The sequence below is a fragment of the Bacteroidota bacterium genome, from assembly GCA_038746285.1.
Taxonomy (GTDB): domain Bacteria; phylum Bacteroidota; class Rhodothermia; order Rhodothermales; family JANQRZ01; genus JANQRZ01.
The window spans coordinates 1-88,866 of sequence record JBCDKT010000008.1 but is presented as its reverse complement, the minus strand read 5'-3'; the positions used below and the strand labels follow the sequence as shown (position 1 = coordinate 88,866).

Below are 88,866 nucleotides of genomic sequence, written 5' to 3'. Positions count from 1 at the left end.
CGCCACCGCCGCCTCGTAGGCCGTGCGCGCGCCGTCGGGGTCGTCCATCCGGTTTGACAGGAGCCAGCCGAGGTTGTAGCTCGCCATGGCCACCTGGACGAGGCCCTCGGCCGTGGACGCCTCGCGACCGACCGCCACCGCCGCCTCGTAGGCCGTGCGCGCGCCGTCGGGGTCGTCCATCCGTTCTGACAGGAGCCAGCCGAGGTTGACGCTCGCCTTGGCCACCTCGACGAGGCCCTCGGCCGTGGACGCCTCGCGACCGGCCGCCACCGCCGCCTCCCAGGCCGTGCGCGCGCCGTCGGGGTCGTCCATCCGGTTTGACAGGAGCCAGCCGAGGTTGTAGCTCGCCTTGGCTACCTGGACGAGGCCCTCGGGGGTCGCCGCATCACGGCCTGCCTTGGCGGATGCTCGTAGCAGGCGAGCCGCCCGTTCGCTCTCGCGCCCCTCAATAGCTAGCAAGGTGCCCCACTCGAAGAGCGCCTCCGCGTCCTGCTGCGCCTGCAAGGTCTCTTCCAGATGCTCGGGTAGGTCGGCTTGGGTCTCCTGCGGGCCGGGCACCACGTTCTTCAGGAAGGCCGGTTCCAGCGCCTGCCTGTCGCGGAACCCCTGCTCCTGAAGGACGGACAGCGCCTCCTCCGTCTGCTCCGGCTCGAAGTCGAATAGTGCCTCGGCGATGCGTTGCAAGCGGGCGCGGGTCAGGGAGATGCCTCGGTCGTCCAGCAGCTTGGCGGTTTTGAGCCAGCGGAGCGCCTGACGGTCGTTGGCCTTTTCGCTCCTCAGGAGGTCCTGATACCGGGTGCGCTGCACCTCAAAATCACCCTCCAGAACGAACGCGAAGGACTGCTCGCGCTCGCCGGGCGGCAGCGGGTCCGGTTCTACCTGCTTGGCTACCTCGTCAATGAGTGCATCGGTAGGGGGCTGAATCTCCACATGCTCCAAACCTTCGCGAAGCGAGCGGAAAGATGGATCGTTGAGGACGGTGGAGCCGGGACCGCCGTCGCGCACCGTCGCCAGCACGAGAAAGGGTACGCTGCGCTGCTCGGCCTGCTCGCTGAGTTGCCCTAGCAGGGGCATCACGTTGGACTTCATGCACTCGTCGAACTGCTCTAGGTCGTCGAGGAAGAGGCAGCAGCCGTGGCTGAGGTGCTGCGCGAGGCGGTCGGGGAGGGGCGGCGTCGGCTTACCGGGATCCGGAGCCAGCACAAACATCGCGGGGTGCTCCTGCCGCAGCCACTCGGTGAGGAAGCGCGTCTTGCCGAGGAGCGGTCGCCCCTGGAGCAGCAGCCCCAGCCGCCCGCGCCCGACGATCTGCTCGCGGAGGTACTGCGCCGCATCGCCGGCGACGAGGCCGCCGCCCTCGTCCTGCTTGGTCGGGAGGGTGACGGGGCGCGAGAGGGCGCGCACGCCGTCCACAAACGGCTGATCCATAGGCCGCGTGGAGCCGACGATAGGCCCGGCGCTCAGGTCTCGGGCCGGGCACGCCTGCCGGAAGGATTGGCACCACGTTTCCCATGCTGTACGCTGCTCTCGCCGGGTGAGCATAACGCCGGTGCCGGTCATACCCACCAGCGCGACGAGGACCACGATCAGCAAAGCTCCCCACGGCTCCAGACGCAACGTCGTCCGTACCCACTCGCTCAGCGCATCCCCGGACAACTCATTCCATATTAGGGGAATCGCAATGCCTAGTGCCCAAGGCATAAAGGCCAGCAGCCACTTAGCAACTTTCTTCATGGATTGAAGGGGTCAAACACCAGATAAAAGGTACCTGTCCCTGATTCAGGCTGTCCAGCGATGTTTTGATTTGAACCGGAGCCGGACCGCCACCCGGTAGGTGGTCCGCCCCTAGACTGAACCTTTCGGGATGCGGCTCCGTTCGACTGCTCGCCTCTCCCACGTCTGACCTGTCGCCCTATGAGCCACCCGGACCAGCACGCCCCCGACGATCACCGCTCGCCGACACACCAGAGTGCACCGAAGGCCGGAGCCTCGGCCGAGCTCGCCGGTGAGATCAAGGACGAAGACCTGAAACAGGACGCCGATACCGGGGCCGTCGTCCGCGCCGAAACGCCCGAGGAGGAAGCCCGGCAGGGCGAGGCAGGCAACGCCTACGTCGGACGCGGGATGCGGGACGACCTGAAGGCCACCCCGCGCATCGAGGACGCCGACCAAGTGCAAGACGGGGACTGAGACGCTGCCCGGACTTCAACCGCTCCCGCGTGGCTACGGCTGGTCGGGTAGGGACGCCGGGCTGCTCTCGCGCAGCGCGGCCAGCATCTGCGCGGTGTCGGCGAGGTCGCGGGCCAGTTCGGGGTCGGTGTCGAGCGGCCCCGCGGCGAGCGAGTCGTGGGCTGTCTGGAGCAGTGCTTCTGCTTCGCCGGGTTGCCCCAGCGCCAGCAGAGCACGTCCGAGGTCCCGGCGGGCACGGGCGCGCCCCGTGGCGGTGGAGTGGCCGAGCGCGGCGCGAAGGTGCGGTTCGGCCTCGGCGGGCCGTCCGGCGTCGGTGAGGACGCGGCCGAGCACGCGCCGGGCGGCGAGGGTGCGGCGGTCCGTAGGCCCCCGCCGAGCCTCGTACCGCCCGAGGGCTTCGCGCACGAGCGGCTCGGCCTCGGCTGCGCGGCCTGTCCGGCTGAGCACGACCGCGAGGCGCAGCAAATACCCGGCGGGCACGGCGCTGTCGGGGCCGAAAGCGACGCGGGAGATCTCCACCACCTCGCGCAGCAGCGCTTCGGTCTCCTCGTCGTCGCCGAGGTCCTCGGTCACGTAGGCCAGCGTCTCGAGCGCGTAGGCCATGCGCGGGTGCTCGGGGTCGTAGACCTGCCGCGCGACGGCGACCCCCTCGCGCAGCAGCGGCTCGGCCTCGGCTGGGCGGCCGAGGCTGGACAGGAGCAGGCCGAGGGTGCGGCGCGTGACGTTCGTCCGGGGGTGCCGCTGCCCCAGGGCCGAGGTTCGCAGGTCAAGCGCCTCGCGGAAGTGCTGCTCGGCCTGGAGGAGGAAGGTCCGGTCGCCCTCGCGCTCGCCCCGGGAGTAGAAGAGCGTGCCGAGGTTGTTGAGCGACTCCGCCCGGAGCGCTGGGTCTCCTGTCCGGCTCCGCAGCGCGATGGCTTCGCCGTAGTGGGCGGCGGCCTCGTCGTAGCGCTGGAGGCGCCGCGCCATCACGCCGAGGTCGTTGAGGGTGGCCGCCAGCGCGAGCGAGTCGAGCGGCTGCACGGCACGCCGGATGGCGAGCGAACGGCGCAGGAGAGAGTCGGCCGTCGTCACCTGCCGTTTGTAGTAGTACACCCCGGCCAGGTGGTACAGGGCATCAGCGACCTCGGGAACCTCGTCTCCGAGGAGCCCCTGCCGCTGCCCGAGGGCACCGCTCAGGAGCGAGTCAGCCGTGTCGTAGTCGCCTAGCGCCGTGTAGACGCGCCCGAGCGCCTCCTGCATCGTGGCCTGCAGGAGGGGCTGCTCGGCCAGTTCCGCCTGCACCTGGGCCTTTCCCTGTTCGAGCACTTCGCGTGCGGTGATCTCCCGCCCCTGTGCCTGCTCCGGCGTGCTGGCCTCGAACAGGCCCACGAGGAAGTCGGCTACGGTCTCCGCCTTGTCCGCTTCGGCCTGCGCCCGCCGTGCCTCGACCTCCGCCTCGGCCTGGGCAGCGCGGGCGGCCCCAGCCTGCCACAGTGCCACGCCGAGGCCGGCAGCGAGTGCGAGGAACACGAGGGCGGCGGCCCCGATCCCGAGGCGGTGGCGCCGGACGAACTTCCGCGTCCGGTACCCCACCGTGTCCGCCTGCGCCCGCACCGGCAGCCCGTCGAGGTGGCGGCGCACGTCGTCGGCGAAGGCACCGGCCGAGCCGTAGCGGCGCTCGGGCTCTTTGCGCAGCGCGGTGAGGACGATCTGGTCGAGGTCACCGGCGAGGCGGCGGCGGAGCGTGCCCGTGTCGGCGCGGCGGGCCTGGCTGAGCGTGGCCGGGGTCGTGTCACTCACCGCTGCGGTCACCGGGGCACCGACGGCCGTGCTGGGGCGCGTCGGCTCTTCTTCCAGGATCGCGCGCTCGACCTCGTACCGGGCACGGCTCGCGAGGCGGTACGGGCGGCGCCCGGTCAGCAGTTCGTAGAGGAGGATGCCGAGCGCGTAGACGTCCGTCGCCACCGTCACCGCCTCGGCGCGGACCTGCTCCGGCGCGGCGTACTCCGGCGTCATCAGCTGCAGCCCCGTCCGCGTCTCGGCGACCGTGAACGGCACCCCGCCCTCGGCGTCGTCGAGGAGCTTGGCGATCCCGAAGTCGAGGAGCTTCACCGTGCCGTCGTCCGTGACGAGGATGTTCGACGGCTTGAGGTCGCGGTGGACGACGAGGTTGCGGTGGGCGTAGGCGACGGTTTCGCAGACCGTCTCGAAGAGCGCGAGGCGCTCGTTGACCGAGAGCCGCTTGCGATCACAGTAGTCGGTGACCGGCTCGCCCGCGACGTACTCCATCGCCAGCCACGGCCGGCCGTCGGCGGCGACCCCGCCGTCGAGCAGGCGCGCGATGTGAGGGTGCTCCAGCCGCGCCAGGATGCGGCGCTCGGCCCGGAAGCGCGCCCCGACCTCCGGCGCAAGGCCCGGGCGGACGAGCTTGAGGGCAACCGTCTGCTCGAACTGCCCGTCGGCACGCTCGGCGAGGTAGACCGTACCCATGCCGCCGCGCCCGATCTGGCGGGCGACGCGGTAGGGCCCGACCTGCTCGCCGGTGAGCGGGTCGCGCCCGGCGAGGGCGGCGTCGAGGGCGGGAGCGAGCACGTCGTCGCCGAAGGCGTGGAGGTAGCCCTCGGCGTCGGCGTCGGCCGCGAGCAGGGCCGCGACCTCCTCGCGCAGCGCCGGGTCGGGGTCGCCGCCGGGCGTGCGGCAGGCATCGTCGAGAAACGACGCTCGCTCGCCCGGCGGCAGGTCGGCGGCCTGCTCGAAGAGGACTTCGATCTGGTTCCAGCGCTCGGAGGTCATGCGGAGAAAGGCGAAGGGTCTGGGAGACTGTTTAGGATTCGTAGTCGCGGGCTGCGAGCGGCTGCGAACCGCCCCGCCCGCGTTGCACTGCATCGCCGATGCTCACGCGCCGCCTGCTTCGCGCCCCTCGGCAGGATCGTCTCTCGCTCGCGCTCGCCTTCGCACTCCAAATCTAAACAGTCTCTAGTTTGCGGAGCGGTTCGGCAGAGCGGACGCCTCGGCGAGGCGTCCCTACCCCGCTATCTCCGGCAGGGCTATCTCCGGTGGTAAGCACTTGCCGGGCGCGCTGTTGCACCGGCATCTCAGCGCAGTGTGCTCTAGGGAGTCACGACAAACGGCGCACGCGGGGTTCACGCCTCGCCGGAATCGAGCGTCTGGCCGGTCAGCACGCGGTGGAGCCAGGCGCGGGCCGTCCGCCAGCGCCGCTTCACGGTCGAGTCCGAGAGGCCGAGCGCCTCGGCCGTCTCCTCGACGCTCATCCCGGCCAGAAACCTGCACTCGACGACGCGCGCCGCCTCGGGGCTCATCGCGCCGAGCTGCTCCAGGGCGTCTTCGAGCGCGAAGAGCCGCGTGGCCTGCTCGTCCTCGACGGCGAGGTCGTCGGCCATCGTCACCCGGTCCTGGCCGCCGCCGCGCTTCTGGGCTCCGCGCGCCTTGACGTAGTCTAGGAGCACCTGCCGCATCGCCTTCGCCGCCACGCCGAGCAGGTGGGAGCGGCTCTCGAACGACAGCCCCTCGGCGTCGGCGAGCTTGGCGTAGGCCTCGTGGACAAGCGCCGTCGTGTTGAGCGTCCGGGCGTTGGCCCACCCGGCGCGCTGCCGGTGCGCCTGCCGGTGGAGCTCGTCGTAGACGAGCGCGAACAGCCGGTCGAAGGCGGGCTCACTGGAGGCTCCTTCTCGGAGCGCGTCGAGGAGGCGGGTGACTTCGCCGGAGGAGATGGCCATGAGCGTCGGTCGAGCCGCAGGTGGGAGTGGAGTCAACATACCCACGACCCGCGCCGCAGGGCAATCCGACGCAGGGCCCCGACGCCGGGCGCTGACCTGTGATCGAATCCGATGTCGTGATGCCCAGGGAGCGCACAGGTTCAGCGCCTCGCTGGACGGCAGCCTCCGCTTCGCACCTACCCACTCGACTTCTGAATCCGATGAACCGCTTTTTTTCTCTCTGCCTCTTCGCCCTGCTGCTCGCGGCCACCGGCTGCGACTCCGGCTCCGAAGACGATACCGTTACCGTAAACGGCACCATCACGAACGCCACCGGCCTCGGCGTCGACGACGCGACGGTCACCTTCAGCGCCGACGGCACGGCCGGGCGCGGCTCTGCTGAGAACGCCACCACCGACACCGACGGCAACTTTTCCATCGAGGTCCCGGACGGCTCGTACACCGTCACGGTGACGGCCCCCGGCTACACCGCCACTACGTCCACGATCACTACCGGCGGCGAGGACCTGGTGACGACGCTGCGGGGTCCCTCCAACCTCTCGGGCCGGATCGTGAACTCCCAGAACGGCCAGGCGCTCGCCAACGCGCGGGTCTCGTTCACGCGCGGCACCGGCGCGGCCGTGGACACCTCCGAGGCCGCCATCGACCTGGAGGTGGTGACCGATGCCGACGGAGCGTTCAGCATCAGCGGCGCACCGACCGGGACCTACCTCTGCGTCGTCCGCGCCGACGGCTTCGTGCCGACGCTGCTGCCCGACGTGACCTTCGAGGACGGCGAGACCAACCTCGGCGATGCGACGGCGGTCGAGCAGCCGCCCGCCGGAGCCTACCGCATCGTCCTCTCGTGGGGCGCGGCCCCGCGCGACCTCGACTCGCACCTGACCGGCCCCGACGGACAAGGCGAACGCTTCCACGTCTACTACCTTAACCGATCGGATGAGCTTGCGGACCTCGACACGGACGACACGTCGGGCTTCGGCCCCGAGACGATCACGCTGAGGCCGGACAATGACGGGATGTACCGCTACTCGGTCTATAACTTCTCTGAACAGTCGCTGTCCGGCTCGCAGGGCATCGCGGGCGAGATCGAGAACTCGGCGGCAGCGCGCGTGCAGGTCTACACCGAAGATGGTCTCGTGCGCGACTACCGCGCCCCCGCCTCTGCGCCGGGCGACACATGGCGCGTCTTCGAGCTCAACGCCAGCGGCGGCACCGGGACGCTCACCGACGTGAACCAGTACGTCGACGCCAGCGGCTCGGGCGACATCGGGACGTTCCGCTCGGCCCCCAAAACGCCGTAGGTGACCTTGCGGGCAAAGCGCGGCGATGGAGGCCGGGTACCTACGACGGTGCCCGGCCTCGCGCGTTGCGGTTCACGCACTGCGCTCCGGGGCGTGCGCTATCTTCCACCACCTCCCGCCTCCCGCCGCGCCCGGCCTCCATGTATCTGAGCAGTATCGCCCTCCACGGGTTCAAGAGCTTCGCCGACAAGACGGCGGTCCACTTCGACCCCGGCGTCACCGCCATCGTCGGCCCAAACGGGTGCGGGAAGTCCAACATCATCGACGCCGTCAGGTGGGTCCTCGGCGAGCAGCGGGCGCGGCTGCTGCGCTCGGAGAAGATGGAAAACGTCATCTTCAACGGGGCCGGCACACGGCGCGCCCTCGGCCTAGCCGAAGTCTCGCTCTCGATCCACAACACGCGCGGCGTCCTCCCGACCGAGTACACCGACGTCACGATCTCGCGCCGCCTCTACCGCTCCGGCGAGTCGGAATACCTCCTCAACGGGACCGTCTGCCGCCTCAAGGACATCCTCGACCTGTTCATGGACACGGGGATGGGCGCGGGGGCCTACTCGGTGATCGAGCTGAAGATGATCGAGGACATCCTGAGCGAGAACGCGGCCGACCGGCGGCGGCTCTTCGAGGAGGCCGCCGGGATCACGAAGTACAAGCTCCGCCGGGGGCAGGCGCTCCGCCGCCTCGACACGACGCAGGCCGACCTCACGCGCCTCGCGGACCTGACGGATGAGATCGAGAAGAACGTCCGCAGCCTCTCCCGGCAGGCGACGAAGGCGCAGCGCCACCAGACGCTCCAGGAGCGCCTCCGCACGCTCGAACTCGGCCTCGCCGCCGCCGACTTCGCCCGGCTCGATGCCGAGCGCCAGGCCCTCGACACGGACGCCGGCGCGCTCCGCGACCGCGTCGCCGAGCGGACGGTACAGCTCCAGACGCGCGAGGCCGAGGCCGAGGCCCTGCGCACCGCCCTCCTCGACCGCGAGCGCGCCCTCGCTGAGCACCAGCGGGCTCTCAACGCGCACGTCGAGCAGATCCGCACGGCCGAGGCCGAGGTCCGCCTCGCCGAAGAGCGCCGCGCCGCCGCCGAGGCTGCCCTCGACCGGCTGGGCCGAGAGGCCGACGCCGACACCGCTCGCGCCGAGACGCTCCGGGCCGAAGCCGAGACGCTCGCGGAGCAAGCCGAGGAAGCAACTGCCGCTGCTGCCGAGGCTGAGGCGCACCGTGCCGAGCGGGATGGGGAGCACGAGACGGCGGAGGCCGGTGCCGACGCCGCTCGCGCGCAGCTTGGCGAAGCGCAGGCCGCAGCGCGCCACGCCGCCGACCGCCTCGCCGGAGCCCGCGCCGACCTCGACGCGCAGCGCCAGCGCCGTGCTCTTCTCGAAGACGAGGTGCAGCGCATCGAGGCCCAGACCCGCGAGGTCAAAACCGTGCTCGCCGAGACCGAGGCGCGGACCGAGGCCACAGCGGCAGCGCGCCAGGCCGCCGAGGCCGCACGCGCCGAAACTGAGACCGCGTTTACTGAGGCCGAAGCCGAGGTCGCATCGCTGGACGGTCAGCTCGGTACCGTAGCCGAATCGCTCCGCGCGGCTCGGCGGCAGTACGACGCGGCGACGGCCGAGGCCGACATCCTCCAAAGCCTGCTCGACAGCTACGAGGGGTTCTCCGACGCCGCCCAGACCCTCCTCGCCGCGCCTGACGGGCCAGCGTGCACCGTCGCCGATCTCCTCGCCTGCGATGCCGGATTGCGCCCTGCCGTGGACGCCGCGCTCGGGCCGCTCGCCGACGCGCTCGTCGCCCAGACCGAGGCCGAGGCCCACGCCGGTCTCGCCCGGCTGCGCAACGAGCAGGCCGGGCGCGCCACGTTTCTCGTCCTTGACCGGCTGCCGGAGCGCCCGCCCCCGCCCCTCTCCGCAACCCCGCCCGGCACGACCCCCCTCGCCACGTCCGTCCGCACCGACGCCGCCCACGGTCGGCTCCCGCGCGTGCTCCTCCAGAACGTCTTCCTCGCAGGCTCGCTCGCCGAGGCCGAGGCGCTGCACGCCCAGTACCCCGCCGCCCGGTTCGTCACGGCCGAGGGCGAGTGGGTGAGCGGGAGCCTCGTCCACGCCGGGGGCGACCAGGCGTCGGCCTCCGCCGAGCGGCTCGGGCGGCGTGAGCAGCTCGACGCAGCGCGCGCCCAGGCCGAGGCCGCCCGCGCCGAGAGTGACGCCCTCGACGCCGACGAGCAGCGCCTGCGCGCCGCGCGCGAGGCCCTCGACCTCGGTGCCCGCCGGGCGGCGGCTCGGGAGGCCGAGCGGGCGCTCGACGCCCGCGCCCGCGAGGCCGGGCAGGTCGAGTACGAGGCCGCCGCCCAAGCGCGCCGCCTGAGCGAACTCGCGGCGCGGCGCGCGAAGCTCCAGGCGGAACTCGACGACGCGGCGACGACCGCAGGGCTAGAAACTGCGCTCACTGAGGCGACGGCCGCGCACGAAGCTGCCGCCCAGGCCCGCGCCGACGCCGAGGTGGCCTACAGCGCCGCCGAGGCCGCGAGCCGCGCCGCCCTCGCCCGCTTCAGCGAAGCCAACCTCGTCGCTGTCCAGGCCCGCACCCGCCTCGACGCCCTCGGGCGCGACCGCGACCGCACCGACCTCGGGCTCGCCGACCTCGCCACCCGTGACGACGAGCGGCAGGCCGAGGCCGGGCGTCTGCGCGCGAGCCTCGACGAAGCCGCCGGACGCATCGCCACGCAGTCGGCCCAGGCGACCCGGCTGCGCGACACCAAAGCCGACCTCGACCAGGCCGTCACGACCGCCGAGACCGACGTCTCCGACGCCCGCTCCGCGATCTCGGACACCGACGCCCTCCTGCGCGAGGTCCGGCGGCTCCGCGAAGAGGCCCAGCAGGCGCAGGGCGCGGGCGAGATCCGGCGGACCGAGATCGGCACCCGGCTCGAAGCCATCACCGAGCGCGTGTGGGAGGCCTACGGCGTCGCCCCCGGCGAGATCGAGGTCCCGCCCGACTTCGACGCCGACGAGGCCCGCCGCGAGGTCCCCGACCTGCGCGCCAAGCTCCGCACCATCGGTGCCGTCAACGAACTCGCGCTCGAGTCCTACGAAGAGGAAAAGCAGCGCCTAGAATTTCTACGCGAGCAGCAGCACGACCTCGAACAGGCCGAGGCCTCGCTCCGCTCGACGATCCGGGAGATCAACGCTACGGCCTCCGCCCGCTTCAATGAGACCTTCTCGGCCGTCCGCCGCGAGTTCCAGCGCCTCTTCAAAGACCTCTTCGGCCAGAACGCCTCGGCCGACATCGTCCTCGCCGGCGACGACCCGCTCGAAGACCCCATCGAGATCCGCGCCCGCCCGAAGGGCAAGAAGCCGAGCGCCATCACCCAGCTCTCCGGCGGCGAGAAGACGCTGACCGCGATCGCGCTCCTCTTCGCCATCTACCTCGTCAAGCCCTCCCCGTTCTGCATCCTCGACGAGGTCGACGCCCCGCTCGACGACGCCAACGTCGAGCGCTTCATGGGCCTCATCCGCGCCTTCGCCGAGAGCACGCAGTTCATCCTCGTCACCCACAACAAGCTCACGATGGAGGCCGCCGACCGGATGTACGGCGTGACGATGCAGGAGGAAGGCGTCAGCAAGCTCGTCGGCGTCCGCTTCGACGAGGTCCTACCCGAGGCAGCATAATGCTCGGTACAACCGAATGTTGTTGTGTTCTTGCCCTCTGTGCACGACAAAAGTCGTGTGGACCGCAGACGGCGGACGGCAGACCGCCGCTCGGTGCTCAAAAACTGCGGTCCGCGGTCCGTCGTCCGTGGTCTCCTTTAGGCGATTGCAAGTTTTGTCGTGTACTGAGGTTCCTGCCTCACAACCAAATACGGTTGTGAAACTGCGATATGTCTCGCCAGACTCTACTTCCGCGTCTCTCTTTCCGCCCGTGGGCTAGCGCACGATGAAAGGATTTGCCAGAAATGCAGTCCGGCGGGTTCGGGGTCGCGTGGGGGCGCTCCGCAAGCGCCTGCTCGACAGGCAGCGCGCGATGCCCGACTTTATCATCATCGGGGCGCAGAAGGCGGGGACCTCGTCGCTGCACTACTACCTCAGCCAGCACCCGCAGGTGATCGCGTCGTCGGTCAAGGAGGTGCACTACTTCGACAACCACTTCGAGGAGGGGCTGCTGTGGTACAAGGCGCACTTCCCGCTCCGGTCCCGGGTGCGGCGGCGCGAGCGGGAGCTTGGAAAGCCGGTTCTGGTCGGCGAGGCGAGCCCGTACTACCTCTTCCACCCGCACGCACCGCGCCGCATCCGCGAGGCGCTGCCGGAGGCCAAGCTGATCGCGTTCCTCCGAGACCCTGTCAAGCGGGCCTACTCGCACTACCAGATGGGCGTGCGCCGAAACAAGGAGTCGCTCAGCTTCGAGGAGGCCGTCGAGCGCGAACGCGAGCGCCTGCCGGGCGAGACCGTCAAGATGCTCGCCGACGAGCATTACCGGAGCGAGTTCCACCAGGTCTATTCCTACGTCGAGCGCGGGATCTACGTCGACCAGCTTGAGGTCTACGCCGAGCTGTTCGGCCGCGACCAGCTTCTGGTGATGCCGAGCGAGGCCCTGTTCGCCGACACCCAGGCGACGGTCGACGCGGTAACGGACTTCCTCGGCCTGGAGCGCGCGCCGCTCACGGACGTCGAGCCGAAGTGGGTGGGGACCTACAAAAAGAAAGCGGCGCTCCCGCTCGAAGACGAACTGCGGGCGTTCTACGCGCCCCACAACCAGCGCCTCTACGAGTTCCTCGGGCGCACCTTCGACTGGTAGCCCGCACCGATGCCTCGCTCCCCGCGACCGCCCGCCGCTGACTACGAGACCTTCGAGGCCGAAGGCTACGCCATCCTCGTCGGCCGCAGCGCGCGCGACAACGACCGGCTGACGTTCAAGGTGGCCGACCCGCAGGACCTGTGGCTCCACGTCGCCGGGACGCCTGGCAGCCACGTCATCGTCCGCAACCCGGACAAGGGGGACGTGCCGAGGCCAGTCGTGAAGCGGGCGGCGGAGCTAGCGGCGTTCCACTCGAAGGCGAGCGCGGCAGGCGGCAAGGTGACGGTCCACGTCTGCCGCGCCTGCGACGTGCGCAAGCCGCGCGGCGCGAAGCCCGGCAGCGTCACGCTTCGGCGCTTCGACGAGGTCAAGGTCTACGTGCCCAGCGCGGTCTGAGCGCCAGCACGCGAACGCCGCCGCGTCTCGCGTTGGCGGGGGTACCTTCTGCTTTTCCTCGTCCGACCCGCGCCATGCCCCTCGCCGACGCTCTCCGCCGCCACCTAATCCAGCAGTTTCCCGCCGACCGCGCCTACGACCGGGCCGCGATCCACGCCGACGCGATGCCGCCGCTCGTCGCGGCGTTTCTCGACCAGACGCTCGACCGGTGGACGGCGATGCAGCGCGACCGCCTCCGCTCCAACTGGTTCGACTTCGAGGACGGGGCCGTCCGCGAGGCGGAGACCCGGCTGTTCGACGCGCTCGGGCCGACGGCCCGCGTTCCGGCGGCGGCGTGGGAGAGCACGCTCGGCGGCGCGGTAGACCTCGTCGTGCGCTTCCTCACGATTCCCGCGCGCGCCCTCACCGACGCCGTCTTCGAGGGCGAGCCCGACCCGCTGCCTGCCGAGACGGTCCGCGAGCGTCTGATCCTGTTCGACGCCTACCCCTATCTCGCCGAGGCGGCCCGGGCGTATCTCGACCAACCCCACCTCGACACCGTTGCTCCGGATGACCTGTTCCACGTCCTCGACCGCGCCGACCGGCGCAAGGTACAGGGTTACGAGGCGCACGGCTGGCTGACGCTGCTGGGTCCGCTCTTCGACCTGGCCCGCTCGGTGCCGGCACTGGGCGGCGTACCGGCCAGCGTGCTGCGCGACTTTTTCGAGGCGAAGGGGGCAGACGCGCTCGCCGAGCGGGTGGGCGAACGCGGCGTGCCGGAACTCGACGAGGCGGCGCTGCGGGACGCGCTGGGGTCGGAGGACGGCGAGCAGAAGGCGGAGAACGGAGAACGGAGGACAGAGGACGGAGGGCGGACGACAGGAGAGGACGGTGAGCATGTGGCTGCGGGAGCGGCGGACGCGTCGGTACCGCTGTGGCAACGGTTTGCGCGGGAGGGCGGCGACGGCAGCGTGAACGCCCGCTTCGAGGACCGGACGCCGGACCTTGCCGCGCCCGCGGACCCCCCGCTCTGGCAGCAGTTCTCCGCGCCCGATGCCGAGCCCTCCGCCCGGCCGCCTGCGGCGAAGGTGCCTGCGCCAACCTCGGACGGAGACCAAGCGCTTGAGGAGTTGGAGGGGCGCGTGCTCGGGCGCACGACTTCGGGGCAGCGGTCGCGGTTCGTCGAACACCTGTTCCAGGGCAACGCTGGGACGTACGCCACCGTGCTGCACGCCCTCGACGCTGCCGCGTCGTGGACCGAGGCGTCGCAAATCATCGCCCGCGACGTGTTCCGTCCGTTCCGCGTCAACATCTACGGCGAGCACGCCGTCGCCTTCACCGACGCCGTCGAAGCCCGCTTCCAGGGCTGAGGGCTATCTTCTCGCTCGCCCTCCCCGCTCTAGCTGACCGCCCCATGTCCGACGCCCCCGACCTGATCGACGACCTCCGCCGCCGCCGGGCCGAAGCCGCGCTCGGCGGCGGCGAAGCCCGCATCGCCCGGCAGCACGAGAAGGGCAAGCTCACCGCCCGCGAGCGGCTCGACATCCTCCTCGACCCCGGCTCGTTCCAGGAACTCGGCACCTTCGTCCGCCACCGCCGGACCGACTTCGGACTGGAGCACAACAGGCCCTACGGCGACGGCGTCGTGACCGGCTTCGGGACCGTCGATGGGCGGACGGTCTACGTCTTCAGCCAGGACTTCACCGTCTTCGGCGGCTCGCTCGCCGAGGCGCACGCCGAGAAGATCGAGAAGATCATGGAGCTCGCGCTCGAGAACGGCGCGCCGGTCATCGGGCACAACGACTCGGGGGGCGCGCGCATTCAGGAGGGCGTCGACTCGCTCGGCGGCTACGCCGACATCTTCCTGCTCAACACGCTCGCCTCGGGCGTCGTCCCGCAGATCTCGGCGATCCTCGGGCCGTGCGCGGGCGGCGCGGTCTACTCGCCAGCGATCACCGACTTCGTCTTCATGGCGCAGGGCACGAGCTACATGTTCGTCACCGGCCCAAACGTCGTGAAGACGGTCACGAATGAGGAGGTCACGCAGGAAGAACTCGGCGGGGCGGAGACCCACGCGTCGAAGTCCGGCGTGGCGCACCGGGCGTTCCCGAACGAGGCTGCCCTTCTGCTCGGCATCCGCGAACTCCTCGGCTACCTCCCCCAGAACTGCGAGGACGGCGTCCCCCTCGTCCCGACCGACGACCCCCACGACCGCGCCGACGAGGCGCTCGACACGCTCGTTCCCGAGAACCCCAACAAGCCGTACGACATCCACGACGTCATCAAGCGGGTCGTGGACGACGGGCGCTTCTTCGAGATCCACCCGGACTACGCGGCCAACCTCGTCGTCGGCTTCGCCCGGATCGGGGGGCGCTCGGTCGGGATCGTGGCGAACCAGCCGGCGGTGCTCGCGGGCGTGCTCGACATCGACGCCTCGCTCAAGGGCGCGCGCTTCGTGCGGTTCTGCGACGCGTTCGGGATCCCGCTCGTCGTCTTCGAGGACGTGCCGGGCTTCCTGCCGGGGACCGACCAGGAGTGGCGTGGGATCATCAAGCACGGGGCCAAGCTGCTCTACGCGTTCTGTGAAGCCACCGTGCCCAAAGTCACTGTTATTACAAGGAAGGCCTACGGCGGCGCGTACGATGTGATGAACTCGAAGCACATCCGCGCCGACCTCAACCTCGCGTGGCCGACGGCCGAGATCGCGGTGATGGGGCCGAAGGGGGCCGTCGAGATCATCTACCGCAAGCAGATCGCGGAGGCCGACGACCCCGCCGCCGCCGAAGCGCGCTTCACCGAAGGCTACCGCGAGAAATTCGCCAACCCCTACGTCGCCGCCGGGCGCGGCTTCATCGACGACGTGATCGAGCCGCGGGAGACGCGAAAAACACTCGTGCGGGCGCTTAACATGCTGCGCGACAAAGTTGATACTAACCCACGCAAGAAGCACGGAAACATTCCACTCTAGCGGTGCCAAACGAGACCGCAGCCCGGAGCTAGAATGCCCACAACTTTTTGCCTTGCAGCACTTGAAGCGGAGTCCTTAAAGTTTTAGTTTAAGGGCCTCGTCTCCCGTCCTCCCTTTTTTTACTACCTCATGCCGCGTTTTTTCGCTCTCGCCGCCCTGCTCGGTCTGCTCTCAGTCCCCCTCGCTGCGCAGGACCTCCCGGCCGACCTGACCACGCTCGCCGTGCGGCCGGCAGAGCCGATGGCGTCGCCGACCGCGCAGTGGATTCAGCGGACGCTGGGCGATGACGGCGTCATCGGGGCCGGCGACTCGCTCTCGGCACCGGAACTCGCCCGGCGCATCGCGCGGCTCTACGGCAACCAAGCGGCCATGCTGACGGCCGAGGTCGAGGGCGACACCGACCGCTACGAGCGTACGCTCAACCGGGCGATGCTGGACCTCCGCGACCTCGCGCAGCGTCCCGGCGTGCTGGACCAGGCGCGCTTCCGCGAACTCTACCGCTCCGTGCTGACCGAGTACGAGCAGTACCACGGCCCAGACCCCGACCTCGCTATCGAGCGCGGCGACGTCTTCGCGCTCCGCGCCGACATGTTCGCCGAGGCCGCCCGCCTCGACGAGCCACTCCTGGAAGACGTGGACCTGCCGTCGTCGGTCATGGCGACCTTCCCGATGGAGATCAACCGCGCCGTCGAGGGGCACATCCGGTTCCTACTGCGCAAGCGCGGGCACGTCCGCTCCGTCCGCCACCGGGCTGAGACCTACTTCCCGATGATCGAGCAGGTGCTGGCCGAGGAGGGCGTGCCGGACGAGCTGAAGTACCTCGCCGTCGTCGAGAGCGCGCTGAACCCGCGTGCCCGGTCGTGGGCCGGGGCGGCGGGGATGTGGCAGTTCATCCCGGCGACGGGCCGCCACTCGGGCCTGACGGTGACGCGCGAGTGGGACGAGCGCCTGGACCCCGAGGCCGCCACGCGCGCCGCCGCGCGCCACCTGAACGAACTCTACGCCATGTTCGGCGACTGGCAGCTTGCCATCTCCGGCTACAACTGCAACCCGTACCGCATCAAGCGCGAACTGCGCAGGGCCGAGGAGCGCCTGGGCCGGAAGGCGACGTTCTGGGACATCTACAACCACATTCCGCGCGAGACGCGGGGCTACGTCCCGGCCTTCATCGCGACGGCGCTCATCATGTCCAACCCCGAGGCGTTCGACCTGCCGCCGGTCGGGGCCGCGCCGCGCTACGAGTTCGACCTCATCGAGGTCAAGGGCGGGACCACGCTCAGCGCGGTCGCCGAGCGGGCCGGGACGAGCCTGCAAACGGTCCAGGCCCTCAACCCGGCGCTGCGTCGCTCCCGCGTGCCGCGCGCGACCTCTCAGATGATCCGCATCCCGGCAGGCCACTACGCTCGCCACGCCGACGGCCTCGACCGTCTCGCTCCGTCGCGCTCGGCGACGGCTGCCCGGACGGTCGCCTACCGGGGCGCGAACCGCCGCGTGATCGGGTTCGCCTCGGCGCAGGACAACGCCCGGCTGAGCGCGCCGTCGTCGGCTCCGCTCGTGCCGGTCTCCGAAGTGGCCGAGAACGTCCGCCGGGCGGCCACGCCGGCGCGCGCGTCGGAGTCGGCCGGCTCGGAGACGCAGCGCATCCGCTACCGCGTCCGGCGCGGCGACACGCTCGGGCGGATCGCGCAGCGCCACGGCGTCACGGTGCGGCAGCTCCGGGAGTGGAATAACATCCGCGGCTCCATGATCCGCATCGGCCAGCGGCTGACGATCCACAAGGCGCGCAGCAGCCGGGGCTAGAGCGGCGCTTCTATCCCGTTCACTGGGCTGCCCAGGCGAGGACGTTTTCCAGCATGCGGCCCCCGTCAGGCGTCAGGATGCTCTCGGGGTGGAACTGGACGCCGGCCAGGCGGTCGGCGTCGCTGTCGGCGGCCATCACGAGGTCGCCGCACGTCGCGCGCACCGTCAGCGCCTCGGGCATCCGGGTTGCGACGAGAGAGTGGTAGCGGGCGACGCGCAGCGGATTCGAGAGGCCCGCGAACAGGCCGGTCCCATCGTGCTGGATGGACGAGGCTTTGCCGTGGACGATCTCGCCGGCACCGCCCACCTCGCCGCCGAGCGCTTCGACGATGGCCTGGTGCCCGAGGCAGATGCCGAAGATAGGCACGCGGCCCCGCGCCAGGCGCACGAGCGGAAGGCAGCACCCGGCCTCGGCGGGCGTGCCTGGGCCGGGCGAGAGCACGACCAGCCGAGGCGCGGGCAGCGCGAGCGCCCGGTCGAGGGCGTACTCGGCGGCGACATCGTTGCGCCACACCTCGACGCGGCAGCCGCGGCGGCGGAACTCGTCGACGGAGTTGAAGACGAACGAGTCGAAGTTGTCGATGAGGAGGATGTTCACGCGTCTCGGTCCTCTGACCGGGTCTCTGCGGCGCGGCCGAGGGCGTCGAGGACGGCCTGCGCCTTGCGCTGGGTTTCGAGCGTCTCGCCGGCGGGGTCCGAGTCGTGGACGACGCCCGCGCCCGCCCGGACGTAGGCCCGCCCGTCCGTGACGACGGCGGTGCGGATCACGAGGGCGCTGTCCATCTCGCCGTCGGAGGTCAGGTACCCGACCGCCCCGCCGTAGGGCCCTCGCCGCGTGGCTTCGTACCGGCGCAGCAGCGTCGCGGCCCGAATCTTCGGTGCGCCCACGACGGTGCCCATGTTCATACTCGCCGCGTACGCGTGCAGCGCGTCGAGGTCGTCCCGAAGCCGCCCTTCGACGTAGGAGACGAGGTGCATCACATGGTGGTAGCGGTCTACAGTGAGGATGGCCGGGGCGTGGCGCGTGCCCGGGACGCTGACGCGGGCGACGTCGTTGCGGGCGAGGTCGATGAGCATCATGTGCTCGGCCAGCTCCTTCTCGTCGAGCCGGAGCCTCGTCTCGATGCGCCCGTCGAGGTCGGCGTCGATCCGCCCGTCGGCGTGCCGGCCGCGCGCGGCCGTGCCCGCGATGGGCCGGATCTCGACCGTCTTGGGCGAGCCGCTCACCTTGAGCGCCGTCTCCGGCGAGGCACCGAGCACGGTGTGGTCCGGCCCCCGGACGTAGAACATGTACGGGCTCGGGTTCAGCGCCCGGAGCCGGGCGTAGGCCGCGAGCGCGTCCGCGCAGGGCGTGGAAAAGGTCCGCGACGGGACGATCTGGAAGACGTCGCCGCGCGTGATGTGCTCCTTGCACCGCAGCACCAGGTCCCCGAACCGGTCGTCGGAGAGGTCTGGCACCGGCGGCGTCGCCTCGGGCGCAGGCGGTGGAGGATTTGGAGTAGGGCAGCGCTCGACGGCCTCGGTCAGCGCAGCGATGGCTGCGCTGGCGTCGTGGTACCGCTCCTCGGCACCCTCCCCACCCACCACGAGCGCGAGGAGCGTGGCTGTGCCCCGACGGTGATCGAGGGCGATGACCCGGTCGGGAAGCCAGAACTGGAAATCGGGAAAGCCGAGCGGGTCGGCCTGCTCGTCGGGTAGACGTTCGAACGTGCCCAGGAAGTCGTACGAGAAGACGCCCGCTGTCAGCACGGCGTAGGGGTGGGTCTGGCCAAGCCGGGTCCAGCCGGTGGCAAGCGCGCGCAGCGCATCGAGCGGCGTCGGCGCGTGCAGCCGGGCCTCTTCGCTCGCCTCGGTCGGGGACGGCGGGAAGACAGCGACGAGGCCGTCCGCGTTCTGGTCAACCGATTCGGCGCGTGCGCGAAGCCGGTCGGCGAGATGCGGGAGGGCAGCAGCCCCATTTCCGCCGAGCGCACGGATGGTCACCGTGCGGCCCCGGCAATCGGCGCGGAGCGCCGCGCGGGTGACGAGGAAGCTGCGCTCGGCCTCTTTCGTGGAGGCGTCGAGCGATTCCAGCAAGAGCGTGTCGGGCGCATCGCCGGTGAGGTGGCGGTAGAGCGCGAGCGGGTCGGGGGCTGAGGCGAGGGTGCGCTCCAGCGAGAGCACGCCGCCGGGGCCGGGAAGCGGTGTCTTCATGCGACGGTTTTGCCTACGGCGGCGGCGACGCTCCGCACGCTGTCCATGAGGGTCCGAAACTGCGCCGGGTAGAGCGACTGCTGGCCGTCCGACAGGGCCTGCGCCGGGTCGCGGTGGACCTCCACGATCAGCCCGTCGGCTCCGCTCGCCGCAGCGGCCAGCGACATCGGCGTGACGAGGTCGCGGTCGCCGGTTCCGTGCGAGGGGTCGACGAGCACCGGGAGGTGGCTGCGCCGCTTGATGACCGGGACGGCGTTGAGGTCGAGCGTGTTGCGCGTCGCCGTCTCGAACGTCGTGATGCCGCGCTCGCACAGGATCACGTTCGGGTTGCCCTCGGCCAGGAGGTATTCGGCCGCGTTGAGGAGGTCGTCCACGGTGGCGGCCATGCCGCGCTTGAGGAGGACGGGCTTGCGGCTCTGGCCCAGCTTCTGGAGGAGCCGGAAGTTCTGCATGTTGCGCGCCCCGACCTGGAACGCCGCCGCGTGGCGGTCCACCAACTCCACGTCGCCGACCTCGACGACCTCGGTGAACGCCGGGAGCCCGACTGCGTCCGCTGCGCCCCTGAGAATCTGCAGACCTTCGGCCCCCAGGCCCTGGAAGCTGTACGGGTTGGTGCGCGGCTTGAAAGCCCCGCCGCGCAGGGCGTGGGCCCCAGCGGCGGCGACGGCCTCGGCCGTCTCGCGCATCTGATCGGCGCTCTCCACCGAGCACGGCCCCGCCACCACGACGAAGTTCGAGCCCCCGACCGGCACCCCGCCCACGTCGACGATCGTGTCGTGGGGATGGAGTTGCCGGCTCACCAGCTTGTACGAGGCCAAAATTGGCTTGACGCTCTCCACCATCGGGTGGTTTTCGAGGTGGAGCTCGCCGAGGACCCGCTCGTCTCCGAGCGCGCCGAGCACGACGCGCTCGGTGCCGGGCATGTGGAGCGGCTTCAGGCCCGCCGCTTCGATTTGGCTGAGGAGCGCGTCCGCGTCGTCGCGGGTCGCCTCGGCTTTGAGTACGATGATCATGCGCTGATGCTACGTGTGGAGTGAGTGAGGTCGTGGCCTTCCGCGAGGCCAAAAAGAAAGCCCGCCGAGGAGCGGGCCAGGGAGAAGGAGGATGTCTGATGCGTCGCCTACGCGATGTACCTACCGCTCCCTCTCCGACCATGCCACCACCACCGCGCCGGACGAGCGCCCGTGAGCGCCGCCGTGCAGAGGGTGGACAGGAGGAGGTTGCGAGGCATAGCTCTGAAGCTATCGATCAAAGCAGGCGCTGTCAACGCCTCCGTCCGCTTCGGGACCGATGCCGCCGGGGCTATCGCAGGAGCAGCACCTTCGTCGCCTGCCGCCGCCCGTCGGCCTCCAGCACGACGAGGTACACCCCGCTCGCCAGGCGCGCGCCGCCCAGCGTCGCTCGGTGCGCCCCGGCTGGCATTTCGCTGTCGGCCAGCACCGCCACCTCGCGCCCGAGCACATCCACCACCGAGAGCCGCACGGTCCCGGCGTGCTGGAGTTCAAACGGCACGGTCGCCGAGGCGCTGAACGGGTTCGGGTAGGCCGCGCCGAGCGCGAAGCCCGCCGGCTGCGCCGGGGCCTCGGCCTCGCCGTCGGTCAGCAGACGCTCGTTCGAGTCGAAGCGGATGACTGTCCCGACCGGCGGGGTGGTGCCGTCACCGGCGAGGTCGGCCAGTACCGTCCCCTCCAGGCCACCGATGGGCGCGACGAACCGGTTGCTCGCCCCCCGGTAGCAGAAGTCGACGTAGTAGTTCTGGCTTCGGCAGTCTTCGTCACCAGGTCCAGGGTCGACCTGCGTGTCGCCGTCGGTCTCCGGGTCGTAGATCGCACCGGCACCGCCGAAGGTGTTGGCCGCAGCCGCGAAGAGGTCATAACCGTCCGGGCGGGCGGGCATCGTCCAGAGCACGCGCTGCGTGACGGGCAGCGCGAGGGTGTCGGTCCCTGCGATGACGGCTTGCTCGGCCGGAAACACGTCGGCCCACTGCGCGCTCGGCTCGGTGTTGTCGAGCGGTCGGAGGATCGGGATCATCCGCACGTCGTCGTTCGGATCGTCTTCCGTGCCCACGTTCCACAGCTCGAACGGGACGGACGCGATGAGGTCGTTGCCGCCGGGCACATTGGCCGAGTAGACGCCGAGGCACGCGCCGTCGGTCGCGCACGCCTCGGTGAAGCGCATCTCGAAGTTGTCATCGTCCACCGCCTCGATGTTGCGGAATAGGTCACCGAGGCTGTTGTCAGGGTTGGTGAGGACGTAGTCGTCGGTGGCGTTGGGGCTGAGCCAGACGGTGTTGCCAGGGTAGTCGGCGGCGCAGCCGGGGTCGTCCGCGTCCGGGCAGACGGCCCCGTCTGGGTTAGCGACCTCGATGATGCCGACGCTCTGCCCGAAGTTGTCGCTGGCGTAGAAATAGGACTGGAAGGAGCGGCTCTCGGAGTAGAGGCTGGTGCTGAACCCGTCGACAGCCTTGACGCGCCAGTAGCACGTGGCGACCTCGTTGAACGTGTCGCAGGTGGCCGACAGGTTCGGCTCCTCGGAGAAGAGCACGCGGCGGTCTGAGAAGTTCGGATCGGAGGCGATCTCGACGCGGTACCCCTCGGCCTTCGGTACCGCCGTCCATGCCAGCGGTGCGCCGACCTCGACGAAGAGGGTGCCGTCCTCCGGGCCGAGCAGCGTCGGCGTGTCGAGGAGGCCGGGGGCTGGGATCGGCGGGGCAGGCTCGAAGAGGCGGTCTTGGTCGTAGCGGAACTGCACAGCGTCGGAGGCTTCCTGGAGGAGCGCGACGGAGGCGAGACGGTCCGCGCCTTGCTTGAAGAGAAGCGCTATGTCGAACGTCCGCGCCTCGCCAGGGGCGAGCCTAAAGGCGGGCGACGAGATCATGTTGCGCCGGTCGCCGGACGGGTTTGAGACGCCGGTGCCTATTGGGTTCTCTTCGCTCCAGAACGCACCCGTGACGGGGTTACCGGAGAACGCCCAGGTGGTGGTATCGCCGTTGGTCTGATAGCCGCTGCCGAAGGCTGTCAGGGGCGTACCGTCGCCCTAGAACCCTCGCATGAAATTATACTTCAGAACGCCGGTATCGGGATCACCCGTAGCAGGGTTGACGCCACCTTGGAAGTACATCGAGCTTGCGCCTCCGGTGAGGAGATCGTAGCCGACTGCAGGCGGCGGCGTACCGTAGACGGCGTCCTCGTTCTCTGCGTTGTAGGCGAACGCCATCGAGCGTGTCGAGTCGCTCCCGATAAAGTCGTCAGACGCGTTGCCGAGGTCGGGATCGACGAAGAGTGTGAGGTAGGCGTCTTCGAGCGGCTGCGTGTTGCGGTTGACGAGCTCATAGCGGTAGAACGTGTGCTGCTTGAGCCCGTCCTCCGCCGAGGCGAACGCCGAGACGCACACTTCCAGCCCGATGGGCAGCGTCTCGCTCTCTAGGTGCTCACCACCCACGTCGTTCATCACCCAGAACGCGGTCTGGTGCCCATAGATGAGCGGTCGGTCGCCGGCTTCGAGGTCGTAGTTGTCGGGGTCGCCGTCGCCGTCAACCACCGGCGCGCCGAGGTCGACGGGCCACTCGGCGAGGTCGGCTGGGGCAGCGCCGGTCTCCTCGTACTGCTGCACGTCGAAGACGTCCACTACCCAGATGCGGTCGAAGGAGGAGCAGTCCTCGGGGTCGGGCAGCGTCGCGCCTTCGTCGAGGGGGCCGGGCCAGAACTCGAAGTCCTGGTAGCGTGATCCGGCGGTGCGGAGTTCTCCGTCTATCAGTCCGCCGACCCAGATGCCGGCGGCGAAGAGGGGCGGCGTCCCGTCGTCTTTGGGAACGATGTAGCCGAGGCCGTTGGTGGTCGAGCCGCCGTAAAAGAGGCTGCCGGTGTTGAAGAGGCGGGCCTGCACGTCGGCGATGTCGAGGTCGCGTTCGGCGGTGCCGGTAGCGCAGGAGCCGGGCGTCTGGGCGAAGGCCGGAGCGGAGAGGAGCAGGGCGAGGAGGAGCGTAGCAGGAAGGCGCATAGGGAAATGCATAGAGGTGATGAGCAGAAGTACCCCAAGAAAAAGGGCCCACCATTACCATGTAAGGCAAAACCCCGTGCCCACAGTACGCACCTCTGTTACACACCTCCGCCGCCCCGGACCAGGTCCGAAGCGGCGGGGTGTGCAAGCAGTGAGTAGGATTTCGTGTCGCTCGTTTGCCGAGCGTGTCCCGGGGGACGTCGGCCCATTATACACCCGATGGGCGGCGGGTTCCAACCTGGCGTCTAGTACCGCGCGGTGATGGACTTGCGCTTGAGCGCCGAGAGCCAGCGCGTGATGTCGATCCCTTTCGGGCAGGCCTGGACGCAGTTGAAGATCGTGTAGCACCGCCACAGCCCGTCCTTCGAGTCCACGACCTCGAGCCGGTCCTCGGTGCCCTGGTCGCGGGAGTCGAACGTGTAGCGGTAGGCCTTGAGCATGGCCGCCGGGCCGAGGTAGTCGGGGTCGGCCCAGGTGCTGGGGCAGGAGTGGGTGCAGGCGCCGCAGAGGATGCACTTGGTCGCGTCCTCGATCACGGCGTGCTGCGCGGGGCTCTGGCGGCGCTCCTTCTCCGGCGGCGGCGCGTGGTTGACGAGCCACGGCATCACCGCCCGGTACTTGTCGAAGAAGTTGGTCTGGTCCACGACGAGGTCCTTGACGACCGGGGCCGCCGGGAGCGGCGCGAACGAGATCGTCCCGCCCTTGTCGCCGACGAGGTCCTGGACGAGGATCGAGCAGGCGAGCTTGTTCTCGCCGTTGATCTGCATGGCGTCGGAGCCGCAGATGCCGTGGGCGCAGCTCTTGCGGAAGGTCAGCGACCCGTCCATGTGCCACTTGATGTAGGTCAGCAGGTCGAGCGCCCGGTCCATCGGGTCGGCCTCGACGGGGTAGGTCTCCCAGTGCGGCTCGCTGTCCTGCTCCGGGTCGTAGCGCTTTATTTTGACCGTAATCTGCATAGCTGGGGGATGGGAGTACGGGAGGGCGGGGGTGTGAGAGGGGGCTACTCATCCAGACCCCCATCCTCCCCCACACCCATACTCAATACTTTCTCTCTTTGGGTTGGAAGCGCGTGATGATGACGCTCTTGTAGTCGAACCGGTAGTCGCCGTCGTCGGACCAGTAGAGCGTGTGCTTGAGCCAGTCGGCGTCGTCGCGGTCGGCGTAGTCCTCGCGGAGGTGCGCGCCCCGGCTCTCGGGGCGGTTGGCGGCCCCGGCGGCGATCGACTCAGCGTAGTCCACCATGAACCCGATCTCGACGGCGTCCATGAGGTCGGTGTTGAACTTCGCGCCCTTGTCGCCGACGACGACGTTCTTGGCGCGCTGGCGTAGCTCTTTCAGGTCCGAGAGCGCCGTCGACAGGGTCTCGTCGTTGCGGAAGACGGAGACGTTCGCCATCATCGTCTCCTGGAGGTCGGTGCGGATCGAGACGGCCTTCTCGCCCTCGGTGCGGCTGCGGATGGTCTCGAGCATGTCGCGCGTGGTCGCCTCGGCGTCGTCCGGGAGGGCGCGCTTCTTGGTCCCGTCGCGCTTGATCTCGTCCGCCATCGCGATCCCGGCGCGGCGGCCGAAGACGACGAGGTCGAGCAGCGAGTTGGTCCCGAGGCGGTTGGCCCCGTGGACGCTCACGCAGGCGGTCTCGCCGATGGCGTAGAAGCCGGGGACGACGTCGGCCTCGCGGTCCGGCCCCTGGACGACCTGGCCGTCGACGTTGGTCGGGATGCCGCCCATCGCGTAGTGGCACGTCGGCGCGACCGGGATCGGGGTCTTGACGGGGTCGATGCCGAGGTAGACGCGGCTGAACTCGGTGATCTCGGGGAGCTTGTGCTCCAGCACCTCGGTGCCGACGTGGGTCATGTCGAGCACGACGTGGTCGCGGCCCTGGATGCCGCGGCCCTCGCGGATCTCCTTGTAGATGCACTGGCTGACCATGTCGCGCGGGGCGAGGTCCTTGACCGTCGGCGCGTAGCGCTCCATGAAGCGCTCGCCCTCGGAGTTGCGCAGGATGCCGCCCTCACCGCGCGCGCCCTCGGTGATGAGGATGCCGAGGCGGTAGAGGCCCGTCGGGTGGAACTGGACGAACTCCATGTCCTGGAGCGGGAAGCCCGCCCGGAGCGCGATCGCCATCCCGTCGCCGGTGCCGGCGTGGGCGTTCGAGGTCGTCTTGAAGGCGCGCCCGTAGCCGCCGGTGGCGAAGCAGGTGATCTTGGAGTGGAACGTGTGCACCTCGCCCGTCATGATCTCGTAGGCCACGATCCCGACGACCGCGCCGTCGTCGTCCCGGACGAGGTCGAGCATCTGGAACTCGTCGTAGAACTTGACCTCCTTCTGGGTGCATTGGTCGTAGAGCGTGTGGAGGATTGTGTGGCCGGTACGGTCGGCGGCGTGGCAGGCGCGGCGGACGGCGGCCTCGCCGAAGTTGCGCGTGTGCCCGCCGAAGCGGCGCTGCGAGATCAGCCCCTCCTGGTTGCGGCTGAACGGGACGCCGTAGTGCTCGAGCTCGATGATCGTCTTCGGCGCGTCGCGGCACATCTGCTCGATGGCGTCCTGGTCGCCGAGGTAGTCCGAGCCCTTGACGGTGTCGAACGTGTGCCAGAGCCAGGAGTCCTCCTCCTCGTTGCCGAGCGCGGCACCGATGCCGCCCTGGGCCGCGCCGGTGTGCGAGCGCAGCGGGTGGAGCTTGGAGACGACGGCCACGTCGGCCCCGCCTTCGCGGGCGTAGAGCGCCGCCATCAGGCCCGCGCCGCCTGCGCCCACAATCACGATGTCATGCGTAAAAGTCATAGCGTTGCGGTTAGTGCAGAGGCAGGGGCGCAGCGTGCTGCGCCCGTACAAGGTTTGCCCTCACTTCTACAGGTTCAAGCCCGCCACCGTCACCGAGTAGGTGCCGATGACGAAGAGCACGAGCGCGAGGCCCCACGAGAGCGTGATCGCCGTCGCGCGGGCGAGGTCGTTGCGGACGTAGTCGGTGATGATGTTGTTGAGCCCGTAGAAGCCGTGGTGCAGGGCGAAGAGCAGGAAGAGGATGTTGAAGCCCTTCCAGAGCACCGCGTAGACCGGGTCGGCGAGGCGGAGCATGAGGATGTCGTAGGGCGTGGCACCGGCTTCCTCGGCGGGCGGATGCGTCGGGCCGGGGATCTCGCCGGCGCTCGGGTCCGGGCGCTCCTGGGCCGGGACGACCGGGCTGAACGGGGCCTGCCGCTCCTGCATCGCCCGCTTGCGCGCCGCGACGGCGGCGTTGGCCTCGTCGGAGTAGCGCGGCAGGACGCCCTGCTCGGCCTGCTCGGCCGTCACCACGTCGTGCGAGATCGAGGCCGTGGTGCGGTCGTAGTGCTGGACCCAGAAGTGGGTGATCAGCAGGAAGACGAGGAAGGTCCCGGTGATCCGGTGGAGGAACCACTGGAACGCACTCGACCGGGCTGTTTTTCCGTATTTGCTAGGCATCAGAGGACTGGCTTTCAGCTATTGGCCGTTGGCTATTAGCTGAGGGGTGAGAACCAAGAGCTAACAGCCAGAAGCTAACAGCCCATTCACGAACCGTAGTGCGAGATGAGCGCCGCGATGCTCGGGTAGCCGCCCACGATGAACAGGAGCGCGGCCACGCCGCCGAGCGTCCAGAACAGCCGCTTCTGGTTCGGGCTCCACCCGAGGAAGTCGATCAGCACGATCCGCAGCCCGTTGAGCGCGTGCCACACGACGGCCCCGAGGAGCATGAACTCGCCGACCTTGAAGATCGGGCCGTGGTACTCCGTGATGAGCGCGTTGTAGGCGCTGGCGTCGGTGATGGCCTTGAGGCCCCACACATGCGTGACGAGGTAGCCGACGAGCGCGAGGCCCGTGAGCCGGTGGAGCATCCACGCGAACATCCCCGTTCGGATTTTGTAGCGTGTGAATGCCTTCGGCTTGTACTCCTGGACGGTGGACGTATACATAGCAGCGGTTTGGGTGGGATCGTGGAGCGTCTGAGGCTCACATCGGGGCAAACCTGATACCGGAATGTAAGGCGAGACCGGGCGCGGCACAAATGGGAAAGAGCAGAAGCGGATCGGGGCCGCGCGGGGGCCGCGCTGCTCTGACCTGCTTCTGCTCTTGCTGGGTGTCCGCTTCGGGCGCTAGCGCTCGGCGATCGGCGTGACGGTCTCGCCGCGCGGGCCGACGTACTCGGCGCGGGGGCGGATCAGGCGGTTGTCCTCCCACTGCTCCAGGAGGTGGGCCGTCCAGCCGGTGACGCGCGAGATGGCGAAGATCGGCGTGTAGAGGTCGCGCTCGATGCCGAGGAGGTGGTAGACCGACGCGCTGAAGAAGTCGACGTTCGGGTAGAGGCCCTTCGCGTCGTAGACCTCGTCCATCATCGTCTTCGAGGTCTCGTACCACCAGCGGTCGCCCTTCTCGTCGGAGAGGTCCTCGAGCATGTCGCGGAGGATGACCGCGCGCGGGTCGTAGGTCTTGTAGACCCGGTGGCCGAAGCCCATGAAGCGCTCCTTCGCCGCGAGCTTCTCCTGGACGTAGGCCGCCGGCGTCTGGCCGGACTCCTTGATGTCGATCAGCGTCTCCATCACCTTGATGTTGGCCCCACCGTGGAGCGGGCCCTTGAGCGCGCCGATGGCACCGGCGACGGAGGAGTACATGTCCGAGAGCGTCGCGCCGATGACGCGGCAGGTGAACGTCGAGGCGTTCAGGCCGTGCTCGGCGTGGAGGACGAGGGCGGCGTCCATCACGGCTTCGGCGCTCGGGCCGGGGGCCTCGCCGTTGAGCATGTAGAGGAAGTCGTACGCCATCGAGCCCTCGCCCTTCGGCGCGACCGGGTCTTTGCCTTTGCGGACGCGGTCGAAGGCGGCGACGATCGTCGGCATCTTAGCCGTCAGCCGGACGGCGTTGCGGTAGTTGGCCTCGCGCTCGTGGCTCTCGACGTCTGGGTCGAAGTCGGCCAGCATGCTCGTCGCTGAGCGGAGGGCGGACATCGAGTTGGCGTCCTTCGGCGTGTGGTGCCGGAGGTGGTCGAGGACCTCGGGCGGGAGCGCTCGCTCCGACTGTAGCTGACGGGTTAGCTCGTCTAGCTCCTGCTGGTTCGGGAGGCGGCGGTTCCAGAGGAGGAAGGCGACCTCCTCGAACGAGGCGTTCTTCGCGAGGTCCTTGATGTCGTAGCCGCGGTAGAGCAGTTCGCCTTCCTGGCCGTTGATGTACGAGAGTTCGGTGTCGAGCGCGACGATGCCTTCGAGGCCGCGAACTTTGACGGGAGCGGGGGCGGAATCAGCCATAAGACGCGAAGCAGACAGAGTGGTAGAGACCAGAGAAACCCACGGCGCGCCGGCGTAACGGACCGGACCGTTTGGCGCGCGCACAGGGTCAGGAATATACGTGAGGCCCCGCCGGGCTCCGGGGAAATCTCGTTAAGACAGGCAGCGGTGCGGCCAGGCAAAAGCCCTGTTCAGGTCCGGGGTGCATCTCGGCTGCGGCGCAGCCACCGGGAACGGCCGGGGAGCGGCCTGGGTACTTGGAGGCGACGCCGCGACGCACGTACCTTTGCGGCGTCTGCTCTCCCGCTCAAGCACCCTCTGGGAAGCGACCCTTTTTAGCTGTAGCCGCGCCCGGCCGACCCTAGTACTGTGGACCGGCCTCTCAGCGCGCCGGATCGAGCTTCGCCCTGGCCTCCTGTGCAGCGCAGCGGCGGTCCCGTTTCCTCCTGCCTTGCCGACGCACCCTGTTTTGCTGACGCACCGCGCTTTCCTCGTTTTCGCACGCCTGGTCGAGGCCGCTGTTGCGGCACTCGGCGCGGGCCGTGTTCTGTGCCTTCGGCCGTTCCCCCAAGACTCGCTCCGCCCGCTCGCGGCGTCCCTAGCGACTGGACCGGAACGGCCCTGCTCTACAGGCCGGGACACGCCGCCGCGCCGCCGGGCGTCCGCCCGCCGTTCGGACCCTCCCGAGCGTGCGCCCTTACCCCCTTTGTATGTCCAAAGAGATCATCATCAACGTAGCCGGCGGTCAGTCTCGCATCGCCATTGTGGAAGACGGGGAGCTCGTTGAGCTCTACATAGAAAACCCCGAGAACGTCCGCACGATCGGTAACATCCACCTCGGACGCGTGCGCCGCATCCTGCCCGGCATCAAGGCGGCCTTCGTCGATATCGGCCAGAAGCAAGACGCGTTTCTCCACTTCTCGGACCTCTCGGACAACGTCCCGGCACTCCTCGAGCTCTCCGAGGGCACCGTCCCGGACTGGTCCACGAAGTCGCTCCCGAAGGCCCCGAAGCAGGACGAGGACGGCCCGGCCGAGCTGGAACTGGAGACCCCGGAGGAGCAGCGCGCCGCGCGCCGGCGCCGCGACCTGAAGCGCACCCGCGGCAAGAGCCGCCGCGGCCGGGGCCAGAAGAACGAGGAAACGTCAGAGGCCGCCGAGGCGACGACCGAGCAGCAGGAGCCGGCGGGCGAGAAGCAGGCGTCGGACCGCCGCGACCGGTCGGACGGTCGGGGCCGCCGAGGCCGAGGCCGGGGACGCCGCCAGCAGGCTGCGCCGCCGGAAGACAGCGCCGTGCCGGACGCCGCCCCCGAAATCCTCCCGCCCGACGCCGTTGCCGAGCCGCCGAGCCACGACGACGAAGCCGCCGAGCCGGAAGCCGAGGCGTCTGGCACCGGCGACGCGCCCTCAGCCGAGGACAGGCCCAAGCGGCGGCGCGGCCGGCGCGGCGGCCGAGGCCGGAACCGCCGCCGGAACGAGCAGCCGAGCGGCGAGCAGAACCAGGAGGAGCCCACGGCCGAAGCACCGACTGCCGAGGCAGCGCCTGCCGACGCTGAGACGCAAAAAGCAGACCCCGAGCCTACCCGGTCGCGCAGCCGCCGTGGCCGCTCCGGGCGGTCGGAGTCGTCCGAGGAACCGAAGGCGAAGGGCGGTGAGCGGGACGGCGAAACCTCACGGCCGTCGCCGGAGGCTTCGGCCGCGTCCGGGCAGGACACGCCCGAGCGCAAGCAGCCCAAAGCGGCCCGCGCCGAGGCCAAGCCGAAGGCGGAGGAAACCTCGTCCTCGCGGTTCGTCATCGACCTCACCTCGAAGCCCGGCCGGGTCAGCCGGGTCGAGGAAGAGGAGGAAGAGGAGCGCTCCTCGCGGCGTCGCGGCAGCCGGCGCGGCGGGCGGCGGCGCGGCCGAGGCCGGTCGGGACGGGGCTCGTCGGGCGAGAACGGCAAGAGCGCGAACAGCCGGGCGTCGAGCCGGGGCGGATCGAACCGGAACGGGTCGTCGAACCGCTCGTCCGGCCAGGGCTCGTCCGGCCAGGGCTCGTCGGGCCGCTCGGGCTCGTCTAGCCGCGGCGGCTCCTCGAACGGGTCGGAGGCCAGCGTGCGCCCGGAGAAGCACCTGAAGCAGGACCAGAAGCTCATCGTCAAGATCACCAAGGAGCCGATCTCCTCGAAGGGGCCGCGCGTCTCGACTGACGTGTCGCTCGCCGGCCGCTTCCTCGTCCTCATCCCGCAGGCGGACTACGTCGCGGTCTCGAAGAAGATCGAGTCCTCGAAGGAGCGGCGGCGGCTGCGCGCCCTCGCCCGGTCGCTCTTGCCCGAGAGCTTCGGGCTGATCGTCCGCACCGTCGCCGAGAACCGCGACGCGAAGGCGCTCAACACCGACCTCCGGCTGCTGCTCGACAAGTGGAAGAAGATCGAGAACCAGCTCAAGCAGAAGCCCAAGCCGCCGAAGGAGCTGCACGAGGACGTCAACATGGTCTCCTCGATCATCCGCGACCTCTTCTCGGACGACTACGACCGGATCGTGGTCGACGACCCGACGGTGCATCGCAACGTGAAGAACTACGTCCAGGCCGTGGCCCCGCAGATGGCCCCGCTCGTGAAGCTCCACAAGAGCAAGGAGCACGTCTTCCGCACCTACAAGATCGACCGCGACGTGCGCGCGGCCTTCGAGAGCCGGGTCTCGCTGCCGGGCGGCGGCTACCTCTTCATCGAGCACACCGAGGCGATGCACGTCGTGGACGTGAACTCGGGCCGCGCCGGGAAGGGGCTGAGCCAGGAGGAGAACGCGCTCCGCGTCAACCTCGAGTCCGCCCGCGCGATCGCCAAGCAGCTCCGCCTCCGCGACCTCGGCGGGATCATCTGCGTCGACTTCATTGACATGCGCAGCGACTCGGCCCGGCGCAAGCTCTACGACGAGCTGAAGAAGGAATTCCGCAAGGACCGCGCGGTGACGAAGCTGCTCCCGATGTCCGACTTCGGGGTCGTCCAGATCACACGCCAGCGCCTCCGCCCGAGCATCACGACGACGACCGACATAGACGACCTCCCAGAGCCGCTGCCCGAGCCGCCGAGCCAGGAGCAGCAGCACGAGCCGGCCGAGCGCGCGCCCGTCGCCGAGGCCGAGACGCTGACGGCCAGCGAGGTCGTCGAGCGGCTGGAGCAGTGGCTCGCCACCTACCGCGCCGAGGTGCAGGAGCAGCACCGCAAGCGCCCGATCCTCGTCCGCGTCCACCCGTTCCTCGCGGCGTACCTCCAGCGCGGCGTTCCAAGCGCCGTCACGCGCTGGCGCTTCCGCACCCGCCTCAAGCTCCGCCTCGACGTGGACGACCGCACCGACCCGCTCTCGTTCTCCGTCCGCGACGAGAAGTCCGGCAAGAACCTGACGAAGAAGTATTCCACGTGACGAATTGCGGGTGACGCATGAGAACCCCACGCGTCGTTCGTCACTCGTAGATCGCAACTCGAATGACGTCTGAGCAGATCGTCGAAGCGCTCGAAGCAGCCATTACCCAACTCGGCGTGGCGGTGCGGCGGGAGCGCGGCAGCTTCCGCGGCGGGCTGTGCACCGTCGGCGGCGAGCAGGTGGTCGTGCTCAACAAGCGGACCCCGGTCGAGGCCCACCTCGCGATCCTCGCCGACGCGCTCCGGCGGCTCCCGGCCGACGAGGTCTACCTCCGTCCCGCCGTGCGCGACGCCGTCGAGGCCGCCTGGGTGGCGCGCGATGCCGGCGTCGGCGCCGAGATCGAGGAGGAGTGATGGCGGATAGAGGATAGCAGATGGAGGATAGAACCGCAGACGGAGAGGCTACGAGCCATCCCCCATCCTCTACCGTCCATCCTCCACGCGCCCTGCGCGTGACCCTCCTCGGGACCGGTACCTCGACGGGCGTGCCGGTGATCGGCTGCGGCTGCCGCGTCTGCACCTCGGCCGACCCGCGCGACGCGCGGATGCGCTGCGCCGCCCACGTCGTCGCCGAGACCGAGCACGGGCCGGTTCACCTCCAGATCGACATCGGACCGGACTTCCGGCAGCAGGCGCTCCGCTTCGGGGTGTCGCGGGTGGACGCGCTGCTCTTCACCCACCACCACTTCGACCACGTCGTTGGCCTCGACGACCTCCGGCCGTTCTTCTTCGGCAACCGGGCCGCGGTCCCGGCCTACGCGAGCCCCGTGACGGCGGGCGTGCTGCGCGAGATGTTCCGCTACATCTTCGAGCGGACATATCCGGGTGCGTCGGTCCTCGACCTCCACGAGGCGGCCGGGCCGTTCACCGTGCCGAGCCGGTACGACGCCGAGGCCGCCGTCACCGTCGAGCCGCTCGAGGCCTTCCACGGCGACCTCCCCGTGCTCGGCTACCGCGTGGGCCGCTTCGCGTACCTGACCGACGTCAACCGCATTCCCGAGGCTACGTTCGAAAAGCTCGTCGCCCTTGACGTGCTCGTGCTCGACGGCCTCCGCCGCGAGCCGCACCCGACGCACTTTACGTTTGACGAGGCGGTCGCCGCCGCTCGGCGGATCGGGGCGCGGCAGACGTACTTTATCCACATGACCCACGGCGCGCTCCACGCCGAGATCGACGCCGAGCTGCCCGACGGCATCGCGCTCGGCTACGACGGATTAACCTTCAGCGTCGAATGACGAGGGACGAACGTCGAGTGGGTGCTACGAACGAACGCCACAGAACTTTCTCAGACACGCTGAACCGTTGAAAGCACTGCTTTCCGTGTGGCTCGTCGTCTCTGTTCTGCTCTTAGCGCTGACGGCATTCTCATTAGTTGACACAGAGGTGTCGATGAAGCACGGGTTCGAGGAGGTCGTTGCGATGGGCTACGAACATCCTCCGAACATCGATTGGCTTTTCAGCCTTCGCTTCGTCCTCCGCTCCTGCGCTGTGTACCTCGTGATCAACATCGTGGTGATCGGTTTGCTACTCGGGAGATCACTCGTCGCTCTTCGTTCGTAACTCGCAACTCAATGACCCTCCTCGTCCTCAGCGGCCCCAACCTGAACCTCCTCGGCCAGCGCGAGCCGGAGGTCTACGGCCCCGCGACGCTCGCCGACCTCGAGGCTGGCCTGCGGACTGCATTCCCCGACGTGGACTTTGCCTTCCAGCAGCACAACAGCGAAGGCGCGCTCATCGACGCGCTCCACCAGGCCGAGGCCGACGGCGTCGTCTTCAACCCCGGCGGCTACGCCCACACGAGCGTCGCCCTGCACGACGCGGTCCTCGCCATCGACACGCCGGTCGTGGAGGTGCACCTCTCGAACGTCCACGCCCGCGAGCCTTTCCGGCAGCGGCTCGTGATCGCGCCAGCGGCGGCGGGCGTGATCGCCGGGTTCGGCGCGGCGGGGTACCGGCTGGCGGTGCAGTATTTTCTGGACCGAGACGCTGGATAGGCCGGGACGTGGTGGCATTCCCGACGCGGGCGGACACGGAGGTCCACCCCCACGACTACCGACTTCTCGTCACTCGCAACTCGTCATCCGCACCGTGCGATGGCTGGATACAAAGGACACCTCGCGGGCGCGCTCGCCTTCTTCGGCGTCTACCTCGCCGGCCTCGCGTTCGTCTTCTCGGTCGACCAGGCGTACCGGCAGTTCAGCGGGCTGGAGCTGATCGGCGTGCCGGTCGTGCTGTGCGGGCTGACGCTGATGTTCGGGCTGTGGCCGGACGTGGACACCAACTCGAAGGGGCAGAATCTCTTCTACTCGATCTTCTTCGTCCTCGACGTGATCTTGATCGTCGGGCGGCGGTTCGAGTGGGCGGCCTACCTCGGTCTGTTCGCCATCCTGCCAGTCCTCGGCAAACACCGGGGGTGGACACACACGTACTGGGCGATGGCACTGATTCCCTCGCCGCTGCTGGTCCTGCCCTACCTGCTGTTTCCCGACCGTCCGTTCGCCGGACTGCCGTTCTACGGGGCGGCCGTCGTCGGCTACTTCTCGCACCTCTTCATGGACGGCCTCGTGATCCCGCTTCCGAGGCGCCGGGCCCGTCGGTAGCTCCGGGCCTTGCATGAACCCGGTATTCCCCGCGCCGTATACCGCAGACGCAACCCGAGGATACCATGCGGAAAGTCAAGCTGGACGAAGCTCAGGAGCGCCTCCCCGAACTGATCGAAGACGCTGCCAACGGCGAGGACATCGTCATCTCGCGCGGCGACGGAGCCGACGTGCGTCTCGTCCCGGTCGTGGAGCCGGAGCGCCGCCCACGGAAGGGCGGAAGCCTTCGAGGGCAGGTCTGGATGAGCGACGACTTCGACGAGCCGCTCGACGACTTTGTGCCCTACATGTGATGCGGGTGTTGATCGACACCCATGTCCTCCTCTGGTTTCTGACGGACCCTGATCGGTTGAGTCGCACGGCCTATGGACTCATCACGACACCGGAGAATGAGGTGCTGCTCAGCGTGGGTAGCCTGTGGGAGATCGCTATCAAGCTGAACGTCGGGAAGCTCACGCTGGAGGGACTGTTCGAGGAGGTCATCCCCTCGCAACTCGTGGAGGAGCGAATCGAGGTGCTTCCCACCGCGATGGACCACCTCGCAGTATTCGAGAAGCTACCGCTCTACCACCGCGACCCATTCGACCGTCTCCTCGTCGCGCAGGCGATGGCCGAGGGGATGCCCATCGTCACCCGCGACGCGGCCTTCGACCGATACGCCGTAGAAGTGCTGTGGGAGAAGGCGGAAGGCTGAGCCTCACCTGCGGCGCACTCAGCCCTCGGCGTGCGCGACCTGGCGGTCGGCCTCGACCCAGCCGTCGTGGAGTTCAATCGTGCGCGTGCCGTAGGCGGTCCAGCGCTCCGAGTGCGTCACCTGGATCACGGTCACGCCGTCGTCTTCGTTGAGCGTCCTGAACGCCTCCATCACCTCCTCGCCCTGCGAGCTGTGGAGGTTGCCCGTCGGCTCGTCGGCGAGGATCAGGCGAGGGCGGATGATGAGCGCGCGCGCCACCCCGACAAGCTGCTGCTGCCCGCCGGAGAGCTGGTGCGGGAAGAGATCGGCCTTCGCCACGATCCCGAAGCGGTCGAGCATCTCGGCGACGCGCGCCTGGCGCTCGGCCTTCGGCGTCTTGGTGTAGAGGAGCGGCGTCTCCAGGTTTTCGTAGACCGTCAGCTCGTCGATCAGGTGGTAGGCCTGGAAGACGAACCCGATGTGCTCGCGGTGGAGCGCGGTCCGCTTCTTCTCGCTGAGCTCGTGGACCGGCTCGCCCTCGAAGTGGTACGCCCCCTCGCTGGGCTCCTCCAGCATCCCGATGATGTTCATCAGCGTGGACTTGCCGGATCCGGACGGGCCCTGGACGGTGACGAACTCGCCCTCACTCACGGAGAGGTCCACGTTGCGGAGGACGTAGGTCTTCTGCTGGCCTTGCTTGTAAAACTTGCTGATGCCGCGTAGCTCGATCATGTCGGTTCTGGGTTTGGAGTGGGTAGAGAGTGGGCGGTGAGTAAGCAGTGGGCGGGGTCAGCCGCGCTCGATCCTGACGCCGCCGTTGGTGGTGACGGCGCGGACCGGTGGCCCGCCGTCACCGAGGGTGGTCCGCACGCGCCGTCCGACCTCGCCCTCGACCAGCACGGGAAAGCCGAGCCGCATGCGCCCGTTGACGGTTCCTGTTTCGAGATCGGCGGAGTAGCCGTCCGGCACGATCAGTTCGACGCCGCCGTTGGTCGTCCGGGCGTCGAGGCCGTCGCCGTCCCAGCGGGTGCCGGTGAGGCGGACCCGGAGCCCCCCGTTGGTGGTGCGGCCGCGCACGTCGCCGCCGAGGGCGTCGAGGGTGACGCCGCCGTTCTGCGTGTCGAACCGGATCGCGCCCCTGACGCCGGCGATGCGAATGCCGCCGTTCTTGGCTTCGAGGTCGAGGTTGGAGGCGCGCGGCACCCTGAGCCGGAAGCTGACGCTGACCCAGGCGTCGCGGCCTGACCTCGGCACGCGGCTCCTGATGGTCCCGTCGGTCTCGACCTCGGACGCCGCGACGAGGCGACGCACCTCGTCCCGGTCGTCGCCAACCGCCTGCACGCGCGCCAGCACCTGCACCTCGTCGCGGTCCCACGCTTCGACGCGGATGCCACCGTTCTTGCCAGCGTCCACCGAGAGCGTGCGGCGCGCCGCGAGCGTGAAGGTGCGGACCTCGCAGGCGCGCTCGGTAGCGTAGTTGCTGTCGTCCTCGGTGCACCACGAGTCGTCGGTGAGGGCGGTCTGCGCGGGTACCGGGGCGGCGAAGGCGAGGAGGAGGAAAAGCGAGAAGCGTTTCATGGCGAAGGGTCTCGGTTATGGAGAGCTTATTCGGGGACGGCGGTGTCCTGTTGCGCGCGCAGCCGGAACATCACCGGGACGCGCTCCGCTGTCGGCGTGCCGATCTGGACGAGGAGCCAGTCCTCGCCGTGACTCGCGATGAAGGCGCGCAGCGCCTCGGCGCGCGACGCGTTATCGTCCGGCCATTCCAGGGTCTCGACGCGGTACTGCACGCGCTGCTTCGCCCCGTCGATCACGACCTCGACGTCGATCGTGCGGGTCTGATCTATGGGGGGAATCGGGACGCAGAGCTGGCTCATCGGGCGGGTGGCTGGGGGTAGACTACTCGTAGCGGAGGGCCTGGACGGGATCGGTCGTAGCGGCGCGGTAGGCCTGCACCCCCACGGTTAGCGCGGCCAGCACGAGCGCGCCTGCGGCGGCGGCGAGGAACGGGAGCGGGCCGAGGTCGAGGCGGAAGGCGAAGGCCGAGAGCCACCGTTCGGCACCGAGCCAGGCCAGCGGCAGCGCGAGGGCGCACGCCGCGAGCACGAGCGCGAGGAAGTCGCGCGAGAGCAGGGCCACGACGCCCGCGACGCTCGCGCCGAGGACCTTCCGCACGCCGATCTCCTTGCGCCGCCGCTCGGCGGCGTGCGCCGCCAGGCCCAGCAGCCCGAGGCAGGCCACGAACGCGGCGATAGCCGCGAACACGTTCGAGAGCGTGGCGATGCGCTGCTCGGCCTCGTACATCTCGCCGAACTGCTCGTCGAGGAACTCGTAGGCGAACGGGGCGCCGGGGTTGAACGCGGCGGACGTGGCCTTCAGCGCGGCCAGCCCCTCGGCCGTCCGGCCCGGCTCTAGCCGCGCCAGCACCACGTCGAGTTCGCCCTCGGGCGGCTCCAGGAGGATCACGGTCGGCTCGATGGGGTCGTAGAGCGACTTCATGTGGAAGTCCTGCACGACACCCACGATCACCCCGTCGCGGCCCCACATCGCGAGCGACTCGCCGACGGGGTTCTCCATGCCCATCGTTGCAACCGCCGCCTCGTTCACGACGAAGTTGGCCGAGTCCGTTGCTACCGACGGCGCGTGCGCGCGGCCCGCCGCGAACTCCATCTGCATCGTCTCGGTGAAGTCAAACGCCGACAGGACGACGTGGAAGAGCACCTCGCTCTCGGGATCCTTCCCGTCCCAGACCGGGTCCGTCGTCGCACTGCCGACGTTGAGCGGGGAATCGCTCGCGGCCGTCACCGCTGCCACGCCGGGCGCGTCGAGGAGAGCCTGCTTGAACGCGTCGAAGCGGTCGGCGGCCTCGCCCTCCAGCGCGAAGCTGACCACGTTGCCACGGTCGAGCCCGAGGTGCTTGGACTGGATGTACCGGAGCTGGCCCGAGACCACGAACGTCCCGGCGATGAGCAGGATCGACGCGGCGAACTGCGCCACGACGAGCGCCCGCCGCAGCCCCGCGCCGCCTCGCGCCGATCCGCCGCCGCGGAGCACGCGCGCCGGCTGGTAGCCCGAGAGCACGAGCGCCGGGTAGCTCCCGGCCAGCAGTCCCGCACCCACGGCGACGGCCACGAACAGCGCCCACATCGGCGCAGGGACCGACCCGAGCGTGAGTGCCTTGCCCGCGACCTCGTTGAACGCCGGCAGCCCGGCCACGACGGCCGCCAGTGCCAGCCCGAGCGCCGCGAATGCCGTCAGCACCGCTTCGCTGAGAAACTGCCCGACGAGCCTGCCGCGCGAAGCCCCGAGCGACTTTCGTACGCCGATCTCGCGCGCCCGCTGCACGCTCCGCGCCGTGGTGAGGTTCATGAAGTTGACGCACGCGATCAGCACCAGCAGCAGCGCCACGACGCCGAAGATGCGCACGTACGTGATCCGTCCGCCCACCTGCTGTCCGTTCTCGAACGTGTCGCGCAGCCGCCAGTCTGTCGCTGGGTGGAGCGAGAGCCGGGTCGGAGTTGCCCCTTCGAAGTTCTCCATCACAATCCCGGCTAGTTTCTCCTCGGCCGTGGCCGGATCGGCACCGTCGCGGAGGCGGACGTAGAGCAGCGAGCCGCTGTTGCCCCAGTGGTCGAGCCACGGGTTGTCCTCGTAATAGTCGGCGAAGGGGAGGAGCCACTCGAACTGGACCGAGGAGTGCTCGGGGATGGGCGCGGCGACGCCCGTCACGCGGAAGTCGGCGCGGTCGTCCACACGGACGGTCTGGCCGAGCACGTCGGACGGGGCCTCGCCGGGGAAGAGCAGACCCGCAAGCCGCTCCGAGAGCACGATGCCGTCAGGGGCGTCGAGCGCTGTCGTCCGGTCGCCGGCGAGGAGCGGGAAGGTGAACATCTCCAGGAAGGCCGGCTCGGCCCAGCGTCCGTCCTCCCGGAACGCCTGCCCGTCACGTCCCAGCACGATCGTCTCCCGGTACGTCGTCATCTCGGCGTGCTCGATCTCGGGGACGCTCGCCTCCATCGCCGCCGCCGCCGGGTACGTGATCGACGTCGGCGAGGTCGTCTCGCCGTTCGAAAACGTAACGTGGCGGCGGACGGAAAACAGCTCCTCGGCGGCCTCGTGGAAGCGGTCATAGCGCAGCTCGTCCTGCATCCAGAGGAGGATGAAGAACGCGCCCGCGAGCCCGACGGCCAGCCCGACGACGTTGAGTGAGGCGTAGCCTTTCTGCTGCCGGAATTGACGGAGCGCGATGGCGAGGTAGTTCTTCAGCACAGCGGCGTGGGGTTTACTCGTAGCGGAGGGCCTTGACAGGATCGGTCGTGGCGGCGCGGAGGGCCTGCGTGCTGACGGTCGCGAGCGCGATCACGAACAGCAGCGCGCCCGCGATGAGGAAGGGCACCGGCCCGAGGCCGACGCGGTAGGCGAACCCGTCGAGCCACTGGCCGAGGGCGAACCACACCAGCGGCACGGCGAGCGCGAAGGCGACCGCGACGAGCACGACGAAGTCTCGGGCGAGCAGCAGCACGAGGTGCGGCACTGTCGCGCCGAGCACCTTGCGCACGCCGACCTCCTTGCGCCGCCGCTCGGCAGTGAACGAGGCCAACCCGAACAGCCCGAGGCAGGCCACGAAGATGGCGAGGAACGCGAAGATGCTCACGATCCGCCCGAGCTGCTCCTCGTTGCGGTAGAGCTGGTCGTACACGTCGTCGAGGAAGCGGTACGAGAACGGACGGTGCGCGGCGAACTGGCCCCAGACGGCTTCGAGGTGGTCCATCCCAGCGACCGTCTGGCCCGGCGCGAGGCGGACGGCGGCATGGCGGATATTGCTGGGGTCGTACCAGATGGCGAGTGGTTCGATGACCTCGTGCAGCGAGCGGAAGTGGAAGTCCTCGGCCACTCCGACGACCTCGCCCCAGCGGCTGTCCACCGCCACGCGCTGCCCGACGGCCTCAGCCGGGGTCCAGCCGAGCCGCTCGACTGCCGTTTCGTTGACGATGAAGCGGTAGTTGGCCGAGTCCGGCTCGGGAAGCGTAGCGGCGAAGCCTTGTCCAGCTACGAGGTTCAGCCCCAGCCCGTCGGTCACGGTTCCATCAGTCGGCAGGCCCTTGATGGGAAAGAAGTCGTCCTCGCCCATGCCCTCGGTGCGGAAGCCGGAGGTCCAGCCGAGTTGGCCCGGAATCTGGTTGATGCCGGCGATGGCTGTGACCGACGGATGCCGGGCGATCTCCTCTTTCATGGCAGCATACTGCTCCTGGAGAATCGAGTCCGAGAGCGGGAGCACGACGAGGTGCTCCTTGTCGAACCCGAGGGTCTGCTCGCCGAGGAACCGGAGCTGGCTCACCACCACAAGCGTGCCCGCGATGAGGAACGCCGAGATCCCGAACTGGAGCACGACGAGACCTCTCCGCAGCCACGACGAGCCGGGCGAGGTCGCGCCCCGCCCGCGCAGCACGCGCGCCGGCTGGAAGCCCGAGAGGTAGAGCGCCGGGTAGCTCCCCGCCACCACGGTCACCACGACGAAGATGCCGAGGATGAGCGCGACGATCCCCGGCTCGGCGAGCGTCCCGAACGAGAGCGCTTTGCCGCTGAGGTCGTTGAACCACGGCAGCCCGGTCCCGACGAGCCCGAGGGCGAGCCCCAGTCCGCCGAGTGTGAGCAGCGCCGACTCGCTGTAGAACTGCCCGACGAGTTGCCCCCGGAGCGCGCCGAGCGACTTGCGCAGCCCGACCTCTTTTGCCCGTTGCCCCGCCCGCGCGGTGGCGAGGTTCATGTAGTTGATGCACGCAATGAGGAGGATCAGCAGTGCCACCGTCGTCAACCCGATCACGTAGGCGATGTCACCCGTCCCGTCGAAGGCGTACTCCGCCTCGGAGCGGAGGTGGAGGTCCGTCACGGGCACGGCCATGAGCGGCCACGGCTCCTGCCCGGCCTCCTCCATGCGGGCCAAAAGCGCGTCGATCTGCCCCTGCAACGCCTCGCCCGCCGCCGCGTCCCGCGTGCGGACGTAGGTGTAGAAGTTCGCCGCCGACCAGACGCCGTGCCGGACCCACGTCAGCGACGAGAACGAGCCGAGGAAGTCGAACTGGTAGTGCGAGTTGGCCGGCACGTCCGCCATCACACCCGTCACCTCGTACTGCTGGTCGTTGTTGTACAGGAGCGTCTGGCCGATGGGGTCGGCGTTGCCGAAGTACCGCTCGGCCGTGGAGGCCGTGAGCACGACCGTGTAGGGCCGGTCGAGGGCCGTCGCGGGGTCGCCCGCGAGGAGGTCGTGGGTGAAGACATCGAAGAACGTCGAATCGGCGAAGAAGAACGCGTCTTCTTCGAACGCCTGGTCCCCGGCGCGGATCACGCCGCCACCAGGCGTGCCCCGTACGAAGGCCTCAACGCTCGGCAGTTCGCGCTCCAGGAGAGGCCCGACAAGGGCTGGCGTGAGCGCGATCTCGCGGTCGCGCTCGGCGAAGTTGGCGTGGATGCGGAAGAGCGCCTCGGGCTCTTCGTGGAAGCGGTCGTAGCTCAGCTCGTCATGGACGAAAAGCAGCAGGAACAGGCAACACGCCACACCGACAGCGAGGCCGACTACGTTGAGCGCGGCGTAGCCAGGTTGGCGGCGGAGGTTGCGGAGGGCAATGCGGACGTAGCTGCGGAGCATGACGGCACGAAGATGGACGTAGCCTCCCGTTGCACAAGCCATATGCCACCGGGTCCCGCCTAGCTCACATCGCAGCGTCAGCAGCGCGGAGGCCGCCTCGACCGGCCGCGCACTGTGCGCCAGCGCCCACCCGATGGGCACCAGCGCACACCGGACACGGTCGGGGGCGGCTTCGCGGCGAAGCGCCGAGGCAGAGAGCGGTGCTAGATTGGCGGACCGTCGCCTCCGTCCGGCGCGTGCCGCCTCGGCCTTCAACCCCCCTTCCGTCGTTCGACGCACAACCTATGTCCCCGACCGTCCGCCGCGCCGCTGCGACCGACCTCGACGCGCTTGCCGTGCTCTTCGACGGCTACCGCCGGTTCTACCGCCAGCCCTCGGACCTCGCCGGAGCGCGCCGCTTTCTCGCCGAGCGGTTCGAGCACGGGGACTCGGTGATCTTCGTCGCCGCGCTGCTGGACGGGGCGGGCCTCGCCGGGTTCACCCAACTCTACCCGTTCTTCTCGTCGGTTCGCATGCGGCGGGTGTGGATCCTCAACGACCTCTTCGTGGCGAAGGACGCCCGGCGGCTCGGCGTGGCGCAGGCCCTCATGGACGCCGCCCACGCCTTCGCCGCGGAGACCGGCGCAGCCAGCGTCGAGCTAGCGACCGAGCGGACGAACACCTCGGCCCAGGCTCTCTACGACGCCCTCGGCTACGAGCGCGACGACGCCTTCTGGCACTACGCCCTCACGCTAGAGCACAGCTAAAGCTCAGCCGCTGCCCGGTCTCGGTTGAGTTGAAGGACGAGGGCGTCCGGGTCCACCGTGAGGCGCTCCGGCTCGAACGGCACGGCCAGGGCGATGCGCTCCGGCTGTCGCGGGGCGAGCCGGACGGCCGTGCGCGCCTCGGCATAGGCAGGGTCCGGATCGTAGCCCTCGAACCGCTCGCCCCGCGTAGCGGCGACTTCGACTGTCATCGTGCCCGTGCCGACGTTCTCGACCGTAGCCGAGACGAGCCAGCGTTCGCCTTGCGGTGCCACCTCGACGTCAGAGAGCTGATACTCGGGCAGGACGACCTCGAAGAACCACTGGTCGACGAAGTCCTGATACGCTGCCGAGTCCGGCGCGAAGGGGCGGAGGGTCTCGATAAAGTCGTGCAGGGCCGGGTAGTCGCCGTCGGCGGGGTCCACGTAGCGGTCGAAGAAGGCGCGGAGTCCCGCCTGCATGGCCGCGTCGCCGAGGTGGGTGTGTAGCATCCACAGCGCCCAGGCCCCTTTGTTGTAGGCGAGGGTGCCGTCGGTCCGGCCGCTGCCGGTGATGCGGGCGAGCGGCGGTTCGCTGTCGACGCGGCGCTGCCCGGTGTACGTCGCCTCGATCTGCGTGGCGAAGGCGATCCGGCCGCGCAGGCCGTGGACCGCCTCGCGCAGCCGCAAGGTCGAATAGTGTGCAGCCCCCTCGATCAGCACGTCCGCGCCCGGCCCCTCGCCGGGGCGGAGCAGGTTGCCCCACCACTGGTGCGCGGCCTCGTGGGCGGTGACGACGAAGGCGGCCTCCGTCCGCCGGTCGCGCTTCGTCAGGAAGCCCGAGGTCTCGGAGAAGCTGATGTTCGTCGGGAAGCCCGTGGCGTTGGCTTCGAGGTTCGGGACCTCGTTGAGGCGTAGCCCCTGCCAGGGATACGGGTGGAACCACTCGGAGTAGTGATCGCGGGCGGCCGCCAACGCCTCCAGCATGGCCTCGACGTTGTAGTCGTGGCCGGGGTGATGGTAGACCGCGTTGCCGCCTTGCTCGGCTACGGCCCAGCGCCCGGCGATCAGGTTGACCGTGCTGACCGGGTGGTCGCTCTCCCATACGACCGTCGTCCGCCCGGCCTCGGTGCGCTCTGATGTCTTCACGCCGACCGAGGTCACAGTGTACGCGCTCGGTGCCGTGGCCTCGACGCGGGTATCGAACAAGGCCCCGCCGCCGATGGGCGGCAGCGTCTTTCGCCAGAAGTCGGCGTCAGTCTCGGCGGGGTCGGCGCGGTTGCCGTCGTGGCGTCCGACAGCTTCGACAAAGCCCGGCGTGGGCAGGAAATCGCCGCGCAGCGTGGAGAGGAGGACGCCCGCAGGCAGGATGAAGTGGCGCATCCCGCCGCCGTTGCGCGTGAAGCCGTCGGGGTAGACGGCCCCGTAGCTGAACCCGACCTGTGCGGTGTCGCCGGGCGCGAGGGGTTTGGGAAGCGAGAGGACGTCCAGCCCCGCCCGGTCCTCCGCGTCGACGGGTGCTCCGCCGAGGGTCCACGTCACCTCCCCGAACGAGCGCCCGACGGTAAACGGCAGCCGGGGCATCGGCCCGTCGGTGCGGTTGACGAGCGTGAACGTGCCCGCCATCGCCATGCGGCGCTCCGCCGGCTCGAGGTCGACGGCCAGGTCCATCGCGGCGATCTCGGGCGGCGGGACGTCCTTCCAGGTCGCTACGTTCTGCCGCCAGTAGGCCCGGGCCTCGGCCTCGGGCTCGCCGCTCTGAAAGCCGGTGTTGACCTCGTAGGCGATGTACCCCCCGAGCAGCAGCGGGACCGCGACGAGCGGAGCCAGCCGCAGCGCGGTGCGGGCGAGGCGGCGCGGGCGGAGGCGGTGGAGGGCCGCCGCCGCGTCGCGCTCGGTGCGGGGGAACGCCCACCCGGCGACGGCCCCGAAGAGCACGCCGAGCGACACCATCAGCAGGCGGTTCAGCAGCAGCGCCTCGCCGTTGAGCGGGAAGGTGCCCATGTCGCTCCAGCGCAGCGTCGCCCACAGCGGCCAGTTGTCGACCCACGTCATCGTCCCGGCCTGCATCCGGTAGAACGTGAACACGAGCGCGCCCAGCCCGACGGCGTAGGTGAGGTACCGGCTCCGCACGACGGCCAGCGTGGCCGTGACGAACGTGTTCCAGACGAAGAAGGTCGGCACGAGGCACAGGCCCCACACGAGGACGAACGGCCAGACCTCGACCCGGCCCTGCGCTTGCCCGGCGAGCATCGTGAGGCTCGTCGCAAGGCAGACGGCGAGGATGACCGCGACGAGGGCGGCGTTGGCGAGGCTCTTGGCGAGCAGCAGCGCGCCCGTCCTGAACGGCGCGGCGAAGAGGATCGCCCCGAACCCCGTCGTGGTCTCCCGGTGGACCGACTCGACGGTGTAGAACAGCAGCAGCAGGCAGACGAGGACGGTGACGATCTCGACCGTCCCAATGGCCAGGAACCCGGCCGTGTAGATCACCGGAGCACCGAGGGCCGCGGTGCCCTCGGTGGCGAACTCCAGCACGAGAAAGACGATGAACGGCAGGAAGAGGTAGAGCGCCGGGTGGCCCCGCAGTTCGCGCAGTTCGGCCCGGGCGATGTGGAGCGTGCTCGCCCAAAAGCCCGGGCTCCGACTCGTCATCCCGAGGTCGCGCAGCGGGCCCCGGGCCAGCAGCGCGGCGTCGGGCGCGGGCGCTGGGTCGGGGGCGGGCCGTCTCCGCCGGACCCAGCGGCTCGCCGGCTGGTCGCCACCCATCGTCTGCCGGCAGTGGCGGACGGACGCGGCGACGGCCGCGAGCGGCACGGCGAGGGTGACGAGGCGGTTCAGCCAGAACGTCGCGTCGAGCGCAAGCGGGGCCGTGTTGTAGAACGCAACGCCTCGATCGACGGCGAACAGCGTCTGCCGGAGCCAGCGCAGCCCCGTCGGGTCGAGGACCATCAGCAGGCGGTTCAGGCTCTCCGGCAGCCACGCCGGGTTCCACGTCCAGAGGACGAAGGTGACGACCATGAAGTAGGCGATGGGCACGGCGTAGACGGCGATCGGTCGCCGCGTCCGCTCGCCCGCGGCGAAGGCCAGCCCGGCGCACCACACGATGCCGGGCAGCGCGAATAGCAGGATCGGACTGACGAAGTGCAGCAGCCGGAACGGCCCACGCACGATCTCGGGGTTCGGCAGAAACTGAATCACGGCGAGGGCGACGCCGAGGTGCAGCAGCACGGCCACGCCGACCATGAGCGCCGCGCCGCCGACCTTGCCCGCGACGTACTCGGCGGGCGTCAGCGGGGTGCTGTGGAGCAGTTCCGAAACCCGCGCCTCGTCGTCGCGGACGACCGCCATCCCGGCCAGGATCGAGACGAAGAAGGGGTAGAGGAAGAACCCGGCGAGGCCGAAGAACTGCGCGAGCGCGTAGGGCGAGTTGGCGAACGCCCGCACGCCGCCGACCGCCGTGTCGTCCGACGGGATCATCGCCGTCGGGTTGAGGCTCATCGTGAGGACGACCATGAGCGCGACGAGCACCCAGAACAGCGGCCCCGTCAGGTGGGTCCGTAGCTCGTGCCGGGCGACCGTCCAGACGCGTCGCCCGTTCACGCGGCCTCCGGCTTAGCAGGCTCCGTCTCCTTCGCCTCGGCCGCGTGCATCAGCACGAGGTAGGCGTCGGCCAGCGTCGGGCGCGTCGGGGCGAATCCGGCGGGCGGCGGGCCGGCGGGGACGTGGAGCCGGACGAGGTTGCGGCCCTCGACGAGGTAGGCCTGCGTCACCTGCCCGACGCCGGCGAGGGCGTCGAGTTCGCGGTGCGAGGCTTCGCCCTCGTAGACCTGGCCGTCGATGGCGGCGCGGGCCTCGCTCGGGGTCGTCTCGGTGAGGACGCGTCCCTTGCGGAGCACGGCGAAGCGCGGGCAGAGCACCGCCACGTCGTCCACGATGTGGGTCGAGAGCAGGACGGTCCGGTCCTCGGCTAGCTCGCCGAGCAGGCGGTAGAACCGGATGCGCTCCTCCGGGTCGAGGCCCGCGGTCGGCTCGTCGACGATGAGCAGGGCCGGGTCGCCCGCAATGGCCTGGGCGATGCCGAGGCGCTGGCGCATCCCGCCCGAGTAGCCCTTCACCTTGCGCTTGGCGGCGAACGTCAGGTTGACGCGCTCCAGCAGGTCGGCCACCAGCTTCTTCTGCCCGCCCGGTGCGTCCACGCCCTTGAGCCGGAGCATGTGGAGCAGCATCGCCTCGCCCGTCAGGTTCGGGTAGAAACCGAAATACTGCGGCAGGTAGCCGAGGCGCGCCCACAGCCGGTCAGGGTGGGCCGTGATGTCGTCGCCGTCGAAGTGGACCGTGCCCGAGGTCGGTTCGAGCAGGCCCGCGAGCGTTTTCATCAGCGTCGTCTTGCCCGCCCCGTTGGGGCCGAGCAGGCCGAACATGCCGGTCGGGATCTCCAGGCTCACGCCCTGGAGCGCGGCGACGGGCCCGGGGTAGACTTTGACGAGGTCACGGATGGCGAGCATGCGGAGGTCGGTCAGCGAGCCGGTAAGATGCGTAGTGAGGCGGTCGGGTTATTGTAGAAATTCGTCACCGGACTATCCGTCACCGGACTGCTCGGGGCGGTAGTGCGTCAGGTAGGGGAGCGCCAGCAGCCGGCTCGGCGTGTAGCCGGTGTAGCGCTTGATCTCCCGGATGAAGTGGGACTGGTCGTGGTAGCCGTAGCGCGCCACGTAGTCGAACCAGTCGGTGCTGCCGGTCCGGAAGAGGTCGGCGAGGACGTGCTTGAAGCGGTGGCGGAGGAGGAACTGCTTCGGCGTCAGGCCGGTGTCGGCCTTGAAGTGGCGGGCTAGCGTGCTGTACGACGACTGCGTGAGCGCGGCGAGGTCGCGGACCGAGGTCGTCGGGGTGACAGCCACGAACACGTCACGGACGACTCCGGTGCGGTGCTCGCCGAGCCGTCCCAGGAGCCAGCCGTCGAGTTCGTCTGCGATACGTGGGGCCCGGAGGGTCGCCAGGTGTCGCTCGATCTCGCCGAGCGCGTCGCCAAACACGTCGCGCGCGGGGACGACGGCCTCCCGCATAAGCTCAGACGCGCAGACCGGAAGGAACGGGACGACCGAGGACAGCCCGCGCGGCTTGAACTTCACCACGACCATCTGCTCCAGCTCCGCCGGGTAGACCGTCAGCCCGTCCTCGATGTAACCAAACAGGATGCTCTCGCCTGTCGCCCGCATGCGTCCTCGGTACCGGTACCGCAGTACGCCTCGGATGCCGAGCACGAGCTCGGGCGCGAGCGAGGGAAACTCGTGGACCGGGTCGCAGAGATGGGCGAATCTCTCGCTCTCGTCGACGATCCAGTAGTAGTCGATGTGCGCCCGCAGCCGGGCGTCCTGGGGCAAAAACTTGGGCATAAGCCAACCGGTTGCGAGGAGCAAGACGGTGCAGGCTACGCCGCGTGATGGGGCGAGTTACGGTAAGCCCCTAATTTGCAGGAGGCGGTGGATGTGTTCTAGGGCGTACCGGTGAGGATGCGCTCGATCTGCGCCCGGTGCACGAGGTCGTGCCCGGCGTAGAGCCGCACCATGTCAGCGATGGACTCTTCGCCCCGCTCGCCGTGCAGGCCCACGCGCTGGAGGTCGTGCTCCGAGGCCGCGTCGAGGAGGCGGAGGTTGGCGGCGCGCACCGCCTGGAACAACCCGACCGACAGGTCCGGCGGCTGCGAGGCATAGCCGAGCCGGTCCGCCCAGCGGTCCTGGTCGTAGCCGGGGATCCGGGGCCGGTCCTCGGCCAGCACGCGGCGCAGGCGGTTGCTCCACACCAGGTCCGAGTCGGCGAGGTGGTGGACCACGTCAGCGACGGACCACTTGCCTTCGGCCTCGGGCATGCGGAGCCGGTCGAGCGCGGTCTCGCTCAGCACGTCGGCGCACCACGCCGGCATGGCGCGCAGGACAGCGTACGGATCGGCGTCGCCGAGGGCCTTGGTGAGGGCCGCGCGGTAGCGGTCGACGACCTCGGGTGGGCTGTCGCCGGGGAGGGTCAGGTCAGACATAGCGTCAGGGAGAAACAGGCGGGTATTTTTCGAGCAGGTTTGCCGGCCGGATGGGTCGGCGCGCGAAGGAGCCCCCGCAGTTCGGGCAGATACCCGCCAGCTTGCCCTCGACGCAGGCGCGGCAGAAGGTGCACTCGAACGAGCAGATGAACGCGTCGGTGGAGTCCGGCGGGAGCGCGGTGCCGCACCGCTCGCAGGCCGGGCGCAGGTCAAGCATAGGACGCCGAGGGGTCTGAGGTCAGACGACGTAGCGCTGCCTCGTCGAGGTAGAAGCGGACCTTCGGCTTGGCGGTCGCGCCGAGGCGTTCGTAGAAGCGGATCGCCCGGTGGTTCGAGGCCGGGGTCTGCCACTGCACCTGCGTGCACCCGGCACGGCGTGCGTCTCGGGCCACGGTCGCCACGAGGTCGCGCCCCAGGCCCCGCCCGCGGGCGGCGGGGTCCAGGTAGAGGCAGTCGAGGTGGGCATACGGCGCGGCGTCCCACGTCGAAAGCTGGACGGACCACGTCGCGAAGCCGACGAGCGCCTCATCCCGCTCGACGACCAGGCCCAAGAGGCTGGGTGACGCGCCGAAGAGCAGGTCCTTCAGGGCCTCGGCCTTGCCCCGGCCGCGGTAGGGCGCGCCTTCGTAGGCCGCGTGCGCAGCGCACAGCACCACCAACGCGTCCAGGTCGCTCGGTCGGACGGGGCGGATGACGGGGGTCAGAGGCATCGCGGTACGGTTGGAGATGCCTCCAATCTCGCCAGCGGACGCCCGGCCTCCTAGGGCCAATCGGTCCCGAAAAGGCGGACCACTTGGGGTTATGCCTCGCGCAGCAGGTCGGTGAGTTGCGTGACGCCCCGGCGCAGCGTGCGCTCGTCCACCCCGGCATAGCCCAGGATGAGACCCGGCTCTGCCGCGGCGCCGAGGTAGCAGGGCGAGAGCGGCGGGACGTGCAGCCCGGCCGCCGCCGCTCGGGCCGAGATATCGAGGTCTGACACGCCCCGTTCGAGCCGGGCGCAGACGTGCAGGCCCGTGTCCGACGGACCCATCTCGAGGACCTCACCGAGGCCTTCGCCGGCGGCGTCGAGGAGGGCGTTGCGCCGCGTCCGGTAGAGGTCGCGCGTGCGGCGGAGGTGGGCTGCAAAGTGCCCCTGGGCCACGAAGGTCGCCGCCGCCGCTTGCACGATGGACGACGGCTGACCGCCGAACGTCTCGACGGCCCGCTCGGCCGGCCCCACGAGCGCGTCCGGCAGCACGGCGTAGGCCAGCCGGAGACCGGGGAAGAGCACCTTGTTGAACGTGCCGACGTAGACCACCCGGCCCTCACGGTCGGAGCTCTGGAGCGGAGCCAGGGGCCCGCCGACGTGCCGGAACTCGCTGTCGTAGTCGTCCTCGATGACCCAGCGCCCGGCGGTGCGTGCCCAGCCGAGCAGCGCCACGCGCCGCGCCGCCGAGAGCGTCACGCCGGTCGGATACTGGTGCGACGGGGTGACGTACGCCAGCCGCGCCTCGGGGGCCGCCTCGATCCCGGCTTCGACGGCCAGCCCGTCCGCGTCCACCGGAACCGGGACGACGCGAGCACCGGAGGCCTCGAACACGGCGCGTGCCCCGAGGTACCCCGGTTCCTCCAGCCACATCGCGTCGCCGGCGTCGAGGAGCAGACGGGCCAAGAGGCCGAGCGCCTGCTGCGTGCTCGACAGGATGAGGACGCGGCCGGCGTCGCACTGGACGCGCCGCGTGCGGGCGAGGTGGTCGGCCAGCGCGGTGCGCAGCGCGTAGTCCCCCAGGAGCGGCGTCGAGCGCTGGAGACGGCGCCCCCGCTCGTGGAGCGTGTCGACGACCAGCTGGTTCCACGCAGCGATAGGGAAAGCGTCTTCGCCCGGCAGGCACGGGGCGAAGCCTGCCGGTGCGGCCGGGTCATCCCGGAACCGGTGGACCGAAGCGAGACGCTGTCCTGCGGCCGAGAGTGCGGGTGGCCCGGTGGCCGCGCTGCCGCTCGAGCGAGAGACCTCGGCGAGAGGTCGCGGGCGTGCGGGGATCAGCTCGACGACGTAGGTGCCCGACCCCCGCCGCCGCTCGACGAAGCCCTCGTCCACGAGTTCGTCGTAGGCCAGCTCGACCGTCGTTCGAGACACTCCGAGGTCCTGCGCGAGCACGCGAGAGGACGGAAGGCGAGCCCCTGGGTGGAGGTGCTCGCGGCGGATCAAGTCGCGCAGGTGGTCGCGCAGCCGGTGATAGATCGGTGCGTCCGGAGGTGCCGATGGCGCAAAGCCCGCCGTGACGAGGTCGATGATAGGAGCGTCGGTCCGGCCAGCCATAGGCGTCAGTTCGCACGAAGCCAGGCCAAGGCCGCTTCGAGGTCGGGGTCCCGACCGGCGATGACCGCCTCGGCGTCTGGCACCACTACGACGTCGGGAATGATGCCTCGGTCCGGTCCAGGTGTGGGCGGCCGCGAGGCGAAGAGCGGTATGTCCACCGAGACTCCCGAATGGGGTAGTGTCAGGAACGCCATCTGCCCGGCGTTGAGGCCTTTCAGGCTCCCGCCCGTCTCCTGACCCACGAGGAGCGCCGCGCCGGCCTCTTTGATTTGCTTGGCGAGGTAGAACGTGGCCGACGACGCGGCCGCGTCGATCAGCACGGCCGTCGGGCCACGAAAGGTGGCGGCAGCGGGCGACAGGGTGACGGGCGGACGGCTCGGCAGCCGAAACGTACCGTCGCCGACGGGCGTGACCTGCTCCGAGAGGTCGTAGAAACCTTCCGACCACGAGCGGACGTGCGGGCGCACGGCGTCGGGTACCCGGCGGTAGGCCGTCGAGTTGTTCCACAGGGTAACCGTCGCGGGCTCGGTGAGGAGGTGCCGAAGCAAGAGGGCCGCCGCCGCGTCCATCCCCCCGGCGGTACCGCGCAGGTCGACTACCAGGCGCTCGGCTCCGTCGGCGTTCATCTGCCGAAAGGCATCGGTCAGCCACGCGCCGTAATCACGCTCCATCGAGAACGTGGCGAAGCTGCCGACCTTGAGGTAGGCGGTGCCGTCGTCCCGCATCTTGAACCGCAGCATGTCGCCGCGCGATCGGGGTAGCGACGCGTCGCGGGTCCACAGCACCTCGCGTCGTGCGCCCTGCGTCGTGCGAGGAACGGCGAGATCCCGCGCGCTTCCGTCGGGCCGCCGCACCGTGAGCGACAGGTCGCCCTCGGGTTCGAAGACGAGGCTGTAGATCACGTCGAAGCGCTCGGCCGGGGCGAGCAGGTCCCGCAGGTGGAGGCGGAAGCGGCGGTCGTCGTTCCGAAGGCCATCGCCCGAGGCGAACGGCAGCAGCGCGCCGATGACCTCGGGCACAGAGCGTCCGTCTAACGTCAGAACCTCGGTCCCCGGCGGGAGCACGCGGCCCGGGGTGGCATCGCCCGTCACGATCATCCGGTCGCCGACGAGCCGGAACGTGAACGGCACGCGGTCGGGGCGGTGGTAGAGCGCGGCTTCGGTGAGCGGCTGCTGGTTGTACATGCTGACCTGCGTATGCCCGTCGCGCAGGGCCGCCACCGCGCGCGCTACGGCGAGGTAGACGGCAGGCATCGGGATCGCATCGCCGTACTGCGTGCCGAGTGCGTCGGCGGTCTCGTCCAGCCGGTCGAAGGTGCGGGCGAGGTCGCCTGCGGTGTTGTGGAGCGTCAGGCCGGGATGCAGCGCGTACAGGCCCTCGCGGAGGACGGCGAGGTCGTCGCGGAGTTCACCCCGAGACAGCATCGGGACGGGCAGGCCGGCCTGCGGGTCGTCGAAGGCGCGTCGGTCCGCCGTCATCCGGCCAGGCAGCAGCAGCCGGTTGCTTCCGCGCTCCCACCGGACCTCGGCGTCGGGCGCTTCGATCACTACCTTGTAGCTGACCGACTCGGTGCCGCCGGGAAAGTCGATGGCTGCGGTGTAGACCCCGTCAGCATCGTCGTCGGTGAGGGGCAGCGCGTGGGCCCACGAGAGCGGGGCCGTGTCGCCCCGGACGCCCACGACGGCATCGGGCGTAACAGCTTCGTCTGCCATGTCAATCTCGACCCTGACGGACTGGGCATGGGCGAGGTGCAGCAGGCCGAGGCCGAGGAAGATGAGGAGCCAGCGTGCGACGTGCAGCATCGGGCGATGGAGTGGGGGCATGGGTGGAGCGTGAGCCGGGAGGAAGGTAGCCCTTCCAATCTGCGCACCGGGTCGGGTGTCTCCTAGAGCCGCTTGCCCGGAAAGGGTCAGACCAAACGCACCCATCGGGGCTACTCGGAACGCAGCGCCTCGACCGGATCCACGCTGGCCGCCCGGAGCGCCTGCGTGCTGACCGTCCCCAGGGCGATCACGAGCGCGAGGGTGCCGGCAAGCAGGAAGACGCCCGGCCCGATTCCAGTGCGGTAGGCGAAGGTGTCCAGCCAGCGGTCCATCGCGAGGTAGGCCACCGGGGCTGCGACCGCGAACGCGACGGCGACGAGCTTGACCACGTCTTTCGAGAGTAGCACGACGACGCTGCCGACACTCGCGCCGAGCACCTTCCGGATGCCGATCTCTTTCTTCCGCTGCGCCGTCGCGTAGGCCGCGAGGCCGAACAGCCCGAGGCACGCGATGAAGATCGCCAGCCCGGCGAGGACGCCGAAGAGCCGCCCGAACCGCCGCTCGGCCTCGTACTGCGCGCCGAACGCCTCGTCTACGAACGCGTAGTCGAACGGCCGCGACGGGACGGTCTCGGCCCAGAGATCGCCCAGTTCCGCGAGGGTCTGCGGCAGGGCCTCGGTGCGGACGCGGACGGTCAGCATGCTGTGGTACGCGTCGAGGGCGACGAGGGCGAGCGGCTCGACCGGAGCCTGAAGCCCGCTCGTGTGGAAGTCGCGCACGACGCCGACGACCTCGCCCTCGTAGCCCCAGAACCGGGCCTCGCGCCCGAGCACGGCATTCGGCGAGGCGTAGCCCGCCTCGCGCACTGCCGTCTCGTTGAGGACGTAGCCCGCCAGCGAGTCGCTCGTCGCCTCCGCCCCCGGCGCACGGCCGGCGACGATCTCCATCCCGTAGACCTCCACGAAGTCGGGGTCCACGAGGTAGGCGTCCACGGTGAAGTCGCGCATCCCGCCCTCGGGCCGCTCGATCTCGCCACCCGCGCTCGGGTTGCCTGCCGTGGGCGCGGTGATGGCCGACGTCACGCCGCTCACCGCCGGGTGCGCCTCGAAGCGCGTCTTGAGCCGCTCGATGCCGGCGTCGTCGAGGCTGCCGAAGCGGGCCATGAGGAGCTCGCCGGCGTCCTCGCTCCCCGGGTCGAAGCCGAGGTCGCGGTCCTGCATGTAGCGAAGCTGGCTGAAGACGACGGCCGTCCCCGCGATGAGCGCGACCGAGATGCCGAACTGGAGGACGACGAGGCCCTGCCGCAGCACGGTCCCCTCGCGCCCGCCCGCGAACCGGCCCTTCAGCACGCGGGCCGGGCGGAAGCCGGAGAGCACGAACGCCGGGTACGCCCCCGCGAGCAGCCCCACGCCAAGCGCGAGCGCGGCGGCGAGGGCCAGCCCCGGCCCGAGGTCGGTCAGGCGAAGTGTCTTGCCGGCGAGCGCGTTGAAGCCCGGCAGCGCGACCTGCACCAAGACGAGCGCCACGCCGAGCGCGAGAGCGCTCAGCAGGACCGCCTCGGCGAGGAACTGTGCGGCCAGCGCCGAGCGCGGCGCGCCGAGCGTCTTCCGCACCCCGACCTCGCGGGCGCGCTCTACGCTCCGCGCCGTCGCGAGGTTGGTGAAGTTGACACACGCGATCAGGAGGACGAAGAGCGCGACGGCCCCGAAGATGTAGAGCGCGGCGAGGCTCCCGCGCGCCGCCGGGTCGCCTCGGTCCGAGCGCAGGTACACGTCCGGCAGCGCCTCGGCGTGGAGGACGAGGCCCTGCCCCATGGCTGCCATCTCCTCGCCCGCCCGGGCCTCCAGGAAGGCGGGCAGCTTGGCGCGGAAGGCGTCGAGGTCGGTGCCGTCGCGCAGGAGGGCGTAGGTGAGGAAGTTGACCGAGAACCAGTTCTGGTACCACCAGCCCGGGTCCGGCACCCCGGCGAGCGCAACCGCGCCCTCGAAGCGGTCGTGCGACTGCTCGGGCATCGCCTCCATCACGCCCGTCACCGTAAGCGTCTGCCGCGCCGTCTCGACCGTTCGCCCGACGGCGTCGGCCGTCCCGAAGAGCCGCTCGGCCAGCGGCACTGAGGGGACGAAGCTGCCCGGCTCGCGGAGCGCCGTCGCCGGGTCGCCGTAGCGGAGCGGCAGCGTGAACACGTCGAAGAGCGCCGAGTCGGCGAGGACGAGGGACTCTTCCTGGAAGAGCTCGCCCTCGATCTGGAAAATCTGCGTCGTCCCCGAGAGCCGGACGGCGTGCTCGACCTCCGGCAGGTCGGCCACCATCGCGGGCGCGAGCAGGCCCTGCGTCGAGACGTTCGGCCGCACCTCGCCCTCGACGACGAAGTCCACGCCCATGCGCACGATCCGGTCGGCGTGCTCGTGGTAGCGGTCGTAGCTGAGTTCGTCGCGGACGTAGAGCGCGATCAGCAGGCAGCACGCCAGCCCGACGGCCAGCCCGGCGACGTTCAGCCCGGCGTAGCCAGGGCGGCGGCGGAGGCTGCGGAAGGCGACGGTGAAGAGGTTCTTCAGCATGGGAGAAGGGACTGGGTTCGGCTCGGACTGCACAAGCGACATGCCGCGCCCGCGCCACGGGCCAAGCGGTGCAGTATGGCTGCACTAACCTACATATGTCTCTGGGGCGGGTGTGCGCTGGCGCACAGCGGTTGGGCGGCAGCGCGCATCACAGCCCGGGTCATCCGCCGTCATCTCCCGGCGAAGGGTCGGGCCTTCCACCGAGCGTGCCGTGAAAAGAGGCGGCTGCACCGCCTCGGCCCGGGCGGAGCTACTCCACGATCCGGTCGAAGGTGTCCGGGCTCGTCGAGTAGACGAAGAACCCGACGTTTCCGTCGTCGCCTCGCCCGAAGAACACCTCGCGCCTGCCGTCGCGCTCGACGAGCACATCGGCTTCGGTCGTCGGCAGATACACCTCGTCCCGAATCCGCAGACCGCCCTCCGCTTCGGCCACCTCCACGGGGTTCGAGCGGGGCCACGCGCCTTGGGCAAACTCGACTGCGGTGCACGTCCGGCAGTGGACGCCGTACGCATAGCTACCGAGGTACGGTGCCAGGTCCACCGATCCGTCCCGCAGCGCAGGCAGCGTGGGCGACGGCGGCGCTACCATGGTCTCGGCCACGAGCGCGTTGATGCGGTCGCCAAGTGTGACCGGGCCGCCGCCCGCCTCGGGATGTCGGTTGGTGACGATGAAGACCCCGGTGCGGGACTCGGGATAGACCGTGAGCGACGCCCAGTAGCCAAGCATGCCTCCGCCGTGCCCGAGTGTGCGTGGCTGCGCGCCGTCCGCCGGCGAGTCGCGCATCGACGACTCTCGGAGCCCGTGCGAGATACCGGGAAAGCGTGAGTGGGGGCGGAACTGCGGGGCGAGGACGGCTGCGGCGGCGGCCTCGCTGAACAGCCGTCCGTGCGCGTTCGCACCGCCGCCGGTCAGGGCTTCCAGCAGCCGCCCCATGTCGGCAGGTGTCGCGTCGACGGACGAGGCGGGCGTCGTCACGTAGACCTCGTAGGGCTGGGCGACGTACGCGCCGTCGATCCATCCGTAGCCCAGCGCGAGGTCGGGACGATGAGCGTCATCCACCTCGACGAACGAGCGCTCCATCCCGGCAGGTGCGAACAGCTCCTGTTGCATCGTCTCGGCGTAGGGGAGGCCGGTGGCTCGCGCGGCGACGAGTCCGGCGAGCGTGATACCGTAGGTGTCGTACCGGAAGCGCTGGCCGGGCGGTGTCACGCGGCGCAGCTTATCGCCTGCGAGGTACTCGGCGAGGCTTGGGCGGAGCGCCTTGCGGGCCTCCAGCGGGAGTTCAAAGCGGTAGACGTGCCGGTCGGGGCCGCCGATCTGATCGAAGCCGCCTGTGTGCGTGATGAGGTTACGCACGGTGACAGGATGAGCAGTCCCGCCCGCGTTGCGCATCAGCCCGTCGAAGTAGATCGACGCGTCGTCGTCGAGGCCAATCCGGCCCTGGTCGGCCAAGCGCGTGACAGCCAGCGCCGTCAGTGCCTTCGTGATTGAGCCGATGCGGAATAGGGTCCGGTCGGGATCAACGGGAGTCCCCGACTCGATGTCGGCTAGCCCGTAGCCCCGTTTGAAAACGGTCTGCCCCTCGCGGACGATGACCACCGCCGCACCGGGCAGATGGGTGGCCGCCATCTCCTCGCGCACGGTCTCGTCGAGGGTAGCGACCATGTTCAGGCCATCGGTCTGCGCCTGAGCAGCGCTGCACGAAGCAACCAGGATGAACGAGAGGATCGACAGCGCATGCATGAACGCCACCACAGTTGAGGAAACAGAGGTAGTACGGGGGACCAGGACCTATTCGTTGCGGAGCGCTCGGACGGGGTCCGCCGCCGCGGCGCGGTAGGCCTGCACGCCGACCGTGAGCGCGGCGAGCACGAGCGCCGCCGTCCCGGCGAAGACAAACGGCCACGCGCCGAGGTCGACGTGGAAGGTGAAGTCGGAGAGCCACGCCCGGGCACCGAGCCAGGCGAGCGGCAGCGCCACGAGGCACGCCACGAGCACGAGCGCCACGAACTCCCGCGACAGCAGCCCGACGAGGTTCGCCACGCTCGCGCCGAGGACCTTGCGCACGCCGACCTCCTTGCGCCGCCGCTCCGCCGCGTACGCCGCGAGGCCGAACAGCCCGAGGCACGCGATGAACGCTGCCACGGCTGCGAAGAGGTTGGCGAGCGTCCCGATCCGCTGCTCGCTCTCGTACATCTCGCCGTAGGTGGCGTCCATGAACGCGTAGTCGAACGGGACGCCCGGGCTGAACGCGGCGAAGGTCTCGCGGAGCGCAGCGATGGCCTCCTCGGTCTGGCCCGGCGCTGTCCGCACCGCGAGGAGCTGAAGGTTCTCCAGGCTCTGGTCGAGCAGGAGGATCGTCGGCTCGATGGGGTCGTAGAGCGAGGCCATGTGGAAGTCCTTCACGAGGCCGACGATCTGGCCGTCGCGCCCCCACATCGACAGGCGTTCGCCGACGGGCGTCTCCATCCCCATCACCCGCGCAGCCGCCTCGTTGACGACGAAGTTGGCCGAGTCCGCGCCGAAGGACCGGGAGAAGGTCCGGCCCGCCGCCATCTCCATCCGCATCGTCTCGGGGAAGCCGTAGTGCGTCTGGAGGACGTGGAAGAGCGGCTTGCTCTCGGGGGCCTTGCCGTCCCACTCGGGGTCGGTCGTGGAGGAGCCGATGCGGAACGGCTCCGAGTTGGAGACCGACACGCTGACGATGCCAGGCCGGGCGAGGAGTTCGCGGCGGAAGGCGTCGTACTGCTCGTGCGCCCCGCCTTCGAGCCGCATCGAGACCACGTTGGCGCGGTCGAGGCCCAGGTTCTTGGTCTGGATGAAGTCGATCTGCTGGTAGACCACGAACGTGCCGACGATCAGCAGAATCGACGCGGCGAACTGGAAGACGACGAGGCTCTTGCGGAGCAGGGCACTGCCGTGCGTGGTACCGCCGCTGCCGCGCAGCACCCCCGCCGGGTCGAAGCCCGAGAGCACGAGCGCCGGGTACGCGCCCGCCAGCAGCCCCGCCCCAACGGCAAGACCGACGAACCCCAGCCACATCCCGGTCCCGACCGACCCGAGCGTGACCTCTTTGCCGGCGACCTCGCTGAAGAGCGGCAAGAGCACCGCCACGACTGCCGCCGCCAGGGCGAGCGCGCCGAGGGCGGTCAGCACGGCCTCGGCGAGAAACTGCCCGACGAGCTTGCCGCGCGACGCGCCGAGCGTCTTCCGCACCCCGATCTCCCGCGCCCGCTGCGCCGAGCGTGCGGTCGCCAGGTTGGTGAAGTTGATGCACGCGATCAGGAGGAGGAACAGCGCGACTACCCCGAAGATGCGGACGTACTCGATCCGCCCACCTGCCTGCTCTCCGTCCTCGAACTGGTTGTACAGGTGCTGTTCGCCAAAGGGCTGGAGGAAAAGCGTGTTGCCTTCGCCCCCCTCGAAGTTGTCTGGGATGATGCGTTCGATCTTCGCGTTCACGGCGTCGCGGTCGGCCCCTGGCGTGAGGCGGACGTGGAGTTGCAGGCCGCTGTTGCCCCAGTGGTCGACCCACGCGTTGCGCTCGTAGTAGTCCCGGCTCGGGAGCACCCAGTCGAACTGGAGCGACGAGTAGGCCGGGACTTCGGCGGCGACGCCGGTGACCTGGAAGTCTCGCCGGTCGTCCACGCGGACCGTCTGGCCGATGACCCCGTCCGGCGACCGGTCCGGGAAGAGCACCGACGCGGCGCGCTCGGAGAGTACGATCCCGTCGGGCCGGTCGAGGGCCGTCGCTGGGTCGCCCGCCAGGAGGGGAAACGAGAACATCTCGAAGAACGAACTGTCGGCCCAGAGGCCTTCGTCGCGGAGCGCCACCTCGCCATGCGCGAGGACCGCGTCCCGCGGCCACGTCGTCCGTTCAGCGTACTCGACCTCCGGGAAGTCTGCTTCGAGCACGTCCGCGACGGGCTTCGTGACGGCGCTCCCGGTCAGAACGGGCGCGCCGGGCAGGGCCATGTGCCGCTTGACGATGTAGAGCCGGTCCCCGCCGGCGTGGAAGCGGTCGGTGCGCAGCTCATCCTGCATCCAGAGCAGGATAAAAAACGCACATGCCAGCCCGACCGCGAGGCCGAGGACGTTGAGTGCCGTGTAGCCCTTCTGGCGGCGGAAGAAGCGGAGGGCAGTTCTGAGATAGCTCGTCAGCATGGCGATAGCGTCTCGTGGGGGCAACCGGTCGGTTGCCCCTACTCGTTGCGGAGCGATTGGACGGGGTTGGCGGTGGCGGCGCGGAGGGCCTGCGTGCTGACGGTCAGGAGCGCGACCGCGAGCGCGATCCCGCCGGCGAGGAGGAAGACGCCCGGCCCCAGTTCGACCCGGTAGGCGAAGCCCTCCAGCCAGCGGCCCATCCCGAGCCACGCCAGCGGCACGGCGATCCCGAGCCCGGCGAGGACGAGGCGGACGAAGTCTCCGGCGAGGAGCGTGGCGATCTGGCCGGCGCTCGCGCCGAGGACCTTCCGCACGCCGATTTCCTTGCGCCGCCGCGCCGCCGCGTACGCCGCGAGGCCGAGCAGCCCGAGGCACGCGATGAAGACGGCGACGCCGGCGAAGAACCCGAACAGCTGGCCGAGTCGCGCCTCGGCCCGGTAGAGCCGGTCGAAGTCCTCGTCGAGGAAGGTGTAGTCGAAGGCGTAGCCCGGCGCGAAGGTCTCCCAGGTGGCGCGGACGTGGTTGAGCGTCGCGGGCAGGTCGGCGGGCCCCACCCGCATCGCGGCGTAGCTGAACCACGGGATATAGTTCAGCACGAGCGGCTCGACCTCCTCGTGGAGCGACTGGAAGTGGAAGTCCTCGACCACCCCGATGATCTGGCCCACCGGCCGTTCCCACGCCCGGAACGGCGCGCCGACAGCCTCCTCCGGCGTCAAGCCGAGCGTTGCGAGCGCGGTCTCGTTGAGGATGTACGCGTCGAGCGTATCGCTCGGGACGTCGTCTGAGAAGCCGCGCCCGGCGACCAGGTCGATCCCGAACACGTCCAGGTAGCCGGGACCGGCAGGCGCGGTGGCGAAGCCCTCGCCCTGCTCGCCTTCGCCGGCCTGGCCGGGCCAGTGGTAGCCCCGGGTCGTCCCCACGCGGCCCGGCAGGCCCCCCGCCTTCGCCACATGCATCACCCTCGGGCTGGCCTGGAGTTCTTGGGCGAAGGCGTCGAAGGTGTCCCAGACCGGTGCCGGCGGCCGGACGAAGAGCACCTGCTCCTTCTCGAACCCGAGGTCGCGGCTCTGCATGAACCGGAGCTGGTCGTAGATCGTCAGCGTGGCGACGAGCAGAAAGGCCGAGATCGCAAACTGGAACACGATCAGTCCTTTGCGCAGCCAGAGCGCGCCGCCGCGCGGGCCGGTCTCGCCCTTGAGCACGCGCGCCGGTCGGAACGCGGACAGGTAGAGCGCCGGGTAGCTCCCCGCCACCAGTCCTGCGCCCAGCCCGATCCCGACCAGCAGCAGCACCGTCCAGACCTGCCCCGGGTCGAACGTCACGGTGGCACCGATGGCTTCGCTGAAGAACGGCAGCGCCACGCTCGCCAGCGCCACGGCGAGGACGATCGCCAGCCCGCTCAGCAGCACCGACTCGCCGAGGAACTGCCCGGCGAGTTGCCGCCGGTAGGCCCCGACGGCCTTGCGCACGCCGACCTCGCGGGCGCGCTGGCCGGCGCGCGCCGTGGCCAGGTTCATGAAGTTGACGCACGCGATCAGCAGGATCAGCAGGCCCACCGCGCCGAACGTCCAGAGGTACGACGCGTCGCGGTGCGCGTTGGAGAAGTCGTACGTCAGGCCTGTGTTGAAGTAGATGTCGGCCAGCGGCTGGAGCGCGACCGCATAGCCCATCGCGGCCTCACCCTCCGGCTCGCCGAAGGCCTGCTCGCGCATGGCCGTGGTCATCTTCGCGTCGAGGGCGGCGCGGTCCACGCCGGGCTGCAGCAGGAGGTAGGTGCTGAAGTTGTAGTTCGAGAAGTCGGTCAGCGCCCCCTCGCCCACGATCGCCTCCAGCAGCAGAAACGAGCCGACGGCGTTGAAGGTGAAGCTGGAGTTGGCCGGCACGTCGGCCATCACGCCGGTCACCGTCAGCGTGTGCGCGTCGTACTGGAGCGCCTGCCCGACCGGGTTCGTCTCGCCGAAGAACGCCTCGGCCATGCTCTCGGTGAGGACGAGGCCGTACGGCTCGCCGAGCACCGTCGCGGGGTCGCCCTGGAGGAGGTCGAACGAGAAGGTCTGGAAGAAGCCCGAGTCGGCGAGGGCGAGGCCGCTGAGCTTGCGCACCGCACCGCCGGGGAGCCGGACGAACGGGCCGCGGTAGTTTTCGAGCCGGACCGCCTGCTCGACCTCCGGGAACGACGCCGCGACGAGGGGCGCAAAGCCCGCCGCCGTGTTGGCATAGCGTCCCTCCGCGTCCGCGTACGTGAGCCGGACAATCCGGTCGGCGTGTTCGTGGAAGCGGTCGACGCTGCGCTCGTGCTGGAGGAAGAGCACGATCAGGAAGCAGCACGCCAGCCCGAGGCCGAGGCCGCCGACGTTGAGGAGCGTGTAGCCCGGCCGCTTGCGCAGCGTGCGGAGGGCGACGATGAGGTAGTTCTTCAGCATATCGATAGCATTGCGTAGGGGCGCAGCATGCTGCGCCCTCACTCGTGGCGAAGCGACTGGACGGGGTTGGCCGTGGCAGCGCGGAAGGCCTGCCCGGCGACGGTGACGAGTGCGACCCCAAGCACGACCGCGCCGACGGCGGCGAAGCCGACCGGGCTCACCTCGATCCGGTAGGCGAAGCCCTCCAGCCACCGCTCGACGAGTACCCACGCCGCCGGCACGGCGACCACGAAGGCCACGCCGACGAGGACGGCGAGCTCGCGGGTGAGGAGTGTGACGAGCTGGTCCGTACGCGCGCCGAGAACCTTCCGCACGCCGAGCTCCTTCCGCCGCCGCGCCGCCATGAACGAAGCAAGGCCAATGAGCCCGAGCACCGCGACGAGCGCGGCGAGACCGGTGAGGACAGCGCTGAACGCGCCCGCTCGCCGCTCCTGCTCGTAGAGCGACGCGAGAGACTCGTCCACGAACGTCGGTGCGAACGGACGGTCCGGGACCGCCTCGGCCCACACCGTGCTCAGATCGTCCATCGTCTCGGCAAGCGCCGCCGTTTCGACGCGGACAACGGCGCTCGCCGCCCATGTGGCCTCGCGGCGGACGACAACGAAGAGCGGGCGGACCTCTTCGCGGAGCGGGAAGAGGTGCCAGTCTGGAAGTACGCCAGCAATCGTTTCAGGGTAGCCGTAGCGGCCTACGCCGTTTTCTGCCTCGGGCTCGGTGATCACGTCGCGGCCTACGGGGTTCGCATAGCCGAGGCGCTCTGCAGCCGTCTCGTTGATGAAGAACAGCTGCTCTCGACCGTCCGCCCCGAACGCGCCGAGGGCAGGCGCGTCGATACCGAGCGCGCCGAAGTAACCGAGATCCGCGCCCGTACTGTTCGCGTCGTCGTAGACCACATCGCTTGTGTCGGCACGGTAGGTAATACGGTTGAAGCCGGGGCCGGGGAGCGGACCCGTGCCGACGGCGCGAACGCTCGGAACGCGCTCCAACTCGGCGCGGAGCCGCTGGTAGGCCTCGACACCCGGCACGCCTTGGAGCGCGACCACGCCTTCGCGCTCGAACCCAAGGTCCTTCTCCGCCATGAACACGACCTGCTGGTGGATCACGACGGCCGTACCCGCAAGTCCGATGAGGAGCGCGAACTGCGCCACGACGAGTGCTTGCCGCAGCCGGACGCCGCCGAGCCGCCGTGCGACGGAGCCACGGAACAGCTCGGCCGCGCGGTGCCCGGATAGCACCAGCGCCGGATAGCTCGCCCCAACGAGACCGGTTGCAACTACGAGGCCCACGAGGTCGGGGAGAAAACCTGGCTGCACCAGCGCCAGGGGACTAATCTCGACGCCCATGAGCGTGTTGAACGCCGGGAGCGTTGCGAGCGCGAGGCCGAGCACGAGCGGGAAGCACACGAGCGCTGTCAGCGCACCCTCGGCGAGGAACTGACCGGCCACGCTCTCCCGCTGCGCCCCCATTGCCTTCCGTACGCCAATCTCGCGCCCGCGCCCCTCGTAGAGCGCCGCTGCGAGGTTCATGTAGTTCGTGCACGTCACGACGAGCAGGAGCGCAGCGATCACGGCGAAGAGCCGGAGGTAGCGCGGATCGCCCGGCGGCTCGGCTTCGTAGAGCGTTGGCTCGGCGAGGTGGATGCTCGTGACAGGCTGGAGCCGCTCGCCAGCGTGCAACGGATCGTCGGCGCGGTCAGGGCGCGTTCGGTAAAAGGCCGCCGTCACGAGCGGCACCACGGCAGCGGGATCGGTGCCGGGCGTAAGGCGGAGGTACGTGTAGGCACCCCATGAAGGAATTCGGTCGTGGAGAACGAGATCGTAGCGGAGGTGCTGTGTCGCCGGTGGTTCGGCGATCACGCCCGTTACCTCGTACTCGGTCGAGTCGCGCCGGATGGTCTGGCCGATCGCCGAGTCGTCGCCGAAGTAGCGCCGCGCCGTGACCTCGGTGAGGAGCGCCGTGCGGGGTCGGTCGAGCGCTGTCACCGGGTCGCCCGCGAGGAACGCCGGCCCGAAGAGGTCGAGGAACGCAGGCCCCGTGGCGGCGAAGAGTACGGCACCTTCAGCAAACTGCTCGCCGCTCGCCTCCACGAACCGCTCGCGCGTTTCGAGGTACACCGTGGCCGCCTGTTCGACCGCCGGGATCACCTGCAGCTCTGCGCTGAACTGCCGCTGCTCGTCCCACTCTGCTCTGGAGAACCCCTCGAACCCGATCGTCGAATACCAACTCGCGCGGTAGTTAGAGTTGAGGCGGTAGAGGTCCTCAGCGTGTGGGAGGTGCTGGTCGAACGAGCGCTCGTGGTGGAGAAACGCCGCGATGAGCGTCACACCGGCAAGCCCGAAGGTGAGTCCGGCTATGTTCAGAAACGCGTAGCCTCGGCGGCGGCGCAGCGTGCGGAGGGCGACGGTGAGGTAGTTCTTCAGCATATCGATAGCATTGCGTAGGGGCGCAGCATGCTGCGCCCTCACTCGTGGCGAAGCGACTGGACGGGGTCGGCCGAGGCGGCGCGGAAGGCTTGCCCGGCGACGGTGAGAAGGGCAACCGCGAGCGCCCCGGCAGCGACGGCGAGGAACAGCACCGGCCCCGGCTCGATCCGGTAGGCGAACCCGTCGAGCCAGCGCTGCATAGCGACGTACGCCAGCGGCGCGGCCAGCACCGACGCGAGGGCGACGAGGGCGAGGAAGTCGCGCGAGAGGAGCGCGACGAGGCCGGGCACGCTCGCGCCGAGCGTCTTGCGGATGCCGACCTCCTTCGTCCGCCGCTCGGCGGCGTACGTCGCCAGCCCGAAGAGCCCGAGGCACGCGATCACGAGGCCGAAGACGGCGAAGGCTCCGAGGATCGTCCCCGTCCGCTGCTCGGAGCGGTAGCGGGCGTCGAGGTTGTCGTCGAGGAAGGCGGCCTCGAAGGCGCGCTCCGGCTGCACGGCGGCGAACGCCTCGCCGAGCGCAGCCATCGTCGCGGCGGCATCGCCGGGGCGCACCTTCGCGAAGGCGTACCGCGCAGCCGAGAGGCCTGAGCCGCCCTCCGCGTCGGGGAAGCGGTCGGGGCTGAAGATGGACGGCGTGATCTCGTACTGGAACGACGCCGCGTGGAAGTCCTCGACCACGCCGACGACGCGGCCCCGGTGGTCCATGTAGGTGTTGCCGTTCTCGTAGTAGAACATCCGAAGCTCCTGCCCGAGCGCCTCCTCCGGCCTCCACCCCTGCGCCTCAGCGAACGCCTCGTTCACCACGAAGGCGCGCCCGTCGAAGGCGGAGTTGCCAAAGTTCTCCTCGCGCTCCACGGCCGTGCCTATGTCGGCCGGCGCGTCGGTCAGCATCCGGCCTGCGACGAGATCCACGCCGAAGAGCTCGAAGTAGCCGGTGCCCACCGACTGGTGCCGCGTCCGTCCGGCGTTGTCGTCGAGCCGCTCGATGGGCGTGTAGGGCGGGCGCTCGACGCCGGGGCTGTCGCCGAACCCGAAGCCCGGTGCCCGCTCGGCCGTCGTGACGGCGACCACACTCGGCTCCTGGCGCAGCCGCTCGGTGAGCACGTCGAGGTCGGCCCCTTTGCGCTGGATCACGACGACGTGGTCCTCGTCGAAGCCGAGGTCGGCCTGCTGGAGGTACTGGAGCTGCTGCCACGCGATCGCCGTCGCGGCGACGAGGGCGACGGAGAGCGTGAACTGGAAAAGCACGAGGCCCTGCCGCAGCCGCGCCGCGCCGCGCCCGCCGCTCTTGCCGCCCGCGAGCACCCGGGCCGGCCGGAACCGCGAGAGGTAGAGCGCCGGGTAGCTCCCGGCCAGCAGGCCCGTCACGAGCGTCACCCCGAGGACCCACGCCCACAGGGCCCCGTCGCCGAGGCGGAAGGCCAGGTCTCGCCCAGCGAGGTCGGCGAAGAACGGCAGCAGCAGGACCGCCACCGCGACCGCCACCGCGAGCGCGATCCCGCTCAGCAGCAGCGACTCGCCGAAGAACTGCCAGACCAGCTGCTCGCGCCGCGCGCCAAGCGTCTTCCGTACCCCGACCTCGCGCGCCCGCTCCGTCGCCCGCGCCGTGGCGAGGTTCATGAAGTTGACGCACGCCAAGAGCAGCACGAACAGCGCGACGAGGGCGAAGACGGCGACCGTCGCCGCGCTCCCGCCGGGCTGCCACTCGCCGCCGAGGCTGGAGCGGAGGTGGATGTCGGCAAGGGGCTGGAGCGCCGGGACGTACTGCTCGGCCTCGGCCGGGTCGCGGTGGCGGGCGATGAACGCCGGCATCTCCGCGTCGATGGCCGCCGCCGACGCGCCCTCGCGCAGCTTGACGTAGGTGTGCGCCCTCGGCCACCAATAACTCTGGAACTCGCCGTCCGTCGTGCCCCAGTACGCGAGCTTGAAGGTGTCAAGCGAGGTCATCAGGTCGAAGGCGAGGTGCGTCGTCGCCGGCGGGTCTTCGAGCACGCCCGCCACGGTGAGCGTCCGCCCGCCCGTCGTGACGGTCTCGCCGACGGGGTCGGCCTGTCCGAAGTATCGCCGGGCTGCGGTCTGCGTCAGGAAGACCTGGTCCGGCGTCCCGAGCGCGTCCGCGCTGCCTGCCACGAGCGGAAACGTGAGCACGTCGAACACCGACGGATCGGCGTAGACCAGCCGATCCCTCTCAAACGTCCGCTTCGCCTCGTCCTCGCCGACCTCAACCAGCACGTCCGAGCGGACGAGCCGGGCGAGCGCCTCGATCTGCAGGAAGTCTGCCCGGAGCGCGTTCCCCATCGCCCCGCCGACCCACGCCGTGCCCTCGGTCTGCTCGGCGTTCGTGTGCTGCACGACGCGGTAGACGCGGTCAGCGTCCTCGTGGTGGCGGTCGTAGGCCAGCTCGTGCCGGACGAACAGCCCGATCAGGAGGCAGCCGGCGAGGCCGAGGGCGAGGCCGGCGACGTTGAGCGCCGCGTAGCCCCTGCGGCGGCGGAGAGTGCGAAGCGCGATGGTGAGATAGTTCTTCAGCATAGGAACGATGTCTCGTGGGGGTGCAGCATGCTGCGCTCTTACTCGTAACGAAGCGCCTTGACGGGGTCGACGGAGGCGGCGCGGAGGGCCTGCCCGGACACGGCTAACAGGGCGACGGCGACGGCGAGCACGCCCGCACCCAGAAACAGCCCAGGGCCGAGTTCGATCCGGTAGGCGAAGGCGTCGAGCCACCGGCTCATCAGGAGGTACGCCACCGGCGCAGCCACGACGAGCGAGACGAGGACGAGCTTCAGGAAGTCCTTCGACAGCAGCCCGACCAGGCTCCCGACCGAGGCCCCGAGCGCCTTGCGGATGCCGACCTCCTTCGTCCGCCGCTGCGCCGTGAACGCGGCCAGCCCGAACAGCCCGAGGCACGCGATGAAGAGGGCAACGAGTGTGAAGGCGATGACGCCCTCGCCCAGCCTACGCTCGTCCGCGTAGAGCCGGTCGAAGCGCTCGTCGAGGAACTGGTACTCGAACGGGTAGACCGAGAACGTCTGCCACGACGCGCCGATGGCATCGAGGGTCTCGGGCATCCGCTCGGGACGGATGCGGACCGCGAGGTGGCGGATCCAGGCGTCGGACCGCACGAGCATCAGCGGCTCGATGGGCCGGTGCATCGAGTGCAGGTGGAAGTCCCGCACCACACCGATCACGGTGTACCCGTCGCGGCCTCTGTACTCGTTGCCGAGGGTCCGGCCTACGGCGTCTGCGGGCGTCCAGCCGAGCGCGCGCACCGCGGTCTCGTTGAGGATGACCGTGACCACGGTGTCGGTCGGCACGTCCGAGGTGAAGGGGCGGCCCGCGACGAGCGCCATGTCGTAAAGCTCGAGGAAGTCCGAGTCCGCCTGGGTCTGGTAGATGTAGAAGTCGTCGCCCGAACCCTCGCGGCCGGTCCACGAGGACAGGATGGTCTGCGACCCCACGGTCGTCGGCAGGTGCGACGAGGCCGCCACGCCAACGACGCCGGGGAGGCGCTCGACCTCCTGCTTGAACGACCATACGCTCCGGCCCGTGTCGGGGGCGTCTGCGTCAAGGTCGCGCGCGTCGAGGGCGACGATGTGCTCGCGCTCGAACCCGAGCGGGCGGCTCTGGACGAAGTCGAGCTGCCGGTAGATCACGAGGCTCCCGATCACGAGGACGAGCGCCGAGGCGTACTGCCCCACGACCAGCAGCGAGCGCAGCCGGAGCCGACCCGCCGGGAGCAGGTTCAGCCCCTTCAGCACCCGCGTCGGCTGCATCCCCGTCAGCACGACGGCCGGGTACAGGCCCGCTGCGAGGCCCACCACCACCGCCAGGCCGGCGAGCGCGAAGAGCGACGGCGCGCTGAAGACCACCGGCCCGAGGTCGCGCTCCATCCACGACTCGAACAGCGGGAGCGCCAGCCACGCCAGCCCCAGCCCGAGGCCGAGCGCCGCGAGCGCCGTCAGCACCGACTCGGCCAGGTGCTGCGTCATGATCTGCCCGCGCGTCGCCCCAGCCACCTTCCGCATCCCGACCTCGCGCGCACGCTGCGCAGAGCGGGCCACGGCGAGGTTGGTATAGTTGACGCAGGCGAGGAGCAGGATCACGAGTGCGATCGCCGAGAACAGCGCCACCAGCCGGGCGTCGCCCTGTTCCGCCGGGTCGAAGTTGAGGTCGGAGCGCAGGTGGATGGTGCCCAGCGGTTGGGCGTAGAGCCGCGTCGGCTCCTCGCCCTCGTCCAGCTCCTCGCGCGGACCGTAGATCGCCCCGACCCGCTCGTCAAAGGCTGCCGTCGTCACGTCCGGGCGGAGCACGGCGTAGGAGTAGAACCCGCTGTTGACCCAGTTGTCCTCGTTCCGCCGGTAGTCCGGGCTGCCGCCCAGCGCGCGGAGGTAGCTGAACTGGAGGTGCGAGTTCGCGGGCACGTCGGCCGCGATGCCGGTGACGGTGTAGGTGTAGAGGCTGTCGAAGAACGAGACCTCCATCGCCTCGCCGAGCGGGTCGGCGGTGCCGAAGAGTTTCTGCGCGAGGGTCTCGGTCAGCACCAGGCCCTCGGGGTCGGCGAGGGCCGTCTGCGGGTCGCCGCGCAGGAGGGGGAAGCTGAAGACCTCGAAGAAATGGCCGTCGGTCCAGAGGCCGTCCTCGATCAGCCGCTGCTCGCCCGCGATCAGGAGCGTGTTCGGGTTGCTGCCGAGCGTCGCCGCGGCCTCGACCTCCGGGGCCTCCTCGCGGAGCGCCCGCCCGAGCGAGGCCGGCGTGACGGCGAACCGGTCGCGTCCCATAAACGCGCTGCCCGGCTGCTGCTGAACGACGCGGACAGTCCGGTCGCCCCGCTCGTGGAAGTCGTCGAAGGACTGCTCCAGGCGGACATACCCGAAGATGAGCGCGGCGCACGCGAGGCCGACCGCGAGACCCGCGACGTTGATGAAGGCGTAGCCCTTCTCGCGGCGGAAGGCACGGAGGGCGGTCAGGAAGTAGTTCCTCAGCATGGCAGTAGGGAAGTAGAGGTCCCCGCACCAGCACAAGCGCGGTGCCACCTGGATCGGCACGCCCTTGCGTGCCCCGTGCGCAGAAACTGGACGAGGACACTGTGCGCCAACGCACACCGGCTGTGCGTCAGCGCGCAGCCTCCAGCCCGCGCTACTCGTAGCGGAGCGCCCGGACCGGGTCAGCGGTAGCAGCGCGGAGCGCCTGCACGCCGACCGTCGCGAGGGCAACGACAAGCGCGAGACCCCCGGCGACGAGGAACAGCCCCGGCCCGAGGCCGATGCGGTAGGCGAACCCATCGAGCCACCGGCTTGCCACCCACCACGCCACGGGTGCAGCCGCGACGGCACCGGTCAGCATGAGCTTCGCAAAGTCCGTCGAGAGGAGGCGGACGATGCTCCCCGCCGTAGCCCCGAGCGCCTTGCGGATCCCGATCTCCTTCGTCCGCTGCTCCGCCGCGAACGCGGCCAGCCCCAGTAGCCCGAGGCAGGCGATGAACACGGCAAACCCGGCGAAGAGGCCGACGGCGCGGCCGAGGCGCAGGTCGCGCTCGTACTGCGCCTGGATTCGCGCGTCCAAGAAGGTCGCCTCGAACGGGTGGTTCGGCAGCACGCTCTGCCACGCCGTTTCGAGCCGCTGAAGCTGGTCCGCCGTCGCCCCCGGCGCGAGCTTGACGAGGACATCCGAGACCACGTAGAGTTCGGCTACGTCGACGGAGCGCGCCGAGAAGTACACCGCCGCTGGGATGCGCGTCCGCAGCGACCCGTGGTGGAAGTCGGGCACGACCGCCGCCACCGTCCCGGTCAGGCCCGGGTTGTTCGCCTCGTTGCCCGGCTCGACGATCCGCACGGCCTGCCCGACGGCGGCCTCTCCCAGCCCGAGTGCTGTGGCGGCCGTCTCGTTGAGTACGAGCGCCCGGTCCGATGCGGTCTCCTGAGCCTCCCACGCCGGGAGGCGTCCGGCCGTGGCCCCGATGTCCATCATCTCGAAGAACCCGGGGGCGGCGGCCTGCGTGCTGACGGGCACGTCGTGCCGGCTCTCCCGGCGCACCACGAGGCCGGTCCGCACCTCCTGAAGGCCCGGCGTCCCGTTCACGCCCGATACGGCGAGGACGCCCGGCTGTGCCGAGAGCGCCTCGCGCAGTGGCTCGAAGCTGCGCCGCGCCCCGTCCGCCGAGATCGTCACGATACGCTCCTGATCGAAGCCGAGGTCGAGCGAGCGCACATGGTCGAGCTGCTGGTAGATGACGAGTGCCACGATCACGAGCGCAACGGAGGTGCCGAACTGGAAGACGACGAGGCCGGAGCGCAGCCGCGCCGCGCCGAACCCTCCGCCCGTGCGGCCCCGGATCGCCTCTGCCGGTTGCTGCCCGGCGAGGAAGAGGGCCGGGTAGCCGCCTGCGACGAGTCCCGTCAGCACGACGATCCCCACCAGGGCTAGGGCTACGAGCCCCCCGGGGGCGGCCACATCCAGCGGGTGCCCGACCACCGTGTCTAGGTAGGGTCGTACCGTCACCACGAGCCCCAGCGCCACGAGCAGGCCACCTCCCGCCAGAAGCAGCGAATCGGTGAGGGATTGCGCGGCGAGTTGGGAGCGCTGGGCGCCCATCGCCTTGCGGACGCCCACGTCTTTCATGCGGGCCACGGCCCGGACGAGAGCGAGATTCGTGAAGTTGGCACAGGCCAGGAGCAGCACGATGAGCGCGATCCCGGCCAGCCCGTACACCAGCGTCCTCGATCCGCCCACGCCCGCCTCGCCCCGCTCCTGGGGGTGCAGGTAGATATCCGCGAGGGGCTGCAGCCGTAGCGCGGGCGCTTCGGAGGCGTCGGCTTCCAGCCGTTCGACGAGCGCCGTCGTGGTCTGCGCCGCGGTCTCCGCCCGGTCGGTCCCGTCGGCCAGCACGGCGTAGGTGTAGAGGCCCGGCCAGCCGAGTTGGCTGAGCGGACCGTACTGACGTTCCATCGTGAGCGTCGAGGAGAGCACGCTTAGCGTGAGGTGGGAGCGGCCGGGCGCATCCGCCAGCACACCGGTCACGACGAGGGGGATCTGGTCGGGGTCGCTGTACTCGTCGTACATCCAGACCGTCCGGCCAATGGGGTCGGCGTCGCCGAAGTACTTTTCGGCCGTCGCCTCGGTGAGCACGGCGGTCCCCGGCTCCGCGAGCGCCGTCGCGGGATCGCCGGACGCGAGGCGGAACGAGAACACCTCGAAGAACGACGGGTCGGCGTAGGCGAACTGCGGCTCGTCGAACGGCCCCCGGCTCTTGCTGCCGAGAGGTTGCCCTGCGCCTGCCGACGGGTCGCCGACCGAGATCGTCCGCTCCCACGGCACCAGCCGAGCGGTCGCCTCGACCCCGGCCGCGCTCGCTTCGAGCAGGGCCGCGTGCGCGCCGCCCGTCTTCGCGGTGCTGCCCGATGGCGTGTCCTGCACGACCCGAACGATGCGGTCGGCCTTCGCGTGGAAGCCGTCCACGGCGAGTTCGCCCCAGACGTAGAGCCCCATGAGCAGGCAGCCCGCCAGCCCGATCCCGAGGCCGGCGACGTTGATGGTGCCGTAGAGCCTCTGCTTGCGCAGCGTGCGGAGGGCGACCTTGAGATAGTTCTTAAGCATGGAGAGAAGAGGTCTGTAGGGGTTTGATTAATCAAACCCCTACTCGTAGCGGAGCGATTCGACCGGGTCGGCGAGCGCGGCCCGCGCAGCCTGGTAGCCCACCGTCACCAGCGCGACGGCGAGCGCCAGGCCGCCCGCCAGCACGAACAGCCCCAGCCTGAGGTCGATCCGGTAGGCGAAGGCCTCCAGCCAGCGCTGCATGGCGAGGTACGCCACCGGCACCGCCAGGGCGAAGGCGACGAGGACGAGGACGACGAAGTCCTTCGAGAGCAGTGCCACGATGTGGGCGACACTCGCGCCGAGGACCTTGCGCACGCCGATCTCCTTCGTCCGCCGCTGCGCGGTGTAGGCCGCCAGCCCGAACAGCCCGAGGCAGCCGATCAGCACCGCGAGGCCGGCGAACACCCCGAACAGCGCCGACAGCCGTTCCTCGGTGCGGTACTGCGCCGCGAGGTTGTCGGCGAGGAACGAGTAGGCGAACGGCAGGTCCGAGAAGCGGTCCCACCGTGCGTCGATCTGTTCGAGCGTGGCCGGCACCCGGTCGGGCGCCAGGCGGACGGCGACGTAGCGCGGGTCCCGGAGCGGCCCGAAGAGGACCAGGGGGTAGACCTCTGCGTGCAGCGAGCGGTAGTGGAAATCTTCAGTCACGCCGGCTACCCGGTACGGCCGGTCGCTGCGCTCGTCGCGCATCAAGGTCTGGCCCAGCGCCTCCTCCGGCGACCAGCCGTAGTCGCGCGCGGCGGCCTCGTTGATCAGCACCGAGAACGAGTCCGTCGCCAGGCTCCGCGACAGGCTGCGCCCGGCCACGATCTCGATGCCGAACAGGTCGGTGTAGTCGAAGTCGACGAACGAGTAGTCGAGGTTGTGCGCCTCGCCGCCCGGCTCCATCGCCGGCCACATCGAGTTCATAAAGAGCCTCCCCGGCACCGAGAAGCCGGACGTGACGCCCTCGACCCCCGGCAACGCCGCGATCTCGTCTTCGAACGCCGCCCGCCGTCCGTCGAGCGTCTCCACCTCCTCGATCAGCAGCACGTTCGCCTGATCGAAGCCGAGGCCCTGGCTCTGCATAAAGTCGAGCTGGCTGAAGACGATGGCCGTGCCTGCCAGGAGCGCGATCGAGAGCGCGAACTGGAAGACCACGAGGCCCTGGCGCAGCCGGTGGCCGCCGCGCCCGTCGCGCCCCGCACCTTTGAGGACGCGCGCCGGCCGGTAACCGCTCAGCACGAACGCCGGGTAGCCGCCCGCCAGCAGGCCCACCGCCAGCGCCAGCGCGACAGTCCACAGCGCCTGCGGTCCGCCGAGGACAGCGCCCAGGCTCAGCGCCTTGCCCGAAAGCTGTTCGAGGAAGGGCAGGCATAGGCTGCTCAGGCCCAGGGCCAGCACGAGCGCGCCCAGGCTCAGCAGGACCGACTCGCTCAGGAACTGCCGCACGAGCTGCCCCCGGCTTGCCCCCAGCGTCTTGCGCATCCCGACCTCCTTCGCCCGCTCCGCCGACCGCGCCGTGGCGAGGTTCACGAAGTTGATCCCGGCCAGCAGCAGGATGAAGACAGCCAGCGCCGCGAAGATGAATACGTAGAGCACGTTGCCGCTCGACTCGATCTCAACCGGGACGCCGTGCCCGAGGTGGATGCCGGTGATCGGCTGGAGGTGCGGGATGAACGCGTCGCCGCCCCCGATCATGGCCGCCTCGCGCTCGTTCCGGGCCTGCGTATGGGGCTGGATGACCTCGGCGATCTGGGCGAGGGCGGCACCGGCCGGCTGCCCGTCACGGAGCCGCACGTAGGTCGCGTAGTTGTTATAGCCCCACCCCATGTCCGTCGTCCCGAGCGGCGCGACGAAATCGAACTGCAGGTGCGAGTTGGCGGGCGCGTTCGCCGCCACCGCCGTCACCTCCAGGTCCTCGCCCCCGACGCGCAGCGTTTGCCCGAGCGGATCGGTACCGGGGAAATACTTCGCTGCCATCGCTTCCGTGAGGACGACCGTGCCGGGCTGGCCGAGCCGGGCTTCGCCGCGCAGAGTCGGGAACGAGAACACGTCGAAGAACGCGGCATCGGCCCGGAGGACGTCCGGCTCGACGAACGTCGACGTGCCGCGCTCGACGACGGGCGCGGTCCGAAGCACGCGCACCGCCAGGTCGACGGCGGCGACCCCGTCCTCCAGCGCGGGGGCCAGCGCGGACGGCGTTGTCCCGATTGTGGCCTGGAGGTCGGGAATGTCGAACTCGCGGAGGACGCGGTACGTCCGGTCGGCGTCGGCGTGGAAGCGGTCGTAGCTCAGTTCGTCCTGCACCCACAGCGCGATCAGCAGGCACGCCGCCATCCCGACCGCGAGGCCGACGATGGTGATCGCCGTCGTGCCGGGCTGCTGGCGCAGTGCGCGGAGGGCGGTCTTGAGGTAGTTCTTCCACATGGCAGGCGGAGCGCCGGTCAGACGCGTTACTCTCCCGAGCGCTCGGCTTGCCAGGACTGGAGCAGGTCGCGGTCGGGCGAGTACGTCACGCCCTCCAGGCGGCCGTCGACGAGGCGACCCGTGGTGACGTAGCGCGACGAGCGGTCCATCGTCACAAAAGCGAAGACGACCCCATCTTGCCCCAGACTCACCCGGCCGAACTGCACCGCCGATCCGTAGAACACGCCGGCCAGCGCGCCGTCGGCCACGGAGGAGATGATGAGCTCCTGGTAGTACGGCTCGGCGTCGGGGGTCGGGCGGAGGTCCACCTGCCACGTCCCGACCAGGTCGTCGGTGAGTGCGAGCGGCTCGTCGGTCGGGGCGACGGTTGTGAGCGGGGCGAGGAGCGCGAGGACAGCGAGGAGGGTTTTCATGGCCCAGGCGGTTAGGTGACTGGTTACGAGGGGTTCTGCTCGTTCTGCTGGGGACTCGGGTCGCTCTGCTGGTGCGGGAGCGCGTACTCCTTCTCCATAAAGTGCTCGCTCACCACCTGCCCGTCGAAGAGGTTGATGACCCGGTGCGCGAACTCGGCGTCGGCCGGGGAGTGCGTCACCATGACGATCGTCGCCCCGGCCTCGTTGAGTTCGGAGAGCAGCTTCATCACCTCGTCGCCGTTGGTCGAGTCGAGGTTGCCCGTCGGCTCGTCGGCGAGGATGAGCTGGGGGCTGGCGACGACGGCGCGGGCGATGGCGACGCGCTGCTGCTGGCCGCCGGAGAGCTGCTGCGGGAAGTGGTCCCGCCGGTGCGCCATCCCGACCCGGTCGAGCGCGGCCTCGGTCCGCTCCTTGCGCTCCTTCGACGAGATCGAGAGGTAGAGCAGCGGGAGCTCGACGTTTTCGTAGACCGTCAGCTCGTCGATCAGGTTGAAGCTCTGGAAGACGAACCCGAGCGTGCCCCGGCGGAGGTCGGCCCGGCGGCGCTCGCCTGCGCCCGAGACGTCGGTGCCGTCGAAGACGAACTGCCCGCCCGAGGGCTGGTCCAAGAGGCCGAGGATGTTGAGCAGCGTCGACTTGCCGCAGCCCGAGGGCCCCATGATCGCGATGAACTCGCCGGTCTTGATGTCGAGCGTGACGTTCGCGAGCGCCGTCGTCTCGACCTCGTCGGTCGTGTAGACCTTGCGCAGCCCTTCGGTGCGGATCAGCGGCCGGCGGTCGGAGATGTCGATGTGGGTCATGGGTATCGGGTTGGATGGGTGGCGTAGGGGCACACCGGCGGTGTGGCCCTACAAACGTTCATTTCAGCACGAGGCGGTCGGCGTCGCCGAAGGTGTCGTAGCCCGAGGTGACGACGCGGTCGCCGGGCTGGAGGCCCTCGGCGACCTCGAAGAACTGTGGGTTCTGGCGGCCGAGGCGGATCGGGCGCTGCACGGCCTCGCCGCCGCCGCCGGTGAGGACGTAGACCCAGTTGCCGCCCGTCGTCGTGAAGAAGCCGCCGCGCGGGAGCAGGAGCGCCTCGGCCGACTCGCCGAGCTCGAGGCGGATGCGGAGGCTCTGGCCGCGCCGCACGTCCGGCACAGCGCCGGCGAACTCCATGTCCACCTCGAACCGTCCGTTCACGACTTCGGGAAAGACTTTCGCGACGTCGAGCGTGTAGGTTGCGCCGCTGACGGTCACCTGCCCGCGCTGGCCCGGCGCGACGCGGGCGATGTAGTGCTCGTCGATCGGCACGCGGACCTTGACCCCGTCGAGGTCGTCGATCTGCCCGATCCGGGACCCGGCCGGGCGGCTCGCCCCGATTTCGGCATCGAGCGCCGAGAGTTGGCCCGCGATCGGGGCGCGGACGACGAGGTTGTCCATCGCCTGCTGGACGAGCGCGAGGTTCTGCTGGAGCCGGGCGAGCTGGCCGCTCATCTGGGCGAGCTGGAGTGCGCGCGCGAGCGAGTCCTGGCGGTAGCCCTGCCGCGTCAGTTCGAGGCGCTGCTGCGTGTACTCGTACTCGTCGCGGACCTCCTCGAACTCCCGCTCGGCGATCACGCGCTGGCTGAAGAGGTCGCGGTTGCGCTCGTACTCGCGGCGCAGCCGGGTGCGGTCGTACTCGAGCTGGGTGAGCTGCTGGCGGAGGTTGAGTTCGTTCTGGTCGAGGGCGAGGCGGGTGTTGCGGATGTTGTTGATCTGCTCGGTGAGCTGCGCCTCGTTGCCGAGCGTCTGGAGCGTCAGGTTGTCGTTCGAGAGCCGGACGAGCGGCTGGCCCGCCTGGACGACCGCCCCCTCTTCGGCGTACCGCTCCTGGACCTGCCCGCCGACGACGGCGTCGAGGTAGATCGTCCGGATCGGGAGCGCGGAGCCGGTGACGGAGACATACTCCTGGAACGTCCCGCGCTCGACGGTCGAGATCGTCAGCCGGTCGGCCTCGACGTTGTAGCGCCGCCCGCCGCGCTGCGAAAGGAAGGCCCACGCGACGAGTGCAACGAGCGCGAGCACCCCAGCGACGAGCGCGATCCGCTTCGGCGTCCACGTCTTCTTCTCGACGCGGCGGTCCACCCCCTCACCGCCACCGGAGCGCGAACCGATGGGCTGGGAGAGGATACCGTTTTGCGACGCAGAGGTCGTCGGTTTCGAGGTCCGGTCGTCGGGCATGAGTGGGAAGCAGGAAGGCGGAGTGATGGAATATCGAATGGCAACGGGTATGCCAGGCCCGGCACCTCCCCTATTCTACCACATCGCCCCTATTTTCGCTCTCGGACTGTGCGCTCCCGCACACCGACCGTGCGCCAGCGCCCACCGCACGCCCTGCCGCTGCGGCGTGCCGATGCCTCAGCGCGAAGGCACAGCGTTGGTGCATGACCCGGACGGGGTGCCACAGTCAGGGCGAACGCCGTTCGCCCCTACGGTACCCGTCTGTCTACCGTCTCACCGTCCGCCGTCTCACCGTCTCACCGTCCACCGACCGTGTCCCCTCGCGCCCTCATCATCGACGACAACGAGGACATCCTCACCGCCGTCCGCCTCCTCCTCGGCGGGCGCGGCTTCGACGTCACCACGGCGACCTCGCCCGACGCGCTCCCGGCGCTCCTCCGCGAGGAGGCCTTCGACGCGATCCTGCTCGACATGAACTTCCAGCGCGACGCCTCGTCCGGCAAAGAAGGCCTGCACTGGCTCGACCGCATCCTGACGTTCGACCCGGCGGCGGCGGTCGTGATGATTACGGCCTACGGCGACGTGGACCTCGCGGTGCGGGCGATGAAGCGCGGGGCCCTCGACTTCGTGACGAAGCCGTGGCAGAACGAGAAGCTCGTCGCCACGATCTCGGCGGCGGCCCGGCTCCGGCGGACGCGCGCCGAGGCGGAGCGACTCCGCGCCCAGCGCGACGCCCTCGGCGACGACCTCGACGGCCGGCTCGGCGAGATCATCGGCCAGAGCGCGGCGATGCAGGCCGTCTTCGAGACCGTCCGCAAGGTCGCCCCGACGAACGCCAATGTCCTCATCCTCGGCGAGAACGGGACCGGCAAGGAGCTCGTCGCCCGCGCCCTCCACCGCTTCTCAGGCCGCGCCGACGAGGTCTTCGTCGGGGTCGACCTCGGCGCGCTCTCGGAGAGCCTGTTCGAGAGCGAGCTCTTTGGCCACGTCAAGGGGGCCTTCACCGGGGCCGACGACGACCGGGCGGGCCGCTTCGAGGTGGCAACGGGCGGGACGCTCTTCCTCGACGAGATCGGCAACATCCCGCCGGTGCAGCAGCAGAAGCTCCTCACCGTACTCCAGCAGCGCGAAGTCACGCGCGTCGGCTCTGCGGCGGCGCGGCCGGTCGACATCCGCCTCGTCTCGGCAACGAACCGGCCGATCTACGAGTCGGTCCGGGAGGGCACGTTCCGGCAGGACCTCCTCTACCGGATCAACACGGTCGAGGTCCGGCTCCCGCCGCTGCGCGAGCGCGACGGCGACCTCGGCCTCCTCGCCGAGCACTTCGCCGGAGTCTACGCCCGGAAGTACGACAAGCCGGTCGCCGGACTGTCCGAGGCGGCCCTTGAGAAGATGGAGGGCTACACCTGGCCCGGCAACGTCCGTGAACTCCAGCACACCGTCGAGCGCGCCGTGATCCTCTCCGACACGTCGACGCTTCAGCCGGCCGACCTGATGTTCTCCGCCCCGTCCGACGACAGCCTCGACGCCGAGCGCGGCGAGGCGCTCTTGGCCTTGGAGTCGTTCGACCTCGAAGCCGTCGAGCGCGAGGTGATCCGCAAGGCGCTCTCGAAGCACGGCGGCAACATCAGCCGCGCCGCCGAGGCCCTCGGCCTGACGCGCAAGTCGCTCTACCGCCGGATCGAGAAGTACGGGCTTTGAAGGAGGATAGAGGGTCGAAGATGGAGGATCGCTGGTGAGCACCGACGGTGGCTCTGCGCTCGGGATTGCTTTCCCATCTTCTATCCTCTACTCTCTATCCTCATTCGCCATCATCTCTTCAGCGCAAATCCGGTAACCTCGCCATGACGGCCCCTCCCAGGCTCCGCCGGTTGCTCCGCCGCTACCGCGTCCAGCTCGCGCTCCGCCTCGTGGCGCTGTGCGCGACGGTGGGAGCGGCGGTGTGGCTCGCCGCTGCGGGGCCGGCGACGTGGATCGGGGTGACGGTGCTCGCGGTGCTCGCCGGGCTGTGGCAGGCCTGGGCGCTCGTCCGCTACACCGAGCGCACGCCGCGCGACCTCCTCCGCTTCCTGGAAGCGATCCGCTACGACGACCTCTCGCTGACGGTCCCGGCGCGCGGCCAGGGGCCGATGTTCGAGGCCATCGCCGACCGCTTCGCCGAGGTCTCCGACGCTTTCCGGCAGCTTCGCACCGAGCGCGAGGAGCAGGCGCAGGTGCTCCAGACCGTCGTCCGGCACGTCGGCGTGTCGCTGATCGCGTTTCGGGCGGACGGCGAGGTGATCCTCTTCAACCGGGCAGCGAAGCGGCTCCTCGGGCGGCCCCGCCTCCGGCACGTCAGCGGCCTCGCCCCGCTCGGCTCGCGGCTCGTGGAGACGCTGCCCGCCCTCGGCTCCGGCGAGCGCACTCTCGTCCGTGTCGAGCGCAGCGACCGCGTGCTCGACCTCGCCGTCCACGCCGCGCAGTTCCGTCTCGCCGGCGAGCCCCACACGCTCGTCTCGCTCCAGGACATCCGCAGCGAGCTCGAAGAGAAGGAGATGGAGGCATGGCAGCAACTCACGCGCGTACTCACCCACGAGATCGTCAACTCGGTCGCGCCGATTGCCTCGCTCGCGGCGACGGCCAACCAACTCCTGCACCGCAACGGAGAAGCCGAGGTGCCGCTCGGCGACGCCCGCGAGGCGCTCCAGACCATCGAGCGGCGGAGCCAGGGGCTGATCCACTTCGTCGAGTCCTACCGCAGCCTCACCAAGATCCCGAAGCCAACCTTCGCGCTCTTCCCCATTGCCGACCTCTTCGCCAACGTGCGGACGCTCCTGCGGACCTCGATGGCCGAGCAGGGCGTCGCGCTCGTGGTCGAGGTCGTCCCCCCGACGCTGGAGCTGGCCGCCGACGAGGAGCTGATCGAGCAGGTGCTGATCAACCTCCTGCTCAACGCGATGCAGGCGCTCGCCGGGCAGCCCGACGCCCGCATCACGCTCCGGGCCCGCGTCGGCGAGACAGGGCAGGTGATGATCGAGGTGCAGGACAACGGGCCAGGGATCGAGCCCGAGGCGCGCGAGCGCATCTTCGTCCCGTTCTTCACCACCAAGACGACGGGCAGCGGGATCGGCCTCAGCCTGAGCCGTCAGATCCTCCGGCTCCACGGCGGCACGCTCACCGTCCGCTCCGAGCCGGGCATCGAGACCGCCTTCATCCTCCGCTTCTGAGCGTCCGAGTGAAGCTGAGGTAGACTGCGGGCGATACGCGCTACATCGAGCGCCGTGAAACGCCGTGAAACGTTCTGCGACCCCAGCGTATACTTCCGCCATGACGCCTGCCCCGGACATATCGCTCGACCGAGAGAAGCTGAAGGCGCTCGTGCACTACGTCTGCCACCGTGCCCCGGAGGACCGGCTGGGCAAGACGAAGCTGAACAAGATTCTCTACTACTCGGACATCGAGGCCTACGTCGCGCTCGGCGCACCGATCACGGGCGAGGTCTACGTCAAGCACCAATACGGCCCCGTCTCGGCTCACATCGACGAGGTGCTGGAAGAGTTGAAGGCGGAGCAGGCGCTCGCCATCGCCGAGGCATCAGGCTTCCACGTCTACTCCGGGCAGCGGTACCGGCAGTACCGCTACGTCTCACTGCGCCGCCCGAGCGTCCAGTCGTTTACGGCAGACGAGATCGCGATTGTGGAGGAGACCCTGGACGACATCTGCCAGAACTACACGGCGCGCGAGATCAGCGAAGCCTCGCACGGGCTGGTCTGGCAGAGCGCCCGGATCGGGGAGGAGCTACCCTACTACACAGCGTTCAGTCACTTCGTCGGGGAGATCAACCCGGACGACGTGCGCTGGGCAGACCAGCATCTTGCGAGCCGGAGGTAGGGGTGGACCCGTTCCCCGACCTCGGCGACGACGCGACCGGCCCGCCGCGCTCGGTGGTCTACGAAGAGGTCGCCGCACACCACGTCGACGAGCAAGCCGAGCGCTACCCGCGCTTGCCTAGCATTATGCAGTAGGTGGAGTGGCAACTCGCGCGGAACCCCGGTAACCGCTACGCCGAGCAGATGCCCTTCCCGAACGCCGACACCTGGCTGTTCAAGATCGGGCCCTACCCGTCGCTCGGTATCCCGGCTGTCCTCACGCTCTACCGCTTCAACGAAGCGCAGGTGACGATCTGGGACGTGCGCGTCTCCGACAGATGAGAAGCGATATGCTCCACCCCGACCTCGCCGGCGTTCGCGGCCTGCTCCTCGACCTCGACGGGACACTGTACGCCTCTGGTGCTCCCATCCCTGGGGCCATCGAGACGGTGCGAGCGCTGGCCGAGGCGGGCATCCCGTTTCGCTACGTCACGAACACCACCTCGCGCTGCCGCGCCGACGTGGCGGCGAAGCTGGACGCCTTCGGGTTTCCCTCTAGCGAGGCGCTCATCGTCAGCCCGCCCCACGCGGCGGCGAGGCTCCTCCGCGAGCGCGGCGCGAGCGCCCACCTCCTCGTCCCCGACGCGACGCGGCCCGACTTCGACGGCATTCCGACGAGCGACGAGTCGCCGGACGCCGTCGTGCTTGGCGATCTCGGGACGAACTGGACGTTCGAGGCCCTGAACCGCGCGTTCCGACTGGTCCATGCCGGGGCCGACCTCGTCGCGCTCGGGCGGACGCGCTACTGGCAGACCGACGGCGGGCTGCAACTCGACGTGGGCGCGTTTGTCGCAGCGCTCGAATACGCCACGGGCAAAGACGTCACCGTCGTCGGCAAGCCCGAGCCGCAGTTTTTTCTCGATGCCGTCGCAGATCTCGGGCTGGACCCATCGGACGTCGCGCTCGTCGGCGACGACGCAGAGACCGACGTGCGCGCCGCGCAGCGGGCCGGGCTGACCGGCGTGCTCGTCCGCACCGGCAAGTTCCGCGAGGCCGATCTAGGCGGCGCGCCGAAGATCGACCTCGTGCTAGACTCCGTCGCCGATCTGCTCGGCTGAGGAGAAGAGCGGTAGAAGTGATCGTGCTCTAGGGACGTTACCTTATCCTAGCTTCGTCAGTGCGTCGAAAAAATAGACACCACCCGTTAAATTCAAAACATCGCTTCAGAATCAGTGTCAGAAAATAGTGTCTTAGATCTCTGTACACGACAAAACGAGATAAGCCCGCATAGGAGCGGGGCTTGGCAAGATAGCTAGCTTGTGGTTTCGACGCCCGAGCCTCACCATCTGCCAAGCCCGCCCCATGTCTGACGTTAACGCTCTTATGGCCGTGTTGCAACCCCACCTTCGGCTCCACCGTGCGCGCCTCTTCACCCTCGCTGCCCTCGTGCTGGCGCTCGTCCGGTTCCGCACCACCAACCTCGCCCGCCTCTGCCTCGCCCTACCGGGGCGCACCCACGAGATGAGCGCCTACCGCCGCCTCCAGCGCTTCTTCGCCGAGGTCGCCCTCGACGCCGAGCGCCTCCACGGCCTACTGCTGAGCCTTGCCCCGGACGAGCCGCTCACGCTCGCGCTCGGCCGCACCGAGTGGAAGACCGCCGGGCAACGCACAACCTGCTCGTCGTCGGCTACCTCCAGCACGGCGTGGTCGTGCCGCTGGCGTGGCGCGCGCTCGGCAAGCGCGGATCGAGCCACCAGACCGAACGCATCGCCTTGCTCACGGCGCTCTTCGAGCGCTCGCCGCCCGAGCGCGTGGCGGCCCTGCTCGGCGACCGCGAGTTCATCGGCAAAGACTTCCTCGGCTGGCTTGACCGGCGCGGGGTCTGCTTCGTGATCCGGGCGCGCAAGAACGCCTGGCTCGAGTGCGTCGGCTCAGGCGTAGCCTCAGGCGTAGCCTACCAAGCGGCCCCGCTGTTCGCGCTGCTCCGGGACGGTGGTCGGCGGCGTCTGCGCGGGAAGTGGCAGGTCTACGGGACCGCGTGCTTCGTGACGGCCACGCGCAGAGACGGCTCAGTGTGGGTGCTGATCTCGAACCGCTGTCCCAACCGGGCCGAGGTGCTCTACCGTCAGCGCTGGCAGATCGAGACCATGTTCGGTGTGCTCAAGGGCCGAGGCTTCGACCTGGAGGCGACGCACCTAGCAGCCCCGGAGCGCATCGAGCGTCTGTTCGGGGTGCTCGCCGTCGCGCTGGTGTGGGTGCTCTCGGTGGGCCGGTGGCGAGTGCTCGTGCGCCCGGCGCGTCGCGCCTCGCATGGTCGCCCTCGCCGTTCGCTCTTCCGCACGGGCCTCGATGGCCTGACGAGGCTGTTGGTTCACGGTGAATCAAGACAGCTACGCCGCACCTTCCAAGTTTTGTCGTGTACTTAGGTCTTAGATATACTGATAGTGCTTTTTACCATCTTTGGCCTCCGGACCACAGTACAGTATGCCCAGCTTTACCGTCAGCACAGGAAGATAAGGCTTGTAATCATGTGCCTGTCGTCTCTTGCGACGACGGCTGCGATGTTCTCACTTCTGTTCGTGGACGGATAATTACCGCTCACTCGCTTCGACCCTCATTCCCGGTCCTACACAACGTGCGTGTTCGAGGCTGTTTCGATCCTCCTCGCTAGACGGTGGACATGAGAGTCCTCAGCGCCGTCCGTTGTGGGTGGATCACGATCACAGGCCAAGTACGTCAGCGCCTTGCTCGAATACGATGTCTACGGGGATCTGCGCCTCCTGCAAGCGGTCGAGGTCGTTCTGCAGGTCCGGCCCGATCTGGGCGTACGCCTCGATGAAGGCCGCGACGCTGTCGTAGTCGCCGTCGCCCTGGAAGCGGAGGATCTGCTCGCTGAGCATGTCCACGACCGCGCCGACGCGGTCCTCGTTGATCTGGTAGCGCCCGACCTCGTTGCGCGAGAACGCGCCGTTTTCGAGGAAGTAGTTGAACCGGATCAGGTTCGCCTGCCCGTGTGCGGACGAGGCACCGAAGCGGGTCGAGCGGAAGATCGAGGCGAGGAAGGTGACGTAGTTGTCCATCAGCTCGCCGCCGACCTCGCCGTCGGCATGCAGCGCCTGGATCATGTAGAGCCCGAGCACGTCAGCCTTGCCCTCTTCGAGCGCGCTCGCGTGCTCCTGGATGGCCTCGCGGACCGTCTGGCTGCCGTCGAGCGTGTTTTTGATCCCGAGGCCGTGGGCGACCTCGTGGAACATCGTGTTGGCGAAGAAGGCGTCGAAGGTGACGTGCTGGCGCTGCTCGGGGACGATCAGCTCGTCGGCAATCGGCTCGAGGATCTGGTCGAACTTGGCCCGCATTGCGTTCTTGAGCTGGAGCCGCCGCGAGCCCTTCTGAAGCTGCACCTCTTCGTCGTTCGGGAGGTTGACGGCAATCGTCTTCGAGCCCGCGTTCGCGTCGCCGGCGTAGTAGACCACGTCGTAGGCCCCGAGGTCGGCGTTCGAGCCAGGCTCCTCCTGCTTGTACTCGTCCGGGACGGGGAGGCCGCGCTGAAGCTCGGGCAGGAGCGTGGCGTAGCGGGCGAGGCGCTCGCTCCAGGCTTTGTCCTTGACGAGGACGTAGGCTTCGTTGGCCGCCTTCGCCCCCATCAGCCGGTCCTCGTAGGTCTCGACCGGCCCGACGACGAAGTCAATCGTGTTGTCCTTCATGTCCATCCACGCGAGGTCGCTCGGCTGGTAGTCGCCCGTGAGGAGGGCATCGGCGCGGAGGCGGAGGTAGCGCCCCAGGCCTGGGTCTTCGGCAAGGTCGGCGGCTTCGCGTAGCTTCTCGGCGGCGAGCTGGTGCTGCGCGGCGAAGGCCTCGTGGTAAGGCACGGCGACGAGGTTACCGTCGGCGTCGCGTTCGACCATCGTGTAGAGACTCAGCAACTCCGGGTTGTCCTCGGCGGCGGCTTCGAGTTCCTCCTTCGTGATGTCGGCCGGGTAGAAGTTCGCGCCGAGCGGCTTGTCCCCCACGCTGGGCAGGAACCCCCCGTCGCCGTCGAGCCGGTCGTGGGGGCCGTAGTTGATCATCGCGTACTCCCGCGCCGGGCCGTCGAGGCGGCCGAGGAGTTCGTCGCGGTCGCCGTAGGCCTGCATCCAAAAGACCTCGTCCATCGCGTCCGAGGCTTCGATGAGGAGCGGAATCATCGCCCGCTCGTTCTCGGTCAGCTCGATGTCGGTCGTGAGGCGGACCGGGGTGTACTGGTCGAGGCGCTGCTGCATCGTCATCTCGACGTCCGAGGCGGTTGCGTCCGGGTCGGCTTCCAGGTCGGGGGTGTCGGCGCAGGCGGCGAAGGTCAAGAGGCAGAGGCTCAGGCAGAGGGAGAGGCGCATGGCGTTGGGCTGGATGGATACAGGCGGATAAAATACCGAGGACGGCGGACAGAGGACGGGACAAGCGGATCGCGTTGCCGAGGCCGCCGCGTTCCACACCGACCGCGTAGGGGCGACCCTATGTGGTCGCCCTCTCCAGGACGGGCACCGCGCCTACTGCCCCGCCGGGTCGGTGACCACAACGAAGCCGGTGCCGTCGGTGCGGAAGGCCGTGGGGTCGAAGGCGGGGAAGGTGTCGCGGGGCTTCATCGTGACGAGGAGCACGCGCGTGCCGGGCCGCAGCCGGGCGAGGTGCTCGGGGATGCCGAGGCCGCCCTCGCTGTGGAACGTCCCGTTGACGTGGACCACGAGCGCGCTCGAATCCGCGTCGAGCGCGTCGGCAATCGCCCCGGCCATCGACACGTCGCGGAGGTTCTGCGCGGCGAGCATGTTCGCCATTGTCGGCATCGCCATCGCCCCGCCATGCACCGGCGCAGCCACCGAGGCAGCAGGAGCTTTCGTGGAGTCCGAACCGGCCGAGTCGGCGGGGGGCGTGTGTGCCGAGCCGTGGCCCATCATCCCTTGCATCACCGCCGTGAACTCGGCGTCGAGCGCGGCCGACGCCGGAGCGACGGGCAGCGCCGGCAGCGTCGCCTTCGCCTCGGCTGAGAGTACGTCGAGGGATTCGGAGCCGAGACGTGAGGTCCGGCTGACGTAGCGGTGCGGCGCGTTCGAGGCCACGACCGGAAGGCCGCGCTCACGGGCGTACTCGACAAGCGGGCGGTAGTCGGTTTCGTAGTTGCCCCACGGCCGGGCGGCGGCGAGGAAGTCGCGCTCGCGGACCAGCCCGGCGAGATACTCGTCGAGCACGCCCTGCACGTCGCGCTCGAACATCTCGAGCGCGAGCACGAGCGGGCGGCCCTGCGCCTGGGCGAGCGAGTCGACTGCCCGGAGGAGGCGGAACTGGAGCGCGTGCGCCACCGCGTCGTCGTGCTGCTCGCCCAGGAAGACGACCTCCGCCTCGGTCATCGCCTCAGCGACGGCCTCGACCGAGACCGAGTCGCCGGTGGCGGTGTACGCGCGGTACGGCTGGGCGATGGCTCCGGCGGCGAAGGCGAGGAAGAGCACGAGGACGCGCATCGCTACCGCCGTCCGCGACTACGACCGCGTGAATCTCGTCCCTTCGGGCGCGGCTCCTGGCGCTCCTGCGCCTCGGACACCGAGGCCGAGGCGTGGAGGCTTTCGTGGTAGACCTCGTCGAGGAGCATCGCCAAGAGCTCCGGTTCCTCGTCGGCGATCAGGCGCTGGGCGAGGGGGACGAAGCGCTGCATCCGCTCGCGCTCCATCCGCGTCCGCTCGCGCAGGCGCTCCTCGAGGAGCACCACCAGCCGCTGCCCGACCCGCTCGGCGATCTCGGCGTCGGTCGGGAGGTCGCGCTTGTCGAGGTCGATGTCGTACTTCTTGGCGATGTCGTCGAGGACGCGCTCGGTCTCTTGGGTGACGATGCTGATGGCGACGCCGGTCTTGCCGGCGCGGGCGGTCCGGCCGGCGCGGTGGATGTAGTACTCGCGGTCCTGCGGGATGTCGTACATGAAGACGTGCGAGAGGTCCGAGATGTCGATCCCGCGCGCGGCCACGTCGGTCGCCACGAGGAACCGGAGCTCGCCCGAGCGGAGGCGGGCCATGACCTTCTCACGGGCTTTTTGCGTGAGGTCCGACGAGATCTCGGCCGCGTCGTGCCCGAAGTTGCGCAGGAATGCGGCGAGGTACTCGACCTCGCGGCGGGTATTGGCGAAGATGATCGCCGCGTCCGGGTTCTCCATCTCGATCAGGCTGACGAGCGCGCGGTCCTTGTCCATCGCGTTCACCTTGTACGAGCGGTGGTCCATCGCGTCGACGTGGACGCGGCCGGACGACAGGGTGAGGAAGCCCGGTTTGTCGAGGAACTCCTCGCCGACGCGCTGCACCTTGAACGGCATCGTCGCCGAGAACATGTAGCTCTGGCGCTCGCGCGGGAGGTAGCGCTGGAGCTTCTTCATCGCCGGGTAGAAGCCCATCGAGAGCATCTCGTCGGCCTCGTCGAGGATGAGGATGCGGAGGCTGTCGAGGCGGAGCGTTCCCTTTTCGAGGTGGTCGAGGACGCGCCCCGGCGTCCCAACGACGAGTTGGGCGCCCTGCTTAAAGGCGTCGATCTGCGGCCCGTAGCCGACCCCGCCGTAGACCGCGACCGCGTGGAGCCGCTCGGCCTCCGGCTGCTCCGCGTTCATCCGGTCGAACTCGGCGAGGATCTGCTTCGCCAACTCCCGCGTCGGGCCGAGCACGAGGGCCTGCATCGCTTTCTCGTGCGGGTCGAGGAGGTCCAGGAGCGGGAGGAGGAAGGCACCCGTCTTGCCCGTCCCGGTGCGCGCCTGGACGATCAGGTCCTGGCCGTCGAGCATGTAGGGGATCGCGCGCTGCTGGACCGGCATCAGGCCCGCCCACCCCGCGCCGCGCACGCCGTCGGCGACGGCCTCGGGGAGATCGGCCACGTCTACGGGCGGGAGGGCGGGGTCGGGTTCCTGGAACCGCTCCTGGGCCTGCTGCTTGCGCTTGGCGTCCTGCGCCTTCTGCGTCAGGTCGATGACGGCTTTGTATACCATTGCGTCGGTCTTTCGAAAGGGGGGATCTGGGACATGGTACGCCGAAGCCCGCGCCTTCGCCACCCCGCCTCACGCGGAGCGACCACCTTTCACCGAAAAAGGGCAGCCTACGGATTCGGCGGGAGCGAGCGCCGACTGTGGATCACGGACAAGATGTCCACCTGCTCCGGCTTGACGCGGTAGATCACGCGGTACGGTCGCTCGATCACCTCGCGGACGTTCTCCTGCTCGTACTCGGGCACGACGCGGCCGGAGCGCGGGAACAGGTCGAGTTGCTCAGCCCGTGTCGCTAACCGTTCGACGAGACGATTCGCCGCTCTCGGGGAACGCTCAGCGATCTGCTCGCGGATGCCGAGGAGTTGATCGAGCGCTTTGTTCGTCCAGTGGACCCTCACTCTGCCGAGCCGATGCCGAAGCGGCTCCGCAGCAGCGCCCGCACCTCGTCGTGGCTGACGGTGCGCCCGGCGTCGCTGTCCTCAAGCCCCTGCTCGATGGACTGGCGGACGTAGAGGCGGTACATCACGTCGTCCCACGTCGCGTCGTCCGGGAGGGTGTCTACGAGGCGTCGGGCTTCAGCTTTGACGGAGGAGGCTGGCATGGCTCTGCAGGTTGCGTCTGCCGTTGTAGGCTGCGCTGCGCCGGTTTGATCCAGCTACGGCGCGGGATACGCGTACGACGCGCTGAGGCCGAGCGGGATGCCGACGGTCCAGTAGAGCAGCAGGAATGCCGACCACGCCACGAGGAACGCCGCCGCGTACGGGATCATCAGCGAGGTCAGCGTCCCGATGTCGGTGCTCTTGACGTAGCGCTGGCAGTAGACCACCACGAGCGGGAAGTACGGCATCAGCGGCGTGATGATGTTGCTCGACGAGTCGCCGACGCGTCAGCGCCCCGGCCGAGAGCCGCGAGCACTGAGGCGCGGATGGCCGTGGTGTAGGAGTCGGTAGCGCCGTTGGCCTCGGCGAGGTCGAGCACGCCGAGCGCGCCCTCGGCGTCGCCCGCGTCGAGCAGGGCCTTCGCCTCATCGCTGTAGAGGGCGGGGTTCCGGCTGCCGCGCTCGATCTCGGCCATCCGCAGCGCCGACGCCTCACCGCCCCGGCCGAGAGCCGCGAGCACTGAGGCGCGGATGGCCGTGGTGTAGG

68 protein-coding genes and 1 pseudogene are annotated in these 88,866 nt (G+C 69.7%); 24 read left to right on the top strand and 45 right to left on the bottom strand.

Annotated features, from left to right (window positions below):
• On the bottom strand, positions 1-1,428 hold a 1,428-nt coding region (locus AAGI91_04390; GenBank protein MEM1041849.1), incomplete at its 3' end, for a hypothetical protein.
• Positions 1,429-1,914: 486 nt separating this feature from the next.
• Here AAGI91_04390 and AAGI91_04385 point away from each other — a divergent pair.
• Positions 1,915-2,190 carry a hypothetical protein gene (locus AAGI91_04385; GenBank protein ID MEM1041848.1) on the top strand — a complete coding sequence of 92 codons (276 nt, stop codon included), beginning with the start codon at positions 1,915-1,917 and terminating at the stop codon, positions 2,188-2,190.
• A 33-nt stretch (positions 2,191-2,223) separates the two neighbouring features.
• Here AAGI91_04385 and AAGI91_04380 read toward each other — a convergent pair whose 3' ends face one another.
• Entirely contained in the window at positions 2,224-4,962 is a 2,739-nt protein-coding gene (locus tag AAGI91_04380) for a serine/threonine-protein kinase (GenBank protein ID MEM1041847.1), read from the bottom strand.
• Between the two features lie 350 nt (positions 4,963-5,312).
• Positions 5,313-5,906, bottom strand: coding sequence for an ECF-type sigma factor (locus AAGI91_04375; protein ID MEM1041846.1), 594 nt, complete (start codon positions 5,904-5,906; stop codon positions 5,313-5,315).
• Positions 5,907-6,106: 200 nt separating this feature from the next.
• Between AAGI91_04375 and AAGI91_04370 the strand changes: the two genes are divergently transcribed.
• The 7 genes from AAGI91_04370 to AAGI91_04340 all read left to right on the top strand — a co-directional run bounded on the left by AAGI91_04370 (position 6,107) and on the right by AAGI91_04340 (position 17,141).
• Positions 6,107-7,207, top strand: a complete 1,101-nt coding sequence (locus AAGI91_04370) for a carboxypeptidase regulatory-like domain-containing protein (GenBank protein ID MEM1041845.1) — start codon at positions 6,107-6,109, stop codon at positions 7,205-7,207.
• 140 nt (positions 7,208-7,347) lie between these two features.
• Complete coding sequence (gene smc, locus AAGI91_04365) at positions 7,348-10,875, top strand: chromosome segregation protein SMC (protein ID MEM1041844.1); 3,528 nt, start codon at positions 7,348-7,350, stop codon at positions 10,873-10,875.
• 352 nt (positions 10,876-11,227) lie between these two features.
• Positions 11,228-11,998 (top strand): sulfotransferase, encoded by a 771-nt coding sequence (locus tag AAGI91_04360; GenBank protein ID MEM1041843.1) that lies wholly within the window; start codon positions 11,228-11,230, stop codon positions 11,996-11,998.
• A gap of 9 nt (positions 11,999-12,007) precedes the next feature.
• Positions 12,008-12,394, top strand: coding sequence for an NFACT RNA binding domain-containing protein (locus tag AAGI91_04355; protein ID MEM1041842.1), 387 nt, complete (start codon positions 12,008-12,010; stop codon positions 12,392-12,394).
• A gap of 74 nt (positions 12,395-12,468) precedes the next feature.
• Complete coding sequence (locus AAGI91_04350) at positions 12,469-13,743, top strand: hypothetical protein (GenBank protein MEM1041841.1); 1,275 nt, start codon at positions 12,469-12,471, stop codon at positions 13,741-13,743.
• A 44-nt stretch (positions 13,744-13,787) separates the two neighbouring features.
• Positions 13,788-15,341: an acyl-CoA carboxylase subunit beta gene (locus AAGI91_04345; protein ID MEM1041840.1), complete on the top strand. Its 1,554-nt coding sequence runs from the start codon at positions 13,788-13,790 to the stop codon at positions 15,339-15,341.
• Between the two features lie 129 nt (positions 15,342-15,470).
• Complete coding sequence (locus AAGI91_04340) at positions 15,471-17,141, top strand: transglycosylase SLT domain-containing protein (protein MEM1041839.1); 1,671 nt, start codon at positions 15,471-15,473, stop codon at positions 17,139-17,141.
• A gap of 19 nt (positions 17,142-17,160) precedes the next feature.
• Here the strand turns inward: AAGI91_04340 and AAGI91_04335 are convergent, their stop codons facing one another.
• From AAGI91_04335 to AAGI91_04290, 10 genes are all read right to left on the bottom strand, one after another.
• A complete protein-coding gene (locus tag AAGI91_04335; GenBank protein MEM1041838.1) occupies positions 17,161-17,739 on the bottom strand; it encodes an aminodeoxychorismate/anthranilate synthase component II in 579 nt (192 codons plus the stop codon).
• Positions 17,736-19,334 carry an anthranilate synthase component 1 gene (locus AAGI91_04330; protein MEM1041837.1) on the bottom strand — a complete coding sequence of 533 codons (1,599 nt, stop codon included), beginning with the start codon at positions 19,332-19,334 and terminating at the stop codon, positions 17,736-17,738. The genes AAGI91_04335 and AAGI91_04330 overlap by 4 nt, the downstream gene beginning before the upstream one ends.
• On the bottom strand, positions 19,331-20,347 hold the full coding sequence (aroF, locus tag AAGI91_04325; protein MEM1041836.1) for a 3-deoxy-7-phosphoheptulonate synthase: 1,017 nt from the start codon (positions 20,345-20,347) through the stop codon (positions 19,331-19,333). The genes AAGI91_04330 and aroF overlap by 4 nt, the downstream gene beginning before the upstream one ends.
• A gap of 289 nt (positions 20,348-20,636) precedes the next feature.
• A complete protein-coding gene (locus AAGI91_04320) occupies positions 20,637-22,211 on the bottom strand; it encodes a T9SS type A sorting domain-containing protein (protein ID MEM1041835.1) in 1,575 nt (524 codons plus the stop codon).
• Positions 22,212-22,370: 159 nt separating this feature from the next.
• Complete coding sequence (locus tag AAGI91_04315) at positions 22,371-23,333, bottom strand: hypothetical protein (protein MEM1041834.1); 963 nt, start codon at positions 23,331-23,333, stop codon at positions 22,371-22,373.
• A 245-nt stretch (positions 23,334-23,578) separates the two neighbouring features.
• Positions 23,579-24,289: a succinate dehydrogenase iron-sulfur subunit gene (locus AAGI91_04310; GenBank protein MEM1041833.1), complete on the bottom strand. Its 711-nt coding sequence runs from the start codon at positions 24,287-24,289 to the stop codon at positions 23,579-23,581.
• Between the two features lie 82 nt (positions 24,290-24,371).
• Positions 24,372-26,114, bottom strand: a complete 1,743-nt coding sequence (gene sdhA, locus AAGI91_04305) for a succinate dehydrogenase flavoprotein subunit (GenBank protein ID MEM1041832.1) — start codon at positions 26,112-26,114, stop codon at positions 24,372-24,374.
• Positions 26,115-26,180: 66 nt separating this feature from the next.
• On the bottom strand, positions 26,181-26,774 hold the full coding sequence (locus AAGI91_04300) for a succinate dehydrogenase (GenBank protein MEM1041831.1): 594 nt from the start codon (positions 26,772-26,774) through the stop codon (positions 26,181-26,183).
• Positions 26,775-26,860: 86 nt separating this feature from the next.
• Positions 26,861-27,262 (bottom strand): succinate dehydrogenase, cytochrome b556 subunit, encoded by a 402-nt coding sequence (gene sdhC / locus AAGI91_04295; GenBank protein MEM1041830.1) that lies wholly within the window; start codon positions 27,260-27,262, stop codon positions 26,861-26,863.
• A gap of 180 nt (positions 27,263-27,442) precedes the next feature.
• Positions 27,443-28,588: a citrate synthase gene (locus AAGI91_04290; protein MEM1041829.1), complete on the bottom strand. Its 1,146-nt coding sequence runs from the start codon at positions 28,586-28,588 to the stop codon at positions 27,443-27,445.
• 689 nt (positions 28,589-29,277) lie between these two features.
• Here AAGI91_04290 and AAGI91_04285 point away from each other — a divergent pair.
• The 8 genes from AAGI91_04285 to AAGI91_04250 all read left to right on the top strand — a co-directional run bounded on the left by AAGI91_04285 (position 29,278) and on the right by AAGI91_04250 (position 35,261).
• Positions 29,278-31,968 carry an Rne/Rng family ribonuclease gene (locus AAGI91_04285; GenBank protein MEM1041828.1) on the top strand — a complete coding sequence of 897 codons (2,691 nt, stop codon included), beginning with the start codon at positions 29,278-29,280 and terminating at the stop codon, positions 31,966-31,968.
• A gap of 62 nt (positions 31,969-32,030) precedes the next feature.
• Positions 32,031-32,321: a hypothetical protein gene (locus tag AAGI91_04280; protein ID MEM1041827.1), complete on the top strand. Its 291-nt coding sequence runs from the start codon at positions 32,031-32,033 to the stop codon at positions 32,319-32,321.
• Positions 32,322-32,419: 98 nt separating this feature from the next.
• Complete coding sequence (locus AAGI91_04275; protein MEM1041826.1) at positions 32,420-33,202, top strand: MBL fold metallo-hydrolase; 783 nt, start codon at positions 32,420-32,422, stop codon at positions 33,200-33,202.
• Between the two features lie 85 nt (positions 33,203-33,287).
• Positions 33,288-33,527, top strand: a complete 240-nt coding sequence (locus tag AAGI91_04270; GenBank protein MEM1041825.1) for a hypothetical protein — start codon at positions 33,288-33,290, stop codon at positions 33,525-33,527.
• A gap of 11 nt (positions 33,528-33,538) precedes the next feature.
• Positions 33,539-33,961, top strand: a complete 423-nt coding sequence (locus tag AAGI91_04265) for a type II 3-dehydroquinate dehydratase (protein MEM1041824.1) — start codon at positions 33,539-33,541, stop codon at positions 33,959-33,961.
• 99 nt (positions 33,962-34,060) lie between these two features.
• Positions 34,061-34,567, top strand: a complete 507-nt coding sequence (locus AAGI91_04260) for a metal-dependent hydrolase (protein MEM1041823.1) — start codon at positions 34,061-34,063, stop codon at positions 34,565-34,567.
• A 65-nt stretch (positions 34,568-34,632) separates the two neighbouring features.
• Positions 34,633-34,860: a DUF2281 domain-containing protein gene (locus AAGI91_04255; GenBank protein MEM1041822.1), complete on the top strand. Its 228-nt coding sequence runs from the start codon at positions 34,633-34,635 to the stop codon at positions 34,858-34,860.
• Positions 34,860-35,261, top strand: a complete 402-nt coding sequence (locus AAGI91_04250; protein ID MEM1041821.1) for a type II toxin-antitoxin system VapC family toxin — start codon at positions 34,860-34,862, stop codon at positions 35,259-35,261. The genes AAGI91_04255 and AAGI91_04250 overlap by 1 nt, the downstream gene beginning before the upstream one ends.
• Before the next feature lie 18 nt (positions 35,262-35,279).
• Here AAGI91_04250 and AAGI91_04245 read toward each other — a convergent pair whose 3' ends face one another.
• From AAGI91_04245 to AAGI91_04225, 5 genes are read right to left on the bottom strand one after another with little or no spacing between them, the layout of a single operon-like run.
• Positions 35,280-35,972: an ABC transporter ATP-binding protein gene (locus AAGI91_04245; GenBank protein ID MEM1041820.1), complete on the bottom strand. Its 693-nt coding sequence runs from the start codon at positions 35,970-35,972 to the stop codon at positions 35,280-35,282.
• 57 nt (positions 35,973-36,029) lie between these two features.
• On the bottom strand, positions 36,030-36,818 hold the full coding sequence (locus AAGI91_04240; protein MEM1041819.1) for a hypothetical protein: 789 nt from the start codon (positions 36,816-36,818) through the stop codon (positions 36,030-36,032).
• 26 nt (positions 36,819-36,844) lie between these two features.
• Positions 36,845-37,117 (bottom strand): hypothetical protein, encoded by a 273-nt coding sequence (locus AAGI91_04235; protein ID MEM1041818.1) that lies wholly within the window; start codon positions 37,115-37,117, stop codon positions 36,845-36,847.
• Positions 37,118-37,139: 22 nt separating this feature from the next.
• Entirely contained in the window at positions 37,140-39,509 is a 2,370-nt protein-coding gene (locus AAGI91_04230) for an ABC transporter permease (GenBank protein MEM1041817.1), read from the bottom strand.
• A 13-nt stretch (positions 39,510-39,522) separates the two neighbouring features.
• Positions 39,523-41,886, bottom strand: a complete 2,364-nt coding sequence (locus AAGI91_04225; GenBank protein ID MEM1041816.1) for an ABC transporter permease — start codon at positions 41,884-41,886, stop codon at positions 39,523-39,525.
• 284 nt (positions 41,887-42,170) lie between these two features.
• Between AAGI91_04225 and AAGI91_04220 the strand changes: the two genes are divergently transcribed.
• Positions 42,171-42,632 (top strand): GNAT family N-acetyltransferase, encoded by a 462-nt coding sequence (locus AAGI91_04220; GenBank protein MEM1041815.1) that lies wholly within the window; start codon positions 42,171-42,173, stop codon positions 42,630-42,632.
• Here the strand turns inward: AAGI91_04220 and AAGI91_04215 are convergent.
• The 20 genes from AAGI91_04215 to AAGI91_04120 form a co-directional block, all read right to left on the bottom strand.
• Positions 42,629-46,207, bottom strand: a complete 3,579-nt coding sequence (locus AAGI91_04215) for an ABC transporter permease subunit (GenBank protein ID MEM1041814.1) — start codon at positions 46,205-46,207, stop codon at positions 42,629-42,631. The two genes, AAGI91_04220 and AAGI91_04215, sit on opposite strands and share 4 nt — an antisense overlap.
• Positions 46,204-47,112, bottom strand: coding sequence for an ABC transporter ATP-binding protein (locus tag AAGI91_04210; GenBank protein ID MEM1041813.1), 909 nt, complete (start codon positions 47,110-47,112; stop codon positions 46,204-46,206). Before AAGI91_04210 ends, AAGI91_04215 begins: the two co-directional genes overlap by 4 nt.
• A gap of 72 nt (positions 47,113-47,184) precedes the next feature.
• Positions 47,185-48,000, bottom strand: coding sequence for a helix-turn-helix transcriptional regulator (locus tag AAGI91_04205; GenBank protein MEM1041812.1), 816 nt, complete (start codon positions 47,998-48,000; stop codon positions 47,185-47,187).
• Positions 48,001-48,098: 98 nt separating this feature from the next.
• Positions 48,099-48,638 (bottom strand): DinB family protein, encoded by a 540-nt coding sequence (locus tag AAGI91_04200; protein ID MEM1041811.1) that lies wholly within the window; start codon positions 48,636-48,638, stop codon positions 48,099-48,101.
• Between the two features lie 4 nt (positions 48,639-48,642).
• Positions 48,643-48,855 (bottom strand): DUF1272 domain-containing protein, encoded by a 213-nt coding sequence (locus AAGI91_04195; GenBank protein ID MEM1041810.1) that lies wholly within the window; start codon positions 48,853-48,855, stop codon positions 48,643-48,645.
• Positions 48,848-49,348 carry a GNAT family N-acetyltransferase gene (locus AAGI91_04190; protein ID MEM1041809.1) on the bottom strand — a complete coding sequence of 167 codons (501 nt, stop codon included), beginning with the start codon at positions 49,346-49,348 and terminating at the stop codon, positions 48,848-48,850. Before AAGI91_04190 ends, AAGI91_04195 begins: the two co-directional genes overlap by 8 nt.
• A gap of 89 nt (positions 49,349-49,437) precedes the next feature.
• On the bottom strand, positions 49,438-50,937 hold the full coding sequence (locus AAGI91_04185; protein ID MEM1041808.1) for a PLP-dependent aminotransferase family protein: 1,500 nt from the start codon (positions 50,935-50,937) through the stop codon (positions 49,438-49,440).
• A gap of 5 nt (positions 50,938-50,942) precedes the next feature.
• On the bottom strand, positions 50,943-52,760 hold the full coding sequence (locus AAGI91_04180) for a S41 family peptidase (protein MEM1041807.1): 1,818 nt from the start codon (positions 52,758-52,760) through the stop codon (positions 50,943-50,945).
• A 110-nt stretch (positions 52,761-52,870) separates the two neighbouring features.
• Positions 52,871-55,258, bottom strand: coding sequence for an ABC transporter permease (locus AAGI91_04175; GenBank protein MEM1041806.1), 2,388 nt, complete (start codon positions 55,256-55,258; stop codon positions 52,871-52,873).
• Between the two features lie 250 nt (positions 55,259-55,508).
• Positions 55,509-57,002: a serine hydrolase domain-containing protein gene (locus tag AAGI91_04170; GenBank protein ID MEM1041805.1), complete on the bottom strand. Its 1,494-nt coding sequence runs from the start codon at positions 57,000-57,002 to the stop codon at positions 55,509-55,511.
• Positions 57,003-57,050: 48 nt separating this feature from the next.
• On the bottom strand, positions 57,051-59,423 hold the full coding sequence (locus AAGI91_04165; protein MEM1041804.1) for an ABC transporter permease: 2,373 nt from the start codon (positions 59,421-59,423) through the stop codon (positions 57,051-57,053).
• Between the two features lie 38 nt (positions 59,424-59,461).
• A complete protein-coding gene (locus AAGI91_04160; protein MEM1041803.1) occupies positions 59,462-61,846 on the bottom strand; it encodes an ABC transporter permease in 2,385 nt (794 codons plus the stop codon).
• A 38-nt stretch (positions 61,847-61,884) separates the two neighbouring features.
• Entirely contained in the window at positions 61,885-64,269 is a 2,385-nt protein-coding gene (locus AAGI91_04155; GenBank protein ID MEM1041802.1) for an FtsX-like permease family protein, read from the bottom strand.
• A 38-nt stretch (positions 64,270-64,307) separates the two neighbouring features.
• Positions 64,308-66,803 carry an ABC transporter permease gene (locus AAGI91_04150; protein MEM1041801.1) on the bottom strand — a complete coding sequence of 832 codons (2,496 nt, stop codon included), beginning with the start codon at positions 66,801-66,803 and terminating at the stop codon, positions 64,308-64,310.
• A 38-nt stretch (positions 66,804-66,841) separates the two neighbouring features.
• Entirely contained in the window at positions 66,842-69,256 is a 2,415-nt protein-coding gene (locus tag AAGI91_04145; GenBank protein ID MEM1041800.1) for an ABC transporter permease, read from the bottom strand.
• Between the two features lie 151 nt (positions 69,257-69,407).
• Complete coding sequence (locus AAGI91_04140; GenBank protein ID MEM1041799.1) at positions 69,408-71,864, bottom strand: ABC transporter permease; 2,457 nt, start codon at positions 71,862-71,864, stop codon at positions 69,408-69,410.
• A gap of 39 nt (positions 71,865-71,903) precedes the next feature.
• Positions 71,904-74,273 carry an ABC transporter permease gene (locus AAGI91_04135; protein ID MEM1041798.1) on the bottom strand — a complete coding sequence of 790 codons (2,370 nt, stop codon included), beginning with the start codon at positions 74,271-74,273 and terminating at the stop codon, positions 71,904-71,906.
• Between the two features lie 26 nt (positions 74,274-74,299).
• Positions 74,300-74,686 (bottom strand): hypothetical protein, encoded by a 387-nt coding sequence (locus AAGI91_04130; protein ID MEM1041797.1) that lies wholly within the window; start codon positions 74,684-74,686, stop codon positions 74,300-74,302.
• Positions 74,687-74,709: 23 nt separating this feature from the next.
• Positions 74,710-75,453 carry an ABC transporter ATP-binding protein gene (locus AAGI91_04125; GenBank protein ID MEM1041796.1) on the bottom strand — a complete coding sequence of 248 codons (744 nt, stop codon included), beginning with the start codon at positions 75,451-75,453 and terminating at the stop codon, positions 74,710-74,712.
• Between the two features lie 91 nt (positions 75,454-75,544).
• A complete protein-coding gene (locus tag AAGI91_04120) occupies positions 75,545-76,888 on the bottom strand; it encodes an HlyD family efflux transporter periplasmic adaptor subunit (protein MEM1041795.1) in 1,344 nt (447 codons plus the stop codon).
• A 312-nt stretch (positions 76,889-77,200) separates the two neighbouring features.
• Here AAGI91_04120 and AAGI91_04115 point away from each other — a divergent pair, with 312 nt between their 5' ends.
• From AAGI91_04115 to AAGI91_04085, 7 genes are all read left to right on the top strand, one after another.
• Positions 77,201-78,589, top strand: coding sequence for a sigma-54 dependent transcriptional regulator (locus AAGI91_04115; protein ID MEM1041794.1), 1,389 nt, complete (start codon positions 77,201-77,203; stop codon positions 78,587-78,589).
• Positions 78,590-78,732: 143 nt separating this feature from the next.
• Positions 78,733-80,094 (top strand): ATP-binding protein, encoded by a 1,362-nt coding sequence (locus tag AAGI91_04110; protein ID MEM1041793.1) that lies wholly within the window; start codon positions 78,733-78,735, stop codon positions 80,092-80,094.
• Positions 80,095-80,194: 100 nt separating this feature from the next.
• Entirely contained in the window at positions 80,195-80,758 is a 564-nt protein-coding gene (locus AAGI91_04105) for a Panacea domain-containing protein (GenBank protein MEM1041792.1), read from the top strand.
• A 2-nt stretch (positions 80,759-80,760) separates the two neighbouring features.
• A complete protein-coding gene (locus AAGI91_04100) occupies positions 80,761-80,892 on the top strand; it encodes a hypothetical protein (protein ID MEM1041791.1) in 132 nt (43 codons plus the stop codon).
• The gene (locus AAGI91_04095; protein ID MEM1041790.1) at positions 80,893-81,078 is read left to right on the top strand and encodes a hypothetical protein; all 186 of its coding nucleotides are present in this window, start codon (positions 80,893-80,895) and stop codon (positions 81,076-81,078) included.
• 8 nt (positions 81,079-81,086) lie between these two features.
• Positions 81,087-81,854: a TIGR01458 family HAD-type hydrolase gene (locus tag AAGI91_04090; GenBank protein ID MEM1041789.1), complete on the top strand. Its 768-nt coding sequence runs from the start codon at positions 81,087-81,089 to the stop codon at positions 81,852-81,854.
• A gap of 528 nt (positions 81,855-82,382) precedes the next feature.
• The gene (locus AAGI91_04085; protein ID MEM1041788.1) at positions 82,383-83,162 is read left to right on the top strand and encodes a transposase; all 780 of its coding nucleotides are present in this window, start codon (positions 82,383-82,385) and stop codon (positions 83,160-83,162) included.
• Positions 83,163-83,456: 294 nt separating this feature from the next.
• Here AAGI91_04085 and AAGI91_04080 read toward each other — a convergent pair whose 3' ends face one another.
• The 7 genes and pseudogenes from AAGI91_04080 to AAGI91_04050 form a co-directional block, all read right to left on the bottom strand.
• Positions 83,457-85,106 (bottom strand): Zn-dependent hydrolase, encoded by a 1,650-nt coding sequence (locus AAGI91_04080; protein ID MEM1041787.1) that lies wholly within the window; start codon positions 85,104-85,106, stop codon positions 83,457-83,459.
• Between the two features lie 153 nt (positions 85,107-85,259).
• A complete protein-coding gene (locus AAGI91_04075; protein ID MEM1041786.1) occupies positions 85,260-86,225 on the bottom strand; it encodes a ChaN family lipoprotein in 966 nt (321 codons plus the stop codon).
• A 2-nt stretch (positions 86,226-86,227) separates the two neighbouring features.
• Positions 86,228-87,724: a DEAD/DEAH box helicase gene (locus AAGI91_04070; GenBank protein MEM1041785.1), complete on the bottom strand. Its 1,497-nt coding sequence runs from the start codon at positions 87,722-87,724 to the stop codon at positions 86,228-86,230.
• Between the two features lie 107 nt (positions 87,725-87,831).
• Positions 87,832-88,119 (bottom strand): type II toxin-antitoxin system RelE/ParE family toxin, encoded by a 288-nt coding sequence (locus AAGI91_04065; protein MEM1041784.1) that lies wholly within the window; start codon positions 88,117-88,119, stop codon positions 87,832-87,834.
• Positions 88,116-88,322, bottom strand: coding sequence for a hypothetical protein (locus tag AAGI91_04060; GenBank protein ID MEM1041783.1), 207 nt, complete (start codon positions 88,320-88,322; stop codon positions 88,116-88,118). Before AAGI91_04060 ends, AAGI91_04065 begins: the two co-directional genes overlap by 4 nt.
• Positions 88,323-88,376: 54 nt before the next feature.
• Positions 88,377-88,607: pseudogene (locus AAGI91_04055) on the bottom strand (AbgT family transporter).
• The coding region (locus AAGI91_04050) for a hypothetical protein (GenBank protein MEM1041782.1) at positions 88,568-88,866 on the bottom strand (299 nt) is incomplete at its 5' end. The gene AAGI91_04050 and the pseudogene AAGI91_04055, both read right to left, overlap by 40 nt.

Bases quoted from the DNA above. Each gene is read 5' to 3' on its own strand.
- AAGI91_04285 (MEM1041828.1), top strand. From the start codon at position 29,278: ATGTCCAAAGAGATCATCATCAACGTAGCCGGCGGTCAGTCTCGCATC.
- AAGI91_04210 (MEM1041813.1), bottom strand. From the start codon at position 47,112: ATGCTCGCCATCCGTGACCTCGTCAAAGTCTACCCCGGGCCCGTCGCC.
- AAGI91_04300 (MEM1041831.1), bottom strand. From the start codon at position 26,774: ATGCCTAGCAAATACGGAAAAACAGCCCGGTCGAGTGCGTTCCAGTGG.
- AAGI91_04330 (MEM1041837.1), bottom strand. From the start codon at position 19,334: ATGAAGACACCGCTTCCCGGCCCCGGCGGCGTGCTCTCGCTGGAGCGC.
- aroF (MEM1041836.1), bottom strand. From the start codon at position 20,347: ATGATCATCGTACTCAAAGCCGAGGCGACCCGCGACGACGCGGACGCG.
- AAGI91_04130 (MEM1041797.1), bottom strand. From the start codon at position 74,686: ATGAAAACCCTCCTCGCTGTCCTCGCGCTCCTCGCCCCGCTCACAACC.
- AAGI91_04385 (MEM1041848.1), top strand. From the start codon at position 1,915: ATGAGCCACCCGGACCAGCACGCCCCCGACGATCACCGCTCGCCGACA.
- AAGI91_04380 (MEM1041847.1), bottom strand. From the start codon at position 4,962: ATGACCTCCGAGCGCTGGAACCAGATCGAAGTCCTCTTCGAGCAGGCC.
- AAGI91_04250 (MEM1041821.1), top strand. From the start codon at position 34,860: ATGCGGGTGTTGATCGACACCCATGTCCTCCTCTGGTTTCTGACGGAC.
- AAGI91_04135 (MEM1041798.1), bottom strand. From the start codon at position 74,273: ATGTGGAAGAACTACCTCAAGACCGCCCTCCGCGCACTGCGCCAGCAG.
- AAGI91_04070 (MEM1041785.1), bottom strand. From the start codon at position 87,724: ATGGTATACAAAGCCGTCATCGACCTGACGCAGAAGGCGCAGGACGCC.
- AAGI91_04105 (MEM1041792.1), top strand. From the start codon at position 80,195: ATGACGCCTGCCCCGGACATATCGCTCGACCGAGAGAAGCTGAAGGCG.
- AAGI91_04360 (MEM1041843.1), top strand. From the start codon at position 11,228: ATGCCCGACTTTATCATCATCGGGGCGCAGAAGGCGGGGACCTCGTCG.
- AAGI91_04155 (MEM1041802.1), bottom strand. From the start codon at position 64,269: ATGCTGAAGAACTACCTCACCGTCGCCCTCCGCACGCTGCGCCGCCGC.
- AAGI91_04190 (MEM1041809.1), bottom strand. From the start codon at position 49,348: ATGCCTCTGACCCCCGTCATCCGCCCCGTCCGACCGAGCGACCTGGAC.
- AAGI91_04280 (MEM1041827.1), top strand. From the start codon at position 32,031: ATGACGTCTGAGCAGATCGTCGAAGCGCTCGAAGCAGCCATTACCCAA.
- AAGI91_04090 (MEM1041789.1), top strand. From the start codon at position 81,087: ATGCTCCACCCCGACCTCGCCGGCGTTCGCGGCCTGCTCCTCGACCTC.
- AAGI91_04170 (MEM1041805.1), bottom strand. From the start codon at position 57,002: ATGCATGCGCTGTCGATCCTCTCGTTCATCCTGGTTGCTTCGTGCAGC.
- sdhA (MEM1041832.1), bottom strand. From the start codon at position 26,114: ATGACTTTTACGCATGACATCGTGATTGTGGGCGCAGGCGGCGCGGGC.
- AAGI91_04150 (MEM1041801.1), bottom strand. From the start codon at position 66,803: ATGCTGAAGAACTATCTCACCATCGCGCTTCGCACTCTCCGCCGCCGC.
- AAGI91_04110 (MEM1041793.1), top strand. From the start codon at position 78,733: ATGACGGCCCCTCCCAGGCTCCGCCGGTTGCTCCGCCGCTACCGCGTC.
- AAGI91_04315 (MEM1041834.1), bottom strand. From the start codon at position 23,333: ATGCGCCTTCCTGCTACGCTCCTCCTCGCCCTGCTCCTCTCCGCTCCG.
- AAGI91_04310 (MEM1041833.1), bottom strand. From the start codon at position 24,289: ATGCAGATTACGGTCAAAATAAAGCGCTACGACCCGGAGCAGGACAGC.
- AAGI91_04140 (MEM1041799.1), bottom strand. From the start codon at position 71,864: ATGCTTAAGAACTATCTCAAGGTCGCCCTCCGCACGCTGCGCAAGCAG.
- AAGI91_04180 (MEM1041807.1), bottom strand. From the start codon at position 52,760: ATGCCCCCACTCCATCGCCCGATGCTGCACGTCGCACGCTGGCTCCTC.
- AAGI91_04195 (MEM1041810.1), bottom strand. From the start codon at position 48,855: ATGCTTGACCTGCGCCCGGCCTGCGAGCGGTGCGGCACCGCGCTCCCG.
- AAGI91_04160 (MEM1041803.1), bottom strand. From the start codon at position 61,846: ATGCTGAAGAACTACCTCATCGTCGCCCTCCGCACGCTGCGCAAGCGG.
- AAGI91_04145 (MEM1041800.1), bottom strand. From the start codon at position 69,256: ATGCTGAGGAACTACTTCCTGACCGCCCTCCGTGCCTTCCGCCGCGAG.
- AAGI91_04245 (MEM1041820.1), bottom strand. From the start codon at position 35,972: ATGATCGAGCTACGCGGCATCAGCAAGTTTTACAAGCAAGGCCAGCAG.
- AAGI91_04340 (MEM1041839.1), top strand. From the start codon at position 15,471: ATGCCGCGTTTTTTCGCTCTCGCCGCCCTGCTCGGTCTGCTCTCAGTC.
- AAGI91_04120 (MEM1041795.1), bottom strand. From the start codon at position 76,888: ATGCCCGACGACCGGACCTCGAAACCGACGACCTCTGCGTCGCAAAAC.
- AAGI91_04225 (MEM1041816.1), bottom strand. From the start codon at position 41,886: ATGCTCCGCAGCTACGTCCGCATTGCCCTCCGCAACCTCCGCCGCCAA.
- AAGI91_04060 (MEM1041783.1), bottom strand. From the start codon at position 88,322: ATGCCAGCCTCCTCCGTCAAAGCTGAAGCCCGACGCCTCGTAGACACC.
- AAGI91_04200 (MEM1041811.1), bottom strand. From the start codon at position 48,638: ATGTCTGACCTGACCCTCCCCGGCGACAGCCCACCCGAGGTCGTCGAC.
- AAGI91_04240 (MEM1041819.1), bottom strand. From the start codon at position 36,818: ATGAAACGCTTCTCGCTTTTCCTCCTCCTCGCCTTCGCCGCCCCGGTA.
- AAGI91_04320 (MEM1041835.1), bottom strand. From the start codon at position 22,211: ATGATCTCGTCGCCCGCCTTTAGGCTCGCCCCTGGCGAGGCGCGGACG.
- sdhC (MEM1041830.1), bottom strand. From the start codon at position 27,262: ATGTATACGTCCACCGTCCAGGAGTACAAGCCGAAGGCATTCACACGC.
- AAGI91_04290 (MEM1041829.1), bottom strand. From the start codon at position 28,588: ATGGCTGATTCCGCCCCCGCTCCCGTCAAAGTTCGCGGCCTCGAAGGC.
- AAGI91_04345 (MEM1041840.1), top strand. From the start codon at position 13,788: ATGTCCGACGCCCCCGACCTGATCGACGACCTCCGCCGCCGCCGGGCC.
- smc (MEM1041844.1), top strand. From the start codon at position 7,348: ATGTATCTGAGCAGTATCGCCCTCCACGGGTTCAAGAGCTTCGCCGAC.
- AAGI91_04370 (MEM1041845.1), top strand. From the start codon at position 6,107: ATGAACCGCTTTTTTTCTCTCTGCCTCTTCGCCCTGCTGCTCGCGGCC.
- AAGI91_04175 (MEM1041806.1), bottom strand. From the start codon at position 55,258: ATGCTGAAGAACCTCTTCACCGTCGCCTTCCGCAGCCTCCGCCGCCGC.
- AAGI91_04220 (MEM1041815.1), top strand. From the start codon at position 42,171: ATGTCCCCGACCGTCCGCCGCGCCGCTGCGACCGACCTCGACGCGCTT.
- AAGI91_04375 (MEM1041846.1), bottom strand. From the start codon at position 5,906: ATGGCCATCTCCTCCGGCGAAGTCACCCGCCTCCTCGACGCGCTCCGA.
- AAGI91_04075 (MEM1041786.1), bottom strand. From the start codon at position 86,225: ATGCGCGTCCTCGTGCTCTTCCTCGCCTTCGCCGCCGGAGCCATCGCC.
- AAGI91_04205 (MEM1041812.1), bottom strand. From the start codon at position 48,000: ATGCCCAAGTTTTTGCCCCAGGACGCCCGGCTGCGGGCGCACATCGAC.
- AAGI91_04355 (MEM1041842.1), top strand. From the start codon at position 12,008: ATGCCTCGCTCCCCGCGACCGCCCGCCGCTGACTACGAGACCTTCGAG.
- AAGI91_04260 (MEM1041823.1), top strand. From the start codon at position 34,061: ATGGCTGGATACAAAGGACACCTCGCGGGCGCGCTCGCCTTCTTCGGC.
- AAGI91_04080 (MEM1041787.1), bottom strand. From the start codon at position 85,106: ATGCGCCTCTCCCTCTGCCTGAGCCTCTGCCTCTTGACCTTCGCCGCC.
- AAGI91_04255 (MEM1041822.1), top strand. From the start codon at position 34,633: ATGCGGAAAGTCAAGCTGGACGAAGCTCAGGAGCGCCTCCCCGAACTG.
- AAGI91_04165 (MEM1041804.1), bottom strand. From the start codon at position 59,423: ATGCTGACGAGCTATCTCAGAACTGCCCTCCGCTTCTTCCGCCGCCAG.
- AAGI91_04265 (MEM1041824.1), top strand. From the start codon at position 33,539: ATGACCCTCCTCGTCCTCAGCGGCCCCAACCTGAACCTCCTCGGCCAG.
- AAGI91_04350 (MEM1041841.1), top strand. From the start codon at position 12,469: ATGCCCCTCGCCGACGCTCTCCGCCGCCACCTAATCCAGCAGTTTCCC.
- AAGI91_04185 (MEM1041808.1), bottom strand. From the start codon at position 50,937: ATGGCTGGCCGGACCGACGCTCCTATCATCGACCTCGTCACGGCGGGC.
- AAGI91_04235 (MEM1041818.1), bottom strand. From the start codon at position 37,117: ATGAGCCAGCTCTGCGTCCCGATTCCCCCCATAGATCAGACCCGCACG.